We start from the raw sequence: 111,200 nt of genomic DNA, 5'->3' as shown, positions 1-111,200 counted from the left end.
GCCCAGGCCCATCGCGGCCGGTCTCGCCAGCGTGGCCGCGGCCAGTTTCAGCATCTACCTGCTGCACACCTGGCCCTATTTCCTGTGGCTCGAGGATGCCGGTTTCGCGATGCCGGCCGAGGCTTTCCTTTACATGATCATCGGAACCGGTCTCGGACTCCTCTGCCATTGGAGCCTGCGTTCGGCGAGGCGCAGTCTGTTGATACGAACGGCCGCCAATGCCTGGATCAGTGCATTCGGAAAGATCGCGCCGAAGGCGATTTTGTTCTCCGGCCACGCATCCAGCCCGAAGGATGCGGCGTAAGTACCGGCAGTGAGGCTGGCAGGCTTCACATCACTCATCAGAGGAAGGCACCATGAAAGCGAAGATCCTGGGCACGATGCTGGCGTGCGCGATTGCGGCCGGCTGCAGCAGCGCCAACACGGCCGAGAACCCGATGGTTGGCGGCGCACCGATGTACCAGTCGAAGAACATCGTCGAGAATGCAATGAACTCGAAGGACCACACCACGCTGGTGGCGGCCGTGAAGGCGGCGGACCTGGTCGATACTCTTTCCGGTCCCGGCCCCTTCACTGTCTTCGCACCGACCAACGCCGCCTTCGACAAGCTGCCCGCCGGCACGGTGGAGACGCTGCTGAAGCCGGAGAACAAGCCGACCCTTGGTTCGGTCCTCACCTATCACGTCGTGCCCGGCACGCTGGATGCGAAGTCGCTGCTGGCCGACATCGCCGCCAACAAGGGCAAGGCGATGCTGAAGACGGTGAATGGCGAAAACATCACCCTTGAAATGATGGGGAACGGCATCGGCATCACCGATGCCAAGGGCAACATGTCGATGGTCACCATCGCCGACGTGCGCCAGTCGAACGGCATCATCCATGTCATCGATAAGGTGCTGCTGCCCTGAAGTGGCGGAATCCTGGATAGCGGCATTTTCGATAACGGAATCCTAAGTAGCGGTCCGGGAATCCGGATATCGCGGGCCGCCCTGGAACGGAGATTCCAGGGCGGCATTTTCTCCCCGGGACCGCGATCGCGGCCTTTCTCCGTCTTGTCCTTCGGGAACGCGGCAGGCCCCGGCTTGTTGCTGATTCCATGCGGGCACTTCTCATCCATAACAGATCCGCCGGCGCCGGTGCGCTGTCGTCCGAGGAACTGACGGCGGCCCTGGAGGCCGGCGGGCTCAGCGTCCGGCACTGCTCGCCCAAGGATCCTCAGCTGGAGCGACACCTTGCCGCCCCTTCCGAGCTTGTCGTGCTGGCAGGCGGCACCGGCCGACTCTCATCGGCGATGCCGAAGCGCTCGCCCTGCTCGGCGCCCGCAACAGGTACTGACTATTTGTGCTGCCCCCGCAGCATCGGCGGCGGCACGGTGTGCGGCACCTTTGGATCGGTCGGCATCACGTCATGGCCCAGCGAGCGCGGGGCCGGCGGTCGCAACGCGTTGGATTTCAGGCCATCGGATTTCAGGCCATCGTATTTCGGGCGGGGCACGATCTCGCGCGGGTTGGGCCGCGGGTCGAACGCGTCGATACAGGCCGACCGCCGCGGCTCGATCAGGTCCGCGCAGTCGGTGCCGCTGGGATAGCCCGTATTGTTCTGCGCCATGGCCGGCACCCCGGAAGGCGCCAGCAGCGGGAGCGCCAGCAGCATCGCAACGACAAACCTATTCCTTGATCCCCAGTACATTGCCTGCCGCATCCACCACCACGTCATACTTGTCGCCATCCAGCAATGCGGTGCCGCGATAGAATATCGTGCCGTCGCGGGTAAGACCCGAGACCTGGTCATAGCCGGCATTGAGCACCCACAGCTTGGCTTCCAGTTCCGATACGGTGCCGAGATCGGCGCTTTCCGTCGTCGTCTGCCACGCGGCCGGCGCCGGCATTCCACCCTGCAGCCCGCCATGTGCCGCGGCGGTCGGAAGGGCGGCGAGTCCAAAAAGCAAGGCGGCGGTCACATAAGTCAATCGCATCATGCACCTCCCTTATGCTGGGTGGAGTGGCATGACGGAGAAACAGCCGGCGACCGGAGCGGGTTCCGGCCATCGATATACCGGACTTCAATGTGAAATACGTTTTCGGGGCGGCTGGCTGATACCGGTCGACCCCTTGTCGAGCCCGGTCGAGCCGGGCGATTCCGTATTGCGCTGCAATCCCTCGCTGGGTAGCGGAGAGGTGCGCATCAGGCCTGGTTTCTCGCCGACATTCCGCTTCTGGTCGCGAGACGGCGGGCGCTGCTCGTTGCTGGGGCGATCGTTGGCCGACGGCGGCAGGTTGCGGCAATTGGCGTTCCCTTGGCCGCAACGCGTGGGGTCGCGCAGCTGACCGCTGTCGGCGGCAACCGGGATTGCCAGCGCCACCAGCAGCGGCAGTGCGATCGCACCATATGCAGGTGTGAGCTTCAGTCGCATCCGGCGGCCCTCTCCATCTTTTCTAAAGATGGCAATGCGCCACCCGTCAGGGCAGCACCATCACGAAAACGTGATCGTGGGGCGGCTGAGTTCTACGCCGGCCGCGCCAGGCGCAGGCGGCCGAATTCGGTGCCGGTCTTGGCGACATAATCTTCCAGCACCAGGCATTGCCTGACATCGTTCGCCTCATCGACCAGCGGGCAGATGACATATTCCACGTCGAGCGCCGATTGGTGGTTGAGCTGCGCGAAGGCCATGCCGATGCCGGGTTTCCGCGTCTCGCAGACCGAGCGGTAGGCATTGTGCAGATCGTCGGTGGCGCAGATGTCGAACGCGAGTTCGTCGAGAAACGTGCCGGTGAAATCGAGACCGGAGAAATGCGCCACCGCCGTACCGACCAACCGGTAATAGATGCGGAACGGGTCTTGGTGAATGTCGACGATCAGCACATAGGGCAATAGCGACTTGATGTCGGCGGGTTCGATATCGGCGCGCCGGGGCAGACCGTCTTCGCGCCGCGTCCGCCAGTAGCGATAGAGCGCCTCGGCACGCTGCGAACGGAAGGCCGGCCGCGCCGCGCCGACAAGATCGAAACGCGCGCGGTCGGGTTTCACAGAATCCGCAGCCCCAGCATTCTGGTCCGGTAAATCGACGCCTTGCTCCTGCACGCGCGCCTCCTTCGTTCCGGCACCGGCCAACGGTCTTGCAACCGATGTGGAACAGAACATTTGACCGACAACACCGCCAAGTGTGGGGCGTCAAACCTTAACGGGTGGTAAATCCTGGCGTAAATACCACTCATCGGCGCGCAACCGCGCCGGTTTCGGGCATTTCAACCAGCAAAGCGACGATTCGCCGGACGATGGCCGACAGGATCATCGGCATGACGACGATCGCGCGCGCGGGCCGACAGTCTCCTGAAATTCATGACAGCCAATCCCTCGCCATCGGCTGGATGTCGGCGGTCAGCGCCAAGGCGAAGAAGCCGCGCGTATGACGCAGCCCTCTTCGCGACGGGTGGCGATCTCCAACGGGCGGGTTCCAAACGGCCAAGGCTTGTCTTTTGCAGCGCTTTGTCTCAGCTTGCGGAACCTCGCGGCGGGAACCATCTATGGGGCCCGCCCGACGACATCCCCTCCGACTTGCGAAAGCCAGCATGACCAGCACCGACCAGCTTGCCCTTCTCGATACCGTTCTTGCCAAAGCGAAATCGGCCGGCGCCGATGCGGCCGATGCCGTGATCGGCAGCAGCATCTCGCTCTCGGTCGGCGAAAGGCTTGGCGCCAAGGAGAAACTGGAACGGGCGGAAAGCCAGGATCTGGGCCTGCGCGTCTTCGTCGGCAAACGCCAGGCGATCGTTTCGACCAGCGATTTCACCAAGGCATCCGTGGAAGAACTGGCCGCCCGCGCCGTCGCCATGGCCAAAGCGGTGCCGGAAGACCCGTTCTGCGGCCTCGCCGAGCCCGGCCAGTTGGCCAAGGACTGGCCCAGGCTCGACCTCTGCGACACGGCCGAACCCAGCGAAGCGCTGCTCACGGAGCTGGTGCGCGCCGCCGAAGATGCCGCCCGCGGCGTCAAGGGTGTGACCAATTCCGAAGGTGCCGAGGCCGGCTATGGCCGATCCGACGTCGCCATCGCCGCCAGCAACGGCTTTGAGGGCGCCTATGCCAGCAGCCATTTCGGCCTTTCCGTCTCGGTCCTGGCCGGCGAAGGCACGGGCATGGAGCGCGACTACGATTACAGCTCGACCGTCTATCTCGCCGACCTCGACGATCCGGTGAGACTCGGCAAATCGGCCGGCGAGCGTGCCGTGCGGCGCCTCAATCCGCGCAAGGCCAAGACGGCGGTGGTGCCGATCATATTCGATCCGCGCATCAGCAATTCGATCGTCGGCCATCTGGTGGGCGCCATCAACGGCGCCGGCATCGCCCGCGGCACTTCGTTCCTGAAGGATCATCTGAACAAGGATGTCTTCGCCCCCGGCATCGATATCATCGACGATCCGCACCGCCAGCGCGGCCTGCGCTCGCGTCCTTTCGACGGCGAAGGCCTGCCGACGACCCAGGCGAAGCTGATCGACAATGGCCGCCTTACCATGTGGCTGCTCGATTGCCGGTCGGCACGACAGCTTGGCCTTGTTTCCAATGGCCACGCATCGCGCGGCACGTCGAGCCCGCCTTCGCCGTCACCCGCCAATGTGCATATGGCGGCGGGCAAAATCAGCCGCGAAAAGCTGATCGGCGAAATCAAACAAGGCCTCTATGTGACCGAGCTGATCGGGTCGGGTGTCAACGGCGTCACCGGCGATTACAGCCGCGGTGCCGCCGGCTTCTGGATCGAGAATGGCGTGCTTGCCTATCCCGTCTCGGAAGTGACCATCGCCGGCAATCTCAAGGACATGTTCAAGGCGATCACGCCGGCCGACGATCTGGTCTTCAAATACGGCACCAACGCGCCGACCCTGCGCATCGACGGCATGACCCTCGCAGGCGCTTAAAGGTGATATGATGCGCGCGGGGGAAGCGCGGATGCTATTTCGATTTGGGGTCTATATGAAATCGTCATCCCCGGGCTTGACCCGGGGATCAGCCGGCAACGGCTCGGCGGCGGGACTTGATCCCCGGGTCAAGCCCGGGGATGACGCATTTATTTAGGCGTGTACCCAGTGACCCTCAAATCTCCAGACCAATCCCTCACAGCCACCGGCCTTGCCTGCCGGCGTGCCGAGCGGATGCTGTTCAGCGCGCTCAATTTCACCCTGGCCCCGGGGCAAGCGCTGATGCTGCGCGGCCCCAATGGCAGCGGCAAATCCAGCTTGCTGCGGCTGCTGGCCGGATTGCTGCCAGCCGCCGAAGGCACACTTCTCTGGCGCGGGCGCGAGGTCAGCGACGATCGCGCCGCCTATCGCGCCGATCTTGCCTATCTCGGCCATCTCGACGCGCTGAAGGGCCAGTTGCTGGTGCGCGAGAATCTGCAATTCTGGGCCGATCTCATCGGCGCCACCGTGCCGGTCGAAAATGCGCTGGCAAAAGTGGGCTTAAGCCCCTGCGCCGATTTTCCGGCGCAACATCTTTCGGCCGGGCAGCGGCGGCGATTCGGCCTGGCGCGCCTGCTCCTGAAGCCCGTGCCGATCTGGCTGCTCGACGAACCGAGCACCGCGCTCGATGCCAATGGACAGAAGCTGGTGCTCGACCTCATCTCGCGCCATCAGGCGGCGGGGGGCGTCGCCGTCATTTCCAGCCATGACGATCTGGCCGTCGCGCAGGCGACGACCCTGGTTCTCGGCAGTCCGGCCCGGTATGCGGACGCCGGGGTGGGGGCTGGAGAATGACCGCATTTTTCGCCCTTCTACGCCGCGATTTGCGTCTTGGTTTCCGTCAAGGAATCGATGCGCTGGTGGTGGTGCTGTTCTTCCTGGCCGCGGGCGCCCTTTTCCCCTTCGCCTTGGGCCCGGAGCCGGCCTTGCTGGCCCGGATCGCGGCCGGCATCGTCATGACGATGGCGGCACTCGCCTCGCTTCTGTCCCTGGACCGGCTGTTCAGCGCGGATTACGAGGATGGCAGCCTGGACGGACTGGCCTTGTCGCCCTTGTCCCTGGAACTGGTGGCACTTGCCAAGGTCGCCACCCATTGGCTGATGACAGGTCTGCCCCTGCTGGCCGCAGCACCGCTCCTTGGCCTGCTCCTCAATTTGCCTGACGGGCTTTATCCCATGCTGATGCTGGCGCTGGTCGCCGTGACGCCGGCTTTATCCTTGCTGGGCGGGCTTGGCGCCGCCCTCACCCTGGGTGCCCGGCGCGGCGGGCTGCTGCTGGCTTTCCTGATTCTTCCGCTATTTATTCCCATCCTGATTCTCGGCATGGGGTCGGTCGGGGCCGTCGCCGCCGGCCGCAGCCCCAGAGGTGCCATGGAGCTGCTGCTGGCGCTCGATCTGGGCCTGCTTGCCCTGGTGCCCTGGGCCATGGGCATGGCGCTCAGGCAGGTTCTGAAGTGAGAAACAAAACGCCTGACCGGGCAGCTCCGAACCGTGTGATGCAGGGCACAGGATTGCGTTCCCTTTGAACCGGAACAAGCCACAAACGACCAACCCATCGAATGATCCAGTCTGTGGCATCCATGCAACAGACTGGGGGCATTTTGACACAGGTCGCGTAAACGTCCCGAATCAACATGGATTCCCTAAGTTGAATCGGCTTATGCTTAATCATCCGGCATGTGAAATGTCGGGCGGTTGCGATCCGCTGTCATCGCACACCTCTTCACGTGAACGTCCCAGGGGGTTTTAAACCATGAACCGTTATTTCAAACTCGCGTTGCTGGGTTCGGCTTTGTTGGCCGTGACTGCATGCGCCGCGCCGAACCGCGAGCCGGATCTGTCGAACATTCAGGCGAATGTCGACAAGACCTACGAAGGCGACTTCGGTGAGCTGCTCTACAACCTCAACCAAGCTGGCGACAAGGCCCGCACGGCTGAGGAAATCAAGGCAAGCATCGATGCCGATGCGCCCTATCTTTACACCAACCTGCCGCTGCGCCAGGAAGGCGTGAAGCTCGCGGAAGAAGCCGCCGAGCATCGCGCCAAGGCCGAAGCCGCTCTGAACCGCTTCCTCGACCCGATCCGCGCGCGTCTTGCGTATCTCGAGTCGCTGCACGTCCCGCAGGATGTCGGCCCGCAGAAGACCTCGGTCTACTTCGACACCGGTAGCGCCAAGATCCGCGAGAGCGAAGCCGCCGCGATGACCGATGCCGGCAACTTCCTCAGCCAGTACCCGATCGCCCACGTCCAGATCGATGCCTACACCGACACCGTCGGTTCGACCAACGCGAACGCCGCCCTGGCGAAGCGTCGTGCGAAGGCTGTCATGGACGCCATGTCCGATGCCGGCGTGCCGCTCGCGGCCGACGTCTCGGTCAAGGCTGTCGGCGAAGCCGAGGGTCCGGACAACACCGAGAGCCAGGAAAACCGTCGCGTCGATATCATCGTCCAGCCGCATGGTACCTTTAACAAGGGCATGTAAGCGGACGCAGGATCCGACCGGCCGATTTTCGGTCTTTCGTTGAAGCGTTAAACCAAGGGCGCCAGTCACAAGCTGGCGCCCTTGGCGTTTGCGGGGGACGTTTCCAGAAAGCCATCGCCCCTTTTCTGCAGCGGCGGGCCTTTACGCAATCGCCGCAGACGCCCCTTCTAATCTCCCGCCTAAGGCCGGGAGGAATAAGGGCTTTCCCCTATTCCCTGCTTCACACTGCCACTGGCACGATTGTGGCCGGCCTTGTATAACCGCCGCCATGCATCGCTTCGCCAATCCCGGCCGCTTTCTGCGCTTGGCCAATCGGATCCAGCCTTGGCTTAAAGCCTTGACTTTGCTGGGTTTTGCGCTTGGCCTCTATTTTTCCCTGTGGGGTTCCCCGCCGGATTACCAGCAAGGGGAGACCGTCCGGATCATGTATGTGCATGTCCCGGCGGCCTGGATGGCCCTTTTCATTTATCTGATGCTGGGGCTGGCCAGCGCCTCCTCGCTGATCTGGCGCCATCCGCTGGCGGATGTGGCAGCCGAGGCGATGTCGCCGATCGGCGCCGCCTTCACCCTCCTCGCGCTCGTTACCGGCTCGCTCTGGGGCAAGCCGATGTGGGGGACATATTGGGTCTGGGATGCGCGCCTGACATCCTTCCTGCTGCTCTTCTTCCTTTACCTGGGTCACATGGCGCTGCTCGGTGCCTTCGACGACAGGAGCCGCGGCCAGCGCTCGGCGGCGGTGCTGGCCCTGGTCGGCCTCATCAACCTGCCGGTCATCAAATTCTCGGTCGATTGGTGGAACACGCTGCACCAGCCGGCCTCGGTCGTGCGCATGGGCGGGATCAGCATCGATGCCTCCATGCAATGGCCGCTTTTCACCATGGTGGTCGCCTTTCATGTCTTCATGCTGGCGGCAACGATCGAGCGCATGCGCACGCTTCTCATGGAGGCCAGGCTGCGCAACCAGCGCCTGATGGCGTTCGACCGGCTGCAAATGGGTACGCGTGAAATGGGTGCCGGCAAATGACCGATTTCGGCAGCTTCCTTGCGATGGGCGGCTATGCTGCCTATGTCTGGCCGGCCTATGGGGCCGCCATCGTCATCCTGGCTGCGATCTGGTTCGACGGACAACGCCGCCGCCGCGCCGTGGAACGCGCACTGGCAACGCTTGAACAGGCAGCCCTCGAAGCCGCCCGCAGGAACGAACCCTAAGATATGAAGCGCAAGACGCTGCGACTCTATCTCGTCCTCATCAGCCTCGCCCTGCTCGGCATCGCGACGGCGCTGGTCTTGAATGCCTTCGACCGCGAACTGGTCTTTTTCTTCAGCCCCAGCGAGATCGCCGCTGAAAAGCCGGCGGCCGGGCGGGTCATCCGTCTCGGCGGCCTTGTCGAGACCGGCAGCGTCCGCAAGCTGGATGACGGCGCCACGGTGAGCTTCCGCGTCACCGACCTCAAGGCCGCGACCGAGATCGCCTATCGCGGCGTGCTGCCGGATCTGTTCCGCGAGGGGCAAGGCGTCGTCGTCGAAGGCGCCTTCAACGACAGCGGCAATTTCGTCGCCACCCAGGTCCTGGCCAAGCATGACGAGAATTATCTGCCGCCCGAAGTGGCCAAGGCCCTGAAGGAATCCGGCCGCTGGCAGGAAGGTGCGGGGACCGAGGGAAGCCCGGCGACGACAGGAGCCGGCCAGTGATTACCGAGATCGGCCATTTTGCGCTCGTCCTCGCCCTGGTCCTTGCCTTCGCGCAGGCGACCCTGCCGCTCATCGGCGCACAAGCCGGCATCCGCGCCTGGATGGCGCTGGCCAAGCCCGCGGCACTCGGCCAGTTCGCCTTTCTGCTGATCTCCTTCGCCGCCCTCGTCCACGCTTTCGTGGTCAGCGATTTTTCGGTCGAGGTGGTCTATCTGCATTCGCACTCGCAGACGCCGCTCATCTACAAGATCGCAGCGGCCTGGGGCCAGCATGAAGGCTCGCTGCTGCTCTGGGTTGTGATCCTCAGCTTTTTCGGCGCGCTGGTGGCGCTCTTTGGCGACAATCTGCCGCCACGCCTCAAGGCACGGGCACTGGCCGTCCAGGCCATGATCGGCGTCGCCTTCATTCTCTTCACCCTGTTCACGTCCAATCCCTTCGCGCGCCTCAATCCGGCGCCGTTCGAGGGGCAGGAGCTCAATCCGCTGCTGCAGGATCCGGGCCTCGCCTTCCATCCGCCGATGCTCTATGTCGGCTATGTCGGCTTTTCGATGGCCTTCTCCTTTGCCGTGGCGGCTCTTATCGAAGGCAAGATCGACGCCGCCTGGGCGCGCTGGGTACGGCCCTGGACATTGCTCTCCTGGACCTGCCTTACCGCCGGCATCGCGCTGGGCGCGCGCTGGGCCTATTACGAGCTGGGCTGGGGCGGCTGGTGGTTCTGGGATCCGGTCGAAAACGCCAGCTTCATGCCGTGGCTGATGGGGACGGCGCTTCTTCATTCGGCCATCGTCGTCGAGAAGCGCGATGCCTTGAAGGCCTGGACGCTGCTGCTGGCCATCCTCACCTTCGGCTTCTCGCTGCTGGGCACCTTCCTGGTGCGTTCGGGCGTCATCACCTCGGTCCACGCTTTCGCGCAGGATCCGGCGCGCGGCCTCTTCATCCTCGGCATCCTGGGGCTTGCCCTTGGCGGCTCGCTCACCCTCTTTGCCTGGCGGGCCCCAACCTTGAAGGCCGGCGGGCTGTTCGCGCCGGTGAGCCGCGAGGGCGCCTTGATGCTCAACAATCTGCTGCTGGCCACGGCGACCGCCACTGTATTGCTCGGCACGCTCTACCCGCTGGCGCTCGATATCCTGGGCGGCGGCTCGGTATCGGTGGGCACGCCATATTACACCGCGACCTTCATTCCGCTGGTGATGCCGCTCATCGCCCTTACCGCTATCGGCCCGATGCTGGGCTGGAAGCGCGGCGACATCAAAGGGGCACTCCAGCGCCTGACGGGCGCCGGGATCGTCGCCGTCGCGGCGCTCGGCATCGCACTTTGGATCGATTTCGGCCGCCAGGCGGTGGCGGCGGTGGGCATCGGGCTTGGCGCCTGGCTATTTGCCGGCACGCTCATCGAATGGGCCGAGCGCATCAAACTGTTCCGCATCGGCCTTGGCGGCAGCTTCCGGCGCGCCTGGCACCTGCCGCGCGCCGCCTACGGAATGAGCCTGGCGCATGCGGGGCTCGCCATCGCCATCGTCGGCATTACCGCGGCCAGCGCCTGGAAGGCCGAGGAAGTGCGCCAGATGCAGCCGGGGGACAGCATCACGGTGGGCGACTTCACCTACCGTCTTGAAAGCGTGGGGCCAGAGCGCGGCGAGAATTACATCGCCGAACGGGCGCACTTCCAGGTGCTGAAGGACGGTCGGCCCTATACCGACCTCTACCCCGAGCGGCGCCAGTACATGGTGCAGCCGATGCCCACGACCGAGGCTGCCATCCAGTCGCATCTTTACGGCGATCTCTATGCCGTCATCGGCGAGAGCGATGGAAAAGGCGCCTGGACGGTCCGCATCTATCAGGAGCCGCTGGTGCCGTGGATCTGGACCGGCAGCCTGCTGATGGTGCTGGGCGGCATCGTCTCCATCAGCGACCGGCGCTACCGCGTCGGCGCCCCGAACCGTGCGCCGGTGGCGCAGCCGGCCGCCGCCGAGTAAGGGAAATTCCAGCCATGCGCCGCCTTTTCTACATCCTGCCCGTCCTGGTCCTGGGCGCTCTCCTGGCATTGTTCTGGCGCGGCCTCGACCCCGCGCGCGATCCCGCCGCTTTGCCCTCCGCCATGATCGGAAAGCCGGCAGCCGCAATCGAGCTGCAAGGCCTGGGATCCAGGACCGGCGTCGCCACCAAGGATTTCAAGGGCGAAATCACGCTGCTCAACTTCTTTGCCTCCTGGTGCGCACCGTGCCGGGCCGAGCATCCCCTGATCAAGGAACTCGCCGCCTTGCCGGGTGTGCGCGTCATCGGCATCGCCTTCAAGGACCGGCCGGCGGATTCGGAAAAGTACCTCGCGGAACTCGGCGATCCCTACCGGGCGATCGGCGTCGATGCCGACGGCCGCGCCGGCATGGAATTCGGCCTGACCGGAGTCCCCGAAACCTACGTCATCGACCGCGACGGCATTATCCGCTATCGCCTCGCACAGCCGCTCGATCCCAGCCGATTGGAAGGCGAGTTGAAACCGCTGCTCAAGGAATTGACGCGGTGAAGCTGCGCCGCGGCCTCATCCTTCTTCTGCTGGCACTCGGCAGCGCCGCATTCATGGCGGCGGCACCGATGCCCGCCATGGCGCAGACGCAGGTAGCCGACGTGCCGCTGCCCGATGCGAACCTGGAAGCCCGCGCGCGCAGGCTGATGAAGGACGTGCGCTGCGTTGTCTGCCAGGCGCAATCGATCGACGAATCGGATGCCGGCATCGCCGGCGACATGCGCCGCCTGATCCGCGAGGAGATCGCCGCCGGCAGGAGCGATGACGAGATCCGCCAGTATCTCGCCGATCGCTATGGCGATTTCGTGCTGTTCAAGCCGCCCTTCAAGACAACGACCGCCTTGCTCTGGGCGGGGCCCTTCCTGCTGCTGGGCTTTGGCGGCCTTGTCATCTTCCTGTTCTTCCGGCACCGCACGCCGCCAACCGAGGCCGGCTTGAGCGCCGAGGATTTGCGCCGGGTGGCGGCGGCCCTCGATGCCGAAGGCTTGCCAGAACAGGAGGATGGCGCCACAACCACCCGACCCGGGAGTGGCGCATGATTCTGGTCTGGCTGGTCTTTGCTGCGATGACATTGGCGACGGCCGTGCTGCTGGCGTTGCCGCTCTTCTACACCCGCAAGGTGAAGAACGAGGCGGTCTTCGCCCTCGCCGTCTATCGCGACCAGATGCTGGAACTGGGTCGCGACGCGGAAGCGGGGCTCATCGCTCCCGAGCAGGCCAAGCTCGCACAGACCGAGATCGAACGCCGCGTGCTGGCCCTGACCAACGGCCCGCAATGGCAGCCGGGCCGTGCGCCGTCGCACGGCCTGCTGATCACCGCCGCCGTCGCCTTGCCGCTGCTGGGCTTCGGCCTCTATCTGCTGCTGGGCGCCCCGGAACTGCCGGCCCAGCCCTTCGTCGCCCAGACCGCCGAACCTTCGGCCGTCAGCGCCGAACTCGCCGCCCTGGAGGCCGATGTCGCCGCACGGCCCACCGCCGCCAAGGCATGGATCGCGCTGGCCGCCGGCTACGATGCCGCCGGCCGCGCCCAGGATGCGGCCACGGCCTATGGCAAGGCGGTGGCGCTGGGTGCCGAGGATGCCGCCACGCTTGCCGCCTTCGGCCAGGCGCAGCTCATCGCCAATCGCGGCGAACTGAATGACGCGGCCGCAGCCACGTTCCGTCGGGCGCTGGCCGTCGATCCCAGCAATCCGACCGCGCGTTTCTTCCTGGCGCTGGGTCGGGCGCAGGCGGGCGATGTCGAAGGCGCGCTCACCGATTGGATGGCGCTGGAAAAGGACACGCCGCTGGATGCACCCTGGCGCACGACATTGGAGACGCATATCGCCAAGGCCGCCGAACGGCTCGGCAAGCCGATGAGCGACGGCGCGGCCGGCCCCAGTGCGGCCGATATCGCCGCCGCGGAAGCGATGACGCCCGAGCAGCGCGAAGCCTTCGTCAACGGCATGGTCGGACGCCTGGCTGAAAAGCTCAAAGCCGACCCCGACGACCTCGACGGCTGGATCCGTCTGGCCCGCGCCTACCAGGTCCTGCAGCGCAGCGACGATGCGCGCGCCGCCTGGGCGAAAGCCGCGGCCCTGGCCCCGGCCCGGCTCGACGTCCAGCTCGACTATGCCGATGCGATCATCGCCGGCCGTTCGGACCTCGACCGCTACCTGCCGCCGGAATTCGTCGAAACGGTCGGCCGCGTGCGCACGCTCGACCCCAAGAATCCGCTGGGCCTCTATTATGGCGGCCTCGTCGCAAGGGTTGCCGGCGACACCGCCGAGGCGCGCAAATTGTGGACCGAGGTGCTGGAACTGCTGCCGCCGGACGCGCCGCAGCGGGCCGAATTGCGCAAGGAACTGGATTCCCTGTTGCCGTGACAATTCGGGAGCGTTCCTCCCCAGGCCGCCCAGGCTTGCCATTACTCTGACAATTACCGCGCGATTTCAGCGAGTTATCAGCTATAGCCCAGAATCTTATTTAACTATTGCTTCACCATCTTCGGCAAAAATAGGCTGACCTGGATCGAGGCACCATTGAAGCGAACGACCACAGCGCGCAAGGCGGGTTCGAAAGTCCAAGGCCTTGCCGGCCATGGCATCGCCTTCGCGCGCGGCCGTGCCTGGGCCTGGAGCGTCGCCGTCAGCCTGATCGGCATTTTCTTCTGCCTCTATGTCGCGATGCTGCTGCACCAGCAGTCGGAAGACGCCGCCCTGCAGCGCTTCAACTATCTGATCGAGCGCTTCGAAAAGCGCCTCAGCGACCGTTTCTCGTCCTTCAACCTCGTCGTCAACATGGGCATGGGCATGGCGACGCTGACCGACTACATCACGCGGCGCGACTGGCAGCGTTTCGTCTCGGGCCTCAACTGGCGCGAAATGTCGGGCGGCATCGGCCTCAACTATGTCGAACGCGTCAGGCGCATCGATCTCGATCGCTATCTCACGCGCGCCGCGGCACTCAACGGCGAGTCCCTCAAGATCCGCTCATTCAGCAATAAACCCTATGACGAGCTCTATATCGTCCGCCTCTCCGAATCGATGATCAAGGATCAGACGGTCATCGGCGTGGACATGGGCAGCGAGCCCACGCGCCGCCGCGTGCTCGACTGGGCCATGCTCAATGGCGGCGTGACGCTTTCCGGCATTCTGCCGATCATCATCAACAAGCAGAGCCAGCCCGGGCTGCTGATGATCACGCCGGTCTATACGCGCGATTCGGCGCCGGCCAGCTATCTGGAGCGGCGCGAGAATCTGAAAGGCTGGGTGATCATGCCGATCGCCGTCGGCACGGCCATCGAAGGCGCCCTGCTCGATATCGGCAGCGAGCTGGACGTGACTTTCTATCTTGGCGCCAACATCGATTCCGACCGCCTCGTCTATGACAGCCGCCGCGTCCGCGCCGATCCGGCGGAGCCGCGGCAGCCGCGAGACCGCAATACCTATCGCCGCGCCCATACCATGATCTTCTCCGGCCAAAGCTTCAGCCTGGAATATCGCGCGCATTCCTCGCTGACGCCGCCGGGCGCCAAGACGGTGCCGCTTCTCGTCATGCTGGGCGGGTCGGTCATTTCGATCCTGCTCGGAGCGGGACTGTGGTTCATGGTGGCGGCGCGCTACCGGGCCGAGGCCCTGGCCCGATCGATGACCAGCGATCTGCGCAGCGCCAAGGAAGTGGCGGAACAAGCCTCGATCGCCAAGACGCAGTTCCTGGCCATGATGAGCCATGAGATCCGCACACCGATGAACGGCGTGCTCGGCATGGCGGGCCTCCTTGCCGACACCTCGCTCGACCAGCGCCAGCGCCACTATGTCGATGTGCTGCAGCAATCGGGCGAAGCCTTGCTCGCCATCATCAACGACATCCTCGACTTCGCCAAGGCCGAGACCGGCAAGCTGGAAATCGAGCATATCGACTTCGACATCGGCACCGAGATCGATTCCGTGCTGGAACTGGTGGTGAGCCGTGCCCACGCCAAGGGCATCGAGCTTGCCTGTTTCATCGCCCCCGACGTACCGGTGAAACTCAACGGCGATCCCGGTCGCCTGCGCCAGATCCTCCTCAATCTGCTGAGCAACGCCGTCAAGTTCACCGAGGTGGGCGGTGTCAGCCTGATCGTGGAAACGGCCGATCGATCGGCCGGCGACACGAAGCTGCGTTTCGCCGTGCGCGATACCGGCATCGGCATTCCGCTGGAAGCGCAGAACCGCCTGTTCCATCACTTCAGCCAGGTCGACGCCTCGACCACGCGCCGCTTTGGTGGTACCGGCCTGGGCCTTGCCATCTGCAAGCAGCTTGTCGATTTGATGCATGGGACGATCGGCGTCGATTCCCGCACCGGCGTTCTGGGCGGCTCGACCTTCTGGTTCACGGCCTGGTTCGGCCCGTTGCAGGGCAAGGCCGCGGCCAGCACGGTCCAACCGGACCAGGCAGCCATCACCGCCGCCTTCAAAGGGCGGCAGATCCTGATCGTCGACGACAACCCCATCAACCGCGAGATCTTCGAGCGTTATGTCGCCAGCATCGGTGCCACCGCGATCACCGCCAGCGAGCCTGAGATCGTACTCGACGAATTGCGCGACCAGCCGCCCAGGGAGCCGATCGCACTCGCCATCGTCGACCAGGTCATGCCGACCATGTCCGGCGTCGATTTCGTCCGTCGCCTGCGCGCCTTGCCCATGCTGAAGGTCGAAAATGTCGTCCTTTCCTCCTCTGCCCTGTTCATCGACCAGCACGAGGTCCATGAAGGGATCGACGCGCAATTGCCCAAGCCCGTGCGCCGGTCGAGTTTCCTGGCCTGCATGATGGCGCTCATCGATGGATCGCGGCATGCCGCGGCGCGGCGCGGCCATGGCAGCGACGGGCCCGCCGTCTTTGCCGATGGCGGCGCCTTGCGCATCCTGCTGGCCGAGGACAATCAGGTGAACCAGATGCTGGTGACGGCGATCCTGGCGCGGGCCGGCGCCCGGGCCGATATCGCCGGCAACGGCCTGGAAGCGATCGAAGCGATGCGCAGCCGCGCCTATGACGTGGTCCTGATGGATATGCGCATGCCGGACCTCGACGGATTGGAGGCCACGCGGCGCATCCGCGAACTGGGCGGCGCCCCCTCGCGGGTGCCGATCATCGCGCTCACCGCCAACGCCACGCAGGACGATCGCCGCCGCTGCCTCGAGGCCGGCATGAACGATTTCATGGCCAAGCCGATCGATGCCAACGACCTCATTCAGAAGATTTCGCTTCACGCCAAAGCCAAGCTGATCGAGGGCGCGCAAGCGCGCAGGACGGCGGCCGAGCATGAAGCAACGCCGGCCATGGCTCCCTTGTCCATGGAACAGCAGGATGCCCTGGCAAGTCTGCTCTCCTCGCTGGAATCGGCCACGGCCAATGACCCGGCGCCGCCGCTCCCCGGCGCGGCCAACACGACGCCGCTCCCCGGCGCGGCCACCACGGCGCCGCCACGGCCTTCCAGCACGCGCTGACCGATCGACCGGCATGGCGTTTTGGCCGCAAACAGGCTAGGAAAGCGCGCCGAACGCTCAATAATCCCGCCGCGAGACCATGTCCAAAGACCAGATTCCTTTACGCGACAAACTGATCGCCGCCGCCTACGAGGCCGGTGCCGCGATCATGCGGGTCTATGCCGGCGATTTCGCATCCAGCCGCAAGGCCGACAAATCCCCAGTGACCGAGGCGGACGTCGCGGCCGAAAAGCTGATCTTGGCGGCCCTTCGCCAGGGCGCGCCGGAGATCCCCGTCATCGCCGAGGAACAGGCCGCGGCGGAAGGGTTGCCGGCGACGGCGGCCCAGCGCTTCTTCCTGGTCGATCCGCTGGACGGCACCAAGGAATTCATCGCCCGCAACGGCGAATTCACCGTCAACATCGCCCTTATCGAGGCCGGCGTGCCGGTACTGGGTGTGGTCTTTGTGCCGGCACTGGACGAGATGTATGCCGGCTGCAACGGCCTGGCCGTCCGCCGCCATGCGGGCACGCAAGCCGCCATTGCCGCACGGACGCTGCCCGCCGCCGGGGCCACCATGACCATCAGCCGCTCGCATGCGGCCAGGGAACTGGTGAAGGTCGAGGAACTGGGCGAACATGTCGCCGATACCGTCGTCGCCGGCTCGTCGCTGAAATTCTGTCGTATCGCGGAAGGAATGGCCGACCTCTATCCGCGTTTCGGCCCGACCATGGAATGGGATACGGCGGCCGGCCATGCCGTGCTGCTGGCTGCCGGCGGATCCGTGGCGACACTCGACGGCGTGCCGCTTGCCTATGGCAAGCCCGGCTTCCGCAACCCGCATTTCATCGCCCGCGGACGACGGTCATGATTTCGAAGATCGTCCCGGCCGACCTCAAGCATATTGCCGAGGCCGCCAAGGCGATCCAGCGCGGCGAACTGGTGAGCTTCCCGACAGAGACCGTTTATGGCCTTGGCGGCGATGCCACCGACGACCGTGCGGTGGCGGCGATCTACGCCGCCAAGGGACGGCCTACATTCAACCCGCTGATCGTTCATGTTGGCAGCCTCCCGGCCGCAGCGGAGCTGGGCGAGTTTTCATCCGATGGCGTGAAACTCGCGCGGAAATTCTGGCCCGGCCCCTTGACCCTTGTGGTGCCGCGCCGAAAGCAATGTCCGCTTTCACTGCTGGTCAGCGCCGGGCTCGACAGCGTGGCCCTGCGCGTGCCGGCTCATCCCATCGCGCAGGCTTTGCTGGCGATCGGAAATCGTCCCCTGGCGGGACCCAGTGCCAATCCGTCGGGCCGGATCAGCCCCACCACGGCGCAGCATGTCGAGGAGGGCTTGGGCGACAAGGTCGCCATGATCCTCGATGGCGGCCCCTGCCAGATCGGCGTTGAGTCCACCGTCGTCAGCCTGCTGGACGGGAAGCCGGCCCTGCTGCGCCCGGGCGGCATCACGGTGCGGGAGATCGAAGCCGAACTTGGCCGCGCCATCGAGATCGCGCCGTCCGTGGGCGATGCCGAGACCGGGCTTCATGGACCGGGGCGCCTGCTCAGCCACTATGCGCCGGAACGGCCCGTGCGACTGAACGCGGAGGACGCACGCGAAGGCGAAGCGCTGCTTGCTTTCGGACCGAACGTGCCGCCGGCCAGGATCATGCTGAATCTAAGCGCCGCCGGGAACCTCAACGAGGCGGCGGCCAATCTCTTCGCCATGTTGCGGGCCCTCGACCGGCGGGACGTGACGGGAATAGCCGTGATGCCGATCCCGGCCGAGGGGCTGGGAATCGCGATCAACGATCGCCTGATGCGGGCGGCGGCGCCAAGATAGCGCCGGTTTTCCTTGCGTCGCCGCCGGGCGTCGCGACCGTTTCGCGAACTTGACCGCCGCCCCGCCACCTACGCCTTCGCGCGCGCCTTCTTCTTCCTTGCCCACATGTTGAGGAACTCCACCAGCGCCGAGAAGGCGATGGCGAAGTAGAGATAGGCTTTCGGGATGTGGAAATGCAGCCCTTCGCCGAGCAGCGCCACGCCGATGAGGAGCAGGAAGGAGAGGCACAGCATCTTCACGGTCGGATGCTCGTCGACGAAATTGCCGACCGGGCCGGCGGCAAGAATCATGACGATCATCGCCGCGATGACGGCGGCCACCATGACCGAGAGATGATCGGCCATGCCCACGGCGGTGATGACGCTGTCCAGCGAAAAGACGATGTCGAGGATGGCGATCTGCGCGATCGCGGCCGCCAGGCTCATATACTTGCCCACCTTCCCGACTCCCTCGGCACCTTCGATATGGTGATGGATTTCCGTGGTCGCCTTGGCGAGCAGGAACAGGCCGCCGCCCAGCAGAATGACGTCGCGCCAGGAAAGGTCGTAGACATTCTCCGGCCCGAACCAGTCGATGGTCCAGATGGGCGTGGTGAGTCCGGCGACCCAGGCGATGGAAGCCAGCAGCAAAAGACGCGTGCCCAGCGCCAGGAGCAGGCCGATGCGGCGGGCCAGCATCTGTTTCGCGGGCGCACAGCGGCTGGCAACGATCTGGACGAAGAGCAGATTGTCGATACCGAGCACGATCTCCAGCGCGGCGAGGGTCAGGAAGCTCAAGATCACGTTGGGATCGGTCAGCAGCTCGATCATGGGCGTATTGCGTCCTCAAATCGTTGGATTATTTATCAATTCCCCCGGCGGCAATCCCGCCGAACCAGCCGGGGACGTGCGCGCGACAAGAGGCGAGAAATAGGGAGCGTCCCCGAAAAGTCAATACTTGTGGCATGTTAGGAGACATGGCCGGCGGATCGGCGTATGCTTTCGATGTTGCATACGCGTGTCGCTTATCGAGCCTGGGTCGCGGTTCGCCCTCATGTCCGGCGCTCAGCCGGTTCACGCCATGACGCGGGACCGTCCCTCGCCCGAAATATCCGAGGAGGCACATTTATGGCTACAACGATCCGCAATCCCCTGGAATGGGGCTGGGACCAGATTCGGCACGGCGCCGAGGCGATCGAGACGCTGAGCCAGTCCGCCAATCGCCCGCATGAGGATGCCCTCACCGTGCCGCATGTGCGGCAGATCGAGATCGGCGATTTCCGTGAAATATTCCAGCGCGCCTGGAGCGATTTCGGCGCCTATCGCACCGATGTCTTCTTCCTCGTCGTCATCTATCCGATCATCGGCATCGTCATGGCCCGTATGGTTTTCGGCTATGACATGCTGCCGCTGCTCTTTCCGATGATTTCCGGCTTCGCGCTGATCGGCCCCTTTGCCGGCCTTGGCCTCTACGAGATGAGCCGGCAGCGCGAACTGGGCGTCAAGGCAAGCTGGCGCAACGCGTTCACGGTGCTCTATTCCCCAGCCATCGGCAGCATCGTGCTGCTGGGCCTCATTCTCTGCGCCGTCTTCGTGATGTGGATGGCGACGGCCTGGGCACTCTACACCGCCATCATGGGCCCGGAGCAGCCGCTCAATCTGGGCGCCTTCCTCTATGACGTTCTCATGACGGAGGCCGGCTGGACCTTGATCGCGGTCGGCTGCGGCACTGGCTTCCTCTTTGCCTGCCTGGCTCTGGCGATAAGTGTCGTGTCCTTCCCGCTGCTGCTCGACCGCGATGTGGGGCTCGGCACCGCGATCCGCACATCCTTCCGCGCGGTGGCGATGAACCCGGTGCCGATGGCGGCCTGGGGAATCGTCGTGGCAGGTGCCCTGGTCCTGGGGTCGCTGCCCTTCCTGGCCGGCCTTATCGTGGTGATGCCGCTGCTCGGTCACGCGACCTGGCATCTCTACCGCAAGGTGGTCAGGCCGCGGCTTTAGTCTCGGCGGCCTTGATCTCGGCCCGTGCCGCATTGAGCGCGTGCGTGAGGTCGGCGGCGAAGCGGACCATCGGCCGCTTGACGCCGAAGGATTTCAACGTGCGCCGCACCGACGTGTCGGCGGCGGCGATGAAGATGTTGGCACCGCGCCGGTGTGCCTTGGTGAGATAGGCCTCGAGCGTGGCCGCGGCGGTCGAATCGAGGATTGGCACGGCCGCGAAATCGACGATCACCGCCTTCGGGTGCGCGCCGATGCGGTCGAGGGCGGCTCCCACGCTGGCCGCCGCGCCGAAGAAGAAGGCGCCCGAAATCCGGCAGATGACGATGTCGCGGTCCATGCCTTCGGCCGGCTGATAGCGCTCGCGCGCGCCGTTGGCATCGTCGGCCTGGTCTTCGGCAAAGAGCGGATGGGCTGCGGTCTCGACCGCCACCGCCTGCGACATGCGATGGAGCATCAGGAGAGCGCTGAGGCAGAAGCCGGTGAGAATGCCGTCGATGAGATCGCTGAAGATGGTGACGAGAAAGGTCGCCATCAGCACCAATGCGTCGGCGCGCGAGGCGCGCAGCAGCGCCGTGAAGGCATGCTTTTCCGCCATGTTCCAGGCGACCGTCGCCAGCACACCGGCCAGGGCCGCCAGGGGAATGTAGGAGGCGAGCGGCGCCGCCACCAGCATGAAGAGCAGCAGGAACGCAGCATGCAGCATGCCGGAAACGGGCCCGCGGGCACCGGCCCGCACATTGGTGGCCGTGCGCGCGATGGTGCCGGTGACGCATATCCCGCCGAAGAGCGAGGCCGCGATGTTGGCGATGCCTTGCGCCACCAGTTCGCAATTCGACCGGTGGCGGCGGCCGGTCATGCTGTCCGCGACGACCGCGGAGAGCAGGCTTTCAATGGAACCCAGAAGAGCGAAGGAGAGCGCCGCCGGCAGCATTTCGACGATGCGGTCGTAGGTGATGGGCGGCAGCGAGGGCAGCGGCAGTACATTGGGAATGCCGCCGAAGCGCGTGCCGATCGTTTCCACCGGCAAGCCCAGCAGGGCAGCGCCGACGGAGGCCACCGTCACCGCGATGAGCAGGCCCGGCCAGCTTGGCCGATAGCGGCGGAAGCCGACGATCAGCACGATGGTGACGAGGGCCAGGGCGAAGGCCGCCGCGTTGAAGCTCTGCAGCGCTCCGGCCAGGGCCGGAACCTTGTGGATCAGTTCGCCGGGCTCGCCGCCGGCTAGGGTCAGGCCGAGCAAATCCTTGATCTGGCTGGCGAAGATGATGACCGCGATGCCGGCGGTGAAGCCGATCGTCACGGGGTAGGGGATATATTTGACGAAGGTGCCAAGGCGCAGCAGGCCGGTTGCCAGCAGGATGATGCCGGACATCAGCACCGCCAGTACCAGCCCGTCGACACCGTGGACCGCGACGGTCGCCGCCACCAGCACGATGAAGGCGCCGGCGGGACCGCCGATCTGGAAGCGGCTGCCACCCAGCGCGGAGATAAAAAAACCGCCGATGATGGCGGTATAGAGGCCGCGGTCCGGCGTGACGCCTGAGGCCACGGCGATGGCCATGGACAGCGGCAGAGCCACGATGGCGACCGTGAGCCCAGCAATGGCATCGGCCCGGAAATCGCCCAGCCGATACCCCTCGCGCAGCACAGTCATCAGTTTCGGGGTGAACAGGTCAACGAAACTGGGCTTATGCGCTGTGTTCACGGTGGGCTTTCTCTCATTTTGCAGGGCTGAACTGTAACTACACTTAGTTAGTGTTGAAGTCTTGTGTCAAGCTTCATCCTGCCGCACCCGTCTGGCGGTCCGTCGGTGCCGGCCGGTCCCGCACGGTCTTGCGCCATTTGGCACGCAGGACGGCGGGGCGTTCCGGCACGCGGTCCTCCAGCATCGTGACACCGTGGATGCGGTCGGTACGGAAATGGCGGAAATCCTGCCTGAGTTCGCACCAGGCAATCAACATGCGCACGGTTTCCATGTAGCCGATGGTGATCGGCCAGACACAGCGCTGGGTCGGCCGGTTCTGTTCGTCGCGATAGTCCAGCATCAGCTTCCGGCCGCCATGAATGGCGGCGCGGATGCCGGCCACGTCCACCCGGTCCTCGGGCAGGGGCTTGCCCGGCGGGGTGAGGCTGGCCGGTTCCAGCACAATGGGCCGCAGGCGCTCCGGCACGGCGGCGGCGATCTTGGCGATAAGATCCTCGGCGGCCCGCGCCAGGCCCTTGTCGCCGCGCAGCTGGACCAGCTGCGCGCCCAGGACCGCCGCCTCCAGCTCGTCGGCGGTCAGCATCAGGGGCGGCAGGTCATAGCCGCCTTCCAGCACATAACCCACCCCCGCCTCGCCCCGGATCGGCACGCGCTGGGCCATCAGGGTGGCGATATCGCGATAGATCGAGCGCTTGGAAGTCTCAAGCTCCATGGCGATGGCGTCGGCGGTCAGCGGCTTCCGGTGCCGGCGCAGGATCTGGATGATCTGAAACAGCCGGTCGGCGCGGCGCATGGACTCTTCCTCGTTCGTTCTCTCGCTGCTGACACTAGGCTGGCAGCAGGGTGGCAGTAAAGGTTGGGCATCGCCAAAGAGAAATCCCTGCTGAGAAAATGAGAGGATCCATCCATGACCAAATCAGTCCCTGCCAGCCCGATCGTCCTTTATTCCTTCGGCCCGGGGTTCGATCTGCCCGAGGTGAGCCCCTATTGCCTGAAAACCGAAGTCCAGCTGAAGATGGCGGGGCTTCCCTATGAAAAGGACTTCACCGGCTTTCACGCGGCACCCAAGGGCAAGCTGCCCTACATCAAGGATGGTGCCGCAATCGTGCCGGATTCGACCTTCATCCGGCAACATCTCGAATGGTCCTATGGCGTCGATTTCGATGCCGGCTATTCCGTCGAACAGCGGGCCCTGGCCTGGGCGGTCGAGCGCATGCTGGAAGATCATCTGGGCTGGGCCATGACCAAGTACCGCTGGCTCGATCCGGTCAATTTCGCCAAGGGCCCGGCGCATTTCTTCGACGATGCGCCGGAAGCGATCCGCGAGAAGCTGCGCAACGACACCCTGGCCGAAGTGAAGCAGCGGCTGCATGGGCATGGGATCGGCCGGCACGGGGATGACGACATCCTCTTCCTCGGCACGCGCTCGCTTTATTCCTTCTCGCAGCTGCTGGGCGACAAGCCCTATCTGCTGGGCGAGACATCTTGCGGCGCCGACGCCACCGCCTTCGGCATGCTGGCCAGCATCATGACGCCGTTTTTCGACTCCGACCTCCGGAAGGCGGCGGAATCCTGCGCCAACCTCAAACCCTATGTGGACCGGATGATGAAGCGCTTTTATCCGGATTTCGCCGACGCCCGCCAGGCGGCGTGACGTCGGGTTGAACGCGCGGGGTGGAGATCATATCTCTACCCCGCCTTCCCCTTTCGTTCTATAAAGCGCCTATGAAACCGTTGATGCCAGACCCCGTCATCGAGGAACGTCCGATCCGCGCCACGGAACAGCTGCCGGGCAGGCCGTTCAAGCTCGTTTCCGACTACCGCCCGGCCGGCGACCAGCCGCAGGCGATCGCGGAGCTGATCGAGGGCGTCAACGCGCATGAACGCGACCAGGTGCTGCTTGGCGTCACCGGCTCAGGCAAAACCTTCACCATCGCCCATGTCATCCAGGCGGTGCAGCGCCCGGCCTTGGTGCTGGCGCCCAACAAGACGCTGGCCGCCCAGCTTTATGGCGAGATGAAGAGCTTCTTCCCGGAAAACGCGGTCGAATACTTCGTCAGCTACTACGATTACTACCAGCCCGAGGCCTATGTGCCGCGGACCGACACCTATATCGAAAAGGAAAGCTCGCTCAACGAGCAGATCGACCGCATGCGCCATTCGGCGACGCGCGCCCTGTTCGAGCGGCGCGATGTCATCATCGTGGCGTCGGTTTCCTGCATCTACGGCATCGGCGCGCCGGAAACCTATTCGACCATGACCATCACGCTGAAGCCCGGCGACATCGTCGATTTCAACACGCTGGTAAGGAAGCTCATCGAGCTCCAATACAAGCGCAACGAGACCGCCTTCTTCCGCGGCACCTTTCGTATCAAGGGCGATGTGCTGGAACTGTTTCCGGCCCATTTGGAGGACCGCGCCTGGCGCCTGTCGCTGTTCGGCGACGAGATCGAGACCATTGTCGAATTCGATCCGCTGACCGGTCAGAAGACGGCGGAATTGCCCGAGATCAAGATCTTCGCCAACAGCCATTACGTGACACCCAAGCCAACCTTGCAGCAGGCGGTAAAACTGATCCGCGAGGAGCTGAAGGACCGGTTGAAGGATTTGAACGATCAAAACAAGCTTCTCGAGGCGCAAAGGCTGGAGCAGCGCGTCAATTTCGACATGGAGATGATCGAGGCCACGGGCGTCTGCGCCGGCATCGAGAACTATTCGCGCTATCTCACCGGCCGCAAGCCCGGCGAGCCGCCGCCCACCTTATTCGAATATCTGCCGAGCGATGCGTTGCTGGTGGCCGATGAAAGCCATGTCTCGATCCCGCAGATCGGCGGCATGTTCAAGGGCGACTGGCACCGGAAATCGACGCTGGCGGAATATGGCTTCCGCCTGCCCTCCTGCATGGACAATCGGCCGCTGAAATTCGAGGAGTGGGAGCAGATGCGCCCGCAGACGATCTCGGTTTCGGCAACACCCGGCAGCTGGGAGCTGAAGCAGACCGGCGGCGTCTTCGTCGAACAGGTCATCCGCCCGACCGGCCTCATCGATCCGGTCTGCATCGTGCGCCCGACCGAGACCCAGGTCGACGACGTGGTGGCCGAATGCAAGGAGGCCGCCAGGAAAAGCCAGCGCGTGCTCATCACCACGCTGACCAAGCGCATGGCGGAGGATCTGACCGAATATCTGCACGAGGCCGGCGTGCGGGTGCGCTATATCCATTCCGATGTCGAAACGCTGGAGCGCATCGAGATCATCCGCGACCTGCGCCTCGGCGCCTTCGACGTGCTGGTCGGCATCAATCTGCTGCGTGAAGGGCTCGACATTCCCGAATGCGCCCTGGTCTGCATCCTCGACGCCGACAAGGAAGGCTTCCTGCGTTCGCGCACCAGCCTGGTCCAGACCATCGGCCGCGCCGCGCGCAATCTCGACGGCCGCGTGCTGCTCTATGCCGACCGGATGACCGACAGCCTCGACTATGCGCTGGCCGAGACCAACCGGCGCCGCGAGAAGCAGCAGGCCTATAACGCCGCCAACGGCATCACGCCGGAATCGGTCAGGAAGAATATCGGCGACATCATGCAATCGGTCTACGAATCCGATCACGTGACGGTCGATACCGGTGTGCTGGGTGACAAGCATCTGCTCGGCCACAATCTCAAGGCGACCTTGGCGGAGCTTGAGAAGAAGATGCGCGAGGCGGCGGGCAATCTGGAATTCGAGGAAGCCGCCCGCTTCCGCGACGAGATCAAGCGCCTGGAAGCGATCGACCTTGAAATCCCGACCACGCTGGGCGGTGCAAAAGGCGGCCTCGATGCCGCCGGCAAGCCCCTGCCTGCCAGCGGTGAAGGGCGTCCGCGCGCCCGCTCCAGCGCCGGCCGTCCTGGCGTGGCCCCCCGCTTCAAGGACAGGAAGAACCGGCGCTAGATGGAAACACCCCTCAGCTCTGCCTGGCCAGCATGGCGCGGAAGCGGTGCAGGGCCAGCGCCAGGAACACGCCTCCCTGCCCGGCCATCAGCGCCATTTGCGGCCAGATGATGTCGGCACCGGCGCCGCGATAGAGCACGGCCTGCGAGGCCCCGACGAAATGCGTCGAGGGCAGCGCCTTCATCACCACCTGGAAGAATTCCGGCATGGATTCAAGCGGCGTGGTGGCGCCGGAGAGCAGATTCATCACCACGAAGACCGGGATCGCCATCATGGCGAATTGCGGCATCGAATTGGCGACCGTAGCCAGCAGCACCCCCAGCGCCGTCGTTGCGAACAGGTAGATCGCCGTGGCTCCCAGAAAGAGCGGTATCGACCCCAGGATCGGCACGCCCAGCAGCAGTTGCACCACATAGTGCAGCGACAGGCCGACGGCAATGAGAATGACGAGGCCGTTGGCCCAGATCTTCGCCACGGCAATCTCGCTGGCCGTCACCGGCATGACCAGCAGATGCTCGATGGTGCCGCGCTCGCGTTCGCGGATGACGGCGGCACCTACCAGGATGATGGAAAGGATCGTCACATTCTCCACGACCTGCATGACCGACATGAACCAGGTGGAATCGAGATTGGGATTGAAATAGGCGCGGATCACGACTTCGACCGGCACCAGAGAGACCGTATCGCTCTGTTCCAGAAAGGCGGTGATCTCGCGATCTACGATATTGCTGATATAGGTTGTGCCCACGCCGGCCTGAGTCATGGCCGTGGCGTCCACGGCAAGGCCGATCGTCGGCTCGCGCCCCGCGGCGAGGTCCGATTCCAGGCCCGGCGGCAGATCGAGGGCGAAAGTGAAGAGACCGCGGTCGAGGCCTGCATCGACCGCGCCGCGATCGATCAGTTGAGGTTCGAGGAAGTAGGGCGGTTGCAATGCCTCGACGATCCGGCGCGAGAGTTGCGAACCGTCGCCATCGACCACGGCGATCGCCGCGTTGCGAACCTCGGTGCGCACGCCATGCGCCACGGAATAGATGGAGAAAGTGAAGGAGAATATCATCAACCCCAGCAAAACGGGGTCGCGCGCCAGCGACATCATCTCCTTGAGGCCCAGGCGATAGACGTTGACGAACCAGCGTGAAGAAGACGGTGTCGCCATGACTCAGCGCTCCTGCTTCGAGACGCAGAGCCGCGCCAGAATGAGAAAGCCGGCACCGAAAGCCGCCAGCACGAGATATTCCTTGCCGAATGCGGCAAAGCCCAGCCCCTTGGTGAAGACGCCGAGGCTCACCGTCTGATACCAGGAGGCGGGAAAGCAGAGGCCGATCCATTTCGCGGCCCCTTCAAGGGTCGCTGTCGGATAGAGCAGGCCGGAAAAATTGACCGCCGGAATGACCGACATGATCGAGGCCGCGAAGAGGGCCGCTACCTGGCTGGAACAGAAGGCCGAAATAAGCAGGCCGAACCCGGTCGTCGCCGCCTGGTAAAGCGGCACGGCCAGCATGAGTGCAAGCCAGCTGCCCTTGGGGTAGATGCCGAAAACGGGAATGGCGACCAGCGTCATCAGCAGGAAGGCGATGCAGCCGATGCCTATATAAGGCAATTGCTTGCCGACAAGATATTCGCCGATGCCGGCGGGCGAGGCGTAGAGATTGGCGATGGTGCCGAGTTCCTTCTCGCGCACGACGCCAAGAGCGGTCAGCATGGCGGGAATCAGCACCAGGAGCAGCATCATGATACCGGGAACGATGGCAACGACGCTCTTGAAGTCCTGGTTGTAGCGGAAGCGCGGCACCAGCTCGTAGGCCGTGGGATCGGGGAACTTGCCGATGGTCTGGCGCGCGCGCTCCATCGCCTGGCGCAGCGCGATGCCCTGGACATAGCCCCGCGCGGTCTCGCCGCGGAAGGGAAAGCTGCCATCGAGGAAGACGCCGAGTTGGGGCGTGCGTCCCTGCAGCAGGTCGCGGCCGAAATCCGGCGGCACCTCGACCGCCACCTGCACGTCGCCGGAACGCAGGCGCCGGTCGAGCGCGTTGAAATCCTCGATCGGCGGCGTTTCGGTGAAATAAGGCGAGCCGCCGAACCCTTCCATCAGGGTACGGCTTTCCAGCGACCGGTCGCGGTCGAGCACGGCATAGCGCAGATCCTCGACATCGAAGGACATGCCGAAGCCGAAGCAGATCATCAGGAAGAGCGGCGCCAGCAGGGCGAAAGCCAGACGCACCGTGTCGCGCCTGAGTTCCAGCGCTTCGCGGCGGGCAAAGACGAAGATGCGGCGCAGGGCGTTTGTCGTCGCCACGGCGGCTTCTTCGGCGCGCGCGCTTCCCGCCCGCACCGAGGTGGACGCCGGCGTCCCTTCATCCGATTCGATCAGCTTGACGAAAGCCTCTTCGAGATCGCCGCCACCATATCTGCCGGCCAGTTCCGCAGGACTGCCGACGGCCAGAGTGCGCCCCCGATGCATGAAGGAAATGCGGTCGCAACGCGCCGCCTCGTTCATGAAATGAGTGGAAACGAAGATGGTCACGCCTTCCTCGCGCGCCAGGTGCCCGATCTGCTGCCAGAAGGCATCGCGCGCCTCCGGATCGACGCCCGACGTCGGCTCGTCGAGAATGAGTACCTTGGGCTTGTGCAGGCAGGCCGCCGCCAATTGCAGGCGCTGGCGCTGGCCCAGCGACAAGTCGCGCGGCAGCCGTTCGACAATTTCCTCGAGATCGAAACGCTTGAGCGCATCGGCGACGCGCTCCGCCAGTTCGGCACGCGGCACCTGATAGAGCCTGGCATGCAGGTCGAGATTGGCGCGGACCGAAAGCTCCTCGTAGAGCGAGAAGCTCTGCGACATATAGCCGATATTGAGCCGCGACTGAGGATCCTGCGCCGCCACCGGCTTGCCCAGCAGGCTGGCCGTGCCGCCGCTGGCAGGCAGCAATCCGGTCAGCATTTTCATCGTCGTCGTCTTGCCGCACCCGTTGGAACCGAGAAAGCCGAATATCTCGCCCGTTTCGATGCGGAAGCTCACCTTGTCCACGGCGACGAAATCGCCAAAGCGGCAGGTCAGCTCTATCGCCTCCATCGCTGGCGGCCCGTCATGCAGCCGGCGCGGCGGCAGGGCAATCTTCGCCGCCGCCACGCTCGAAAGGCCGGCACGATGGCGCAGGGCGACGAATGCTTCTTCCAGGGTAGGTGCCCCCGCGTCGCGCAGTATCTGCTGCGTCGGCCCCGCCGCCAGCAGGCGGCCGGCATCGATGGCGATGAGATTCTGGAAGCGCGCCGCCTCCTCCATATAGGCCGTGGCGGTTACGAGGGTGAGGCCCGGCCGCTCGGCCCGGATTTCGTCGATGAGATGCCAGAACTGGCGCCGCGACAAAGGATCGACACCCGTCGTCGGCTCGTCGAGAATGAGGAGATCGGGTTCGTGAATGAGCGCGCAGCAAAGGCCCAGCTTCTGCTTCATGCCGCCGGACAGCTTGCCGGCCGGCCGGTCCGGGAAGGGATCGAGGCCGGTTGCCACCAGCAGCCGATTGCGCCGCGCCCGCGCCGCCGCGCCATGGAGACCGAAGAGACCGGCGAAGAAATCGATATTTTCGGCAACCGATAGTGTCGGATAGAGATTCTTGCCGAGACCCTGGGGCATGTACGCGATGCGCTCGGCGATGGCATTGCGGTGGCGTCTGCGGCGCATGTCGCCGCCCAGCACGTCGATCTCGCCCTGCTGTATGCGGCGCGTGCCGGAAATGAGCGACAGCAGCGTCGATTTGCCGACCCCGTCGGGCCCGATGATGGCGGCCGTGCCGCCCGCCGGAATTTCGAAGCCGATATCCTGCAGCGCGAAGTGGCGATTGTTGCGGTGCTGTACGCTCCGCAGCCGCACGGCCGGCCCGGGCGCCTGGGCCGTCACGGGTTGGTGCCGCCTTCGGCCGCGTCCTGGGGCGGATTCGAGGGCGGTGGCAATTTGGTAACGAGGAAATCGGGCCAAATCGCCTTCGCATCGACTTTGAGATAGGCATTGCCGGTAAGGCCGGCCTTCACATAGTCGCGATATCTGACGAGAAGATCGTGCGCGATCGCCACCTTGATGCGATAGGTGAGCTTGTCGCGCTCGGTCTTCGTCTCGACGAATTTCGGCGTGAACTGCGCCTCCGCGGCGACGAAACTGATCTCAGCCGGAATGACGAATTCGGGAGCCGCATCGAGCACGATGCGCGCTTCCGAACCGAGCCCGACGCGGCCGGCAACCGCGGTCGGGAAGAATACCACCATATGCACGTCGGCAAGATCGAGCAGGGTTGCGACCTGTCCGCCCGCCGCCAGTACTTCGCCGGCCTTTACCAGCCGGTATTCGACGCGGCCGTCGGTGGGCGCGCGCAGGCTCATGTCGGCAATGACGGTCTGCAACCGCTCGACCCGCGCCGCCGCGGCCAAGGCGGCCGCCTTGGCATTCTCGACGCCGGCGACGGCGCCTTTCAGGGCGGCGACGGCGACATCGCGCTGGGCGCGGCGGCGTTCGACCTCCGCCACCGGACCGGCATTCTTCTTTTCCAACGTTTCGGCACGTCTCAGTTCAATCTCGGCCAGTTCAAGATCCGCCTCGCGGATGCCGATCTCGGCTTCGGCCTCGCCGATCGCTTCCTTGGCTTGGCGCTCGTTCGCCTCTGCCTCGGCCAGGTCCGCCTTCAGCTCGGCGGTATCCATTTCGGCAACGACATCGCCCTTGACGACGAGATCGCCTTCATCGACGCGAATCTCGGCAACGCGGCCGGCGTACTTGGTAGCGACCGCCACGCGTTCGACCTCGATGCGGCCATTGGCGACGGCAAAACCCTTGAGGGCTGCCTCGCTCTGCCGCTCCTGCCAGAAGACATAGGCAGCGGCGGCACCGCCGAGAAGGACGAGAACGATAAGAATGCTCGAAAAGCGCATGGCAATACCGCCGCTCTGCACGAAAAACGGGTCGGAAAACTCATCTTCTCATGCCCAGAACCGGCGGCAAGCACCTTGATATGAATCAAATACGGCCGTTTAACTGCGAATGAGCGGCTTGTACTTGATACGGTGTGGCTGGTCGGCATCGGTGCCCAGGCGCCGGTGACGGTCGACTTCGTAATCCTGGTAATTGCCTTCGAACCATTCGACATGGCTGTCGCCCTCGAAGGCCAGCATATGCGTGGCGACGCGGTCGAGGAACCAGCGGTCGTGGCTGATGACGACGACGCAGCCGGCGAATTCGAGCAGCGCCTCTTCGAGCGCGCGCAGCGTATCTACGTCGAGATCGTTGGTCGGCTCGTCGAGCAGCAGGACATTGGCGCCTGATTTCAGCATCTTGGCAAGATGCACACGGTTGCGCTCACCGCCCGACAGCTGGCCGACCTTCTTCTGCTGATCGGTGCCCTTGAAGTTGAAACCGGCGACGTAGGTGCGGCTCGGCATCTTGCGCTTGCCGAGTTCGATTTCGTCGTGCCCGTCGGAGATTTCCTCCCACACGGTCTTGTTCGGGCTGAGGCTGTCGCGCGACTGGTCGACATAGCCGAGCTTCACCGTGTCGCCGACCTTGAACGAGCCGCCATCGGGCTTGTCCTGGCCGGTGATCATGCGAAAGAGCGTCGTCTTGCCGGCGCCATTGGGGCCGATGACGCCGACGATGCCGCCCGGCGGCAGGCGGAACGACAAGTCCTCGATGAGGAGCTTGTCGCCGAAGCCCTTGTTGAGATGCTCGGCCTGGATGACGAGATCGCCCAGGCGCGGGCCCGCCGGAATGTAGATCTGCGCCGTGTCCTGCGCCTTGTCGTTCTGCTGGGCGAGCAGTGCTTCGTAGGCCGCGACGCGGGCCTTGGACTTGGCCTGGCGGGCTTTCGGTCCCTGGCGGATCCATTCAAGTTCGCGGTCGAGCGTGCGCTGGCGCGAGGTTTCGGCCTTCGATTCCTGTTCCAGACGCTTGGCCTTCTGCTCCAGCCAGGCCGAGTAATTGCCCTCGAAAGGCAAGGCCTGGCCGCGGTCGAGTTCCAGAATCCAGCCGGCGACATTGTCGAGGAAATAGCGGTCGTGCGTGACCGCGACGACCATGCCCTTATATTTATGCAGGAACTGCTCCAGCCAGGCGACCGATTCAGCGTCGAGATGGTTGGTCGGTTCGTCGAGCAGCAGCATGTCCGGATTGGACAGCAGCAGGCGGCAGAGCGCCACGCGGCGACGCTCGCCGCCCGACAGTTTCGTCACATCGGCGTCCGAGGGCGGGCAGCGAAGGGCGTCCATCGCGATTTCGACCGTGCGCTGGATGTCCCAGGCGTCGGCGGCATCGATCTTTTCCTGCAGCTCCGCCTGGCGGGCCAGCAGCGTATCGAAATCGGCGTCCGGATCGCCCATGGCGTTGGAGACCGCCTCGAATTCCTCGAGCAGCTTCGCGGTGGCGCCCACGCCCTCCATGACGTTGCCGAGCACATCCTTGGCGGGGTCGAGATGCGGCTCCTGCGCCAGATAGCCGACCGAAACGCCGTCGGCCGCCCACGCTTCGCCGTTAAACTCCTTGTCGATCCCGGCCATCATCTTCAGCAGGGTCGATTTACCCGCACCGTTATGGCCGAGCACGCCGATCTTGGCGCCGGGCAAGAAAGAGAGCCAGACATTGTCCAGAACCTTCTTGCCGCCGGGATAGACCTTGGAAAGGCCCTTCATCACGTAAATATATTGATACGCCGCCATTTTTTGCTCCGACCGACACTGAAAACACGCCTTTTGCCCAGCCTGGGCGCTGGGGGCGCGGCTTTCTTAGACGATTGGGCCAGTGGGTGGAAGGGGGGTGGAAGGGGCGAGGCGGCGCGCTTTACTGCAGATACCAGGATTTCAGCAATGCGGCGCTATCGGCGGGCGGCAGGGCCAGGGTCTCCCTGTAGAGACTCACCATCACCCTGCATCCCGTTTCGGCATCGAAATCGGGTTCCGCAACATGATCAAGCAGGCCGGCATCCGGCCCCATGCGCGTGAGCACCGTCTCGAACAACGCATCCGTCCGCGCCGTTTCCGGCAAGGGGCGCGCCGGATCGGCGGTTTCGAAGACATCGGCCATCAGTTCGGATTCCTGCCGGCGCAGTTCTTCCGGTATCAGGTGAATAGCTTTCTCCGCGCCGGCGACCTGGCCGCCGCTCAACAGAGCGACGCAACCGGACTTGCTGGTCGCGGCGACGTTCTCGACCTCGACCAGCACGTGATGGAAATACGCCAGGACGGCGCCATCTTCGGCATAAGGCACGTACCTTGCCCGCAGAGCGGAGGTCCATTCCAATCCGGCGCGGCGCAATTCTTCGGCCGGAACACCCTGCGCGGCGCCGCGCTGCAGCTTGTCGACGAGTTTGGCAAAGTGCTCGGGCTCGCGCACCTTCAGCACGCGGAAGATGCGCTGGTCAAGCAGGTCGGCCTCTATATCGGCCGCGCCGCTGGCGAGCCCGGACGCCGCGAAGCTGTCGCCACTGACGATTTCAGTAATCGCGCCAGCGGCCAGCAATTCATCCGGCTTTGGCGCCCAGAGAGCATCCGGTCTTGCTTCTAACGCCTCGGCGACGAAGTCGGCCGGAAAGACGGTCTTGTAGAGCGTCTGCCACTGTTCGGCCGTCATTGGGCCCTTCTCGGGAATCTCATAATTGGCATAGCCGAGCTTGGCGCCCTTGCGCAGATAGCGATTGACGCCCCCTGAGACCACGATCGTGCAGGCCGCCGCACAGGGTTGCGGGACATAGGTGTCCATCTTGCGTTGCGCGATCTGATCCGCGATCGCCCAGGCCTCCTTGAGCAGGCCGCCACGGCCGACATTGACATGAACCAGCCGTAATCCGGGATTGGCCTCGAGCACCGCCGCAAATTCGGCGGCGATGCCTTTCCCAATGCCACCGGAAAGATCGATCTCGGTCGCATTGAGAACGCGGATTTCCCAGGTGAACTCCTCAGCCGCCGCCGGGCGCGCCGCGAGCAACAGAAGGAGGGCAAGGAAAGCCAGCAAGCCGGCCCGCATCTTTCTCTGGTGCGTCATTACTACTCCCGCAACACATGGAACAAAAACGGAACTCCAATACTACTACCAACACGCTCTATTTCTGTCAACCCTTCTCCTTTCAGGCGTTCCGGGGTGGATTTGGCGCTACACCTTCGATCGCCGCGCCGCTATCCTGCCGGCCGACCTGGACCGGGCGCGCCGGCCATTGCAGGTAACCGGTGGATGTCGAAGCGTATGCATGCCCAGAAGCCCCTCGCCGGCATCGTCCTGATGCTCTGCGCCATGGGCGTCCTCCCCTTCCTCGATGTCTGTGCGAAATATCTGGGGCGGATGGGCCTGCCCATCGTCGAGATCGTCTGGGCGCGCCTGTTCTTCGGCATGCTGCTGACCCTGCCCTTCGCCTGGCGGCTGGTGGGGGCGCGGGGGTTGCTGCCGGACCCGCCGGTCATGCATACATTCCGGGGCCTCTTCCTGTGCGGCGCCACCTTTTTCTTCTTCTGGGGCCTCAAATATCTGCCCATCGCCGACACGCTGGCGATCTTCTTCGTGCAGCCGCTGATCATCACGCTGCTGTCGCCCTTCGTGCTGGGCGAGAAAGTCGGCATCCGCCGCTGGGTTGCCGTCATCATCGGTTTTATCGGCACGCTCATCATCATCAGGCCCGGGTTCCAGACCTTCAATCCGGGCATGCTGATGGCCTTGGCCGCCGGCATGTCGCTGGCCATCTACATGCTGCTCACCCGCAAGATGTCGGGCCGCACGCATGCGATGGTCACCACCTTCCACACCAATGTCGCCGGCGCCGTGCTGATGAGCGTCGCCGTCCTCTTCAACTGGCAGATGCCGAGCCTCGAACAATGGCTGCTGTTCGTGCTGATGGCGGCCATCGCGACCTTCGGCCATTTCCTCATCGTCAAGGCCTACGACCATGCCGAGGCGTCGCTGCTGGCGCCCTTCGCCTATGCCGAGATGATCATGGCGGTCGCCGCCGGCTGGTATTTCTTCGGCGATTTCCCCGACGAATGGACCTTCGTCGGCGTCGGCATTCTCATTGCCTGCGCCATCTACATTTCCTATCGCGAGCGCGTGCGCCGCATTCCCCCGACCGTCACCGGCGAGCACACATAAGCCTTATCCGTCAAGATCATATACCCAGTTGAAGAATAAATTCTGCTTGCATAGCATGGGCACCGTACGCGTTTAAATTGGGGTAGACCACAATATGACAAATCTGCGTAGAGCGTCCATCGCCGCGGCGCTGGTGGCGGGGCTTTCCATTCTTGCCGCCTGCGGCGCACCTTCATCCCTCAGCTATCCTTCCGGCGCCACCCTCAAGATCACCAGCAGGGTTTGGGGCGAGTATCAGAAATACCTCGCCAAGCAAGGCGGGGTGCGCAAGGAAGGCGCCTTCCTGGTCGTCATGCATGAGGATATCGGCGTCAGCGCGCGCTGGAGCTATTGTCCGCCGTCGGCCGATTACTGCACCGGCGGCAGCATCAATCTCGCCAACAGCATGTGCCTCGAAGACAAGCTGAAATGCGTGCTCTTCGCGCGCGGGCCGCAGATCGTCCTGCCCTATACGATCATCGACGATTGAACTGGCGCGAGGTTCCAGCCAACCATGTCCGAAAACCGCGAGCCCAACGGATCGCGCGGTGGCATGATGGGCGCATGGAACAGATCGATCCTGGCAAGTGGCAGGGCAGCGAGCAGCCGGAAGCGCCAGCGGGCGCGGCGGCGCTCGACCCTGCCGTCTGCTACCGTGCACTCAAGGCGCGGGATGCCCGCTTCGACGGCCGCTTCTTCGTCGGCGTGACCTCGACGGGGATCTATTGCCGCCCCATCTGCCCGGCGCCCAGCGCCAAATTCGCCAATTGCCGCTTCTATCCCAGTGCCGCAGCGGCACAGGAAGCGGGCTTTCGTCCCTGCCTGCGCTGCCGGCCGGAGACTGCGCCCGAACTGGGTGCCCCAACCATTGGCGCCCCGGCGATCGGTGCGTGGGCGGGCACGTCGAACACCGTCAGCCGCGGCCTCGCCCTCATCGCCGAAGGTGCCCTGGACGGCGATGCGGACAATGTCGACCGTCTGGCCGCCAGGCTGGGTATCGGCGAGCGGCAATTGCGGCGCCTGTTCCAGGAGCATCTCGGCGCCTCGCCCATCGCGGTGGCGCAGACGCGGCGCATCCACTTGGCCAAGCAATTGATCCATGAGACGCGCCTGCCGATGGCCGAGGTGGCGCTGGCGGCCGGTTTCGGCAGCATCAGGCGTTTCAACGAAACCTTCCGCAAGCTCTATGGCCGCCCGCCCTCCGCCTTGCGCCGCAAAGCGGTGACTGCCTTGGCCGCCGGCTCGGTGGCCGGCAGCGGTGTCGTCGTGCGCCTGCGCTACCGGCCGCCTTATGACTGGCCCTTCATGCTGTCCTATCTCGCCGCCCGCGCCATTCCCGGAATCGAGGCAGTGAATGGCACCGTCTACCAGCGCAGCATCGAGATCGACGGCGCCTTCGGCAGCATCGAGATCGTGCCGAATGCCGCCGGGAACAATCTGGCGGCGATGATCCGCTTTCCCTGCGTGCGTGCCCTGCCGGCGATCATCGCGCGCATTCGCCGGGTGTTCGATCTTGGCGCCGATGTCGTCCTCATCGGGGCGCATCTGCGTCAGGACCCGCAACTGGCGCCCCTGGTCGCGGCCCGGCCGGGCCTGCGCGCACCCGGCGGCTGGGACGGATTCGAACTCGCCATCCGTGCCATCCTCGGCCAGCAGGTGACGGTGGCGGCCGGCCGGCAGCTTGCCGCCAGGCTGGTCTCCCTGTGCGGCAGCGCCCTGCCCCAGGGCATCAGGACCGACAGCCTGCACCGCGCCTTTCCCACCCCCGCCCAATTGGCCGCCGCCGATCTCGATACGCTCGGCATGCCAGGCGCCAGGCGCCGGACGCTGCACGCCATGGCCGAAGCGGCCCTGGCCGATCCGGACCTCTTTCGTGCCGGCGGCGATATTGACGCGACCATTGCCAAGCTCCGCGCCATCAAGGGCATCGGCGACTGGACCGCGCATTACATCGCCTTGCGCGTCGTGCGCGAGCCCGATGCCTTTCCAGCGAGCGACATCGGCATCCTGCGCGGCGCCACGAAGCCCCGCGGCGAACGCCCGACACCCCAAGCCTTGCTGCGGATGGCGGAGAGCTGGCGCCCCTGGCGTGCCTATGCGGCACAGCATCTCTGGGCCGCCGACGAAGCCAATCTCGCGAGAACCGATGCCTGAGCCCGCAGCATTGCATATCGACCGCATCGCGACGCCGATCGGAGCGCTTATCATCATTGCCGATGGCCGCAACCGCCTGCGCGCCATCGATTGGGAGGATCACGAGGCGCGGATGCTGCAATTGCTGACACGCTATTGCGGCAAGGCCGGCTTCACCTTGACCAGGCGCCGCGATCCGGGCGGCTTGTCGAGCGCGATGCGCGCCTATTTCAAAGGCGATCTCCACGCTATCGATGCCTTGGCCGCCGATACCGGCGGCACGGCGTTCCAGCAGAAAGTCTGGCGCGAACTCAGGCGCATCCCCTGCGGCAAGACCATTTCCTATGCCGACCTCGCCGCGCGCATCGGCAAACCGAAGGCGGTCCGCGCGGCAGGGCTTGCCAACGGCGCCAACCCGGTCAGCATCGTCCTGCCCTGCCACCGGGTGATCGGGTCGGACGGGTCGCTGACCGGATATGGCGGCGGCCTTCATCGCAAGCGCTGGCTGCTGGCCCACGAGCAAACTGCCTGAAAGAAGGAACAAACCCATGTCGGCCCGTCCCGATTCCGCCACGCTCTTCAATGCGCTGCATCGCGGCCCCGGCATCCTGAAGCTGGCCAATGCCTGGGATGCGGGCTCCGCGCGCCTGTTTGAAAGCCTGGGAGCCCAGGCGATTGCCACGACCAGCGCCGGCTTTGCCTGGGCACTGGGCTTTCCCGACGGCAATGCGTTGCCGCTGGAGCATCTTGTTTCGCATGTCGCGCTGATTGCCCGGACGGTCACCGTCCCGCTATCGGTCGACATGGAGGCTGGCTTCGGCCGCGATGCCGCGGAAGTGGGTCGGGCGGTCAGCCAAATCATCGATGTCGGCGGCATCGGCATTAACATCGAGGATGGGTCGAACCCGCCCGAACAGCTTGCCGCCAGAATTGCGGCCGCGCGCGCGGCGGGCGATGGCAGCGGTGTCGATCTCTATATCAACGCCCGGACCGACGTCTATCTGCGCGGCCTGGTTCCGGCCGAAGCGCGCGTGGGCGAAACCCTGAAGCGCGCCAGGATCTATCGCGAGGCGGGCGCCAGCGGAATCTTCGTGCCGGGCGTGGTTGCCGCCGATGAAATCCGCGCCATCGCCGCCGGCACCGACATGCCGCTCAACGTGCTGGCCTGGGCGGGCCTGCCGGGGGCTGCCGAACTCGGCAAGCTCGGCGTCCGGCGCCTCTCCGCCGGTTCGGGCATCGCCGAAGCCGTCTGGGGCCGCGCCGGGGCTTTGGCCAAGGCCTTCCTGGCGGATGGCGAATCCGCCCCCTTGTCCGAAGGTGCCATGGGCTATGGCGCCATCAACGCCATCGCCAAGATAAACTAGCAAACGCTGGATAAGAAGAGGGCCCTGCCTTGCGGCAGGGCCCGGAGGGGGAACCTATATCCGGTGAGGTCTCACCAGATTTCCATGCGGTGATCCTTGGTTTCGTGGATAAAGAAGATGCCGACCACGAAAGTCATCGCCGCGATGGCGATCGGATACCAGAGGCCGTAATAGATGTCGCCCTGCGCCGCCACCATGGCGAAGCTGACCGTCGGCAGGAAGCCGCCGAACCAGCCATTGCCGATGTGATAGGGAAGCGACATCGAGGTGTAGCGGATGCGGGTCGGGAAGAGTTCGACCAGCATGGCCGCGATCGGGCCGTAGACCATCGTCACCAGCACCACCAGGTAGACCAGCAGGATGGTAACCATGACATGGTCGATCTGCGCCGGATCGGCCTTGGCGGGATAGCCCGCCGCCGCCACCGCCGCCGTCATCGCCGCGGTGAAGGCTTCGGTCTTCGCCTTCATTTCCTCGGCCGGCAGGCCCTTGCCTTCAAAGCTGTCGATGACCGTATCGCCGATCTTGATCTGCGCGAGGGCGCCGGCCGGTGCCGCTTCGTTGGCATAGTTCACCGATCCCTTGGCGAGGAAGCTCTTGGCGATATCGCAAGAGGTCAGGAACTTCGACGTCCCCACCGGATTGAACTGGAACGAGCAGCTGCTCGGATCGGCCACCACGGTCACCGGTGCCGTGGCTTGCGCAACCTCGAGCGCCGGGTTGGCGTAATGCGTGATCGCCTTGAAGACCGGGAAGTAGGTCAGCACGGCCAATGCGCAGCCGGCCATGATGATACGCTTGCGGCCGATCTTGTCCGACAGCCAGCCGAACAGGATGAAGCAGGGCGTACCGATGGCCAGCGAGACGGCAATCAGGATGTTGGCCGTGAATGCGTCGACCTTGAGGCTCTGGGTGAGGAAGAAGAGCGCATAGAACTGGCCCGTGTACCACACCACGGCCTGGCCGGCGGTGAGACCGAAGAGCGCCAGAAGGACGATCTTGAGGTTCTTCCACTGGCCGAAGCTTTCCGTGAGCGGCGCCTTCGAGCCCTTGCCCTCGTCCTTCATCTTCTGGAAGGTCGGCGATTCGCTGAGCTTCAGGCGGATCCAGACCGAGATCAGCAGCAGCAGCAGCGAGATGACGAACGGCACACGCCAGCCCCAGGCGGAGAATTCCTCTTCGCCGATGATTGTGCGGGTGCCGAGAATCACCAGCAGCGACAGGAAGAGGCCCAGTGTCGCCGTGGTCTGGATCCAGCTGGTATGGAGGCCGCGCTTGCCGGCCGGCGCATGTTCGGCCACATAGGTCGCGGCACCGCCATATTCACCGCCGAGCGCCAGGCCCTGCAGCAGCCGGAGGCCGACGAGGATGATCGGCGCCGCGATGCCGATCGAAGCGTAGCTTGGCAAGAGGCCGACGATGAAGGTCGAGATGCCCATGATCGAGATGGTGATCAGGAAGGTATATTTGCGCCCCACCATGTCGCCCAGGCGACCGAAGAAGACGGCGCCGAAAGGACGCACGGCAAAGCCGGCGGCGAACGCCATCAACGCGAAGATGAAGGCCGCTGTCGGATTGACGCCGGAGAAGAATTGCTTGGAGATGATCGCGGCCAACGAACCGTAGAGATAGAAATCGTACCATTCGAACACTGTGCCCAATGACGAGGCAAAGACCACCATCTTGACGTCGGATGGTTCTCTTTCCTTTGTGACGGCGATGCGGCCGGCAGATTCGGTAATTGTTGACACTGTAGCTATCTCCCCATGTTTCAAGTTCTCGGGGTGTCTGGCACAAGGTCGGCGCTTGGCGCTCTTGCCCGTGCGCACAGCCATCACAGCCACCGCAATGCGACGGCCGATGTTGTCACCCGGCTCCACTGACCGGCTTACCGGAATTGGAACTCGATACCGTCATATGCCGGGGCGGTGGCGAAAGGAGCCCAGACTTTGGTCTTATCGACCTTCGGAGAGGGTCGGCGTGAAGGGATCGCAGCGATTTCCGCGCAGGCGAAAACGCCCTAGAACATCATGCCGCGAACGAGATCGGGAACCAGCTGGATGCGTTTCAGCGCTTCCTTGAGACGCGCCGCTTCGCGTGCCGACAGCTTGGCGATGTCGATCGCGTTGCTGAGCTTCTCGCCGCCAAGCATGGCGCGCGATTGCTGTGCCAGCAGCAGGGATTGGCAAAAGGCGTGATCGTCGAGGAGGCCGAGCAGCAGCGCCGCATCGCCGCGTTCGAGCGCCGCCAGCCGCGACAGGCGGTCCTTGGTGGAATGAGCGAGGATGTTGTGCCTGATGGCGAGCGTGCGCGCCGCCGCCACGACCGGAAACAAGGCATGCAGCTTGAGGTCGATCTTGCCGTTCTCGGTGTTGATGCGGCCGAAGAAGCCGAACGGATTGGCGATCTGCTCGAGCTTGGCGCCCAGGAGCTTGGTGAAGATCGGGCTCCTGCTGCCCATCGCGTACGCATAGGTGAAGAGATCGGTCGCCAATTGACGGCGACCGTGCACCGGGTAACCGTCGAAAAAGATATCGACATTGAGCAGGTTCTGCGGATTGCCGCTGGCGATCCACGCATCGACACGCGCGCGCCATGTCGCAAGGGAACCGCGCCACGACGGATTCCTGGCCATGACGCCGCCATCGCACAAGGGGATGCCGGCCGTATCCAGAATCGACGCCATCCGCGTGCCGAGCTCGGCAAACCATTTGTCTTCGCGGCCGCCGGCATCGCCATGTTCGAAGATCACCGCATTGTCCTGATCCGGTTTCAGCAGGCTTTCGCCGCGCCCGCCGGAACCCAGGACCATGATCGCATAGGCACAGGGCGGATCGGCGAACCCATCCGCCCGCATGCTTTCCTCGGCCAGCCCGGCCGCTCGTTCCGTGGCTGCGCGCAGTTCCTCCGAAACGATCCGCGTGATGATGTGCGCGTCCAGCCCTTCGCGCGTCAGCGACTGCACGACGGTGGCGAGGTTGGACCATGCGAAGGCCATGTCGCTGGCGCTCCCTGCCTCCTCGATCTCGTCGTTGAGCATGATGGCGGGGTCGGTGCGCAGCTTCAGCAGGTCGCGCGCCGAGACGATGCCGGTCAGTTCGCCGGAATCGTTGATGACGGCAAGGTGGCGATAGCGCTGCCGACGCATGCGCGGGATCGCGCGATAGACGAAAGTGCCTTCCCGGATGGCCGTAACCGGCGCCGACGCGATGGTTGCGACCGGGTGCGTCAGGGCGTCCGCGCCGCCTTTGGCTATGTGCCGCAGAACGTCTCGTTCGGTCAGGATGCCATAGGCTGAGATGGGCTGTCCGGGTTCCGGCCGGTCGGCGACGAGAACCGACGAGATCGCCTTTTCCATCATGGCAGCCATCGCGTCGGACAGTTTCGTCTCTTTGGCGATCACCACGGGCGGCGCGCTCATCACATCGCCGATCATGTGGCGGTAGACGTAAGTGTCGTAGGTCTTGAAATCGCCGCCGACATCGCCGCTGCGGGGATCGGCGATCGGATGGTCCCAGCCGGCGACCGCTCCGGCTGCGGGCTGGGGCGTGCGATGCGCCAGGGCACGTTCAGCCTGGGCCAGGGAATGAATGCCGCGCTCGATCAGCAATGGCACCATGCGCAGGAAGATCTGCCCCGCCGCCCTGGCGTCGCCCAGCGCCGTATGCCGGTTCTCGATGTCGATATGGAACCAGGCGGCCAGTTTCTCCAGCGACGGGTCGTGCAAGGCCGGCACGACCAGCGGTGCCAGCAGCCGGATGCAGAGCGAGCGCGGCTTGTGCCAGGAGAGGCGGTGCCGATGGGCCTCGTTGCGCAATACCGTCAAATCGTAGGCCAGCGTATGGCCGATCAGCACGCGCCCGGCGATGAACCGGTTGAATTCGGCCCATCGCGTCGCCAGGTTTTCCGCGCCCTTGACGATATCGTCGGTGACGCCGTGAACGGCGGATACGGCAGGTGGGATCGGGACAAGCGGATCGACAAGCCGGTCGAACGGATGGCCCGCATCGATTTCTCCCCCTTCGATATGCAGGGCACCGATCTGAACGATGCGGGCGTCCTTGACATCCAGGCTGGTCGTCTCAAGGTCGATCGCAACGGCATTGAGGGCAAAGAGCGGCGTCGCGCCGGTTACGTGCCGCATCGATCACCTACCTTCAGCCACGACAGGTTCCGCAACGGGAGAGTCACGCAAATATCCTAGCGCAAACCTCGCACGCCGCTAAGGCGCAATCCGCCGCGCCGGCTTGACCGTCCGGCGACAAACGGGCCTTATGTCTGCATCGTCTTTGATGGACTTTGCCATGCAGCCAGGCCGCACCGAGGAGAGAGTCGATCCCGCCGAAATTCCGTTGCGGCGCGTCATCGACCTGTTGCGCAACCCGGCGGCGGTCTGGCCCACTTTCCGGGCCTATCTGGGTTTCGGCAAACAGCGGCGCCTGGAAAGGATCGCCGACATGGCCGGGCTGCAGAACTTTATGGAGACGCGCGCAAGCTTCGTGGCGCAGACCTCGCTCTACGGCTATCTCCGGACCCGCGCCGGGCAGCGATATCCCGAATTGTTCGACGATCTCGGCTTCGTCGCATCGGTCAACGTCGCCAAATGGCAGATATGGCTGGCTTGCCTGTCGGATCTTGCCATCTATGCCGGCGGCCTGCTGGCGCGAGCCGCGCCGGAATCCCGGCCGTCCGTCGGCCCGGCCATGCTGGCAGCGGTGGACGCGATCCTTGCGCGGACCGGCATTCCCGGCGATGCCGGCCCGGAATTCGCGGCATCCGCCGCGGACGTGCTGGAACGGCTGCGTCAATGCGACTGGCCGGCGGTCGGCGACAACGAAACCGCGTTCTCGCAAAGCCCGCCGGCACTGGTCAGATGGGCTCCCATTGTCGACAGCCTCAAAGCGCTGGACGAACCGATCGTGCTCAATTCCGTCCGGTTCCGCTGGCAGGAAGTGCGCCGCGACCTGCGCCGCTGTCTCGATGCGGCCGCCATATTCTGAGGCCGCCCGTCAATCGAGAAACCGGCCGAGGATCGCATAGATGCCCTGGGCGATTTCGCCTTCCAGCGGAAACGACAGCATGCCCATCACGGAATAGCCGAGCAGCCAGGGCATGAGATAGAACCGGATCATGTAGAAGAACCAGGCCACGTAAAGCGGCACCATGGGCTTCACCAGGAAGGCCGGCGTGATCGGCTTGAACAGGCTCAGCACCGGATCCGTGACGCGAACGAAGAAGCGGGAAAAGAAGAACCGGCTTTCCTCCGGCAGGAAGAGGCGCATGCCGAACCGCCCGATCAGCGTCCACATGACCACCCCGAGGATATAGTCCAAGACGATTGCCCAGAGTGGGATCTCGACCATCTTTGCAGCGCTCCCCCTGCGATTGCCCGGCGACCCGGACAGCATACAAAAAAGAGCCGGGGAGAGAAGCCTCTCCCCGGCTCCGCGTCGAACGGTTTGCTCAGTGCGACGAATCGACGATCGTTCTACCGCTGGGGACACGGACTTCGTCGACCATGGCCTGGATTTCCGCATCCGGCGCCTTGGTCAGCAAGGTCACCACGACCATGGCGATGGCGCTGGCCGCGGTACCCACGATGCCGAAGCGCAGATCGTCGAGGCCGATCCACGGCGCCATGCCGCCCCATTTGACCATGTAGAGGTACCACGAACCGATACCCAGTCCGGCCACCATGCCGGCTATGGCCCCCGGCCGGTTGGCCCGCTTCCACCATACGCCCAGCACCAGCGGGAAGAACAGTCCCGACATGGCGAAGCAGAACGCCCAGGCCACCGCGCCCAGAATGCCGGTGAGCTTCAGGCTGGCCACGAGCGCACCGGCCACGCCGATCACCACCAGCAGCACGCGGGCGACGATCAGCCGCCGCTTCGTTTCCGCATGAGGATCGATCATCTTGTAATAGAGATCGTGCGACAATGCGTTGGCGATGGCGAGCAGGAGCCCGTCCGCCGTCGACATGGCGGCTGCCATGCCGCCGGCCGCCACCAAGCCGGAGATGACATAGGGCAGACCGGCGATTTCCGGAGTCGCCAGCACCACGATGTCGGGCCGCATGAAGAACTCGTTGACCTGGAGGATTCCGTCGAGATTGGAATCCGAAATCTTCAACATGCCGACCGCGCCCCATTTCTGCACCCATTCCAGGGCGTTCACGTCCGCCACCGCCTTGCCGATGATGCTGGTAGCCAGATTGGGATCCAGGATCTGCAGCTTGGTCAAGGTGGCCAGTGCCGGCGCCGTGAAGTAAAGCAGCGTGATGAAGAACAGCGACCATGCCACCGACGCGCGCGCGGCACGCACGGTCGGCGTGGTGAAGTAGCGCATGAGGATGTGCGGCAGCGAGGCCGTGCCCAGCATCATGCAGGCAACCAGCGTACAGAACTTCCAGGCCGCCAGGGCCGAATCCCCGGGAGCGGCATGGAGGTTGGTCAGCGCCGAGAGGCCGGCGAAGGTCTCGCTTGGCTTCAGCGCGCCGACCTGCAGCATCGGCTCCAGCTCCTGAATGCGGGCGACGGCGTTGCCGTACATCAGCTGCGGGAACCAGCCGAAATCCTGGGTGATCGACATCCAGAACACAGGCACGAGATAGGCGATGATGAGCACGATATACTGCGCCACCTGGGTCCAGGTGACGGCCCGCATGCCGCCCAGCATCGAACAGAGCAGAATACCGGTGAGGCCGAACCAGACGCCCACTTCGAACGGAATCTGCAGGGCGCGCGAAGCGATCGTGCCCGTGGCATCGATCTGCGCCGTCACATAGGTGAAGGACGCCACGATCAGGACGATGACGGCGCAGAACCGCGCCAGATTGCCGCCATAGCGCGTGCCGACGAAATCCGGCACGGTATAGCAGCCGAACTTGCGCAGGTAGGGCGCCATCAGGATGGCCACCAGCACATAGCCGCCGGTCCACCCCACCACGAACCCCAGATAAGGATGGCCGCCGATATAGATGCCGCCCGCCATGGCGACGAAGGAGGCGCCGGACATCCAGTCCGCTCCCGTCGCCATGCCGTTGAAGACCGGCGGCACTTCGCGCCCGGCCACGTAATAGGCATCGACCTGCATGGTGCGCGACAGCCAGCCGATCACCGCGTAGATGGCGATCGTGAAGCCGACGAACCAGAGCCCGATCATGTCGGCACTCATTCCGAGCTGCTCAAAGAATGCCATCAAGGCGAAGAACAGAAGGAAGGTGCCGGTGTACAAGGCGTAAATCTTCGGAAGGTTATCGACGAACCTTCCCTGCAATCTGAAGAAGCTCATGGCGTGTTCCCCCTCTTTATTCTTCTGCGACGCCGCATTCGCGATCGACCTTGTCCTGCTGCTTCACGAAGACGAAGAGCTGGATGACGAAAGCGTAGAGCGAACCCTGCGCGGCCATGTAATAGCCGAGCGGGAAATCGAGGAACCGAAGCTGGTTCAGATCGTTCGCAAACCATTGCAGGATGTAGGCGAAGACGAACCAGACAGCGAGATGAATGAACATCAGCCGCCTGGTCCTGCGCCAGTGATTAAGCCTGTCTACCGTCGACGATTGAGACACTGTCTATCCCTCCCGTTTTTCTGTGAAAGTGAAAGAGCTGCCGGCCGGCCGGGATGGCCGAACAGCCGCAACAGCGCGCGCCCAGCAGCGCGAGGTCATGGAAAGCGGGTGATCTGGCTCAATTGCATCAATCAAGCGACGCCCCCCTATCTGGATGGCGCGGCGCCGGAAACTTTCGGCTCCGCACCCGTGAGCAGCGTAGTGCTCATCTCTCCCGAATATGCCGTCCGCTTCTCTTGGCCCCCGCCGCGTCGGGCAGGGGCGTCATGTCGGACTGGATGGTCTGCGACTCGGTGCTATTTTTACATGAAATCGAGGCGCATAGTATCTCATAGTCCGCCCCTTGCTCCAATGGACCCCCGACTTTCGTCGTAGCGACTTTGGCCCGAATGGACAGTTTGAACCGGTGCATGCAGTAATATTCGCGATGTCGCAAAGCACACTGACGCTCATTCTGTCGCTGGCCTATCTCGGCCTTCTGTTCCTGATCGCCCATGCCGGCGAAAGGAAGGCGGCGAATTGGTCGCGCGGGCGCTTGGGACCACCCATTTACGCCTTGTCCCTGGCCATTTACTGCACATCGTGGACCTTCTACGGCTCGGTCGGTCGCGCCGTCACCAACGGCCTCGATTTCGCGCTCATCTATGTCGGGCCGATCCTGGTCATCATTCTCGCCTGGCCGGTCATGGCGCGCATTATTGCACTTGCGAAACAGCAGAACGTCACATCGATCGCCGACATCCTCGGCGCCCGCTATGGCCGTTCGCGCGCCGTCGCCGTCATCGCCACCCTGATCGCGGTGGTGGGCGCGATGCCTTATATCGCGCTGCAGCTGCAGGCGGTCTCGTTCAGCTTCGAGGCCCTCTCCGGCAAGGTGGGCGCCGGCGAGTTCGCCGGCAGCGGCACCCTGCATGTGCCGATCTGGCAGGACACGGCCCTCATCGTCGCGCTGATGATGGCGGCCTTCACGATTCTGTTCGGCGTGCGCCATGTCGAGGCGAGCGAACAGCATCGCGGCATGATGCTGGCGATCGCCATCGAAAGCCTGGTCAAGCTCTGCGCGCTTCTGGCCGGGGGCGTCTTCATCGTCTGGGGGATGTTCGACGGCCCTGGCGCCCTGCTGGCCAAGACGCAGTCCCTGCCGGCGGCGGCACAGATCCTCAATCCGACCGTCAATGCCAATTGGCTGGCGCTGACCGTTCTGTCGGGCCTTTCCTTCCTCTGCCTGCCGCGCCAGTTCCATGTCGCCGTGGTCGAACACGACCACCCCAAGAGCCTCATGACCGCGCGCTGGATGTTTCCGCTCTATCTCGTCGTCATCAACATCTTCGTCGTGCCGATCGCGATGGCGGGCCTCGCCCGGCTCGACCCTTCCCACGTGCCGGATTTTTTCGTCCTCTCCCTGCCGCATTCGGAAGGTGCGGAATGGCTGACCGCCTTCATCTTCTTAGGGGGATTGTCGGCCGCCACCAGCATGGTCGCGGTTGCATGCATGGCGCTGTCCGGCATGGTCGGCAACGAGCTGGTCATGCCCTGGCTGCTGCGCCGCCGCCAGGAGGAAGGCGCGCATCTGGGCCAGCTCGGCCTTCTGGTGCGGCGTCTGGCCGTCATCGCCATCCTGTTATGCGCCTACGCCTACTACCGCACGATCGCCGGCCTGCTGCCGCTGGTGACGATCGGCCTGATCTCCTTCTGCGCCGTCGCGAATTTCGCTCCGCCCCTGCTCATTGGCCTCTATTGGCGCCGCGCCCATCGCTATGGCGTCATCGCGGGGCTGCTGGGCGGGTTCGCGGTCTGGTTCTGGGCGATCCTGTGGCCGACCATCCAGCCGCACCAGGCGCCGACCCTTCCCCCCATCGGGCCCCTCGCCTGGTTCGACCCGCTGCTGCGCGGCTTCGTCGTTGCGATGGCCGTCAATGTGGCGCTGCTGGTGGTGGGTTCGCTGCTGGCCAGGCCCATGGCCCGTGACCGGCAGCAGGCCGCGGCCTTCTGCGGCGACGACAAGGAGGGCGACCGTTCAAAGCCGGTTTCGCCGGCGCGCACCGAACTCGACCAGTTGAAGGAGCTTGCCGCCCGCTTCATCGGCACCGAGCGGGCCGAGGAAGCTTTCGGCACGCTCAATCTCTCCGGCGCCGCCGCGGTCGAGTTCACCGAACGCCTGCTCTCGGGCACGATCGGCGCGGCGTCGGCCCGTGTCGTTGTCACCACGGCGCGGCGCAAGGGCCTGTGGATGCCGGGCTCCATCCGTGAAATGCTGGACGAGGCCACCGCCGCCATCCGCTATAATGCCGATCTCTTGCGCCGGACGCTGGATCATATGGGGCTGGGCCTGGCGGTCTTCGATGCGACCGGCAAGCTTGAAGTGTGGAACGACCGCTTTGCCATTCTTTCCGGCGTCGAGCGCGAAACGCTCGGCGTCGGCATCAATATCGCCAACCTGCCGGCGCACCTGCCGGCGCTGGCGGCGGCGCTCGATACGGCGCCCGTGGCCTTGCGCGAAATCAAGCTCGGCGACGGATCGGTGACGGAGCTGCGCGCCGACCCGCTGGCCGGCGGCGGCGTCATCGTCACCGCCAACGACGTGACGGCGCGGGTGCGCGCGGCCGAGGCCCTGCGCGACAGCGAAAGGCGCACGCGCATCGTCACCGACAACGTGCCGGTGCTGATCGCCTATATCGACCGCGACCGGACCTATCGCTTCACCAACCGGTCCTACAAGGCCTCGCTGAAGGACGGCGCCGCCGCGACAGAGGGCCGCCATGTGCGCGAGGTGCTGGGCGAGGCGCGCTATCAGCAGCTGAAGCCGCATATCGACGCGGTGCTGGCCGGCAACGTGCAGGTGTTCGAGATCGACTTCCCCACCAACGACGCCAAGATCGAAGTGGCGCGCGGCACCTATATCCCGCACTTCGACGAAAGCGGCCAGGTGCTGGGCTTCTTCCTGCTCTATGTCGACATCACCGAGCGGCGCCGCGCCGAGGAGGCGTTGCGAATCGCCAATGAAAGCCTGGAGCGGCGCGTGGCGACGCGCACGGCCGAACTGGAGGCCGCCCGCGCCCGGGCCGAGGAAGCCAATATCGACAAGACCCGCTTCATCGCCGCCGCCAGCCACGATCTGCTGCAGCCGCTGCATGCGGCGCGTCTCTTCGTGGCGGCCCTCTCGGAACGGCATGTGGCGGACGAACTGGTGGCCAAGGTCGATCTCGGCCTCTCCTCGGTCGAGGCCCTGCTCGACACCCTCCTCGATATCGCCAAGCTCGATGCCGGCGCCATCAAGCCGGAGCCGCGCGCCATTCCGCTGGGGCCGCTGCTGCAATCCCTGGCCGATGCCTTCGCGCCCTTGGCCGAGCGCAACGGCATGAACCTGCGCGTCGTGCCGTCCAGGGCATGGGTGACGACCGATCCGGCATTGCTGCGGCGCGTGCTGCAGAATTATCTGTCGAACGCCATCCGCTATGGCCGCGGCCCGGGCGCCAGGCCGCGTGTCCTGATGGGCTGCCGGCGCGTGGGCGACAATATCCGCATCGAAGTGCGCGACAACGGACCCGGCATCGCCCAGCATCAGCAGGCCAATATCTATCAGGAATTCATCCGCCTGAAGCCGGCCAGCGTCGGCGGGGAAAGGGGGCTGGGGCTAGGGCTGGCCATCGTCGACCGCATCGCGCGGATGCTGGGCCACGGGCGTGGCCTTGCCTCCGCACCCGGCAAGGGTGCCGCCTTCAGCATCGATCTGCCGCTCACGCTCGCCGATACGGCGAGCCTTCGGGATGCACAGCCGGATATTGGCGATCCCGACGCCATGGTCAGGGCGCCCTTCGTCATCTGCATCGATGACGAGGAGCAGGTGCGCGAAGGCATGGATGTGCTGTTGAAGAGCTGGGGCTGCGACGTGATCACCGCCGCCAGTGCCGACCTGGCGCTGGCTGCCTCGGCCGGCCGCGACGGGCCGCCGGATCTGCTGCTGATCGACCTGCACCTGGGCGACGAACAGCCCGACGGGATCAACGAGATCGCCAAACTGCGCGACGCCTGGGGCGATGCGCTGCCCGCCGTGCTCATCACGGCCAACCGCGATCCCATCGTCATGGCGCGCGCCAAGGCCTTGCGCCTGGATGTCCTGCACAAGCCGGTCAAACCCGCCAAGCTGCGCGCGCTGATCGCTCAGCGTTCGCAGCGTTCGGTTGCCTGAATCTCACGCCCTGAATCCTAAGCGTTGCGCGGCGTCACGGTCTTGCGCAACTCGTTGATCGCCGCTTCGACCTTGCCGTGATGGCCGCTGGTCAACTGACCGAGCTGCCGCAGGACGGTCGCCGCTTCATTGGCGATCCCGCCGAAGAAATGGCCGATCGCCTCGTTGCGCAGTTCATGCGCCCGCTGGCGATGGAAATCGATGGAATCGGCCAGGACCGTCTCAGGCCGGTAATATTCCGGCAGTTCGGCATCGTAGTGGTGGGACTTTACCCGGTATTCCGGCTTTTCCGTCAGCCAGACATTCTCTTCTTCGCTATAGGGCCACATGGAAGACCTCCTTAAGTGTGGATATCTTCCTCCCGTGCTCCGGCGTTTCTCGCTGTCGCCGATTGCTGCACTGCAGTACGACTATATAGCTGTTAACGCCGGACTTTCAATGTGGCTTTCGCATTGCAACATTGCGAAAGTGACGCACCCTCGAAGCGAAACTGGCGCCGCCCGGCCGTCTTGCGACAGAAAATTTCACGAAGCAGCATGGATGCTGGTCAACGCCTTGATTCGGCCCTATTTTCCTCAACCTGACAACGCTGTCACCGCAAGGAGCGATCGGCATGAACAAAATCGGCGTCCACGCCTTGGTCTGGGTCGGCGGCTGGAGCCATGCCGAGGCCAATAAGGCGATCGAGCGCACGGCGGCCCTGGGTTACGACATCATCGAAATACCCGCCCTCGACCCCGCGACCATCGACCCGGCCCATACCCGGCGCGTGGCGGAAGCCAACGGACTCGGCATCACGGTGTCGTTGGGGCTCGATGGCGGCGCCGACATTTCCAGCGAGGATCCGGACAAGATCCGGCGCGGCGAAAAACTGCTGCGCGAAGCACTTGCCGTCACCCGCGACATGGGGGCCACGCATATGTGCGGCATCCTCTATTCCGGCTTCATGAAATACGCCGACCCCACCACCGAGCGCGGCAAGGAGAACTCGGCCGACGTGCTGCGCCGCATCTGTGCTGAAGCCGCCCGGAGCAGCATCACCATCGGCCTCGAAGTGGTGAACCGCTATGAAAGCAACGTGCTCAACACGGCGGCGCAGGCGGTCGATTTCTGCAAGCGCATCGGTGCCCCCAATGTGAAGGTGCATCTCGACACCTACCACATGAATATCGAGGAGGCCGATATCGAACAGGCCATCGTCGCCACCGGCGACCATCTCGGCTACTTCCATATCGGCGAATCGAACCGCGGCTATCTCGGCGCCGGCACGGTCGATTTCGACAAGATATTCCGCGGCCTCGCGCGCGCCGGCTACAAGGGCCCGATCACCTTCGAGAGCTTCTCCTCGACCGTCGTCAACAAGCAGCTTTCGGGAATCCTCGCCATCTGGCGCAATCTCTGGGAAGACAGCGGCGACCTCGCCGCCCACGCCCGCGATTTCATCCGCGCCAACCTCAAGGCAGCAAGGGAAGCGCAGCAGCGGCGGGGGTGAGGCTTTTCCTGAAAAAGTGGATGGCCGGGTCAAGCCCGGCCATGACGATAAAAAAGAGCCGTCATACCCGGGCTTGACCCGGGCATCCGCTGGTGCCGACAAGCCGCCTTAGAGCACGTTCAGCTTCACATCGATATTGCCGCGCGTCGCGTTCGAATACGGGCACACCTGATGCGCCTTGGCGACGAGCGCTTCCGCTGCCTGCCGGTCGAGGCCGGGCAGCGAGATGTCGAGCGTCACTTCAAGGCCGAAGCCGCCTTCGGAACGCGGACCGATGCCGACCTCCGCGGTGATGCTGGTATCGGCGGGCACCTTCACTTTCTCCTGGGCGCCGACGAATTTGAGCGCACCGATGAAGCAGGCCGAATAGCCGGCGGCGAAAAGCTGTTCGGGATTGTTGCCGGTCCCGCCGGCGCCGCCCAGTTCCTTGGGCGTCGCAAGCGTGACGCTGAACGTGCCGTCGGCGGTCTGTGCCTTGCCGTCGCGGCCGCCGGTCGCCGTCGCCTTGGTGCGATAGAGAACATTGACGCTCATGATCTGCTTCCTTTCCTCTGCTCTGTCTTTGGGCTTCTCGGCCGAGCCGGGTGGTCCGCCGCCGATGGAGGGGATATTGGCATAAATTAGATTGTGTACAATTTAATTTTGCATGCATGATCTACATACCTGGATTGCGCAATTAAATTTTACACAAGCTATTCCCGTCCGGCTGCTGTGGAACTAGATTCAGAAAAGCGCGGAATCGAGGAGCGGGCATGAAGCAAACCGATGACAAAGTGGGGGGCAGGCTCGGCCTGGCGCAGCAGCTCTGCTTCGCGCTCTATTCGACCAGCCATGCCTTCACCCGGGCCTATAAGCCGCTGCTGGCGCCGCTGGGCCTCACTTATCCCCAATATCTGGTCATGCTGGTGCTGTGGGAAGAGGAGGATGTGACGGTAAAGGAGATCGGCGCCCGCCTGCAGCTCGATTCGGGGACCCTTACCCCGCTGTTGAAACGGCTCGACGCCGCCGGCCTCGTCACCCGCGCACGCGACAGCGGCGACGAACGACAGGTACGCGTGTTGCTGACGGAGGCCGGCCACGCCTTGAGGGCAAGGGCCGAGGAAATCCCGAAGCGCCTGGCCGAGGCGATAGGCGAGCCGCTGACCGCGATCGTCGCCCTGCGCAACCAGCTCACCGAAATCCGCGACCGCATCGGCGCGGTCGGCGCCGACTGACGGCGGCTATTCTTCCGTGCTGGCGGGAATCGGCTTGGTGACCGGTTCCAGCGACAGGCGCTGCGCCAGGATCACGGCCTGGGTGCGCGAAGTAACGCCCAGCTTGCGGAGGATCTCGGTGACATGAGCCTTCACCGTGGGCTCGCTGATCTGCATTTCGAAGGCGATGAGCTTGTTGGGCATCCCTTCCGCCAGCAGGGAGAGCACGCGGTGCTGCTGCGGCGTCAGCTGGGCGGCACGCTGCGCCAGGTCCCGATCGCGGCTGGCCAGCACCTCGTCCTTGGCCTCGTCCGGCAGCGACACGGCGCCGGACAGGATCGCCCTGACCGCATCGAGGAAACGCTCGGCGGCGGCCAGTTTCGGGATGAAACCGGCGGCCCCCATCTCCACCGCCTGGCGCATGGCGGCGGAATTGGTGGTGGCCGACACGATGGCGATGGGCAAGGACGGATGCTGGGTGCGCAGGGCGGCGAGGCCCGCCAAGCCCAGCATTCCCGGCATATCGAGGTCGAGGACGACCAGATCGGTCTCGGGCGCTGCCTCGATGGCCGCCTGGGTCTCCGCCAGGGTTCCCGCAAAGCCTATTTTCGCATCCGGAAACGCCCCTTTGAGGGCCGCCGCGAGGGCATCTCGCACCATAGGATGATCGTCTGCCACCACAAAGGTGAGACCCGCCGATTGCGATTCCGGCCCCTGGGCCCTGACTGCCATACTCTCCTATCCCCCAAGCCGAAATTCTTGATCCGGCACTCTTGCGGTGCCCTCGCTCGGTGCCAGCATACACATCCCGGCACGGATCGGAAATGCGCTGGTCGGAAATGCACTGGTCGGAAATGCGTCGGCGCGGTGTGACGGCCCTCTCATCCAGGCGACTTTGCCGGTGTCGCGCTGTTGCTGCCGCCGAAGTGCACGGGCTAGAGTGCCGGCCACACGAAGAACAGGCGTATTTGTTAATGAGCGAGATGGCGGTCCAGGCGACAAGATTCCCGGTGAACCGGTCATGGGCAGGCTCCCGATGAGCAGCCCGGAGGTGGATACGGGCGCCCTCGATTTCGCGGCCACCCTGGCACGTTCCTTCGCCGCCTCGCTCAACGTCGATGCGACCGTCGGCCAGGCCCTTTCCAGCATCATCCAGCTGCTGGAGACCGAGGCGGGCTCGCTGTTCCTGCTCGACGATAGCGGCGGCACCCTGGTCTGCCGCGCCAGCGTCGGTCCGGTCAAGATCGACGGCCTCGCGGTCCCCATGGGCCAGGGCATCGTCGGGCGCACTGTCGCCGAAGACCGGCTGCTGGTGGTCGAGAATGCCTATGAGGATAAGAACTTCTTCAAGGCGGCGGACCAGCGCACCGGCTTCGTCACCCGCTCGATCCTCTGCGCGCCGATGCGCGTGGGCGAAAAGCTCATCGGCGCCGTCCAGGTGCTCAACAAGCTTTCCGGCAAGCCCTTCGACGGCGAGCGTGGCAAAGACGCCAACATGCTGCAGGTCATGGCCAATGCGGCGGCTCTCGCCATTTCCAATGCACGCCTGGCCGACCAGCTCCTGGAACAGGAACGCATCAAGCGCGAACTGGAACTGGCTTCGGAAATCCAGCGCAGCCTGCTGCCGGCCGAGGATGACGATCTGCCGATCTGCGGCATCAATCGCCCGATCCGCGAGGTTTCCGGCGATTTTTATGACTATTTCGAACTGCCCGACGGCACCATTGCCTTTGCCTTGGGCGATGTCTCCGGCAAGGGCATGAATGCCGCCCTGCTGATGGCAAAGACCGCAAGCCTGTTCCGCTGTCTCGGCAAGACCATCCGCGACCCGGCGCGCCTTCTTTCCATCCTCAACCGCGAGATCTGCGAAACCACCAGCCGCGGCATGTTCGTCACCATGGTGGCGGGGCTCTACGAGCCTTCGACCGGCCTGCTGCGCTTTGCCAATGCCGGGCACCTGCCGCCGCTCATCAAATTCCCCGATCATCTCTACGAGACCGTGATGCCCGACGCTCCGCCGCTGGGCATCCTGCGCGAAACGCTGTTCGTCGACCATGAACTCAATCTGGGTGGCGGCCTCTTCGTCGCCTTCTCCGACGGCCTCACCGAGTTCCGCTATGGCGAGGAGGAATTGGGCGTCGATGGGCTCAACCAGCTCCTGGAATACGCCCATACCGGCTCGTTGCGGCAGCGGCTCGACATGGTGCTGGCCGAACTCGACCAGGGCGGCTGGCAGGCCAAGGACGACCTCACCTTGCTGGCGATCGACGACCGGTCGGCCGGCAAGGCCTGGCAGCGGGAACATCCGACCGAAATGGCGACCCCCGCGGAAGGCGATTTCCTGTTCGGCCTGTCCTTCCCGGCCGATCCCAGCCGCCTCAAGCTGATGCGCCCGGCCCTCGAGGCCGCCGCCAAGGCCTGCGACTTCGCCGAGGACGAGGTCCAGGACCTGGTCCTGGCGGCCGGGGAAGCCATCGAAAACATCATGGTCCATGCCTATGGCGGCCAGGCGAAAGGCGAAATCACACTGGCGGTGCATCGCCTGCCGGATGGAATCATGCTCCGTTTGCGCGATTTTGCACCGCGCGTCGATACCGGTAAGATAGAACCAAGACCGCTCGACGAGCTCAGACCCGGTGGATTGGGGACGCATTTCATCCGGGCCATCATGGACGATGCCAGCTTCATCCCCCTGCCGGATGGCGAGGGGAACCTGCTGGAACTTGTCAAACGGCGCCGCCCTGCGGGGGCGGACAGCAAGGGTGGGAATTAGGGGATGTCGGTGGCCAGCATCAAGGAAGAACAAGGCAGGATCGTCATTGCCCTCGAAGGCGATATCGACCTCGAAAATGCCGGCGAGGTCAGGAAGACTCTGCTCGCCAATCTGAAGCAGAAGAAGGATCTGCTGGTCGATCTTTCCGCCGTGACCTATATCGATTCCTCCGGCATCGCCAGCCTGGTCGAGGGGCTGCAGGTCGCCAGGAAGCAGAAGAACGAGCTGTCGCTGGTTTCGGTGAGCCCCCGCGCGCGCCGCGTGCTGGAACTCGCCCGCCTCGACAAGGTCTTCACCATCCATGCCGACGTCGCCGCCGCCCTCGCGGCGAAGGCCTGACGGGGACCGGGCAGAGAGCTTAAGCGATGGCAAATCCCGCCAAGATCCCCGCGAAAATCTTCGAGAGCCTCGGCCGGCGCACGGTCGCGGGGCTCGACGAGATGGGCTATGCGGCGGCGATTTTCTTCGAGGCGATCTATTGGACCCTGACCGGCTGGCGCTACCGGCAGCCGGTGCGCATCACCGCGACCTTTGCCGGCATGATGCAGTTCGGCGTCGCGGCCCTGCCCATCGCCACCCTGCTGGCCGCCACCATCGGACTGATGCTGGCGATCCAGAGCCTCTATTCCCTGGGTCTGTTCGGCGCCGAGCATTACGCCTATATCGGCATCGCCTTGTCCGTCGTGCGCGAATTCAGCCCGATGATCATGGGCATTCTCATCGCCGGCCGATCCGGTTCCGCGATCGCCGCACGCCTCGCCACCATGAGCATCAACCAGGAAGTGGATGCGCTGCAGGTCATGGGCATCAACCCCGTGCGCTTCCTGGTGTCGCCCGTGCTTATCGCGCTCGTCCTCATGATGCCGTGCCTGGCCATGTGGGCCAATCTGGTCTCGATCCTGGCAGCCGGCCTCTACGTGTCGGCCGAGCTCAATCAGTCCTTCGGCGCCTATCTCAACGACACGATCGACGTGCTGAAGACCGGCGACGTGTGGCATGGGCTGGGCAAGGCGACCCTGTTCGGCATCATCATCGCGCTGGTGGGGGTGGTGAACGGCTCCATGGTGCAGGGCGGCGCCGAGGGTGTCGGCAAGGTGACGACGCGCTCGGTCGTCATCTCCATCACGCTCATCGTCGTCGCCGACATGATCTTTGCCTATATGACGACGCAATAAGCCATGACCAGCCAAGCCCTCACGGCCGAAGCCATGAACCAGGCCAACCGCCCCAGCGCCGAGGAGATCGCCGCGCGCCGGAAGGTGATCGAGGTCAGCAAGCTCGACTGGTCCTTCGGCGCGCGCCAGGTGCTCTTCGACATCAATCTCGATGTGCGCGAGGGCGAGATCATGGTGATCATGGGCGGGTCGGGTTCCGGCAAGACGACCTTGCTGCGCCACCTGGTCGGGCTGATGCCGCCGCTGCCCGGCAAGGTCAAGCTGCTGGGCAAGGACATGGGAGCCTTGTCGCGCATGCAGCTTCTGGACTTGAAGCGCCGCATCGGCGTCGCCTTCCAGTTCGGCGCTCTCTTTTCCTCCATGAGCGTTGCCGAAAACGTCAAGCTGCCCTTGCGCGAACTTACCGACCTCGAAGAGCGCACCATGGACATCATGGCCAACATGAAGCTGGAGGTGTGCAACCTTTCCGGTTTCGGCCATCTGATGCCCTCGGACCTTTCCGGCGGCATGATGAAGCGCGCCTCCATCGCCCGCGCCATCGTCATGGATCCCAAGCTCATCTTCCTCGACGAGCCGTCCTCGGGCCTCGATCCGGTGGTCTCCTCGGCGCTCGACGACCTTATTCTGAAGTTGCGCGACGCGATGGACATCTCCGTCGTCGTGGTCAGCCACGATGTCGAGAGCGCCTACAAGATCGCCGACCGCATCACCATCCTCGACAAGGGCCGCATCCTCATTTCGGACCGGGTCGATGCGGTCAGGAATTCCACCAATGAACGGGTGCAGAATTTGCTGCACCGCCGGTCCGAACAGGCCGAGATCGACCCAACCGAATATCTGCGCCGCCTGGCGGGAGACTGAAGAGATATGCGCAACCATTTCCTCAACTACACGGCCGTCGGCGTCTTCGTCGCCGCAATGATCGCGGCCCTGGTCGTCAGCCTGTCCATGCTGGCGGGCCGCACCGGCCCCACCGATTCCTATTCGGTCGTGCTCGACGATGTGACCGACGTCAAATACGGCACCGTCGTGCGTTTCGCGGGCTTTCCCATCGGCCAGGTCGAGGAGATCGCGCCCGAATATAACGAAGGCAAGTACCGCTTCCGCCTGCACATCGCGGTGAAGGAAGGCTGGAAATTCCCGCAGGATTCGATCGCCCGCATCGCCGCCTCGAGCTTCCTTGCCGGCAAGACGCTGGAAATCAATGGCGGCCTCGCCGCCGCTACCATCGCGCCGGGCGGCGAGATTGCCGGCGGGACGGCGGCCGACATGTTCAGCCTGATGGCACAGGTGGCGGGCGAGATCGGCGATCTTTCCAAATCCTCGCTGAAGCCGCTGGTGGCGCGCATCGGCGAGATCATCGACCGCATCGGCAACACGACCGAAACCAATCTGCAGCAGCTGATGGGCTCGCTGAACTCCATCGCCAGCGAAGTCAACACCAAGACGCCCGCCATCGTCGGCAATGTCGAGACCTTCACCGCCCAGATCAATGCCGAGATGGCCAAGGTCGATCAGATCCTGTCGGAGAGGAATATCGGCGCCATCAACAATTCGCTCGCGCATATCGAGACGGCGACCGCCAATGCCGAGGTGGCCAGCGAGGACCTGAAGTCGCTCGGCACCCGCATCACCGCGGTCGCCGACGAGATCAAGGGCATGGTCGCCGAAAACCGCAAGGGCGTCGACAAATCGGTGGCGGACCTCGAATACATTCTGCGCGCGGTGGCGCAGAATATCGATTCCATCACCCACAATCTTGACGGAACCACACGCAACATGAATGAGTTCAGCCGTCTCATCCGGCAGAATCCGGGCCTGCTGCTGTCGGGCAGCAGCCCGGAGGCCGATAAGGGCCTGGGGCAGAATAGCGGGGATGAACAATGAGCCTGAAGATGTTGTCGCGCGGCGCCCTCGTCCTGGGTCTGGCATTTTCCTTGAGCGCCTGCTTCGGCTCGGCCCCGCCAGTGCCCAAGGAGCAGTATTTCCGCCTCATCGCCAGCACCGAACCGGCCGCGGTCGAGAAGCCGGTCGAGGGCGTGGTTGAAGTTCCGCTCTTCCAGGCCGAAGGCGTCATGGGCGAACGTCCGCTGCTCTTCACCAAGGACAATGGCATGAAGCTCGAGCAGCGCAATTATGCCTATTGGACCGACCCGCCCCCGGCGATGCTGCGCGACCAGCTGGTGGCCTATCTGCGCGCCGCCAGGCTCGCCGGCGACGTCGTCCCCAGCGAGCTGCGCGTCAATGCGCAGTTCCGCGTCGAAGGCCGCATCAAGCGCCTGGAACAGCTGGATGGCGCCAGGAATGGCGGCGCCATCGCGCTGGAGCTGGCCCTCATCGACAAATCGACCGACGCCATCGTCGCCTCGGGAACCTACGAGGTCACCAAGGAGGCGAGCGGCCCCAATATCGACGATGCCGTGCATGCCCTCAATGCCGGCCTTAACGAGATTTTCGCCCGGTTCGCGGCCGATCTCGCCCAGCGTGGTTGAGTTTGGGGGCCGATCGGCATAGATAGGCCGCCTCCATTGAATTTGCGCCCCCTCGAAGAAGGTGCGGCACGACCTGAAAGGAAAAGACCATGTCCCGCGGCGACCTCAAGGTGCACGATCTCTCGGCCGAGAAGATCAGGAGCCTCAAAGCCTGCACCATCTCGACCAGCAAAGGCGACATGAAGCTGGAAATGTTCCCGGAAGAGGCGCCCAACACGGTGGCCAACTTCTATGTCCTGGCAGAGGACAAATTCTATGACGGGCTCAATTTCCACCGCGTCATTCCGGGTTTCGTGGCCCAGGGCGGCTGCCCGACCGGCAGCGGCACCGGCGGCCCCGGCTGGCGCATCGCGTGCGAGACCAAGGGCAATCCCCACAAGCATGTCGAAGGCGCCCTTTCCATGGCCCATGCCGGCCGCGACACCGGCGGCTCACAATTTTTTCTGGTACTGGAGAAACAGCCGCATCTCGATGGCGGCCATACGGTGTTCGGCCAGATCGTCGAAGGGCTCGACGTCCTACAATCCCTAGAGATGGGCGACGAGATCAACCACATCCGGTTTGAATGACCGCAAATTCCTAAAAAGCCGGACTTCTAAGTCCGGCCAATAGGTTAGCGGAATCTCCGAAACCTGTTGTTAAGAAATGACGCCTAAACTCCGACTGTCAGGTGTTCGGCAAGGGGCCGGCACGACATGGTCTAGGGGCGCAATCATGGGACGTGCTTTACTGAACTGGCTGCCGTGGCATCGCGACGCGAATGTCCTGGCGGAGGACGAGATCGAACGTCTGGACGTGGGCTCGGTCCTCATTGAAATTTCCGACAAGCTGCCGGTCCATATGTACCCGCATTGGCGCATCGAAAAGCGCTTCCAGGGTCCTGGCGACCAGGCGCATGTCGCCTTGCGCAACATCAGCGATCCTTATGCCCACAAGCTGCTGGCCGTCTCGTCGCTGATTTCGGCGCGCCGCTTCCAGCTGCAGGCCGACGCCTCGTAATTTCAGCCTCCCTCCTTTCGAGCGCTTCGGTTTTTCCCGGAATCGCTTTTTCGCTTCACCCAACCCCTCGCCCCGCCCGTCGACGAATGCCGACATGCGCCGTCGGCGGGGCGAGGGGCGTTTCCGTCAAACCGTGAAATCCCCTGAAGCGGCAGAATAGCGCTCTGGCGGCATTCAGCCGCCGCCGTTGCCGGCGGGGGCCGTGGTCGGCGGCAGGGGCGAGAATATGGTCGTCCCCGGCGTGGCCGGCGGTGTCGTTGCCGGCAGAGCGGTCTCCGCATTCGGCTTTGCCGCCCCGTCCCGTGATTCCGCACCCGGCGTTTTCGCACCCGACGTCTTTACACTTTGCGCGCCGGGCGCCAACAGGCTGTCCAGAAGCCTCGACCAGTTCTTGTCCCGTGCGAGCGCCGGCGCGGTCTTGCGTTGCGCTTTTTCAGAACCCGCGACCGGCGGCGGAGCAGTGGAGATAGCGGCGGCCCGTTCCGCTTCATCATTCCTTATGCGCGAATCCTTCTTTGCATCCTTTGGGCCGGCATCCTTTGAGGCAGGCGCATGCTCCTGCGGGAGATCGGCCAGGAAACCTGCCGGCGCGCCCGGTTGCGTCTTCGGCATGGCGGCCACCGGCCGGGTCGGCAGCGGAGCCGGGTCATGCGTTGCAACCCGCGGTCCCGCGACGAGGCCGATCAGCAAGGCGAGGCCGAACAGCGACCTCATTATCGGCATTGGCCGCGATGAGCGCCGCATATCCGCCGCGGAACGAACCGGGCCGATGGCGAAGATGCGATCCTCGGGGTCGATGGCGATCGGCGGCGGCTGCATCGGCCCCTCCTGCCGCTTCGGCGCCGCATCGGCGGCCGGCGCGGTACCGTCGGCGCCGGGAATTTCAGGAGCGCCGAACTTATCGAGATAATCCTCGAAGGAAAGGGCCTGCGCCGGCGGCAGGCCGGCCGCCGCCAGAACGGAATCGTCGATTCCCTCGCGGATACGCAGATAGCGCCGATAGGCGTCGCCAGCCGCATCCGGCCCGGAAGGCAATCCTGGGGCAGCCTTCGGCGGCCGTCCCGGCTGGTCGTAGAGGGGCGGCTCGTTCAGGGCGCGGCGATGCTTCTGTCGGATCAGATCCTCCAGATCCGAATCCGGCAGGTCGCTGACCTCGACTGGTTTCTCCAGAGCTGACATTTCCTGCTGCTCATAAAAGACGCCGCGCGACAAAATGCATTCCCGGCCAAATGCATTCACCGCACGCGTCGACACGCCATTGCGGCCACAAACTTGCCCGCGCGGAAAGTCACATGAGGGTGAACAGGGCATCTGGGGACTTCGCTCCCCTGCTTCCGCCCGCCCACAGAATTGTCGCAAACAGGGTGCGCGGTTTGCCCTATCTGTCCTCGGTCCGCGACTGCCAGCGTTGCGATCCGGCCTTTTCCGACCCTACCGGGTCGCCACTGGCGAAGAAGTCGGCGATGGAATCCCAGAAAGCCGGTTGGCGGGCGCGCGCCTGCTTGGGTGGTGACTGGGCCGCTTTCACGCGCGGCTTCTTCTTGATCACGGGCGTCGCTTCATCCGCGGCGGCGGGCTTGGCCTTCGGCAGCAATGTCCGCGGCGTCGTCGCGGCTGACGACACGATGGGAGGCAACACAGCGGGAGGTAGGGCAACGGGCTTCGGCACGGGGGACGATGCGGATGCCGCGGCCGGAGCCGGCAGCAGTTCCACCATTCCGGCAACCGGCGACGGCCGCGGCACTCTGTCCGCCAATGCAACCGATGGCGCCGGCGCCGCTATCGCCGCAATCGTCCCGTTGCTACCCGTCGGCGCGCGTGGCGCCGCCGCGGCAATGACGATAGGCGCGGCGGCGGTAGGCATCGCCGGCCCGCGCGCGTCGCGGCGCATCTCGTTGAGCAGCATGCCGGCGACGAAGGCAGCACCCAGGCCGACGGTGAAGATGAACATGCCGGATCGCCCCGTGCCGCGCGCCGCTCCAGGTTTAGCAGGCGCACGAGCACGGCTCGGCGCTCGCGCCCTTGGCTTCAGCTCCGTCACGTCGGCCAGGCCGCGCGTGGCGGATCTCGCCCGCAGCGCGGCGGCATAGGCGTCGTATGAAAGCTGATCCGCCGTCGGAAGACCGGCAGCCCTCAGCGCCGCGCCACCCACACCCTGCTTGATCCGCAGGAAGCTCTCATAGCTCGGCGGGTCGGGAGCCCGGAATGAACTTGGGGCCCGGGATGGACTTGGCTGAGCGATATCAGACCGCATGCGACCGGCTTCCCGCAAATACACGTCACGCAGCCGAAAAATAGCATGGGATCCGGCGCCTGGCGGGCGGGGAACGCCGCCGTTACAGAAAAGTTTCAGCCGACCGCCCCAGTCGGGGAAATCGCGCCTAGTGAAGCAGGACGGCGCCCAACGCCACCAGGCTAACCGAGGCATAGCGGCGCTTGCGGAAACGCTCCTTGAGCAGGAAGGCGCTCATGATCGCGGCGAAGATGACGCTGGTCTCGCGGAGCGCGCTCACCTGCGCGAAGGCACCGCTCTTCATGGCGAAGATCGAGATGCCATAGGCGCCGGCCGAGAGAATTCCGCCGGCAAGGCCCAGTTTCCAGGCGCCGGACCAATAGGCAAGAGCCGGCCGCAAACCGCGCCGCCACAGGCAGAAGGCGACCAGCATCGGCGCATCGAGTGCAAACAGCCAGGCGATGTAGCCGAACTGCTGCGCCTCGGTGGCGCCCGCACTGCGCACGCCAAGGCCGTCGCACAGCATATAGCCCATGATGCAGATGCCGGTGAGGAGGCCGAAGGCGACCGGCTCCCATTTATGCTTGCCGGTCAGCGGCTTTTCGACCGACAGGCTGAGGATGCCGATGGAGATCGCGGCCACACCCGCCATCTGCCAGCCGGCCAGGATTTCATAGGGCGGCAGGATCCAGGCGGAGACGGCGACCAGCAGCGGCGCCGAGCCGCGCGCGATCGGATAGACCTGGCTCAACTCCCCATGCCGGTATGCCAGCACCAGGAAGAGGTAATAGCCGAGATGAGTGAGAAGCGAGCCCAGCAGGTAGATCCAGCTCGCGGAATCCGGCACGGACGTGGCGAACAGGAACGGGACGGCGACCAGCCCGGCAAGGCCCATTGTGAGGCCCATATTGAGCAGCGTGTCGTTGCCGATCTTGACCATCACGTTCCAGCTGGCATGCATCACGGCCGCGAGCAGGACAAGGAGGGTCATGGAGAGGGAAAGCGTATGCATGATGGCGCCGACCATGACAGATGCATGTCATCCTGCCCAATCGCTTGTTTCGATGGGGCCATAGATGAAACCGCATAGGTGACGCCCTAAAGATAGGGACGGCGTATGGGATGGAGGCCATAAACGGATCGGAGGGGCCGGGACCGTTCATGCCCTCAGGTAGACATAGTCGCCGATCCGCAGCACATCGCCACTTATCTCGCCGGTGAGGACGAAGTCGAAATCGTCGACAAAGCGGATTTTGGTGCCCTTGCAGGAATAGCGCCCGCTATAGGTTCCCTGGCGGTCGCCTTGCGTCTTGCTGTAGCGGCCGTCGCCGGTCAGCGACAGGCGCGTCAGCCCGTCCCGGCTGTCGACCCAGTCGCCCCGGACAGCCTGGGAAAGCCCGATCTCCGGACGGTCGGGCTGCGGGAGCGGACTTGCGGTCGGGGGCAGGAAGTCCAACATCTGATCCTCCGCATCGAAAGGTGGTTACAGGCCAAAGGTGATTGCGGGCAGGGGGTGTGCCGGCAATGCTCTGCGACGGATCATGCGCGATGGCTGCCCCGGACCGGTAGACCAGAACTGTTTCATTCTTGCCCGATCCTCCATGAACAAGAATTGTCACTTTCCCGGAAACTGTCGGCGCCTATATGGTTTGCATAGCCAAATCGGGCTTACTTACTGATTTTTTGTATAATTTCAGGTCAGACCAAGGAATTCCCTCATGGACAGACAAGCCGAGTTTGCCGCCCTGATTGAACGAAACGCCAGTGGGGAAGGCATTACATCAACCGCTCTGCCGCGCCTGGACGTGATCAAGGCCAGCAAGCCGTCCGAGCCGATGCATGGCGTGCACCAGCCGGCCATCTGTATCCTCGCCCAGGGCCGCAAGCAGGTGATCCTGGGCGGCAACATCTATTTCTACGATGCCAGCCGCTATCTCGTGGTCTCGGTCGACGTGCCCATCGTCGGCCAGGTGGTCGATGCGACCCCCGAGGAACCCTATCTTTCGATCCGCCTGCGGCTCGATCCCCATCTCATCAGCGAACTGATCCTCGATGCGGGGCTGGCCGGGGAGGCGAACGGCGATGCCGGCCCCTCGCTCAGCCTCAGTTCCGTGACGCCCGAACTGCTCGATGCCGTCATCCGCATGCTGCGCCTCCTCGACAATCCGCGCGATATCGCGGTGCTGGGGCCCCTGGCCGAGCGGGAGATCCTCTACCGGCTGCTCAAGGGCCCCGACCTCATGCGCCTGCGCCAGATCGCCCAGGCCGACAGCAAGCTGCAGCGTGTCACCCGCGCCATTTCCTGGATCAAGCAGCATTTCACCGAGCCCTTCAGCATCGACGCCCTGGCTTCGGAAGCGCGCATGAGCGCCTCGGCGCTGCATCATCATTTCAAGCAGGTGACGGCGATGAGCCCGCTCCAGTACCAGAAGCAGCTGCGCCTGCAGGAAGCGCGCCGGCTCATCCTGGTGCAAGGATCGGATGCGGCCAGCGCCGGCCACCAGGTAGGCTATGAATCGCCCTCGCAATTCAGCCGCGAATATAGCCGCCTGTTCGGGGCGCCGCCCTTGCGCGATGCCAACCGCCTCAAAGCGACGCCGGAAGCACTGATGACGGCTTGACCGTTGCCTTGCGCGGCGTCTCGTGCCGCCACCAGCCGGTCTCATTGAGTGAATAGACCGGCTGGTAATAGCCGACCGAATTGGCCGGCACCACGTCCTTGATCTGATTGTCGAGCATGAGTGGCGTCCCGCCCGCATAGACGATCAACACCGCATGCCCTTCGCCGCCCAGGGCGAGGTTGCGCAAGGCGAGGATGCGCATCTCGCTTGCAGGAACGCCCAGCGCCTTCAACGCCATGAACTTGGCGATGGCATAATCTTCGCAGTCGCCGCGGCGCTTGAGGAATTCGAAGGGCGTCTCCCAGTAATCCTCCTTGCCCCAGTTGCGCGCATCGCGGATATAGCGCGTGGCATTGAAATGGTCGTTAACCGAACGCAGCTGCGTCGCAAGGTCGGCGCCCCGAAGGCTGTCGATCAGATCATGCCAGCCGGCCATGGTACAATCGGCCGCTTCGCACGGCGCGCTTTCCCGCCAGCGGGACAGCATGGACATCCATTTAGGGAACCGGCCGAGGTCCGGTCCCGCAAATTCCTGCGAGCCGAACAGCGATGGATAGACGCGCGATTCCGCCAGCGGCACCGATGCCAGGCCGGCCAGCAATAACGCCATTGCCAATCGATATAGTACACGCAATGCCACCCTCCGACGATCCGGTGCGGCCATTGTCGAGCGCCGCCGATTTCCAACAGGTTAATCGGACCGCCCCGGAGATGGATGGAAAACCCGAATATGCTGGGTTATCTGCTCAGCACGTCGAGATGGCGCAGCACCTCGACCGAGGCCTGCTCGACCGCCTCGATCTCCTTGAGGGCCTTGTCGAGCTGGCCTGCGGCGAAGAAGCGCGCGGCTTCCTTGCCATGGCGATGGACGGCGGCATGCGGCGCTTCAAGGGCGCGGAAATCCCCGGCATCGCGGAAATCGCGCGAGGCTTCGCTGTAATACCATTTGCCCAGGCGACAAGAATGATGGTCGCTCAGTTCCTCGGCGCGCAGTTTGGCGCGCCCGACCGACATGTCGACCAGCCGCTTCTTCCAGATCACGTGGTCGGCCTTGGCCAGGCGCGTGATCTTGTGCGGGAAGTCGCATTGGGCGAGGCGCTGCAATTGCGAACCGAGATGGCCCTGATTGCTGTCGATGACCTCGGCCAGGCTGGTCACTTCCGCAACGTTTGCGGTGGCCAGTTCGGCGATGCCGGTGATGCCGCGCGAAACCTCGTCGATGGCGGCGTTCTGCTCGGCAAGGATGCCGGCGATCTCGTCCATCTTGCTGCTGACGGTGACCGTGCGGGTGCCGGCTTCGTCGATCTTGGCGGCAAGGTCGCTCATCTCGGCCGTGCCCGTGGCGACGGCTGCGGCACCTCCCGACATCGCCTCGACGATGCGTGCCATCTCGCTGCGCAGGCGGCCGATGCGCGCCTTGATATCGTCGGTGGCCTGGCTCGTCTGCTTGGAGAGGTTCTTGACCTCGGTCGCCACCACCGCGAAGCCCTTGCCGTATTCGCCGGCGCGTGCCGCTTCGATCGTGGCATTCAGGGCCAGCAGGTTGGTCTGGCTGGCGATCGCTTCGATGGTGGCGACGATCGAGCCGATCTCCTCCGAAGCGGCGCTAAGGTCGCTCACCTTGGCGCTGGCATCCTGGACCGAGGTGGCGATGCCTTCCATCGAGCCGGTAACGCGCCGGACAGCGCTCACCCCCGCTTCGACGATGCTGCGCATCTCGCCTGCTTCATCGGCGGCGGCATGGCTGGTTTCGCTGATGGCCTTCACCGAGGCCACCATCTCGGTCGAGGCGCTGGCGAGGATCTGCGTCTGCTCCGACGTATGGCGCGCGGCGGAAATCAGGCGTGCGCTGCGGATCGCCGCTTCGTTGCTGTTGATGGTGAGCGCCACATTGGCGTCGAGGTCGCGCGAGGCTTGCGCCTGCAGGCTGACGGCGAGCTGGCGCACGGCTTCGGTCAACTCCTTGGCGGCCCGGTCCTCGGGCAGCGCCTGGCGGCAACCCAAATCCTTTTCGAAATTGCCGGCGGCCAGATCCCGCAGGCACTGCGCCAACGCAAGATGAAATTCATCCGCACTCGAAGCGGATGGCACCAGCGCCGCCCCCAATTGGACAATGGCGCTGTTCTTCCCCCGACTGAACCCAAACATCACAATCCCACATTTTAATTGTTGTTTTGTGAGTTATCGGGGATTGCTGGTTAAACAAATGTAAAAATGCTCGATAATTTTTGCTATCATCTTAATAGCAGGATGTTTTCCTATGCAGGACTGTCGTCAGCGCCGGTGCAGCCACCAGCCCGTTTCGCTGAGCGAGAAGATCGGCAGATAGTGCTTCACGCTGTTGGCCGGCACCACGCTCTTTATCTGGTTGTCGAGGAGCAGCGGCGTGTCGCCGTCATAGACGATGAGCACGGCATGGCCCACATCGAGATTGAGATCGCGCAGCGCCAGCACGCGCATGTCTTCCACCGGGATGCCCAGTTCCTTCAGTGCCATGAACTTGGCGATGGCGTAATCCTCGCAATCGCCGTCCATCTTGAGGAACTGATAGGGCGTCGCCCAATAATCCTCGATCCCCCAATTCTTCATGTCGACGATATAGCGCTCGCCGTTGAAGAAGCGGTTGACCTCCTTGATCCGGGTCATGCGGTCGGCGTTCCTGAGTTCCTCCAGGAGATCGGCCCAGCCGTCGGTCGTGCAGGTCTCGCCCTCGCAAGGTGCCGCATTGTGCCAGCGCCCCAGCATGTCGCTCCATTTGGGAAACTTCCTGATCCCCTGATTGGCGAATTCCTTGGAATTGAAGAGCGGCGGATAGGCCCGCGCCTCGGCCGCAATCGGCAACAGCAGCAGGCCCGGCAGAAGGATGAGCGGGCGCCACCGGATCATTCGGCGACCTTGCCAGTCTTGCCTTGCTGCGTCTTCAGCTTCCGGCCCACGGCGACGATGGCCTCGATCGCCGGCACCAGTTCGCGCCCCAGCGCTGTCAGTTCGTAATCGACCGAGGGCGGCGAGGTCGGCCGCTCCACGCGCGCCACCACACCCTTGGCCGCGAGATCGCGCAGCCGCGCACTCAGCATCTTGGGCGAGATGGGCGGCATGTCGCGCTTGAGTTCGCCGAAGCGGCGCGGGCCGCCGGAAAGATGCCACACCAGGTTGGGCGTCCAGGCGCCACCCAGCAGCGCCATGCATTCGCCCACCGCGCAGGTTTCCGGCACCGCCGCGGCGCGACTCCTTCTCTGGATCAAGGCCATGTTCGTTTCCCGGTTACTGCGCGGTTACCGGAAAATGAAACCGGCCGGCGCGGCAGCAGTATACATCGGTTACCATATCGCTCTAAGCTCCTCCGCCGCAAGAAAGACCTGATCCCAGGAGTTGTGAGAATGGACCCGCGTTACCAGGAAATCGTCGCCGCCCTCGATGTCTATTTCGACGGGCTCTATCATTCCGACACAAGGCGCCTTGGCCAGGTCTTCCATCCGCAGGCGATCTATGCCTGCGCCACCGAAGGCACGCTCACCTATCACACGATGGCCAGCTACTTCCCCGTGGTCGATGCACGGCCCGCCCCCGCTGCCCGCAACGAAAAGCGTGCCGACCGCATCGTCTCCATCCAGTTCGCGGGTCCGGTTACCGCCGTCGCCACGGTCAATTGCGCGATCGGCCCCAAGTTCTTCACCGATCTCCTCACCTTCGTGAAGCTCGACGGGCGCTGGCAGATCATGTCCAAGGTGTTTCACTTCGACCTGCGCCCGGATCAGGCGGCGTAGGAAACAGGCGGCTTGGGAGGAAATAGCCATGTGGCCCGATCGCAGGCTGACCAGCCTATTCGGCATCGACCATCCGATCCTGCAGGCCCCGATGGCCGGCCCCTGCTACGCCGACATGGCGGTCGCGGTCGCGGAAGCGGGCGGCCTCGGCGCCCTGCCGACGGCGACCTTCACGCCGGAACAGGCGCGGGCCGAACTGCAGATCATCCGCCAGCAGACCGCCAGGCCCATCAATCTCAACTTCTTCTGCCACCGGCCGCCCGACATCGACGCGGCGCGCGAGGCTGGATGGCGCGCGCGTCTCAAGCCCTTCTACGAGGAATTCGGCATCGATCCCACGGCGCCCATTCCCGCCAGCAACCGCGCGCCCTTCAATGATGCGCTTTGCCAACTGGTCGAGGAGTTCAGGCCGCGGGTGGTGAGCTTCCATTTCGGCCTGCCGGACGAACCCCTGCTGGCCCGGGTCCGCGCCACGGGCGCCCGGATCATTTCCTCCGCCACCACGGTCGAGGAAGCCCTGTGGCTCGAGGCGCACGGCGCCGACGCGATCGTCGCGCAAGGAGCCGAGGCGGGCGGCCATCGCGGCATCTTTCTCGGCAACGCCGCGCTCGACAATGCGGACCCGCTCGACATTGCCGGAACCCAGGCCGGCACCATGGCCCTGGTGCCGCAGGTGGTGGATGCGGTGAAGGTCCCGGTCATCGCCGCCGGCGGCATTGCCGACGCGCGCGGCATCGCCGCCGCCTTTGCGCTTGGCGCTGCCGGCGTGCAGATCGGCACGGCCTATCTCTTCTGTCCCGAGGCACGGATCAGCGCGCCGCACCGCGCGGCGCTCCTCTCCGCCAGGGACAATCAGACCGCCCTCACCAACATCTTCACCGGAAGGCCGGCGCGCGGCCTCGTCAACCGCATCATGCGCGAGCTCGGCCCCATCACGCGTGACGCTCCGGCTTTTCCCACGGCCGGCGGCGCGCTGGCGCCGCTGAAAGCGAAGGCCGAGGCGCAGGGCTCGGGCGATTTCGGCGCGCTCTGGGCGGGTCAGGCAGCTAGTCTCGGGCGTGCCTTGCCGGCCGGCGACCTCACGCGGACGCTCGCGGCGGAGGCGTTGGAAAGACTGCACCGCCCATAGAGGATGCACATGCTGACTGGACTGCTTCGCCCGCTGCTCATCGCCGCCGCCTTCGTCATTGCCGGCTGCGCCGCGCCAGGGCCCGGGGCCGTGGCCGAGGAAGGCTTCGCGAGCCCGCAGGATCTGCTGAACGAACTCTACGGCCATTATGCCGACAAGCCGGCCGGCAGCGGCGTCGATCTCGGCGACGAGGCCACGATCGAGAAGTATTTCACGCCCGAGATGGCGGCGAAGATCGAGGCCGATGCCAGGCAGGCCGCCGCTGCCCAGGAGGTTCCGGCGCTCAATGGCGATCCCTTCGTCGATTCGCAGGATTGGCAAGTGACGGACCTGGCCGTCGCGGTCGCGAAATCGGCCGAGCCAGACAAGACGATGGCCGCGATAACGTTCAGGAATTACGGCGAGGCGAAGGAACTGAAGCTCTCTCTCGCCAAGACCGCGCGCGGCTGGCAGATCGCCGATATCGATTGGGGCCATGACCGGCTCTCGAAGATCTTCGGGGAATGAGCGCCTTGCCGGCAAAGCCGTTCACCGTCATCGCCCAGGCACATCCCGGCAAGGAAGCGGAACTGCTGGCTGTCCTGGTTGGATTGCGATACTCAGCCTGAACCTGAACCGGGCGGACTCGACAGCGGCCCAGGCTTGGGGCCATGCTGACGGCATGAGCCAAGAGACCGAACCGAAGGGCAGCGTCGCGGCACTCCTCAGATATTGGCGCAGCCTGGCGGGCGGCGCGGCGCCGCAGCGCTCAGATATCGACCCGGCAGCCATCAAGCTGCTGCTGCCCTATCTCTATATCGTCAGGTACGAGACCGGGCCGTTTCGTGTCCGCTACGTCCTCACCGGCACCGAGACCGACCGGTGGAACGGCTTCAGCCTGACCGGCCGCTATATCGACGAATTCCTGAGCGCCGACAAATATGGCGCCAACCGCCACCTGCTGGGTTGCTATATCCGCGCCTACGAAACCGGAGCGCCGGTCTTTGGAACCTATGACTGGCCGACCCGCGCCGGCACCATGCTCGAGGTGCGGTTCGGCATGTTTCCCCTGCGCGTGGGCGAGAGCATTGCCCAGTGCCTCGCCATCGAAGACTATTCTGGCTTTCCGCCGGCGATCGCCGCCGACGGCATTCCGTTCGAGGATCCGGCGAAGGCGGCCCCGAACTCAAACTGAGTCGGAGGCCGCGCGCTTTTCCAGCGGGATAAGCAGGACGACCAGCATGGCGATTTCAGCCGGGTTCGCCGGATCGGCCAGCGGCAAGGTGAGTGCTTCGTAGAACAGCCGCCGATTGTTCATGACCAGCTCGCGCCGCGCATAGCGCGGAATGCGCGACGCCACCGCCGTCCGGTAGAGTTCCACCACATAGGGCGCGTAATCGGGTGGCAGCAATTCGTCGGCATATCTGCCGGTGTAGTCGCCATCGCGGAAGAAATTGATCAGCGCCGTGCCGTAGAGCCGGAAGCGGAAGCGCATCGGATCGCGCTCGACATCCACCAGAATCAGGTGCCCAAGGGCATAGGGGAAATCCAGCGGATCGAGATCGGCCCGCGTCGGCATTTCGCGCCTGTCCTTCCTGGCAAGCCAATACTCGAAGAACCGACGCAGTATCGGCTGATGGATGTCGTTGGCGAAAGCGACGGGATCGAAACCTGTCTGCACGCTTGCCGGCCTTTCTCAACCTTGCCGCTTGACGCTTGCGGCGTGCGGTGCCGTCCAGCCGTTTCATCAACGGTGCGCGAAGAAGCATAGGTGCGAAGCCGGCAAGCGGCAAGAATCGCGGGGATGTGAGGTGCGTTCAGGAAGATTAACTTAACGATGCCGCCGCCTCTGGACCTTCCAGCCGAGGCTGCGCATGAAGGCTTCGCTGCGGTCGGTATAGTCGCCAGGCAGGCCGCGCCGCGGATTCCATCCGTCCTTTGACGCTCTATTGCGCGGTGTTGCCGCCATCGACCAGCATGGCATGCCCGGTCATGAAGCTGGCTTCGTCGGAGGCCAGGAAGGCCACGGCCTGGGCGATTTCCGGCGGCTGGCCGACGCGGCCCATGGGAATGGCCTCGCCGTTTTTCCTGAGCCCTTCCGCCGCTTCGTCGCCGCGATGGAGGATGCCGCCCACCAGCATCGGCGTTTCCACGTCGCCCGGGCATACGGCGTTGACGCGGATCCCTTGCCTGGCATGGTCCAGCGCCATCGCCTTGGTCATCATGACGACGGCGCCTTTCGACGTGCAATAGGCAAGCTCGCGCCTGCCCGCCACCACCGCCCAGTCGGAAGCGATATTGACGATGGCACCGCCCCTATTGCTCCGCTCGAACTGGCTCACCATCTGCCGGATGGCGGCGCGGCTGAAGCGGAAGACGGCATCGACGTTGACACCCATGACGCGGGCGAAATCCTCGTCCGAGGTTTCCAGGATATTGCCGCGATGGATGATGCCGGCATTGTTGACCAGTATGTCGAGCCTGCCATGCTCCGCCACCGCCTGCCCCACCAGCTTTTCGGCAAGGCCCTTCTCCATCACGTCGCCCGCCACGAAGGCGGCGCCGATGTGCCGGGCCAAGCCCTCGCCCGCCGCCGCGTTGCGGCCGGTCAGGATGAGCTTCGCCCCTTCGCGCGCGAAACGCTCGGCGATGGCAAAGCCGATACCCGATGTGGCGCCGGTCACCAGCGCCACCTTGCCGTCCAGTCTTCCGCTCATGGTCGTCCCCTGAAATCCACCTGCATGCCCGGCCAGATCTTAGGGAAATGGGCTGCTGCCGTCAGCGCTTCTTTGCAATGGACTCGCGGACGACCAGTTCCGCCGGCGGCACCGGCGAAACCACCCTCTTCCGGCCTCCACCCTGAAGATGGGAGGAGATGGGGAAGGCTCTAGGCGAGGCCCTTGCGCACCTTCCAGGCCATCGAGACGTCGCGTTCGAGTGCCGCCTGGACATGGAAGGCGTAGCATTCGGCGAGCCTGCCGATGCCGGCCGGCAGATCGTGCGTACGCTGGATCATGTCGCAGCCGGATTGCACATTGCCTTCGAGGATGGCGGGGCCCCGGTCGGTGATGGCGACGTCCCATCCCACCGTGATGCGATCGGGGAAAGCCGCATGCGCCCTGCGCACCAATTCGACCGTATCGTGCCAGAGCGGCAAGATCCGGCCTTCGATCTGCGCCTGGGTCAGGGGATGCTTGCGATACCAGACGCACGGCTTGCCGACCCCCGAATCGGAAGCGGGGCCGAGTGCGCCGCTGGCCATGTCGACGCGCGAGACGATCCCGCCCTTGTGAAAATTGTCGACGATGGCTTCCGGCCTGGTCGAGGATTTGAACACGGCATGGGTGACTTCGAAGCCGCCGGTTTCGTTCTTGACGCTCATCATCCGGCAGCTGGTCAAGACGCTCATGGAAAGATCGCGCAGATCCTCGTGTGGGCGCATGGCCTCCTGGACCATCATGTCGCGGTCTCGCGCCCCGTCCCCGATGCGCTCCAGCAGGTCGCAGGCGGCAAGCAGCGAGCCGTTGCCGTCGGTATAGGTGCCGTCGCCGTTCCACTGCCACCGTTCGCAGCCGCGCCCGCCCTTGCCGAACAGCGGCTTGACGAAGAGGTCGCAGGCGGGAAGGTCGCCGTCGAATTGCAGCAGCCTTTCCGCCGAGCCGTCCTTGCGGATTATGAGAAAGGTCGGGACCGTCGCAATGCCGAACTCCCGGCACCGCTTGAAGAAGGCGCCTTTGTCGTTGAGGATCCGGCGCGACGGATTCTCGATGCGCGATTCGAGAAGGTTGTGCAGGCCGCCCTTGAATTCGTAGCGGGCGATGTAATGCGTGGCATTGCCGAACCGGTTCGGGCGAAACAGTTCGAACACGTAATACTTCTTGGGCGATATGGAGTAGCGCAGCGCGATCCAGAACTGTTCGGCGACCTGCCGCGTCAATCCGATTCCCGTGGCCTGCTTGACTGCCTTTCCCAGCCGGCTGGTGTGCTTGGCGCAGAGATAGGCAAAGAGAAGCGGCCAGGCGAAACAATGGAGGACGACGCGTGGCAGAATCGCCGCGCCATGCATCTCCCACACATATTTCGCATAGGCGTAATGAATATCGTCGGAGGCGCTGCCGCCGACTTTCAGGAACGGCCAGAGCAGCTTGTAGGGGGAGCAGGTGGGAATGCGCAGATATGCCATGGATGCCGGTCCCGATCAGAGTCCGCGTTGCCGCATCGATCCGCTCCTCATTGCGACCGCGCGGCCGCCAATGTGCTGCGGATGCCGAGTCCCAGCAGTGTCACGTCGGCGCCCGGGATGATGAGATTGTAGCCGCGCCGCGCCATGTCGGCGGCGATCTGGCCGTTGGCCGCCGTGCTGCCCATGAGCTTGCCGGACTTCTTGATCAACTCTTCCGCCCGCCCGATATGGGCCCGGACCTCGGCATCGTCGAACTGATTGAGCTTGCCCAGAGTGGCGGAGAGATCGCGCGGGCCGATGAAAATGAGGTCGATGCCGTCGACTGCGGCGATCGCCGGTATGTTGTCGATGGCTTCGGCGCTTTCGACCTGGACCGCCACCAGGAGACCGTTCGCGGCGGCGGCGAAATAGTCCGGATTGAATCCGTAATCCATCGCCCGCATGCCCCCGAAAGCGCCGCGAATGCCCACCGGGGCGTATCTGCAGGCATCCACCACGCGGCGCGCCTGTTCGGCCGTGCCGACATTGGGCACCATGACGCCGCCGACGCCGGCGTCGAGGACGCGCTTGATATAGACATGGTCGTTGGACGGCACGCGCACGATGCCGACGCAATCGCTGCCCTTGATGGCCCGCAATTGCCCGATCGCATCGGTAATCGACCCCTGGCCATGCTCATGGTCGATGAGAAGGAAGTCCATGCCACCGAAGGCCAGCACTTCGGCCATGTCCGTCGAGGTGGTCAGCATCCAGGCACCGAGGCAGGCGCGCCCCGAATAGAGTTTTTCTTTCAGCGGATTGCCTTTCGGCATTTACGTCTACCCTTGCAACACGACCGATGGGGCGCTGCCCGCATTCGGCGCGCTGCCCCCAATGGACCGTCGGTTAAACACACGACTCGTCCGTCCCCCGAGCGGCCTAGGAGTAGCCAACCTTACGGGAAGCTTACAAGCAGCTTTTGTGGTTATTGGCTGTTTCAGCCAAAATCAAGGAGATAAGGGAAAGCTATCCTGGTGAGTGAGGAATATAAGCTTACAAAATCCCGACACCGCACTCGGCCTGCGAGGACTGGCTTAACAAGGAGTTTAGCACTCAGCCGCCGCAAGCAGTTGATTGAGATCAAGGAGGTGCCGCGGAATCTCGTGGTCCCCAAGGTCGGCGAGCCCGCCCGGACGCTGGTTGTAGAGATTGGCGGGGGTAACGCTCGCGAGGGGCAGGGGCTGAACGCGGCCTCCCCCTAAAAAGGCAGGGCAATCGCAAATACCCAAATTCGTCATGCCCGGACTTGATCCGGGCATCCACTCTCTCAACTGCCGCAGTGGATCCCCGGGTCTTCGCCCGGGGATGACGACCTGCAAAATGCCAAATGCGATTGCCCTGCCTAAAAAGGGGAGTGATGTGCGCCTTAAAGCGCCCGTACCGTGTGCAGGAAGGTGTCGACCTCGTGCTTCAGTCTGGCGCCGTTGCGGGCGAGTTCGGTGGCGGCGCCCAGGACCTGGGTCGAGCCGGCACTGGTTGCCTGCGAGGCTTCGGTGACGCCGGTGATGTTGCCGGAGACTTCCGAGGTGCCGGCCGCCGCCTGCTGGACGTTCCTGGAAATCTCCTGGGTGGCGGCGCCCTGTTCCTCGACCGCCGAGGCGATGGTGGTGGCGATTTCGCTGACCTTGTTGATGGTCGTGGTGATTGAGTTGATGGCCAGCGCCGAGCTTTCGGTCGATTCCTGAATGGCGCGGATCTGGCCGCCGATCTCGTCGGTGGCGCGCGATGTCTGCATGGCGAGGTTCTTCACTTCCGACGCCACCACGGCAAAGCCCTTGCCGGCCTCGCCGGCGCGGGCCGCCTCGATCGTGGCATTCAAGGCCAGCAGGTTGGTCTGCGCCGCGATGTCGTTGATGAGCGTCACCACGTCGCCGATCTTCTGTGCGGCGCCGGCCAGCGCCACCACCTTGGCATTGGTATCCTCGGCCTCGTGCACGGCGCCGCCGATGATGCGGGTCGATTCCGTCACCTGGCCGCTGATCTCGTTGATCGAGGCGGTGAGTTCCTCGGTCGCCGAAGCCACGGTCTGCACGTTCTGCGTCATCTCCTCGGCCGCCGCCGCGACCGCACCGGATTGCTGCGAGGTCTGTTCGGCGCTGGCGGCCAGGGATTGCGCCGTCGCCTGCAGTTCGGTGGCGGCGGAACTGACCGAATCCACCACTTCGGAAATCATCGTGTCGAAGGCGGAGATGGCGGTTTCCATCTTGCGGCCGCGCTCTGCCTGGCGCTCCTGTTCGGCACGCTGTTCGGCATTGAGGCGGTCGGTCTCGATCATGCTTTCCTTGAAGATCTGGACGGTCTTGGCCATGTCGCCGATCTCGTCGCTGCGCTCCTGGCCCTCGACGGCCACGGCAAGGTCGCGCGCCGCCAGGCGCTGCATGATGCCGTTGAGCAGCCCCAGCGGCTTGACGATGGAACGCGCGGTGAGAAGGGCGATGGCGATCCCCAGGGCGATGCCGCCCGCCAGCAGCACCCAGGCCAGCACCTTCATGAAGCCGGAAAGCTGCATGAGATTGGTGGTGTCGGATTGCATCAGCACCTTCTGATGCGTGGCGATGCCGTCCTTGCCGGCACCCTCGCCGGTTAGCGGTCCGTCGATGAGCAGCAGGAGCTGCGCCACGCGCGGCAGGGCTTCGGCCTTCAAGGTCGCCAGCGGCACGTTCCAGCTGTTGCCGCCGCGCAGATCGACGATCTTGCCGGCGACGGCCGCGAATTCCTCCGCCACCTTGTTGAAGGTGGCGAACGCCTCCGACTGCGCGCCGCTGAGCAGCAATGCTGCCGCCTTGACGGCACCGGCGGCGGTCAGGGCGCCCTGCCATTTTTCGGTAAAGCCCGTCTTGAACTGCGCGTCGCCGGTGGTAAGGAACCCGCGCAGATCGGCCACCGCGGCGGTGAGGCGCCCGCGCGTATCGGCCATGTTGGCGAGCAGGGCCTTGCGCTCCGGTGTTGCTGCCAGGCCGCGCTCCTCCTCGATCATTGCGGTCAAGGCCTTGAGCATCGCATCGACGCGCGGGGCGCCGTCGGTCACCAGCAAGGTCGTGGCGGGCAGTGCCGCCGGCGTGCCGACAATGCCCTCGACCTTGTCCTGCACGCCCTTGAGTTCGCCGAGAACGGTTTTGAATTCGGCCCATTTCTGCTGATCCTCCGCATCGGCGGTGGCGGGCAGCAAGGCATCGATGGCGCTTTGGGCGGCGGCGATCTGCTCCCAGACATGCGCGCGCAGTTCCTTCTGCTCGGCCTGGCCGGTCAGCATGTAGCCGCGCAAGGCGGCAAGCGCGCCGTTGAGCGCTGTCTTGATCTCGTTGGCGGCGTTGACCACGGGCGCGCGCTGGCCGATGACGAGGCCGGCATTGTTGACGACCGAGGTGAGGCTCCACACCATGCTGCCGCCAAGAATGGCGACGACGGCGCAAATCGCGCCGAAACCGGCCAGCATCTTGCTGGTTATCCTCATGACAACGTCCCCTTTGCCGTTAGGAATAAGAATAATGATTGTTAATTCTCGGGTATTTTTACGCCGACTTTCTTAAATCTTTATTTAAAGTGAAGGTTTTGTTGCAAATCTATGTATTTAAACCAAGTAGAGAATATATATTTTGAAATTCAGCTTAGAATTCATTGAACGGCCTGCCGGCGCGACCCGCCGGACAAGAAGAAAGGGGCGGCAATGCTGAGCGATCATCACCTGCCCACGGCCATCGCCTGCCTGACGCGGGCGGAGGCCTGCCGGGATTCCAAGACCAACCTGCATGAGCGTCGCGTCGCCCATATCGTCTACATGCTGGCGCGCGAAACCGGCCTCGATACGGATGCCGCCAGCGACATCGCGCGTGCCTGCCTGCTGCATGATATCGGCAAGCTCGCCGTTCCGCTCGAGCTGCTGCAGAAGCCAAGCTCCCTGTCGACGGAGGAAATCCTGCGCCTCAAGACGCATTCGGCCCTGGGACATGCGATCCTGGCCGAGCGCGCGGACAGGCCGGTGCAGCTTGCCGCCACGATCGCGCTCCATCATCACGAACGCTTCGACGGCACCGGCTATCCGGCGGGCCTGAGCGGCGACGATATCCCGCTGCCGGCGCAGATCGTATCCATCTGCGACGTCTATGACGCGCTGCGCGAGGACCGCCCGTACCGGCCAGGCATGTCGCACCAGGCGGCGATGCGGGTGATCGTCAATGGCGACCGCCGCACCCAGCCGGCGCATTTCGGCCCGCGCGTCTGGCAAGGCTTCCAGGCGGTGAGCGAGGATGCGCGCCACCTGTTCGCCAGCGTGCCGCCGGCCGAACTGGCCGTGCGCCCCCGCGCCGGCCAAGCGCGCTCGCTGTAACAACCACCCTTTCCCCCGCGTATCCCCGAAGAACGAGCGATGAGAATGCGAGGTGGCCGATGTACCGAGCGATGCTGATGGGCCTGTGGGCGGTCTGGGCGACGGCCGGCGCGGCCCATGCGCAAGGCGACGATCCGGTCGTGGTCGAGCTTTTCACCAGCCAAGGCTGTTCTTCCTGCCCGCCGGCGGATGCCAATCTGGTCAAGCTGAGCGCACGGCCGGACGTGCTGGCGCTGAGCTTCGGCGTCACCTATTGGAACTATCTGGGCTGGGAGGACACATTCGCCCGGCCCGAATTCACGCAGCGCCAATTCGACTACGAAAGGCCGCTCGGCCATGCGGGCGCCTTCACGCCGCAGATCGTCGTCAACGGTGCGCGCGACACTGTCGGCCACGATCTTGGCGAAATCGAGGCACTGATCGCCGATGCCGCGGCCGAGCGCGCGATCGGTCCTGCCGTGACGGCAAATGACGAGCGCGTGACGATATCGGCCGGCGCCGCGCCTGCCGGACCGGCCGATATCTGGCTGGTACGCTATGACCCGGGCTTGAGTGAGGTTCCGGTGGCGCGGGGCGAGAACCGACGCCGGGTACTCACCATCGCCCATGCCGTGCGGGAACTGACCCGCCTTGGCACCTGGAACGGCACCGAGACCGTCCTGGCCCTGCCGCCCGCTTCCTCTCCTGCCGGTTCCTGGAACAGTGCGCTGCTGGTCCAGCTCCAAAGGGGCGGTCCCATCCTCGCCGCCAGGAAGCTCGGCCCCTCCTAGCGCCAGGTTTCACGTGGCCGGCCCGGCCCTTTTCTGCTAGAGGCGGTGGCGGGACAGAACCTCGGAACAGGTCAACCGCGTGAATACCAACATCCTGGACGGAGCCAAGATCGGCATTCAGAAATTCCCGCCGCCTTTGCCGTTGCTTTGGGCGTTTCTGCCGGCGGGACAGGGCTATGCCGCGCGACTGCACAAGCTGCATTTTCGCGCGATCTGGCGGAGCATGGGCTGGCTGCAGAAACTGGAAATGGCCGGCCTGCTGATCCTGTGGCCCTTCCTGCTGGCGCCGCGCATTGCCGATCTCACGCGGCGCAACGGCGCCATGGTCAAGGCCCGGACCGGCAAGGGCATCGCGCGCCAGATCGCCGAGCAGGTCATCCTGGCGGCCAGGTTCGGCTTCCGACCGCAGGCATATTATGTGATGGAGTTCTTTCTGCCCGAACGGCGCGCCGAAGCGGGCGATTACATTCATCGCTATGTCGTGAAGGACGGACTCTATCGCCGCATCAAGCGCGGCCTGGTGGTGTCACCGCTGACCGACAAGGAAGGGTTCGCCAGCTACTGCACCGAGCGCGGCCTGCCCGTCTCGCATATGGAGCTGTCGCTCGGCAAGGGCGCCATCTTGAGCGGCGGCGGCAAGCTGCCGGCGGACGATCTCTTCGTCAAGCGTACGTTGGGGCGGGGCGGGGCGCGCGCCGAACTGTGGCAGCATAGCGATGGCGCCTATCGATCGCGCGATGGCGAACGCCTGGAGCACGATGCCCTTCTGGCGCGCCTCATCCGTCTGTCCGAGAGAGAGCCCTTCGTGGTGCAGCGCTGCCTGAAGAACCATCCGGATATCGCACCGCTTTCGCCGGGCGCCCTGGCGACGGTGCGCCTTGTCACCCTGATCGACGAAACCGGCGATTTCGAACCTGTCCGGGCCGTCTTCCGCATGGGCAAGAACGCCGACAGCATCGTCGACAATTTCCATTCCGGGGGCATTGCGGCGCCCGTCGACCTTGCCACCGGCAAGCTCGGCCGGGCGACCGATTTCGGACTTGCCCCCAGCATCGGCTGGATCGACCGGCATCCGGCCACGGGGGCCGCGATCACCGGGCACATATTGCCGCAATGGCCCGAAATTCTGGCGCTCGGCCGAAAGGCGCATGCGCAATTCGCAGACCGGGTGATTGTCGGCTGGGACATTGCACTGACCGACCGGGGTCTCGTCCTGGTCGAAGGCAATGCGGCGCCCGATGTCGACAATATCCAGCGGCCGCATGCCAATCCGCTTGGGCCCAGCCGCTATGGCGCCCTCATGTGCTGGCATCTGCGGGCTTGATAGGGGAGAAAGCGATATTGGGGAAAACGTTGTGACCGGCATCCTCTACGCCCTGATCTCGGCGGCTTTGTTCGGGCTGAGTGCGCCGCTTTCGAAGCTGCTGCTGGGGGCCGTTTCGCCCTGGCTGCTGGCGGGGCTGCTGTATCTGGGCTCGGGCCTCGGCCTTTTCGCCGCGCGGCGCTTTTACCGCAGCGAGGAGACGCGGCTGCAGCGGGCGGATCTGCCCTGGTTCGCCGGCGCCGTCATCGCCGGCGGCATCGTCGGCCCGGTGCTGCTGATGTTCGGTCTCGCCCGTGCGACGGCGGCGGAAGCTTCGCTGCTGCTCAACCTGGAAAGCGTGCTGACGCTGGGTCTTGCCTGGCTGGTCTTCCGCGAGAATGTCGACCGGCGCCTCTTCATCGGCGCCGTCGCCATCGTGGTCGGCGCCGTGATCCTCTCCTGGCCGCAGGACATCGCCATCGGCTTCGATTGGGGTCCGCTGCTGATCGCCGGCGCATGCCTTGCCTGGGCGGTCGACAACAATCTGACGCGCAAGGTCTCGGCCAGCGACCCGATGCAGATCGCGATGGTGAAGGGGTTGGTGGCGGGCAGCGTCAATGTCGCCCTGGCGTTCAGCCTGGGCACGGAGATGCCGGCGGCCACGACCCTGGTCATGGCCGCCATCGTCGGCTTCCTGGGCTATGGCGTCTCGCTCACTCTGTTCGTGCTGGCCCTGCGGCATCTGGGGACGGCGCGGACCGGCGCCTATTACGCCCTGGCGCCTTTCATCGGGGCGGGCACGGCGATCCTGTTCCTGCATGAACCGGTCACCGCCGGCTTCATCGCCGGCGGCTTCCTGATGGCGGTCGGCCTATGGCTGCACCTGACCGAGCGGCACGAGCATGAACATGAGCATGCGCCGATGGAGCACGAGCATCTGCATGTGCACGACGCCCATCACCGGCATGCGCACGAGGCCGATGCCGGGCCGGAACCCCATGCGCACCGCCACCGTCATGAGCATCTGGTGCACAAGCACCCGCATTATCCGGACCTGCATCACCGACACGGGCACTGAGCCCGTATCTTTGTTCACATCGGCTTTTCGCAATTGACCATCCAGGGAATGCCGAATTTGTCGTTGAACATGCCAAAGCGCCTGGCCCAGAAGGTTTCGGCCATCGGCATCGTGACCTGGCCGCCCTCCCCCAGCTCCTTATAGATGCGCTCCGCCTCCTCGACCGTGTCGACGACGAGCGAGACCATCGTGCCGCGGGTTTCGACCTTCATATCGCCCGGCGCGTCGGAGGCCATCAGCATCTGATCGCCGATGACGAGCCGCGTATGGGCGATGCGGTTCTGCGCCGCGGCCGGCACCTGGTCGCGCATCGGCGTCTCGGCATTGGTCAGCATCATGACGATCTGCCCGCGCAGGACCTTGGCATAGAATTCGAACGCGGCACGCGCCTCGCCGTTGAAGCTGAGGTAGGGATTGAGCTTGAGCATCGATATCTTCCTCATGAAGCAACTGTCCGGCGGGCGGTGGCCCGCGGAAAGGATGAAATTCATGACCGGGCGCCGGGTCAGGCACCGACCAGCAGGGAAAAGCCGCCGACGGCCATGCGCTTGATGTCGAAGGGCAGCTTGTTCATGTCCATGTCCATGCGGCTATCCGCCATCACCTTGGCCATGACCTTGTCGCGGTGAGCGCGCGATTTGAAGAGGATCCAGGAGAAGATCACCGTCTCGCCGCGCTTGACCTTGGCGAGCTTGGGGAAAGGCAGGCCGAATTCCACATCGAGCTTGTCGCCCACATATTCGCGCACTTCCAGCGCGCCATGCTCGCGAAAGATCTTGGCTGCCTGCCGCGCCAGGCGGCGATAGGCGGGCAGGTTCTTCCTGGCCACGGGCAAGACGAATCCGTCGACATAACGCATCGTTTCCTCCGACATTTCGTTCCTGTGATTTTCAGTTAAAAGGTTGATATCAACATATTGACCACTTGTCAAATCATGGCGCAGCCTGCGCCAACCCAGTTTGAGGAGAGACTTTATGCTCGACGCGCTCATTCATCCGCTCGCTTTCGCCCTGGCGCTGGGCAGCGGCCTCATCGCCGGCGCATTTTTCGCCTTCTCCAGTTTCGTGATGGGTGCCTTGGAACGCCTGCCGGTGCCGCAGAGTATCGCCGCCATGCAATCCATCAACATCGTCGTGATCAATCCGGTATTCCTGGGGGTCTTCGTGGGCACGGCCGTGGGCGCGCTGCTGCTGGCGGGCCTGGCGCTCTTGCACCTGGATGCGCCGGGCAGCCTCCATGCACTGGCCGGCGGCGTTCTCTACATCGCCGGCTGCTTCGGCGTGACGATCGCCGGCAATGTGCCGCTCAACAACGCGCTGGCGCCGCTGGCACCCGAAAGCGCGGAGGGCGCTGCCTTGTGGGCGCGCTATCTGCGGGGCTGGGTGCGGTGGAACCATGTCCGCACGCTGGCGGCGCTGGCGGCGAGTGCCGCCTTCATCGGCGCGCTCCGGGCCTAGAACGGCAGATGGCGCATCTTGTCCGGGTTGCGCATCACATAGATGGTCTTGATGCGGCCATTCTCGATTTCGAAGGCCATGCTCTGCAGCGTATCCTCGCTTTCGCGGGTGATGTAGCCGGGCAGGCCGTCGATCGGCCCGGTATAGAGAATATCGGGGGTTGCGAAGTCCGGCTTCCGCGCCAGGCTGCCGAAGAAATGCAGCACGCGCTCCAGCCCTTCCACTGGCCTGCCGGCGGCCGTCCGCTTGCCCCCGCCATCGGAATAGACGATGACATCGGCCGCCAGGATGCCGCGCAGGGCGCCAAGATCGCCCTGGCGCGCGGCGGCGAAGAAAGCGGCGGCGATGTCGCGCCCCTGTTCGGCCGAGACTGGAAAGCGCGGCTTGGCCGCCTGCACATGGGTGCGGGCACGCGCGGCCAATTGGCGGCAGGCGGCGGGGTCGCGATCGATCGCTTCCGACACATCGTCGAAGCCCATGCCGAAGACATCATGGAGAAGGAAGGCGGCGCGCTCCAGCGGCGAGAGCCGCTCCAGCGCCATCATCAAAGCGAGCGTCAGATTCTCGGCCTCCTCGCCGATATCGGCCTCCGGTGCGACCACGGGTTCGGGCAGCCAGGGGCCGATATAGGTTTCGCGCCGCACGCGGGCCGATTTCAGATGATCGAGGCAGAGGCGCGTCACCATGCGGGCAAGATAGGCGCCGGCATTCTCGACCGCGCCGCGGTCGAGCTGATGCCAGCGCAGATAGGAATCCTGGACGATATCCTCGGCTTCCGCCACCGAGCCCAGCATGCGATAGGCGATACGCGCGAGGCGCGCGCGGTGCGGGGCGAAGGCGGCGGCGGGATCGAGGTTCGTCATCATCTTCCAATCACTTGGCCGGATGCGGCGTGCGGAAGCCGACATTCATGCGGTTCCACGCATTGATGACGGTGATGGCAAGGCTCAACTGCACCTGCTCCTCCGGCGAGAAATGCGCCGCCATGGCCGCGTATTCGGTATCGGGGACGGGCTTGCCGTCCAGCAATGTCAACGCCTCGGTCCAGCCCAGGGCGGCCCGCTCGCGCTCACTATAATATGAGGATTCGCGCCAGGCACTGAGCAAATTGAGGCGCTCCTCCGTTTCGCCCATCTTGCGGGCGTCGCGCGTATGCATGTGCAGGCAGAAGGCGCAGCCGTTGATCTGCGACGCGCGGATCTTCACCAGTTCCAGCAAAGCATGGTCGAGGCCGCTCCTTTCCACGAAATCGCTGAGCGTCAGCAAGGCCTGCATGGCCTGGGGCGCCGCCTGGAACGCGTTGAGATGGGCTTTCATGTTCGTCTTCCTTCATTTGGGGGTTGCGGAAGGAAGACGAGCGGGCATCGCCCCGTGTGACATGGCGGGTGTGACATGACGGGTGAATTTTTTATTTTATCGGGCGCGGCGGAAGGTGAGATTGAGGCGCCTTTCGCCGGTCAGCGGATGCGACCCCTCCTTGAGCGGGGCTATGCCGTGAAAACGCAGGCGCGATGGGCCGCCCCAGACCACGACGTCGCCGTGGAACAGGGGAAGGCGCCTTGCCCTGTCGGATCGCTGCAGGCCGCCCCACAGGAACGTGGCCGGCAGGCCCAGCGAGATGGAGACGATCGGCTGGGCGAAATCGCCTTCGTCCCGATCCTGGTGCAAGGTCAGGCGCGTGCCGGGCGTGTAGCAATTGACGAGGCAGACGTCGGACGCGAAGTTTCCGTAACCGGCACGTTCCGCGGCGCGGGCGGCGAGGCCGGCAAAGAGCGGCGGCATGTCCGGCCAGGGCCTGCCGCTTTCGGGATCCAGCGGGTCATAGCGATAGCCCTTGCGGTCCGAGACCCAGCCATAGGCACCGCAATTGGTCATGGCGACCGACATGCGGAAACCGCCGGGCGTGACCAGATGGCGGAAGGGAGCCGCCGCCGCGATCCGTTCGACCGCCGCGAACAGGTCGGCGGCCGGCGCATCGGCAAAGCCGCGCAGCAGCAGGGCACCGTCGCCCAGCGGTTCGGTCGGACCTGCAAAAAGATCGTTCATCATGTCGCGCCGTCGCCCTGGCTTTTCCAATCGGACTATTTTCGCCTCCGCCCAATGGGATAGCCCAGGGTTTTATGTAGCATTGTCAATTCCTGACGGCATTCCGCTTCTTGCGGCGCTGGCGGCGCGGAACTTCCTCCGTCTTCCGGCGTTGATGGAACGGTTCCTTGGCGGGAGCGGCATGGGCAGGGAGGCAGGTCATGCGCTGGATTGCGGAAGGCATCGTCGCATTGCTGTGGTTCTCGCCCATCGCCTTCGGGATTGCGGCATTGCCGGCCGATGCGGGCGACGAAATCGACCTCGCGCCCGCCGTCTGGGCGGATTATCAGATCTATCTGAAAAATCTCGGAACCGATGCGGCCTATTATGCCGTCACCGAGGATGGGCTGGGCGGTGCGCCGTCGGGCTGCGCGCTCACCAAATGCTTGCCCAATGCGCAAGGCACCACCGGCGCCAGTTCGGTGGAAGCCCTGACGCGATGCGAGGATATCTCGCCCCCCAGCCGCAGCTGCGTGATCTTCGCCGAGGGTGACGATATCGTCGTCGATTTCGAAATGCGCGACTATTAAGGGGCGATCGAGGGCACCGTATTGGGGGCCAGCACTTCTTCCGCCGCCGTCTCTTCCCTCAGCATGTCGAGATTGGCGAGCGGCAGGATCTCGCCCAGCCAAAGGCCCTGCGCGACATGGTCGCTGAGTTCGCGCCCGGTATTCGGATGAACCAGCACGGCGAGGCCCTGGCGGTTGAGCATCAGCCAGGGAACGAGGGTGGCAAAGGCCGCCACGTCGAAGCTCACCTGATACATCGGGCGGACATGGGGCCCCACCAGCCGGTCATGCACCCGCCCCAGCGCCACGGTAAAACGCTCGGCGATCCGCTGGCGCAGATCCATGGCGATGGCGCGCTGTTCGGGCCTGTCGAAATAGATATGCGCGTGATAGCTGGCGATTTCGGCGATCCGGCGCATGGGTCAGCGCGTGGCCACCGCGACGGCGACGCCGGCCATGAGGCCGCCGGTGGCGCGGTTGACCATCTTCATCTGCCGCGGCGAGCCGATGAAGGCGCGCGCCTTGGCCGCCAGCACGGCATAGATCATCATGATCGCAAAGAGAATGACGGCCATCAGCAGGCACAGCTCGACGATGGCAAGTCCGTGCATCTCCTCCAGCACCACGACCTGCGGCAGGATGGCGAGGAAGAAGATCATCGTCTTCGGGTTGCCGACGGTCATGGAGAAGCCGGCCAGGCCCAGGCGCAGGCCCTCGCCCCGGGCATAATCCTGCGCCTCGGGCGCGGCGGCGGGTGCGCGCCACAATTTCCACGCCAGATAGAGGAGATAGGCGGCGCCGGCATATTTGACGATGGCGAAGACGATATAGAAATTCTGCGCCAGCACGGTAAGGCCGCTTACCACCAGGCCGAACCAGAAGAAATCGCCCAGCACGATGCCGAGGATGAAGGGAATGGTGCGGCGGTGTCCGGTGGCCAGCGCCCGCGCCACCACGGCGGCGACACCGGGTCCCGGCGAAAGAACGGCCAGGGCATAGACGCCGGCGAAAATCAGCAGGGCCATGGGGGTCATGAAGCGCACTCCGGATGATGGCTGAACGGGGCTAGGTTTTAGAGCAGATCCGCCGTCAAAGCCACCCGTGCCGCGGCATGGAACCGGCTCGCAAATCCGGACTTCGATAGGTTAAAATAGCCGCGTCGAAGGGGATCGAGCGCCGGAATGTCCAAGCCCATCAAGGTGATCAGCTGGAATCTGTGGCACCGGGGCGGTGCTCTGGTCGGCGATCTCGCCAGCCTGGTCGAAGCCGAGCGGCCGGACCTTCTTCTCATGCAGGAAGCCAAGCGGCCGCTGGAAACCCTGCCGCAATTGGTGGGCGGCCATTTCCATTGGCAGGAGATGCAGCGGCGCGTCTATGGCCTGGCCTTCTGGTCGCCCCATGAACTGGGTGAAGCCTATTCCATCCCGCTGCCCCTTTCGCCCTTTCCGCTGCGCGTGCCGCCGCGCCTGGCGCAGATATTGAAGCTCGACGGCATTTCCATCGCCAACGTGCATCTTTCGCACGGCCAGATGCTCAACCGCCGGCAATTGCGCACCATCGCCGACGGAACCCAGGGTCCGACCGTGATCATCGGCGACTGCAACGCGGTGGGGCCGATCATGCTGCCATCCTTCAGCGAAGTGGGACCGCGCGATCCGACGCACAAGCTCAAGACCCGGCTGGACCGCTGCCTGGTGCGGGATCTGCACTGCAACCATGCGCGCGTCCTGCCGCGCGGGCCCTCCGACCATCACCCGATCGAGGTTCTCATCAGCCGCGCCTAGAGATAGGGCAGCAGCAGGCGCGCGGCGCGGTCGCGCAGGCGGATGAGGAACGGCCGGCGCTTGAGCTGCTTCAGGGTGAAGCCCTTGCCGCGCTTCCTTTCGAATTCCAGCTCGATCTCGCTGGCGAAGGCGCGGTCGTAGATTTCGAGATTGACCTCGAAATTGAGGCGCATGGAGCGCACATCCCAGTTGGCGCTGCCGACCAGCGACCAGCGGCCATCGACGGTCATCAGCTTGGAATGCTCGAACGGCCTGGGTGCCCGCCACATCCGGCCGCCGGCCACCAGCAGCGGTTCGACATGGGCCCGCGTCGCCCAGTCGATGAAGGCATGGTCGGATTCCGCCGGAATGACGACATCGACCTCGACCCCGCGCATCGCCGCCAATGAAAGCGCCGTGATGAGCCGATCTTCGGGCAGGAAATAGGGCGTCACGATCTTGATCGATTGCCGCGCCACGCCGATCGCCTGCAGGAACATGAATTCGATCTTGTCGATATCCTGATCCGGACCCGAGGTAACGATGCGCGCCTGGGCATGGCCCTTGGGATCGATGAGGGGGAACCAGGTGTCGCCCTTCAGTTCCTCGCCGGTCGTGAAGATCCAGTCGGTGGCGAAGGCTTCCATCACCTGGGTGACGATCGGCCCTTCGAGCGAGAAATGCTCGTCGCGCACCGGATGCGGCGGCCGCTCCGACAGCACATTGTCGACGCTGATATTGATGCCGCCCATAAAGGCATGCCGGCCGTCGACCACGAGTATTTTCTTGTGGCTGCGCAGGTTGAGGAAAGTCATGCGCCAGGGAACGAAGGAGTGGAGGAAGCGGGCGACCCTGATGCCCTCGGCCCGCATCGCCCGGTAGGCCGGCGAGCGCAGATATCCGGACCCGACACCGTCGACGATGACGCGCACCTCGACCTTGCGCTTCCTTGCGGCCGACAGGGCGGAAATGAAGGAGCGGCCGGCGGCATCGTCGTCGAAGATGTAGCTGGAAAGGGCGATGCTGTGCGTGGCTTCGGCGATCGCCGCCAGCATGGCCGGATAGGCTTCGTCGCCGTTGCGCAGCAATCTGATGGTGTTGCCGCCCTGGGTCGGGCGTTCGGTGATGCGGGCGACCGCCTGCTGCAGGGGCGCCAGATAGTCCCGCCGGGGCGGCATCTCCACATAGGCATGCCGGTGCAGGGCGCGCCGCCGGCGGCGGCTGAGGCGGAAGGCTTTGCGCTGCACGCGGTTGACGCCGAAAAGGATGTAGAGGATGCAGCCGATGAAAGGCGAAAGCCAGGCAAGGCCCATCCAGCCGACCGCCGAACGCACGTCGCGCTTATAGAGCAGGATGTGAAAGGTGACGAGCGCGGCCAAGGGAAAGTGAACGAGCGAAAGCCATTCGCCGGCCGCGCGGAGAAATTCGCCGTTCATCGAAACCATGCCGGGTGGCGCCGCGCCAGCCGATTGATGAAACGATGCACCCACTGCCGCAGCGACGGCACGTCGACCGCGAGCAGCAGCAGGCCCAAAGGCAGCATCCACAATCCCAACACCGGCAGGAAACTGAAGAAGCCGGCGGGAATGAGGCAGATGGCCACGGGCAAACGCACCCAGCGCGCATGCGGGTCGCGGATGCGGCGGATGAAGCGCGCCACCCGATGCGGCAGCTTTGCCAGCAGTCCGTCGATGTGCCGCTCGGCCAGGGCCGTTTCATCTTCAGGCGACAGGCGCGCCGATCCCGTCATGGAAAAATTCATCCTCCCAGCACCGCCAACATAACGAAACCTCTATGCCGCGGTTCCGCCGAGCCATGCAGCAGGCTGGTGCGGGGCATGCGGATCGCGCTACAAGTTTTCCACAGGAATAGGTCCGCCGCTTGCATCCGGATTTGGGTCATGGTCACCGCGAGAAAGCCATCGCCTTGTTTCGTCTATATTCTAGGCTGCGAGACGCCGCGTGGCTACCGAACCTATGTCGGCTGGACGCTGGATCTGGAACGTCGGCTCGCGCAACATAATAACGGCACCGGCGCCCGCTCCACCCGGGGTGGCGTTTGGACATTGCTCTATCACGAACAATATGCGACACGACGCGAAGCCATGAGCCGGGAATGGCACCTGAAACGGGACCGCGCGTTCCGCAAGAAGATCCGGCCCAGCGCCGCCGACGGGCAATATCGGTAGGGGATGACCGATCCCAAGCGGCGCGACGAGACAAGGGGTAGGGATATGACGATCGATACCGTCGAGACGTATGACAAGGCCGCCGCCGAACTGATCGCGCGCTATCGCGACAGCGCGCTGCAGATCGCCAGGAATCGCGTCGCCCAGTTCGAAGGCGAAGGCGATTGGAAAATGCATCGCCGCTCGCTGATGGTCCTGACATCCGTCGAGAAGCTGATCGCCGAAGCGCGCTGAGCGGCGTGGATATCGCACCCATCGAGACCGAGCGGCTCGTCATCCGCAACTGGCTGCCGCGCGACCGCGCGCCTTATGCCGCCTTCCTGGCCGATCCAGCCTTGCGCAAGTTCTTCCGCGGCGTGATCGATGCGCCGACCGCCCATGGCTGGATCGCGGGCTACCGCGACGAACTGGCCGCCACCGGCTTCGGCTGGCGCGCGATCGAGCGCAAATCCGACGGCGCGCTGATCGGCGATGTCGGTATCGGCCATATCGACGATGCCAGCCGCAAGGTCATGCGCGGTTCACCCCAGGTCGAAGCCGGCTGGACCGTCGGCCGCCCCTTCTGGGGCCAGGGCTATGCGACCGAGGCCGCCGCCGCGTGCCTTGCCGACGCCTGGAAGCGGCCGGAACTGGACGAAATCGTGGCCGCCGCGCATGTCGAGAACAGCGCCTCGCACCGGGTCATGGAAAAGCTCGGCATGCGGCGCGACACGGCCGGCGATTTCGACGATCCGCGCTTTCCTGCCGGGCATTGGCTGCGACCGCACCTTCTCTATCGCCTGGCAAGGCCGGCGGCCTAGCGGCGGCGGAAGACGAGGCTGAGATTGTTGGCCGGCATCTCGCTCACCACCGGCCCCTCGAAGCCGGCGGCCTTGGCCAGCGCCGCCACATCGTCGAGGTCGCGTACACCCCATTCGGGATCCTGTGCCCGCAATTGCCGGTCGAAGGCAAGGTTGCTCTCGGCCGTGTGCTGCCCGCCGCGTTTATAGGGACCATAGAGATAGAGCACCGCGCCGGCCGGCAGGATGCGCGCCGCACCCCGAAAGAGTCCCTCGGCCGCCGTCCAGGGTGCTATATGGATCATGTTGATGCAGATGAGGGCGTCGGCGCCCGTGACCGGCCAGCTTTCCGCCGTCACATCCAGGAAGAAAGGCGGCAGGATGTTGGGTATGCCGCTCGATGCCACCCAGCCGGCGATGCTGCGCAGGTTCTCGACCCTGGCGTCGCTCGGCTGGAAAGTGAGGTCCGGCAGGGCCCGCGCGAAATGCACGACATGCTCGCCGCTGCCACTGGCGATTTCCAGGACCGTGCCGCTTTTGGGCAGCCCCTGGCGCAGGACCGCGAGGATCGGGTCGCGATTGCGCTGGGTTGCCGGGGCACGAAGCCGTTCATCCGTCATCAGACACCCTCCGCCGCCACCGTGGCGATGCGGGCACCCGCGGTCAAGGTCTTATGCACCGGGCATTTCCCGGCAATCTCGATGAGCCGCGCGCGCTGCTCGGCATCGAGGTCGCCGGTCAGCGTGACGGCGCGGGTGAAGAGATCGGGCTGCGCCATGTCGCCCGCCTCCCTCGCATGTTCGACCACGGTGCGGATATGGGCGACCGGCCAGCCCTTCCGCTCGGCATACATGCGCAGGGTCATGGTGGTGCAGGCACCCAGTCCCGCCGCCAGCAGCTGATGCGGCGTCGGGCCGGACCCCAGGCCGCCCACCTCCCTGGGTTCGTCGGCCAGGAACTGGGCGTGGCCGGTCTTCACCGCGACCTGGTATCTGCCGCCGCCCGTTTCCTCGACCACGACACGGTTTTCAGAAAGTTCCCCAGCCCAGTCGAGGTCCGAGGCCAGATAGCGCGAGGCCCAGGCGGCGATGACGTCGGCGGCATAGGATGCGTCGCTGGGGCGGGTCAGCAGATGATCGGCATTGTCGAGCGAGACGAAGCTCTTGGGATGCCTGGCCGCCTGGAAGATGGCGCCGGCATTGTCGGCCCCCACGGTCTGGTCGGCCGGCGAGTGGAGTACCAGCAGCGCGCGCTTGAGGTTGGCGATGCGGGACTTCTGGTCATGGCGCTCGAGATCGTCGATGAAGGCGCGGCGCATGTTGAAGGGCCTGCCGCCAAGATCGACCTCCGCCTCGCCTTTCTCCAGCAGGTCGGGCAGGTGGTCGCCGAATTGCAGGGTGACATGCTTCACGTCGAAGGGCGCCCCGATCACGGCCACCGCCGCGACGCTGTCGATATCGGCGGCGCCCGCCAGCACGGCGGCACCGCCCAGGCTGTGGCCGATGAGCAGGCGCGGCGCCATGCCCTTCGCCGTCATCTCGCCCGCGGCGGCGACCAGATCGCGCACATTGCCGCTGAACGTGCTGTCGGCGAAATCGCCCTCGCTTTCGCCAAGCCCGGTGAAATCGAAGCGCAGCACGCCGATGCCGCGCTGGGTGAGCGCGCGGGCGATGCGGACGGCGGCAATGGATTGCTTGGTGCAGGTGAAGCAGTGCGCAAAGAGGGCGAAGGCGCGGGGTGCCGTCGCCGGGAGATCGAGCCGGCCGGAAAGCCGATGGCCATCGGCACTGCGGAAGTCGAAACGCTCGGTCGCCATGGGAACCCCTTTCAGGTGAATTTCGGCACCGCCGCCTTGGGCAGGCGGCGCAGCAGCAGCCACAGGGCAATCGCCATGTTGAGCACGTTCCAGGCAATGCCGTTGAGGAAGGCCATGTCATAGGAACCTGTCATGTCGAAGATGATTCCCGACATCCAGCCGCCCAGTGCCATGCCGACGACGGTGGCGGTGAGCACCAGGCTGATGCGCACGCCGGCCTGGCGGGCCGGGAAATTGTCGCGCACGATGAGCGCGTAGCTGGGCACGATGCCGCCTTGGCTGAGGCCGAAGAGCGCCGATACGATATAGAGCGACATCAGCCCGTCGAAGGGCAGATAGAAGATGAGCGCCAGGCATTGCAGCGTGGAGCCGAGGATCAGTGTGCCGACACCGCCGATGCGGTCGGCGATGAAGCCGGAGATGAGACGGCTGACGACACCGGCAAAGAGCATGATGCGCAGCATCTCGGCCCCCGCGGCCGCCCCATAACCCAGATCGCCGCAATAGGCGATCATATGCACCTGCGGCATCGACATGGCGACACAGCAGGCGATGCCGGCCAGCATCAGCAGGCCCTGCAGATAGAAGGGCGCCGTGCGCGCCGGTTCGGATGGGGACGCCTTCCTTGTTTCACGTGGAACATCGGTGGCGAAGGCGGGGCGCCGGCGCATGAGGAATGCCAGCGGCAGCATGGTGACCAGGCAGATGATGCCGATGGCGATGTAGGAAACGCGCCAGCCATAGGCGTCGATCGCCTTCAGCAGCAAGGGCGGCCAGATGGCGCCAGCCAGGTAATTGCCGCTGGCGACGACGGCGACCGCGATGCCGCGCCGGCGCAGGAACCAGAGCGAGATATCGGCCACCATCGGGCCGAAAGTGCTGGAGGAGCCGAAGAAGCCGATGAGGATTGCCTGCGCCAGGATGAACTGCCAATAGCTCTGCGCCAGTGCGGCCGCGACGAACCCCAGCGACAGCATGACCGATCCCAGCATGACCGGCAGCATGATGCCGCGCCGGTCGGCCAGCCGCCCCATCGCGACCCCGCCCAGCGAGAAGCCGATCATGGTCGCGGTATAGGGGAGCGAGGCACCGCCCCGGCCCAGGCCGAATTCCGCCTCGATCGTGGGCAGGATGGTTACCGGCGTCCACAGGCCGATACCGCCGATGATGGCGATCGCCAGGCCCGCCGCCAGCCGCCCCCAGGCATAGCGGCTATCGTAACCATGCGTCATGATTGTTCTTTCCCTGACTATCGCCATCTTGGTAGCGGATGCGGCGAGAAGCCGCAATTCACGCCGCGGCATGCCTGTCATGCCAGAGCGGGTGGCGGCGGCATCTGGGCTAAGGGCGCGCAATCGGCTAGAAGCACGCCCATCGATCATGGGTATTGTTGGAGTATCGCATCGTGAAGATCGTGGTCCTGGGCAGTGGCGTCATCGGTGTCGCCACCGCCTATTTCCTGGCCCGCGCCGGTCATGAGGTCGTTGTGCTGGACCGGCAGGAAGGGCCGGCGCTGGAAACGAGCTTTGCCAATGCGGGCGAAGTCTCGCCCGGCTATTCGGCGCCCTGGGCGGCGCCCGGCATTCCCTTGAAGGCGCTGAAATGGCTGTTCATGCGCCATCGGCCGCTGGTGATCTGGCCCAAGCTCGATCCGGCCATGTGGCTGTGGGGCCTGCGCATGCTCAGGAACTGCACCGCCGAGCGCTATGCGCGCAATAAGGGGTTGATGCTGCCCATCGCGCATTACAGCCGCGACGTGCTGCAGGAATTGCGGCGCGAGACCGGCATCGCCTACGACCAGCGCATGCAGGGCACGCTGCAGCTTTTCCGGCTCGAGAAGCAGATGGACGGAATCGGCGCCGACACGGCCGTGCTGGCGCAGACCGGCATTCCTTTCGAGGTGCTGGATGTCGAGGGCTGCCTCAGAGTCGAGCCGGGCCTCAAGCATGTGCGCGAGAAATTCGTGGGCGGCCTGCGCCTGCCGCAGGACGAAACCGGCGATTGCTTCAAGTTCACGCAAGGCCTGCGGCACCTCGCCGAACAAGCCGGCGCCAGCTTCCTCTACCAGGTGACAATCAACGGCCTCATCCGCGAGGGCGATCGGATCGGCGCCGTCGACACGAATGGCGGCCGTGTGACCGCTGACGCCTATGTCGTGGCGATGGGCAGCTATTCGCCGCATCTGCTGCGCCCATTGGGGCTCAAGCTCCCGGTCTATCCGGTCAAGGGCTATTCATTGACCCTGCCGGTGACGGCGGAAGACGGCGCGCCGCAATCGACCGTGATGGACGAGACCCACAAGGTCGCGATCACGCGGCTTGGCGAGCGCATCCGCGTCGGCGGCACGGCGGAACTGGCCGGCTTCAACCTGGACCTGCGCGAAGGCCGGCGCGAGACATTGGCGCATGTGGTCGGCGATCTCTTCCCGCGCGGCGGCGATATCGCCAGGGCGGCCTTCTGGTGCGGCCTCCGGCCGATGACGCCGGACGGCCCGCCGATCGTCGGCGGCACGCGCTACGGCAATCTCTACCTCAATACCGGCCATGGGACGCTGGGCTGGACGATGGCCTGCGGTTCGGGCCGGATCATGGCCGATCTCCTCTCTGGCCGGCGGCCGGAAATCGATATCGGCGGGCTGGGGCTGGAGCGCTATCGCGGGCTTTGAGCGGATCGTGCTAGACTGGCCGCCTGCGCCAACTTCAGCGGGCGCCAACTTCAGCGGGCGCCGATTTCAGCGGGGGCCAACTTCAGCGAGGATCGTGTCATGCGGAAGATCAGCGGATGCCTCCTTTCGATCGCCGCCCTGGCAGCCCTGCTGGGCTGTGCCCAGGTTCCAGAGCCGGCACCGGCGCCGGCGGCCACCTATCGCGTGGGTGCGCGCGACTTCGCCCTGGACGGCGTCACCGTTCTGCAGACATGGCCGGCCCTCCCCTATCGCAATCCGCCGAGCTTCGCGCGCGTCGCCATGCAGCTGCCGCCGGGCAGGCTGGTGCCGGGCTTGCGCGGCGACGAGGGCGACGTCGTCCAGATCGATCTGCTGGCGCCCCAGCCGGCAGCCTCCGCCGACCGGATTCTGAAAGCCAATTTCACCGACTGGTCGGGACGTGAAGCCGCGCCGGCCGGCGCCACCTATCATTACGACCCCAAATCCAAATTGCTGAAGGATGGCGGCCGCGCCGTCTATCGGCGCAACGCGGCGCAAGTGAGCGGCCTCGAAGCCTTGTCGCCGCCCGCCCCACGCGGCGCGGCGCCCGAATTCTTCATCTCCCGCGACGGTTCCGGCGTCGCGGCCGCGATCGACTGCCGCGAGGTGCCGCCGGCCTATGGGACGGGCGAATATTGCTCGCTGCGCCGGCAGGTCGGCGCGGAATATGGCTACCGCGTGCTGTTCCGCCGCGATCTCCTCTCCGACTGGCAGCGCATCGATGCGGCGGCGCGCGCCTACATCGTCGGCGCCGCGCAGCGCTAGGCCCGGAGCATCCTGGCCCAGGCGGCAGGCGTCCGGCCATAGGCGCGCTTGAACTGGCGTGTGAAATGGCTCTGGTCGGCAAAGCCGGCCGCGGCCGCGACATCGGCAAGGCCGGTCCCCTCCGCCAGCAGGGCGCGCGCCCGGTCCAGGCGCCGCATGACCAGGTAATTGTAGGGCGACGTGCCGTAGAGCTTCCGGAATTGCCGGTTGAGCGTGAACCGATCGAGGCCGCTCGCCGCTTCCAGTTCGACGGCGGTGACGATTCCGGTGGCGGCATCGAGATGCAGCCGCGCGCGTTCGGCCTGCGGCCGGGCCTGCTTCAGCGGGCGGCCCAGCCTGCCCACGCCCGCCGAGGGATCGTTGGCCAGCATCGCTTCCGCAAGCGCCGCCACGATCTCGACCTGTTCCAGTTCCTCCAGCGGCCGCGCCATGTCGCGCAACGCCAGATGTAGCGCCGCCACGAGGCGCGGATCGCGCGAGACCACCTCGCGCAGGAACGGCAGGTGCCTGGCACGCCCCTCCAGCGCGGCGGCGATCCGGTGCGGGGCCACATAGATCATCCGGTAGCGGAAGCCTTCGGCAACGCCCGCGCGGCCGTTATGGGATTCGTCGGGATAGAGCACCATCACCTGACCGGCGGCGCTGTCGCGCCGGGCGCCCCGATAGTCGAAACTCTGCACGCCGCTCAGGGTCAGGCCCAGCGCATAGACATCGTGCCTGTGATCGTCATAGGCGTGAGCGCTGAAATAGGCATCGAGCCGGTCGAGGCCCGGGTCGATGCCGCGGGCCGGCGGCGCGAAACGCAGCCAGTCCTTTCCGCCGGATCGTTCAAGATTCCGGCCCGGTCCCTTCCCTATCTTCTGGCCCATGACCGAGACATCTTCAGCTAAGGCACCTTTCCGTTTCGACACCAAGATCGCCATCGTCGTGCGCGAGGATCTCGCCGCCTGGCAGAAGCTCAATGTCACCGCCTTCCTGGCTGGCGGCCTGCCCGGATCCTATCCCGATCTGCCGGGTGAATTCTATCGCGACGGATCCGGGCGGCACTACGGGAAACTCATTCGTCAGCCGATCCTGATCTTCGCCGCGACCGGGGCGGAGCTTGCCCGCACCCGCGAGCGCGCCGCCGGCCGCAACCTGTCCATCTCCATCTATACCGCGGAACTGTTTACCACCGGCAACGATGCCGACAACCGCGCCGCCGTGGCCGCCGTGCCGACCGAGGCACTCGACCTGGTCGGCATCGCCATCCATGCCGGGCGCAAGGAAGTCGACAGGGTGGTGAAGGGGTTAAGGCTGCACGGCGCCTGATCCGGCGCGCTGAATTCCGGTTTGAGGGGCGATGCCCTATTCCGCGGCCTTGGTGGAGCCGAGCGGCAGCTCGGCCTGGGCGCGGGACTGCTGGCTGGCCCAGAGCCTGGCGATTTCGGCGCGCGACATGGGCTTGCCGAGCAGATAGCCCTGCGCCTGGTCGCAATTCTCGTTCTGCAGCCAGGCGAGCTGGGTCGGCGTTTCGACGCCCTCGGCGTTGACGGTGATGCGCAGCGAGCGGCCGAGCGCGATGACCGCGCGCACGATCGCCATCGAATCCGGATTCTGCTCCATGGCCCAGATGAAGGAACGATCGATCTTCATCTTGTCGAAGGGGAAGCGCTGCAGATAGCTCAAGCTGGAGAAGCCGGTGCCGAAATCGTCGAGCGAGATGCGAATCCCGGCCGATTTGAGGATATTGAGCGTGGCCAGGGTACGCTCGGTATCCTCGATCAGCACGCCTTCGGTGATTTCAAGTTCCAGGCGCTGGGGCGCCAGCCCCGTTTCCTTGAGGATGGCGAGGATCTGTTCGGCAAGATCCGGCTGGCGGAACTGGATCGGCGAGAGATTGACCGCGACGATCTTGTCATCCGGCCAGCTGGCGGCTTCGCGGCAGGCGGTGCGCAGGACCCAATCGCCCAATTGCATGATCAGGCCGCATTCTTCCGCCAATGGGATGAATTCGGCTGGCGAGATGTGACCGCGTTCCGGATGGCGCCAGCGCAGCAGGGCCTCGCAGCCCAGAACCGTCATATGTTCGCAATCGACCAGTGGCTGGTAATGGAGTTCCAATTGCTCGGCGCCGAGCGCCTGGCGCAGGTCCTGCTCCAGCCGCCGCCGCTCCTGCAACCGCAGATCCATCTCGGATTCGAAGAAGCGATAGGCACCGCCCCCGGCCGCCTTGGCGCGGTCGAGCGCGGTGTCGGCGGCGCGCAGCAGTTCGTCGCCGCTGATACCGTCGTTGGGATAGAGTGCGATGCCGATGCTGGTGCCGATGACAAGGGTGTGCCCGCAGATGATGAACGGCTCGCCCAGCGCCTTCACCAGTCGCTCGGCCATGAAGGCCGGACCGTCGGGATGCGAGAGGCCCACCTGGATGATGGCGAATTCGTCGGCCCCCAATCTGGCGACCGTATCGTCGGCCCGGGTCGAATGGGTCAGGCGCAATGAGACCTGGCGCAGCAGTTCGTCGCCGATTTCCGGTCCGAAGGAATCGTTGACCGGCTTGAAGCGGTCGAGGTCGAGGCACAGCACCGCGACCGTATTGCCGCCGCGCTTGGCCCGCGCCATCGCCTGGTTGAGGCGGTCGCGGAAAAGGTTGCGGTTCGGCAGAGCGGTCAGCGCATCGTGATGCGCCATATGGAGGATGCGCTCCTCCGCCGCCTTGCGCTCGCGGATGTCGCGCACCGCGACCACGCGCGCATCGCCGTTTTCGAACGGCATGGTGCGGCCGAGAATCTCGACGGGAATGGCGCTGCCATCGGCATGGCGCAGGTCAAGCTCAATCGGTCGGTCGCTGCCCGTATCGAGCCGGCCGAGATGCGCGCGCAAGGTATTCTGGCTGGCCGGCGTGCAGAAATCGTAGACGCTGCGTCCGATCAGCATTTCCTGGGGCCAGCCCAGGATCGCGGCCATCGCCGTATTGGCGTCGAGGACGATCCCGTCGCGATGGATGACCAGGCCTTCGAAAGTGGCATCGGCCAGCTGCCGGAAGCGGGCTTCGGAAGCGCGCAGGCGCCCCTCGCTCTCGCGCCATGCGGCCGCTTCGGCATTGGCCCGCAGGCAGCGCGGCAGAACGTAGAGCAGGACATAGGCGGCGCCTGCCAGCGCGAGCGTGACGGCAAGCCCCAGGGCCAGCACTATCGGATCGGCAAATGCTGCAAAATCGCTCTGCATCGTGGGCCCGTTTCGGCTCTTCTCAAGAAGGTGGCACGGCCATCCGCCGAACCGCTCTTAAGCCTTATAGGGGGGAGAATCTGAATCGAAGATTAACGGCAACATACCATGATGTGCGCACGATGAATTCATTCTTGCATCACACTATAAGTGACGCAAGAAAGCCCGCCTCCCCTTCAGGGCAGGGGTGGGGAGCCTCAGCCGGTGAAGAGTTCCAGCTGCCAGTCCATCTCGCGCTCGGTCAGCGGATAGTCGGTGCCGCCGCGCGGGTTCAGGACCTGATGCGGCGGGATGCCGGCGATCTTCAATTGCAGCTGCAGCGCCTGGCGCATGGTGAGCCTGGCTTTCCAGGCCAGCGCCGTCACCGCCTTGGCGCTCATCGAGGTCATGATCTTCTTGACGATGACCGCGTCGAGCCTGGCGTCGCGCCCGAGCGCCGCCATCACCTGGTCGCGCTTGCCGCCGGCGATCGCGGCGCTCATCGCCTCTTCGTCGCCGGGTGCCGGCGGGGTCGGGTCGTCGGCCGATTCCTTCTGCTTGGCTTCGGCGGCGAGGCGCTTCTTGACTGCCTTGGCGACCGCCTTGGCCGTCGATTTGTCGAGATCGGGCCGCGAGGTCAGGAGATCGAACAGCGACGATGAAACGAACTCGGCCAGGCGCTTCACCGCATTCATCGGCAGCAAGGGCCGGCGCACCAGCGGCTCCTGCCATTCCTCGATCGCGGGCGCCTTGTCGAGGATGAGGTCGAGCGTTTCCTCGCGGATCTGCGCCGAACCGTTGTTGAGGAGGTCCGTGATCGTGTCCGTCTCCTCAGGCATTTCGACCGAGGCGGCGACGATCGCGTCGGCCAGCCGGCCGCCGATGCGCCGGCGCTTGGCGATGGCGGTGAGCGCGCCGCGGATCGGCCCGGCGCTGATGATTTCCAGGAGATCGTCGTCGGTGAGGATGGGCGAATATTGCAGGACCGGGCCCGCCACCTTGATTTCCAGGTCGCGGGCCAGTTCCTGGATGATGTGCGGCGGCGCATCGGTGAGGTCCTTGAGCGCCTCTGCCACGATGCGCCGGACCTTGATCGCCTCGTCGCGCGCCAGGGTTTCCAGGACCTGAATGGTGAGATCGCGGATCTGCGTGCGCGCCTCTTGCGAGAGCTGGGGTGCCAGGCGGGCGATCTTTTCGGCCAGCAACTCGCGGACATTGTCGTCGCTGTCGGTCGCCAGCAGCAGGTCGGCCTGGCGCGGCGTCGCGACGTTGCGGGCGATGGCGCGACGCACATCGGCGGATTTGTCCTCGGCCAGGAAATAGAGGATTTCCGGACGCACATCCTTGCGCGCCGCCAGGGCCTGGCGCTGCGATTCGCTGCCGGCCGCTGCCAGGCGCTTGGCCTCTTCATATTCCATACGCTACTCCACCACCACGTAACTGCCCTTGCCGCCATGCTTGATGCGGTACATGGCTTCGTCCGCGCGCGCCATCAGCGCGTCGAGCGAATCCGCATCGGTCGGCCGCAGCATGGCGATGCCGATCGAAAAGCCCAGGGGCCTGTCCGAACCCGGCGCGAAGCTTTCCAGCGACTTGGCCGCTTCCTGTAAGGCTACGGCCTTGGCGATCGCCTCGGCGCGGTCGATCTCGTCGAGCCAGGCCACGAATTCGTCGCCGCCCAGCCGCCCGATCGGATCGCGCGCGCGCAACTGGTTGCGCAGGATATCGGCGGTGGCGATGAGGGCGGCATCGCCCTGGGCGTGGCCGAACCGGTCGTTGATCTGCTTGAAATTGTCGAGATCGACATAGAGCAGCGCACCGCCATGATGCGCTTGCCGGGACCGCCCGACAGCGCGCGCCAAGGTGGTTTCGAAGCCGCGGCGGTTGAGGAGTCCGGTGAGGGCGTCCGTGGTGGAGAGATGGCGCAAGCGCTCCTGGCCCTTGAGCTGTTCGATAAGCACGGCAAGCTGTTCGGCCAGCTCGCCAAGAAGGAAGAGATCGTCCGCCAGCCAGTCGCCGCGCGCCATGTCGCGCCACAGGATGAGCATGCCGACCCGGCGCCCATCATGGCGGCAGAGGAAGGCAAGGCCCAGCCGGCCGCCGTCCTGCGAAAGCGCCACACCTTCGGGCGCCTGCTGGGCGGCCTGGATGAGGGTCGGGTCGGCCGGGGTGATGTCGCCCCCCAGCGCTTCGGCGGCACCTTCGGGCCCGAAGCGCAGAACCCGGCCGAGATCGGCACCGACCGCCTGGATCGCCGTGTCGAGGGCGGTGGCGATCGCCTCTGCCGGGTCGATCGTGCGGCGGAGCGAACGCAGCAGATGGACGACCAGGCGTTCGCGGTGCCGCGCGTCGGCCAGTTCCGTTTCGCGCGTCTTCTGCGCGGTGATGTCGCGCGCCAGGCCCCTGGCGCCGCGGAAGGGGCCGGGGACCGACAGCGGCTGGGCCTGGACCAGCAGGCAGATCGGGCGACGATCGGCGCCGCGCATCCAGATTTCGGTCCCGCCATGCGGGCCGCTGCCGTCGAAGGCCTGCTGCGCTCCCTCGGCGATGGCGAAGTCCTGCGGCGCGCGCCCGATAAGGTCGGCTGGCGGATAACCCATGGCCAGCGGGCCGGAAACGAAGGCGAAGGCGCCCTCCCCATCCACTTCCCAGGTGAAATCGGCCGCCGCATCGATGAGTTCCTTGAAGCGCTGGCGCGAATCGATGAGCGCGCCGCGCAGGGCCCGTTCCAGGCTGATATCGCGCCCGGCGATCAGGATTCCGGTGCCCCCGGCACCCGGGCAAGGCAACAAGGTGAGATCGAAGGAAACTGGCTTGCCGTCGGCGCCGGCCAGTTCCAGGGCGGCAAGACGCGCCGGCGTGCCGCCCTTGGCCGTGGCCAACGCCTTGGCCAGTTCGTCCGCCGGCGCCGCCATCGCGGCACGCAGCGGCCCGGCGCCGGAATTGGCGGCAAGGACGCCGCCATCGGGCCCCAGCAGCAACATGGGGCCGCGATCCTGGGTAAACGGGCCGTCCCCGGCAAAGAGTCTGGCCGCCGCTTCGAGGGCGGTGGGATCGCGGTCGGTCATGTGCGTGGGCGTGTTGGGCATGATGGCGGAAAGATTGCCGTCCACACGATTAATAGGGTGTTAAACCCGCTTCGCGCATCCGGTCACGGCTTGCGGGCTCGGGCCCGAGGCCATAAGGTCCGGGCCGGATCGGCTCAGTCGGCGCGGGAAGTCTGTGGCAATCATGTCGTTAGGGAAGGCAAAAGCGGTCGGTGCCTGGATTTTCGACCTCGACAACACGCTCTATCCTGCCTCGTGCCGGCTATTCGACCAGGTGCAGGTGCGCATCCGCCAGTATATCCGGGAAAATCTGGGTCTTTCGGAAACGGAGGCCCTGGCCCTGCAGAAACGCTATTTCCAAGAGCATATGACGACATTGCGCGGCCTCATCGTCAATGACGGGATCGATCCGCATCATTTCCTCGATTTCGTGCACAGGATCGATCTCGGCGGCCTCGAAGCCAATCCGGCGCTGGATGCGGCCATCGCGGCCCTGCCCGGCCGCAAGGTGATCTTCACCAACGGATCGGTGCCGCATGCCGAACGGGTCATGGAAAAGGTCGGCATCGGGCGGCATTTCGAGGGCGTCTTCGACATCGTCGCCTCCGATTTCGTGCCCAAGCCCGATATCGGCGTCTACCGGCGCCTGTGCGCGGAATACCGGATCGACCCGGCAGCTTCCGTCATGATCGACGACATGCCGCGCAATCTCGCCCCCGCTCATGAACTCGGCATGACCACGGTGCTGGTCAAGCCGGACGACGGGTTGGGCGATGAATGGGCGGGACCGGCCGGCGATTCAACCTATATCCATCATGTGACCGAAGATCTGGCCGCTTTCTTGGGCTCCTTCGGCCAACCAGCCAAAACGGGGAGCATTCCATGAACGATCTGGCCAAGACCATCGACACCGCGTGGGAGAAGCGGGCCGAGATCGGCGCCGCCACCAGGGGCGAGGTGCGCGATGCCGTCACCCAGGCGCTGGCCGGGCTCGATGACGGCACCTTGCGCGTCGCCGAGAAGGTGGACGGCAAGTGGCGGACCAATCAGTGGCTGAAGAAAGCCGTGCTGCTCTCCTTCCGCCTCAACGATTCCTACCATGTTCCCGGCGGCGGTTCCTTCCCCGGCGGCGAGGCCGCCTGGTTCGACAAGGTGCCATCGAAATTCGCCGGCTGGGACGCGGCGCGCTTCAAGGCCGCGGGCTTCCGCGCCGTCCCCGGCGCCGTCGTGCGCCAGAGCGCCTATGTGGCGCCCAGCGTCGTCGTGATGCCGAGCTTCATCAATGTCGGCGCCTATGTCGATAGCGGCACCATGGTCGATACCTGGGTCACCATCGGTTCCTGCGCGCAGGTGGGGAAGAACTGCCACATTTCCGGCGGCGTCGGCCTTGGCGGCGTGCTGGAACCGCTGCAGGCGGGTCCCGTGATCATCGAGGACGATTGCTTCGTGGGTGCGCGTTCCGAAGTGGTCGAGGGCGTCGTCGTGGAGACCGGCTCGGTCATTTCGATGGGCGTCTTCATCGGCGCCTCGACCAAGATCGTCGACCGGGTGACCGGCGAAGTGCATTACGGCCGGGTGCCGGCCTATTCGGTGGTCGTCCCGGGCGCGCTCCCCGGCAAGCCGCTGCCCGACGGCACGCCCGGCCCCAGCCTCTATTGCGCGGTCATCATCAAGCGGGTCGACGAAAAGACCCGCTCGAAGACCTCGATCAACGACCTGCTGCGGGATTGACGCCGGTGGATCCCGTCAAGCTCGCGCAGGCTCTCATCCGCCGCCCGTCGGTGACGCCGAAGGACGAAGGCGCCATCGGCGTGCTGGAGGAGGCCTTGGCCAAGGCGGGGTTCACCAATCACCGCCTGGCCTTCGCCGCACCGGGGACGGCGGAGATCCAGAATCTCTATGCCAGCGTCGGCGGCGACCGGAAGGGCCGCAACATCTGTTTCGCCGGCCATACCGATGTCGTGCCCGAGGGCAGGCGCGATCATTGGAGCGCCGACCCTTACGCGGCCGAAATCCGGGACGGCAATCTCTATGGCCGCGGTGCCGCCGACATGAAGAGCGCCATCGCCGCCTTCGCGGCGGCCGCCGCGCGCTTTGTCGAAAAGCGCCAGGGCAGGTTCGCCGGCACCATCTCGCTCCTCATCACCGGCGACGAGGAAGGTCCGGCGGTCAACGGCACCAGGCCGGTGCTGGACTGGCTGGCCGCCAAAGGCGAAAAGCTCGACGCCTGCATCGTCGGCGAGCCCACCAATCCGACGAGGCTCGGCGAGATGGCCAAGATCGGCCGGCGCGGCAGCTTCACCGGCCGCCTGACCGTGCACGGCATCCAGGGCCACACCGCCTATCCGCATCTCGCCGACAACCCGATCCATCGCCTCTCGAAAATGATCGCGGCCCTCACCGAACCGCTCGACGCGGGCTCGGCGCATTTTCCGGCGACGACCCTGCAGTTCGCCACGGTGGATGTCGGCAACCCGGCCAACAATGTCATCCCGGCCGAAGCGAAGGCCGTGTTCAATTCGCGCTTCAACGATCTCCATACGGCCAAGAGCCTGGAAGTGGAAATCCGCCGCCGCCTCGACAGCGTGGGCGGCCGCTACGACCTCACCTGCGAATGCTCGGGCGAATCCTTCCTGACGCCGCCGGGCGCGTTCTCGGAACTGCTGGTCGAGGCGGTGAAGGCCGAGACCGGCCTGACGCCGGAGCTTTCCACCACCGGCGGCACCTCGGATGCGCGCTTCATCAAGGATTACTGCCCGGTCATCGAGTTCGGCCTGGCCGGTGCTACCATGCACAAGGTCGACGAGCATGTGCCGGTGGCCGACATCCAAGCCCTGAGCCGCATCTACGAACGCGTGCTGGATGCCTATCTCGATGCCTAGCCTTCGGGAAGCGCGCGCTGCCCTCACCGGCCTTGGCAAGCTGCTGCGCTTCGATGCGGGCTTCATCAACTGGTTCGACCGCGGCCCGGCAGGCGCCTTGCGCGCTTTCGGCCTGATGATCCCGCTGCTGCCGGTCTTCCTGCTATGGCTGTTCCTGCAGTTCGACGCCTCGGCCGAATTGAGCGCGCTCCTCATCGGCGCCCGCATCGCCATCTATTACGTGCTGGGCTGGGTGATGTTCCCGCTCATCCTCATCGTCATCGGCCGGGCGGTCGAACGCGAAAGCCAGGCCATCGGCGCCATCGGCCCCTATATCTGGTTCTCCGGCGCGCTGTCGCTGCTGGTCTGCCTGCTGTCGATCCTTGGCCTCATCGGCCCGGCGGGTGCCGTCCTCGACCTGTTGGACTGGCCGATCGTCATCGCCTCGCTGGTCTACGAAGCCTATCTGCTGCAGGTGCTGATGGGGATCGGCTATCTGGGCGCCGGCATCCTGGCCGTGGTCGATTACACGCTGGGGCGCAGCCTGTTCTTCCTGCTCATCGTCCCGGCGATCGTCCTGCCGACAAGCTGATCTGCCCCGCCGCTCAGCAATCGTGCGGCAGGGTCAGCGACTGGTCCTTCATGTCGATGCCGAACGAGCATTCGAAGGCGGGATCGGCCGGCGTGCCATCGCCATTGGCGCCGTAGCAGACGATGCCGTTGCCATATTTGGAAAGACGGCCGACGCATTCGTCCTGGACCGGCTCCATGGGGAACGCCTCCCACATCTTTTGCGCGGCGGCGCCCGTCACATAGAAGACGGCGATATCCTTGGACGCCGATTCATCCGCCGCATCCAGCGGCGCCAGCATGTCGAACTCGCCTTCCAGCGGCACGCTCGTCTGCTCCTGGGCGATGGCCGGCACACGGTCGAAGGGACCGAAGAAGGCAACCCCGCCCGCCAGCGCCGCCACGACGGCAAGATAGACCGCGCATTGCTTGCCGACATTCATGACCGGCTCCATGCGGTTGCCGACCGGGTTCTGGTCGTCGTTCGTTTCAAGCGACATTCAATTGGCCTGCTTGTTCTGTTTCTGGATCTTGCGCCATTTGGCGACATTCTTGTTGTGGCCGTCGAGCGTCTCGGCGAAGGCATGCCCGCCGGTGCCGTCGGCCACGAAATAGAGTTCCTTGGTCTTGGCCGGATTGAGCACGGCCTTCAAGGCCGCCGATCCCGGATTGGCGATCGGCGATGGCGGCAGGCCGGTGACGACATAGGTGTTGTAGGGGCTGTCGCGTTTGAGGTCGCTATAGGTGAGATCGCGCCCCAGCGGCGCCTTGCCGAGCGTCACGGCGAAGATCACGGTCGGGTCCGATTGCAGTGCCATGCCCTTCTTCAGCCGGTTATGGAACACGGCGGCCACGCGCGCGCGCTCGTCGCGCAAGCCCGTTTCCTTTTCGACGATCGAGGCGAGGATGACGGCTTCCTGCGGCGTCTCCAGCATGATCGCCTTGTCGCGCTTGGCCCAGAGCTGGGCGAGGGTCTCGGTCATATTTGCCTTCATGCGCTCGACCAGGGCGCCCCGCGCGTCGCCGCGCACGAAAAAGTAGGTCTCGGGCAGCAAGGTGCCCTCGGCCGGCGGCGGCGGCAGTGGTCCATCGAGTACGGGCGAGGCCGCGAGCGCGTCGAAAATCTCCCGCACCGTCCAGCCTTCGGCCAGCGTGATCCGGTGCAGCACCGACTTGCCTTCGATCAGCACCTGCATGGCGCCGCGCGGGGACGCCGCCGTGGGAAAGCGGAATTCGCCGGCATGGAGGGGCTGGTCGTCGGAGAAGAATTTGACGCCGAGCTTGAAGACGAGCGGGCTTTCGATGACGCCCTCCCTGGCCAGCAGATCGGCGATGGCGCCCACGCCGCTGCCCTTCGGAATGACCAGCACGGTTTCGTCGCGCAAGGGTCCGCCGGCATTGAAGGCGTTCCAGAACCAGGCGGCACCGCCGCCGCCCACGATCAGGACGAGGAAAAGCAGGCCGCCGACGATCTCCGCCAGCGTCTTGCCGCCACGGCTCACGACAGCACCGAAAACAGAATGACCAGCAAGGCGACCGTCGGCGCCAGCATGGGAAGATGCGCGGTCATGACCGGGGGACCGGGTCCGGCCTCAGCCTTCAGTTCACGCCGGTGAAGATGACGCTGGCATTGGTGCCGCCGAAGCCGAAGGAATTCGACAAGGCGGTCCGGATCTTCCTCTGCCTGGCCTGCTTGGGCGCCAGATCGATGTCGCAGCCCTCCGACGGGTTGGTGAGGTTGAGCGTCGGCGGCGCCACCTGGTCGCGGATCGAAAGGATCGAGAAGATCGCCTCGACGGCACCCGCGGCCCCCAGCAGATGCCCGATCGCCGATTTGGTCGAGGACATGGTGAGCTTGTAGGCATGATCCTTGAACAGACGCTTCACGGCACCGAGCTCGATCTCGTCGCCCAGCGGCGTCGAGGTGCCGTGCGCGTTGATATAGTCGATGTCTTCCGGGTTGAGCTTGGCGCGTTTCAGCGCGGCCGTCATGGCGCGGAAGCCGCCATTGCCGTCCTCGGCGGGCGCCGTGATGTGATAGGCATCGCCCGACATGCCGTAGCCGATCACCTCGGCATAGATCTTGGCGCCGCGCTTCTTGGCGTGTTCGTATTCCTCCAGCACGACCATGCCGGCGCCTTCGCCCATGACGAAGCCGTCGCGATCCCTGTCCCAGGGGCGGGACGCCGCCGTGGGGTCGTCGTTGAACGAAGTCGACATGGCGCGCGCAGCGCAGAAGCCGGCAAAACCGATGCGCCCGATCGTGGCTTCGGCACCGCCGGCCACCATCACATCGGCATCGTCGAGCGCGATCATGCGCGCGGCGTCGCCGATCGCATGGCTGCCGGTGGCGCAGGCGGTCACCACCGAATGGTTGGGGCCGCGGAAGCCGAATTTGATCGAGACATGGCCGGAGACCAGGTTGATGAGGCAGGACGGCACGAAGAACGGGCTGACGCGGCGCGGGCCCTTTTCCTTGAGGACGATCGAGGTGTCGTAGATGCCGTTCAAGCCCCCGATGCCCGACCCGACGAGCACGCCGGTACGGTCGAGATCCTCCTGTTCCGTGGGCGCCCAGCCGCTGTCGGCCACGGCTTCGGTGGCAGCCGCCACACCCATGACGATGAACGGCTCCATCTTCTTCTGGTCTTTGGTGGAGACGTATTCGTCGGGGTTGTAGTTGCCCGAGGCCTTGTCGCCCAGCGGCACCTGGCCCGCCACCTTGCAGGGAAGGTCGGAGACATCGAAGCTCTGGATGCCGCTGATGCCGGATTCGGCCTTCAACAGACGCTTCCACACATGTTCCACACCCACACCCAGGGGCGACACGATGCCCATACCGGTGACGACCACGCGACGCATGATGTCCTCGCTCACTCTATTGCCGTTGGCTCACATGGTCCGAATATCGCGGACCACAAATCGTTTGGGCCCCGAAACCGGGGCCCGCACGGGAATTCCTGAATTCCCCGCCCATCCGGTCCGATCAATTGCTTGACCGCGTGCATGGGCGGTGAACTGGTCAGGCAGACTTCGATTTGATGTAGTCGATGGCATCCTTCACGGTCAGGATCTTCTCGGCCGCATCGTCCGGGATCTCGCAACCGAATTCCTCTTCGAAAGCCATCACCAGCTCGACCGTATCGAGGCTGTCCGCGCCCAGATCGTCGATGAAATTCGCACCTTCGGTGACCTTGGCTTCTTCCACGCCGAGGTGCTCGATCACGATCTTCTTCACGCGCTCAGCAACGTCGCTCATCTCTGTCTTCCCTTGTTTGAGCCGGCCTTTGATTCCGGCCGACGGTCCTTGCAATTGTTACCCGAATTCCACGCCCGAATATTGGTTCCGTCCCGCTATTCCGGATGAATCAGAGCTAATAGTCAGGGGTCACTTAACACAACTCAGCCGGGCTTGACCAGTAGCCCCGGCGCCGCCTGGCCTGGCCACATAAAAATGTAATCAGATCATGGCCATACCGCCATTCACATGGAGCGTCTGGCCAGTCACGTAAGCCGCTTCGTCGCTGGCAAGATAAACCACGGCGCTGGCGATCTCCTGGGCCTGGCCCAGGCGGCCGGCCGGCACCTTGGGCAGGATCTGGTTGCGCTGTTCCTCCGTGAGGGCGTCGGTCATGGCCGTTTCGATGAAACCGGGGGCCACGCAATTCACCGTAATGCCGCGCGAGGCCAGTTCCTGCGCCAGGGCCTTGCTCATGCCGATCATGCCGGCCTTGGCGGCGGCGTAATTGGCCTGGCCAGGATTGCCGGTGACGCCCACGACCGAGGTAATGCCGACGATGCGGCCGACGCGGCGCTTCATCATGCCGCGCATGGCGGCGCGGGCCAGGCGGAAACCGGCGGTGAGGTTGACGTCGATCACCTTCTGCCACTCCTCGTCCTTCATGCGCATGGCGATATTGTCGCGCGTGAGGCCGGCATTGTTGACGAGGATGTCGAGCTTGCCCATGGCCGCCTCCGCATCCTTCACCAGGGCGTCCGTCGAGGCCGGATCGCCGAGATCGGCGGTAAAGACATGGACGCGGTCCTTGAGTTCAGCCGCCAGCGCATCCAATGCCTCGCGCCGCGTGCCGCTCAAGGCCACGATGGCGCCCTGCGCGTGCAGCGCCCTGGCGATGGCGCCGCCAATGCCACCCGAAGCCCCCGTCACGAGCGCCGTCTTGCCGGTCAAATCGAACATCATAAAACTTCTCCTTGCAGGCTATTCGCGACTCCCTCGCCCCGCTTGCGGGGAGAGGGTCGGGGTGAGAGGCGGAACGAATCGGCTCGGACTCTGGCATCCCACCCTCATCCCGCCCTTCTCCCGCCCGGGCGGGAGAAGGGCATATCTGTGGCACCCAGCTACATTAGGTCAGAGATTTAAGCGCCGCTTCGATATCCGCCGGCTGGCCGACCGAGAGACTCTCGATTTCCTTGTCGATGCGCTTCACCAGGCCAGCCAGCACCTTGCCGGCGCCCAGTTCGAACACATGCGAAACGTTCAGGTTTTTCATGGTCTGCACGCTTTCGCGCCAGCGCACCGTGCCGGTGACCTGCTCGACCAGCAATTTGCGGATCGTGGCGGGATCCGAGACCGGCTGCGCCGTCACGTTGGCGATGACCGGAACCATCGGCATCCTGATATCGACCTTGGCGAGGGCTTCCGCCATCGCATCCGCCGCCGGTTGCATCAGCGGGCAATGGAAGGGTGCGGAAACGGGCAGCATCACCGACCGCTTGGCCCCGGCTTCGAGCGCCAGCGCACCACCGCGCTCGACTGCTTCCCTGGCACCTGAGATGACGACCTGAGAGGGATCGTTGTCATTGGCCACGGCGCAGACCAGCTTGGTTTCTTCCGCCGCTTGGCGCGCCACTTTCTGCGCGCGTGTCAGATCGAAATTGAGGAGGGCCGCCATCGCTCCCTCGCCCACCGGCACGGCCTTCTGCATCGCCTGGCCACGCAATTTCAAAAGACGCGCGGTATCAGCGAGCGTGAACGCACCTGCAGCGGCCAGCGCCGAATATTCACCGAGCGAATGTCCGGCGACGTAGGACGCCTTGTCGGCAAGGCGGAACTTGCCCTCCGTCTCCAGCACCCGGAGGACGGCGATGGAAACAGCCATCAGGGCCGGTTGCGCATTCTCGGTCAAGGTGAGGTCGCCTTCCGGCCCCTCGAACATCAGCTTGGTGAGCTTCTGCCCCAGCGCGTCATCGACTTCCTCGAAAACGAGCCGCGCCGGCCCGAACGCCTCGGCCAGGGCCTTGCCCATGCCGACGGCCTGCGACCCCTGGCCCGGAAACACGAAAGCGCGCATCAGGTTTGCCTCCAAAAGAAAGAGTGCCGGGCTTAGACCCCAGGACTGCCCCCGCCGTCAAGCGCCGGGGTCTCCATGCACCTCATGAGAAAAAGTTCTGTTTTTGTTCTTGACAAGATGATAGGAATTAGATACTATTAGAGTTGCATGCACATCACCTCTGGCTCCCCAGCCGGAGCCGCTCGGTTGTCATCGGCGCAAGCTCCCGTGGAGCGCAGGCCGACCCCAT

Annotated in this window: 114 protein-coding genes (1 of these 114 running past the window's edge); 59 read left to right on the top strand and 55 right to left on the bottom strand. The window is 64.8% G+C overall.

The features are described 5' to 3' along the window. Together ACE3TY_RS14120 and ACE3TY_RS14115 are read left to right on the top strand one after the other, a co-directional pair. Positions 1-304 carry the end of an AMP-binding protein gene (locus ACE3TY_RS14120; protein ID WP_374654000.1) on the top strand. It extends 2,363 nt beyond the left edge of the window, so only the last 304 of its 2,667 coding nucleotides appear in the window; the start codon falls outside the window, past its left edge; its stop codon occupies positions 302-304. A gap of 52 nt (positions 305-356) precedes the next feature. Then, a complete protein-coding gene (locus ACE3TY_RS14115; protein ID WP_374653998.1) occupies positions 357-908 on the top strand; it encodes a fasciclin domain-containing protein in 552 nt (183 codons plus the stop codon). Between the two features lie 427 nt (positions 909-1,335). Here the strand turns inward: ACE3TY_RS14115 and ACE3TY_RS14110 are convergent, their stop codons facing one another. From ACE3TY_RS14110 to ACE3TY_RS14095, 4 genes are all read right to left on the bottom strand, one after another. Then, positions 1,336-1,653 carry a hypothetical protein gene (locus ACE3TY_RS14110; RefSeq protein ID WP_374653996.1) on the bottom strand — a complete coding sequence of 106 codons (318 nt, stop codon included), beginning with the start codon at positions 1,651-1,653 and terminating at the stop codon, positions 1,336-1,338. Between the two features lie 13 nt (positions 1,654-1,666). Continuing rightward, a complete protein-coding gene (locus tag ACE3TY_RS14105; protein ID WP_374653994.1) occupies positions 1,667-1,978 on the bottom strand; it encodes a hypothetical protein in 312 nt (103 codons plus the stop codon). An 84-nt stretch (positions 1,979-2,062) separates the two neighbouring features. After that, the gene (locus tag ACE3TY_RS14100) at positions 2,063-2,413 is read right to left on the bottom strand and encodes a hypothetical protein (protein ID WP_374653992.1); all 351 of its coding nucleotides are present in this window, start codon (positions 2,411-2,413) and stop codon (positions 2,063-2,065) included. 92 nt (positions 2,414-2,505) lie between these two features. Then, positions 2,506-3,081, bottom strand: coding sequence for a PAS domain-containing protein (locus tag ACE3TY_RS14095; protein WP_374653990.1), 576 nt, complete (start codon positions 3,079-3,081; stop codon positions 2,506-2,508). 194 nt (positions 3,082-3,275) lie between these two features. Between ACE3TY_RS14095 and ACE3TY_RS14090 the strand changes: the two genes are divergently transcribed. From ACE3TY_RS14090 to ACE3TY_RS14020, 15 genes are all read left to right on the top strand, one after another. Beyond that, entirely contained in the window at positions 3,276-3,410 is a 135-nt protein-coding gene (locus ACE3TY_RS14090; protein WP_374653988.1) for a hypothetical protein, read from the top strand. A gap of 159 nt (positions 3,411-3,569) precedes the next feature. Further along, a complete protein-coding gene (locus ACE3TY_RS14085) occupies positions 3,570-4,910 on the top strand; it encodes a TldD/PmbA family protein (protein WP_374653986.1) in 1,341 nt (446 codons plus the stop codon). Positions 4,911-5,078: 168 nt separating this feature from the next. Continuing rightward, entirely contained in the window at positions 5,079-5,744 is a 666-nt protein-coding gene (gene ccmA / locus ACE3TY_RS14080; protein ID WP_374653984.1) for a heme ABC exporter ATP-binding protein CcmA, read from the top strand. Then, positions 5,741-6,406: a heme exporter protein CcmB gene (ccmB, locus tag ACE3TY_RS14075; protein WP_374653982.1), complete on the top strand. Its 666-nt coding sequence runs from the start codon at positions 5,741-5,743 to the stop codon at positions 6,404-6,406. The genes ccmA and ccmB overlap by 4 nt, the downstream gene beginning before the upstream one ends. A 295-nt stretch (positions 6,407-6,701) precedes the next feature. Then, entirely contained in the window at positions 6,702-7,430 is a 729-nt protein-coding gene (locus tag ACE3TY_RS14070; protein WP_374653980.1) for an OmpA family protein, read from the top strand. A gap of 268 nt (positions 7,431-7,698) precedes the next feature. Next, positions 7,699-8,454 carry a heme ABC transporter permease gene (locus ACE3TY_RS14065; RefSeq protein ID WP_374653978.1) on the top strand — a complete coding sequence of 252 codons (756 nt, stop codon included), beginning with the start codon at positions 7,699-7,701 and terminating at the stop codon, positions 8,452-8,454. Further along, entirely contained in the window at positions 8,451-8,639 is a 189-nt protein-coding gene (gene ccmD, locus ACE3TY_RS14060) for a heme exporter protein CcmD (RefSeq protein ID WP_374653976.1), read from the top strand. Before ACE3TY_RS14065 ends, ccmD begins: the two co-directional genes overlap by 4 nt. A gap of 3 nt (positions 8,640-8,642) precedes the next feature. Then, complete coding sequence (gene ccmE / locus ACE3TY_RS14055) at positions 8,643-9,122, top strand: cytochrome c maturation protein CcmE (protein WP_374653974.1); 480 nt, start codon at positions 8,643-8,645, stop codon at positions 9,120-9,122. Continuing rightward, positions 9,119-11,098: a heme lyase CcmF/NrfE family subunit gene (locus ACE3TY_RS14050; RefSeq protein ID WP_374653972.1), complete on the top strand. Its 1,980-nt coding sequence runs from the start codon at positions 9,119-9,121 to the stop codon at positions 11,096-11,098. The genes ccmE and ACE3TY_RS14050 overlap by 4 nt, the downstream gene beginning before the upstream one ends. 14 nt (positions 11,099-11,112) lie before the next feature. Beyond that, the gene (locus ACE3TY_RS14045; RefSeq protein ID WP_374653970.1) at positions 11,113-11,646 is read left to right on the top strand and encodes a DsbE family thiol:disulfide interchange protein; all 534 of its coding nucleotides are present in this window, start codon (positions 11,113-11,115) and stop codon (positions 11,644-11,646) included. Beyond that, a complete protein-coding gene (locus ACE3TY_RS14040; RefSeq protein WP_374653968.1) occupies positions 11,643-12,185 on the top strand; it encodes a cytochrome c-type biogenesis protein CcmH in 543 nt (180 codons plus the stop codon). The genes ACE3TY_RS14045 and ACE3TY_RS14040 overlap by 4 nt, the downstream gene beginning before the upstream one ends. Next, positions 12,182-13,510 (top strand): c-type cytochrome biogenesis protein CcmI, encoded by a 1,329-nt coding sequence (gene ccmI, locus ACE3TY_RS14035; protein WP_374653966.1) that lies wholly within the window; start codon positions 12,182-12,184, stop codon positions 13,508-13,510. Before ACE3TY_RS14040 ends, ccmI begins: the two co-directional genes overlap by 4 nt. Before the next feature lie 156 nt (positions 13,511-13,666). Further along, positions 13,667-16,612 (top strand): response regulator, encoded by a 2,946-nt coding sequence (locus ACE3TY_RS14030; protein WP_374653964.1) that lies wholly within the window; start codon positions 13,667-13,669, stop codon positions 16,610-16,612. Positions 16,613-16,691: 79 nt separating this feature from the next. Next, positions 16,692-17,462: a 3'(2'),5'-bisphosphate nucleotidase CysQ gene (gene cysQ, locus ACE3TY_RS14025; RefSeq protein WP_374653962.1), complete on the top strand. Its 771-nt coding sequence runs from the start codon at positions 16,692-16,694 to the stop codon at positions 17,460-17,462. Continuing rightward, a complete protein-coding gene (locus tag ACE3TY_RS14020; protein ID WP_374653960.1) occupies positions 17,459-18,424 on the top strand; it encodes an L-threonylcarbamoyladenylate synthase in 966 nt (321 codons plus the stop codon). Before cysQ ends, ACE3TY_RS14020 begins: the two co-directional genes overlap by 4 nt. A gap of 68 nt (positions 18,425-18,492) precedes the next feature. Here ACE3TY_RS14020 and ACE3TY_RS14015 read toward each other — a convergent pair whose 3' ends face one another. Further along, on the bottom strand, positions 18,493-19,233 hold the full coding sequence (locus ACE3TY_RS14015; protein WP_374653958.1) for a TerC family protein: 741 nt from the start codon (positions 19,231-19,233) through the stop codon (positions 18,493-18,495). Between the two features lie 297 nt (positions 19,234-19,530). Between ACE3TY_RS14015 and ACE3TY_RS14010 the strand changes: the two genes are divergently transcribed. After that, on the top strand, positions 19,531-20,403 hold the full coding sequence (locus tag ACE3TY_RS14010) for a DUF2189 domain-containing protein (protein WP_374653956.1): 873 nt from the start codon (positions 19,531-19,533) through the stop codon (positions 20,401-20,403). Here ACE3TY_RS14010 and ACE3TY_RS14005 read toward each other — a convergent pair. Continuing rightward, the gene (locus ACE3TY_RS14005) at positions 20,387-22,108 is read right to left on the bottom strand and encodes a SulP family inorganic anion transporter (RefSeq protein ID WP_374653954.1); all 1,722 of its coding nucleotides are present in this window, start codon (positions 22,106-22,108) and stop codon (positions 20,387-20,389) included. The two genes, ACE3TY_RS14010 and ACE3TY_RS14005, sit on opposite strands and share 17 nt — an antisense overlap. Before the next feature lie 73 nt (positions 22,109-22,181). Further along, on the bottom strand, positions 22,182-22,901 hold the full coding sequence (locus tag ACE3TY_RS14000) for a helix-turn-helix transcriptional regulator (RefSeq protein WP_374653952.1): 720 nt from the start codon (positions 22,899-22,901) through the stop codon (positions 22,182-22,184). Between the two features lie 114 nt (positions 22,902-23,015). On the opposite strand from ACE3TY_RS14000, the gene ACE3TY_RS13995 reads away from it, so the two are divergent. Both ACE3TY_RS13995 and uvrB read left to right on the top strand, forming a co-directional pair. Continuing rightward, positions 23,016-23,762 carry a glutathione S-transferase family protein gene (locus ACE3TY_RS13995; RefSeq protein WP_374653950.1) on the top strand — a complete coding sequence of 249 codons (747 nt, stop codon included), beginning with the start codon at positions 23,016-23,018 and terminating at the stop codon, positions 23,760-23,762. Positions 23,763-23,845: 83 nt separating this feature from the next. Further along, positions 23,846-26,032: an excinuclease ABC subunit UvrB gene (gene uvrB, locus ACE3TY_RS13990; protein ID WP_374653948.1), complete on the top strand. Its 2,187-nt coding sequence runs from the start codon at positions 23,846-23,848 to the stop codon at positions 26,030-26,032. A gap of 13 nt (positions 26,033-26,045) precedes the next feature. On the opposite strand, the gene ACE3TY_RS13985 is transcribed toward uvrB, so the two are convergent. From ACE3TY_RS13985 to ACE3TY_RS13965, 5 genes are all read right to left on the bottom strand, one after another. Next, positions 26,046-27,188: an ABC transporter permease gene (locus tag ACE3TY_RS13985; RefSeq protein WP_374653946.1), complete on the bottom strand. Its 1,143-nt coding sequence runs from the start codon at positions 27,186-27,188 to the stop codon at positions 26,046-26,048. 3 nt (positions 27,189-27,191) lie between these two features. Next, positions 27,192-29,927: a ribosome-associated ATPase/putative transporter RbbA gene (gene rbbA / locus ACE3TY_RS13980; RefSeq protein ID WP_374653944.1), complete on the bottom strand. Its 2,736-nt coding sequence runs from the start codon at positions 29,925-29,927 to the stop codon at positions 27,192-27,194. Then, complete coding sequence (locus ACE3TY_RS13975) at positions 29,924-30,949, bottom strand: HlyD family secretion protein (protein ID WP_374653942.1); 1,026 nt, start codon at positions 30,947-30,949, stop codon at positions 29,924-29,926. The genes rbbA and ACE3TY_RS13975 overlap by 4 nt, the downstream gene beginning before the upstream one ends. 99 nt (positions 30,950-31,048) lie before the next feature. Next, a complete protein-coding gene (gene ettA / locus ACE3TY_RS13970) occupies positions 31,049-32,725 on the bottom strand; it encodes an energy-dependent translational throttle protein EttA (protein ID WP_374653940.1) in 1,677 nt (558 codons plus the stop codon). 121 nt (positions 32,726-32,846) lie between these two features. Beyond that, positions 32,847-34,046: a hypothetical protein gene (locus ACE3TY_RS13965; protein WP_374653938.1), complete on the bottom strand. Its 1,200-nt coding sequence runs from the start codon at positions 34,044-34,046 to the stop codon at positions 32,847-32,849. Positions 34,047-34,232: 186 nt separating this feature from the next. On the opposite strand from ACE3TY_RS13965, the gene ACE3TY_RS13960 reads away from it, so the two are divergent. The 5 genes from ACE3TY_RS13960 (at position 34,233) to ACE3TY_RS13940 (ending at position 38,614) form a co-directional block, all read left to right on the top strand. Beyond that, the gene (locus ACE3TY_RS13960; RefSeq protein WP_374653936.1) at positions 34,233-35,138 is read left to right on the top strand and encodes a DMT family transporter; all 906 of its coding nucleotides are present in this window, start codon (positions 34,233-34,235) and stop codon (positions 35,136-35,138) included. 94 nt (positions 35,139-35,232) lie between these two features. Continuing rightward, positions 35,233-35,607: a hypothetical protein gene (locus tag ACE3TY_RS13955; protein ID WP_374653934.1), complete on the top strand. Its 375-nt coding sequence runs from the start codon at positions 35,233-35,235 to the stop codon at positions 35,605-35,607. A 74-nt stretch (positions 35,608-35,681) separates the two neighbouring features. After that, the gene (locus tag ACE3TY_RS13950; RefSeq protein WP_374653932.1) at positions 35,682-37,271 is read left to right on the top strand and encodes a DNA-3-methyladenine glycosylase 2 family protein; all 1,590 of its coding nucleotides are present in this window, start codon (positions 35,682-35,684) and stop codon (positions 37,269-37,271) included. Then, on the top strand, positions 37,264-37,782 hold the full coding sequence (gene ogt, locus ACE3TY_RS13945) for a methylated-DNA--[protein]-cysteine S-methyltransferase (protein ID WP_374653930.1): 519 nt from the start codon (positions 37,264-37,266) through the stop codon (positions 37,780-37,782). The genes ACE3TY_RS13950 and ogt overlap by 8 nt, the downstream gene beginning before the upstream one ends. 16 nt (positions 37,783-37,798) lie before the next feature. Further along, positions 37,799-38,614, top strand: coding sequence for an isocitrate lyase/phosphoenolpyruvate mutase family protein (locus tag ACE3TY_RS13940; protein ID WP_374653928.1), 816 nt, complete (start codon positions 37,799-37,801; stop codon positions 38,612-38,614). A gap of 71 nt (positions 38,615-38,685) precedes the next feature. On the opposite strand, the gene ACE3TY_RS13935 is transcribed toward ACE3TY_RS13940, so the two are convergent. Together ACE3TY_RS13935 and ACE3TY_RS13930 are read right to left on the bottom strand one after the other, a co-directional pair. After that, on the bottom strand, positions 38,686-40,296 hold the full coding sequence (locus ACE3TY_RS13935; protein ID WP_374654104.1) for an MFS transporter: 1,611 nt from the start codon (positions 40,294-40,296) through the stop codon (positions 38,686-38,688). A gap of 338 nt (positions 40,297-40,634) precedes the next feature. After that, a complete protein-coding gene (locus ACE3TY_RS13930) occupies positions 40,635-42,758 on the bottom strand; it encodes a DUF294 nucleotidyltransferase-like domain-containing protein (RefSeq protein ID WP_374653926.1) in 2,124 nt (707 codons plus the stop codon). A gap of 160 nt (positions 42,759-42,918) precedes the next feature. Here ACE3TY_RS13930 and ACE3TY_RS13925 point away from each other — a divergent pair, with 160 nt between their 5' ends. Continuing rightward, on the top strand, positions 42,919-43,614 hold the full coding sequence (locus ACE3TY_RS13925) for a hypothetical protein (protein ID WP_374653924.1): 696 nt from the start codon (positions 42,919-42,921) through the stop codon (positions 43,612-43,614). Between the two features lie 9 nt (positions 43,615-43,623). Here the strand turns inward: ACE3TY_RS13925 and ACE3TY_RS13920 are convergent, their stop codons facing one another. The 3 genes from ACE3TY_RS13920 to ACE3TY_RS13910 form a co-directional block, all read right to left on the bottom strand. Then, positions 43,624-43,977, bottom strand: a complete 354-nt coding sequence (locus ACE3TY_RS13920) for a hypothetical protein (protein WP_374653922.1) — start codon at positions 43,975-43,977, stop codon at positions 43,624-43,626. Positions 43,978-44,077: 100 nt separating this feature from the next. Further along, complete coding sequence (locus ACE3TY_RS13915; RefSeq protein WP_374653920.1) at positions 44,078-45,907, bottom strand: sodium:solute symporter family protein; 1,830 nt, start codon at positions 45,905-45,907, stop codon at positions 44,078-44,080. Between the two features lie 16 nt (positions 45,908-45,923). After that, positions 45,924-46,187, bottom strand: coding sequence for a DUF4212 domain-containing protein (locus ACE3TY_RS13910; protein ID WP_374653918.1), 264 nt, complete (start codon positions 46,185-46,187; stop codon positions 45,924-45,926). Positions 46,188-46,614: 427 nt separating this feature from the next. Between ACE3TY_RS13910 and ACE3TY_RS13905 the strand changes: the two genes are divergently transcribed. Continuing rightward, positions 46,615-50,376: a PAS domain-containing protein gene (locus tag ACE3TY_RS13905; protein WP_374653916.1), complete on the top strand. Its 3,762-nt coding sequence runs from the start codon at positions 46,615-46,617 to the stop codon at positions 50,374-50,376. 17 nt (positions 50,377-50,393) lie between these two features. Here ACE3TY_RS13905 and ACE3TY_RS13900 read toward each other — a convergent pair whose 3' ends face one another. Then, the gene (locus ACE3TY_RS13900; protein ID WP_374653914.1) at positions 50,394-50,705 is read right to left on the bottom strand and encodes a hypothetical protein; all 312 of its coding nucleotides are present in this window, start codon (positions 50,703-50,705) and stop codon (positions 50,394-50,396) included. Positions 50,706-50,989: 284 nt separating this feature from the next. Here ACE3TY_RS13900 and ACE3TY_RS13895 point away from each other — a divergent pair, with 284 nt between their 5' ends. After that, on the top strand, positions 50,990-51,868 hold the full coding sequence (locus tag ACE3TY_RS13895; protein ID WP_374653912.1) for a sugar phosphate isomerase/epimerase family protein: 879 nt from the start codon (positions 50,990-50,992) through the stop codon (positions 51,866-51,868). 108 nt (positions 51,869-51,976) lie between these two features. On the opposite strand, the gene ACE3TY_RS13890 is transcribed toward ACE3TY_RS13895, so the two are convergent. Then, the gene (locus tag ACE3TY_RS13890) at positions 51,977-52,402 is read right to left on the bottom strand and encodes an organic hydroperoxide resistance protein (RefSeq protein WP_374653910.1); all 426 of its coding nucleotides are present in this window, start codon (positions 52,400-52,402) and stop codon (positions 51,977-51,979) included. 218 nt (positions 52,403-52,620) lie between these two features. On the opposite strand from ACE3TY_RS13890, the gene ACE3TY_RS13885 reads away from it, so the two are divergent. Beyond that, complete coding sequence (locus tag ACE3TY_RS13885) at positions 52,621-53,082, top strand: MarR family winged helix-turn-helix transcriptional regulator (protein ID WP_374653908.1); 462 nt, start codon at positions 52,621-52,623, stop codon at positions 53,080-53,082. Positions 53,083-53,088: 6 nt separating this feature from the next. Here the strand turns inward: ACE3TY_RS13885 and ACE3TY_RS13880 are convergent, their stop codons facing one another. Beyond that, positions 53,089-53,793 (bottom strand): response regulator, encoded by a 705-nt coding sequence (locus ACE3TY_RS13880; protein ID WP_374653906.1) that lies wholly within the window; start codon positions 53,791-53,793, stop codon positions 53,089-53,091. Between the two features lie 304 nt (positions 53,794-54,097). Here ACE3TY_RS13880 and ACE3TY_RS13875 point away from each other — a divergent pair, with 304 nt between their 5' ends. From ACE3TY_RS13875 to ACE3TY_RS13840, 8 genes are all read left to right on the top strand, one after another. Beyond that, on the top strand, positions 54,098-55,834 hold the full coding sequence (locus ACE3TY_RS13875) for a SpoIIE family protein phosphatase (RefSeq protein WP_374653904.1): 1,737 nt from the start codon (positions 54,098-54,100) through the stop codon (positions 55,832-55,834). 3 nt (positions 55,835-55,837) lie between these two features. Beyond that, entirely contained in the window at positions 55,838-56,173 is a 336-nt protein-coding gene (locus tag ACE3TY_RS13870) for an STAS domain-containing protein (protein ID WP_374653902.1), read from the top strand. Between the two features lie 26 nt (positions 56,174-56,199). Then, on the top strand, positions 56,200-57,009 hold the full coding sequence (locus tag ACE3TY_RS13865; protein ID WP_374653900.1) for an MlaE family ABC transporter permease: 810 nt from the start codon (positions 56,200-56,202) through the stop codon (positions 57,007-57,009). A gap of 3 nt (positions 57,010-57,012) precedes the next feature. Beyond that, on the top strand, positions 57,013-57,870 hold the full coding sequence (locus ACE3TY_RS13860) for an ABC transporter ATP-binding protein (protein ID WP_374653898.1): 858 nt from the start codon (positions 57,013-57,015) through the stop codon (positions 57,868-57,870). Positions 57,871-57,876: 6 nt separating this feature from the next. Then, on the top strand, positions 57,877-58,896 hold the full coding sequence (locus ACE3TY_RS13855; RefSeq protein ID WP_374653896.1) for an MlaD family protein: 1,020 nt from the start codon (positions 57,877-57,879) through the stop codon (positions 58,894-58,896). Next, positions 58,893-59,501, top strand: coding sequence for an ABC-type transport auxiliary lipoprotein family protein (locus tag ACE3TY_RS13850; RefSeq protein WP_374653894.1), 609 nt, complete (start codon positions 58,893-58,895; stop codon positions 59,499-59,501). The genes ACE3TY_RS13855 and ACE3TY_RS13850 overlap by 4 nt, the downstream gene beginning before the upstream one ends. Positions 59,502-59,590: 89 nt before the next feature. Next, on the top strand, positions 59,591-60,070 hold the full coding sequence (locus tag ACE3TY_RS13845) for a peptidylprolyl isomerase (RefSeq protein WP_374653892.1): 480 nt from the start codon (positions 59,591-59,593) through the stop codon (positions 60,068-60,070). A gap of 145 nt (positions 60,071-60,215) precedes the next feature. Beyond that, positions 60,216-60,500: a hypothetical protein gene (locus ACE3TY_RS13840; protein WP_374653890.1), complete on the top strand. Its 285-nt coding sequence runs from the start codon at positions 60,216-60,218 to the stop codon at positions 60,498-60,500. A 174-nt stretch (positions 60,501-60,674) separates the two neighbouring features. Here the strand turns inward: ACE3TY_RS13840 and ACE3TY_RS13835 are convergent, their stop codons facing one another. From ACE3TY_RS13835 to ACE3TY_RS13820, 4 genes are all read right to left on the bottom strand, one after another. Then, on the bottom strand, positions 60,675-61,679 hold the full coding sequence (locus tag ACE3TY_RS13835; RefSeq protein WP_374653888.1) for a hypothetical protein: 1,005 nt from the start codon (positions 61,677-61,679) through the stop codon (positions 60,675-60,677). A 199-nt stretch (positions 61,680-61,878) separates the two neighbouring features. After that, positions 61,879-62,451, bottom strand: coding sequence for a hypothetical protein (locus ACE3TY_RS13830; protein ID WP_374653886.1), 573 nt, complete (start codon positions 62,449-62,451; stop codon positions 61,879-61,881). Between the two features lie 430 nt (positions 62,452-62,881). Continuing rightward, complete coding sequence (locus ACE3TY_RS13825) at positions 62,882-63,760, bottom strand: EamA family transporter (RefSeq protein WP_374653884.1); 879 nt, start codon at positions 63,758-63,760, stop codon at positions 62,882-62,884. A gap of 132 nt (positions 63,761-63,892) precedes the next feature. Beyond that, positions 63,893-64,192: an Atu4866 domain-containing protein gene (locus tag ACE3TY_RS13820; protein ID WP_374653882.1), complete on the bottom strand. Its 300-nt coding sequence runs from the start codon at positions 64,190-64,192 to the stop codon at positions 63,893-63,895. A gap of 259 nt (positions 64,193-64,451) precedes the next feature. Between ACE3TY_RS13820 and ACE3TY_RS13815 the strand changes: the two genes are divergently transcribed. After that, the gene (locus tag ACE3TY_RS13815; RefSeq protein WP_374653880.1) at positions 64,452-65,354 is read left to right on the top strand and encodes an AraC family transcriptional regulator N-terminal domain-containing protein; all 903 of its coding nucleotides are present in this window, start codon (positions 64,452-64,454) and stop codon (positions 65,352-65,354) included. Here ACE3TY_RS13815 and ACE3TY_RS13810 read toward each other — a convergent pair. From ACE3TY_RS13810 to ACE3TY_RS13795, 4 genes are all read right to left on the bottom strand, one after another. Beyond that, complete coding sequence (locus ACE3TY_RS13810) at positions 65,320-65,964, bottom strand: transglutaminase-like cysteine peptidase (RefSeq protein ID WP_374653878.1); 645 nt, start codon at positions 65,962-65,964, stop codon at positions 65,320-65,322. The two genes, ACE3TY_RS13815 and ACE3TY_RS13810, sit on opposite strands and share 35 nt — an antisense overlap. 128 nt (positions 65,965-66,092) lie before the next feature. After that, positions 66,093-67,502, bottom strand: coding sequence for a methyl-accepting chemotaxis protein (locus ACE3TY_RS13805; RefSeq protein ID WP_374653876.1), 1,410 nt, complete (start codon positions 67,500-67,502; stop codon positions 66,093-66,095). A 126-nt stretch (positions 67,503-67,628) separates the two neighbouring features. Next, complete coding sequence (locus ACE3TY_RS13800) at positions 67,629-68,240, bottom strand: transglutaminase-like cysteine peptidase (protein ID WP_374653874.1); 612 nt, start codon at positions 68,238-68,240, stop codon at positions 67,629-67,631. Beyond that, the gene (locus ACE3TY_RS13795; RefSeq protein WP_374653872.1) at positions 68,237-68,605 is read right to left on the bottom strand and encodes a winged helix-turn-helix transcriptional regulator; all 369 of its coding nucleotides are present in this window, start codon (positions 68,603-68,605) and stop codon (positions 68,237-68,239) included. The genes ACE3TY_RS13800 and ACE3TY_RS13795 overlap by 4 nt, the downstream gene beginning before the upstream one ends. Before the next feature lie 129 nt (positions 68,606-68,734). On the opposite strand from ACE3TY_RS13795, the gene ACE3TY_RS13790 reads away from it, so the two are divergent. The 4 genes from ACE3TY_RS13790 (at position 68,735) to ACE3TY_RS13775 (ending at position 71,424) form a co-directional block, all read left to right on the top strand. After that, a complete protein-coding gene (locus tag ACE3TY_RS13790) occupies positions 68,735-69,121 on the top strand; it encodes a nuclear transport factor 2 family protein (RefSeq protein ID WP_374653870.1) in 387 nt (128 codons plus the stop codon). A 28-nt stretch (positions 69,122-69,149) separates the two neighbouring features. Then, entirely contained in the window at positions 69,150-70,250 is a 1,101-nt protein-coding gene (locus tag ACE3TY_RS13785) for an NAD(P)H-dependent flavin oxidoreductase (RefSeq protein ID WP_374653868.1), read from the top strand. Positions 70,251-70,259: 9 nt separating this feature from the next. Further along, positions 70,260-70,757, top strand: coding sequence for a DUF3828 domain-containing protein (locus tag ACE3TY_RS13780; RefSeq protein WP_374653866.1), 498 nt, complete (start codon positions 70,260-70,262; stop codon positions 70,755-70,757). Positions 70,758-70,911: 154 nt separating this feature from the next. Beyond that, entirely contained in the window at positions 70,912-71,424 is a 513-nt protein-coding gene (locus ACE3TY_RS13775) for a PAS domain-containing protein (RefSeq protein WP_374653864.1), read from the top strand. Here the strand turns inward: ACE3TY_RS13775 and ACE3TY_RS13770 are convergent. The 5 genes from ACE3TY_RS13770 to ACE3TY_RS13750 all read right to left on the bottom strand — a co-directional run bounded on the left by ACE3TY_RS13770 (position 71,416) and on the right by ACE3TY_RS13750 (position 77,905). After that, positions 71,416-71,910, bottom strand: a complete 495-nt coding sequence (locus ACE3TY_RS13770) for a PAS domain-containing protein (RefSeq protein ID WP_374653862.1) — start codon at positions 71,908-71,910, stop codon at positions 71,416-71,418. The genes ACE3TY_RS13775 and ACE3TY_RS13770 overlap by 9 nt on opposite strands. 265 nt (positions 71,911-72,175) lie before the next feature. Next, positions 72,176-72,946, bottom strand: coding sequence for an SDR family NAD(P)-dependent oxidoreductase (locus ACE3TY_RS13765; RefSeq protein ID WP_374653860.1), 771 nt, complete (start codon positions 72,944-72,946; stop codon positions 72,176-72,178). A 170-nt stretch (positions 72,947-73,116) separates the two neighbouring features. Further along, entirely contained in the window at positions 73,117-74,412 is a 1,296-nt protein-coding gene (locus tag ACE3TY_RS13760) for a sugar-transfer associated ATP-grasp domain-containing protein (protein WP_374653858.1), read from the bottom strand. 47 nt (positions 74,413-74,459) lie between these two features. After that, on the bottom strand, positions 74,460-75,224 hold the full coding sequence (locus ACE3TY_RS13755; RefSeq protein ID WP_374653856.1) for an HpcH/HpaI aldolase/citrate lyase family protein: 765 nt from the start codon (positions 75,222-75,224) through the stop codon (positions 74,460-74,462). Positions 75,225-75,817: 593 nt separating this feature from the next. After that, positions 75,818-77,905: a methyl-accepting chemotaxis protein gene (locus ACE3TY_RS13750; RefSeq protein WP_374653854.1), complete on the bottom strand. Its 2,088-nt coding sequence runs from the start codon at positions 77,903-77,905 to the stop codon at positions 75,818-75,820. A gap of 213 nt (positions 77,906-78,118) precedes the next feature. Between ACE3TY_RS13750 and ACE3TY_RS13745 the strand changes: the two genes are divergently transcribed. The 4 genes from ACE3TY_RS13745 to ACE3TY_RS13730 all read left to right on the top strand — a co-directional run bounded on the left by ACE3TY_RS13745 (position 78,119) and on the right by ACE3TY_RS13730 (position 81,929). Next, a complete protein-coding gene (locus tag ACE3TY_RS13745) occupies positions 78,119-78,778 on the top strand; it encodes an HD-GYP domain-containing protein (protein WP_374653852.1) in 660 nt (219 codons plus the stop codon). A gap of 59 nt (positions 78,779-78,837) precedes the next feature. Continuing rightward, positions 78,838-79,548: a DUF1223 domain-containing protein gene (locus ACE3TY_RS13740; RefSeq protein ID WP_374653850.1), complete on the top strand. Its 711-nt coding sequence runs from the start codon at positions 78,838-78,840 to the stop codon at positions 79,546-79,548. A gap of 79 nt (positions 79,549-79,627) precedes the next feature. After that, the gene (locus ACE3TY_RS13735) at positions 79,628-80,872 is read left to right on the top strand and encodes a sugar-transfer associated ATP-grasp domain-containing protein (RefSeq protein WP_374653848.1); all 1,245 of its coding nucleotides are present in this window, start codon (positions 79,628-79,630) and stop codon (positions 80,870-80,872) included. 31 nt (positions 80,873-80,903) lie between these two features. Then, on the top strand, positions 80,904-81,929 hold the full coding sequence (locus tag ACE3TY_RS13730) for a DMT family transporter (protein WP_374653846.1): 1,026 nt from the start codon (positions 80,904-80,906) through the stop codon (positions 81,927-81,929). A 14-nt stretch (positions 81,930-81,943) separates the two neighbouring features. Here ACE3TY_RS13730 and ACE3TY_RS13725 read toward each other — a convergent pair whose 3' ends face one another. Then, a complete protein-coding gene (locus ACE3TY_RS13725; RefSeq protein ID WP_374653844.1) occupies positions 81,944-82,357 on the bottom strand; it encodes a VOC family protein in 414 nt (137 codons plus the stop codon). Between the two features lie 77 nt (positions 82,358-82,434). Continuing rightward, the gene (locus ACE3TY_RS13720; protein ID WP_374653842.1) at positions 82,435-82,803 is read right to left on the bottom strand and encodes a DUF1428 domain-containing protein; all 369 of its coding nucleotides are present in this window, start codon (positions 82,801-82,803) and stop codon (positions 82,435-82,437) included. Between the two features lie 100 nt (positions 82,804-82,903). Between ACE3TY_RS13720 and ACE3TY_RS13715 the strand changes: the two genes are divergently transcribed. After that, the gene (locus ACE3TY_RS13715; protein ID WP_374653840.1) at positions 82,904-83,386 is read left to right on the top strand and encodes a DUF1772 domain-containing protein; all 483 of its coding nucleotides are present in this window, start codon (positions 82,904-82,906) and stop codon (positions 83,384-83,386) included. On the opposite strand, the gene ACE3TY_RS13710 is transcribed toward ACE3TY_RS13715, so the two are convergent. The 3 genes from ACE3TY_RS13710 to alkB all read right to left on the bottom strand — a co-directional run bounded on the left by ACE3TY_RS13710 (position 83,383) and on the right by alkB (position 85,435). Continuing rightward, positions 83,383-84,252: a sigma-70 family RNA polymerase sigma factor gene (locus tag ACE3TY_RS13710; protein WP_374653838.1), complete on the bottom strand. Its 870-nt coding sequence runs from the start codon at positions 84,250-84,252 to the stop codon at positions 83,383-83,385. The genes ACE3TY_RS13715 and ACE3TY_RS13710 overlap by 4 nt on opposite strands. Before the next feature lie 7 nt (positions 84,253-84,259). After that, entirely contained in the window at positions 84,260-84,703 is a 444-nt protein-coding gene (locus ACE3TY_RS13705) for a carboxymuconolactone decarboxylase family protein (protein WP_374653836.1), read from the bottom strand. Between the two features lie 96 nt (positions 84,704-84,799). Continuing rightward, complete coding sequence (gene alkB, locus ACE3TY_RS13700) at positions 84,800-85,435, bottom strand: DNA oxidative demethylase AlkB (protein ID WP_374653834.1); 636 nt, start codon at positions 85,433-85,435, stop codon at positions 84,800-84,802. A gap of 197 nt (positions 85,436-85,632) precedes the next feature. Between alkB and ACE3TY_RS13695 the strand changes: the two genes are divergently transcribed. Beyond that, a complete protein-coding gene (locus ACE3TY_RS13695; protein WP_374653832.1) occupies positions 85,633-86,001 on the top strand; it encodes a hypothetical protein in 369 nt (122 codons plus the stop codon). On the opposite strand, the gene ACE3TY_RS13690 is transcribed toward ACE3TY_RS13695, so the two are convergent. Together ACE3TY_RS13690 and ACE3TY_RS13685 are read right to left on the bottom strand one after the other, a co-directional pair. Then, positions 85,998-86,399, bottom strand: a complete 402-nt coding sequence (locus ACE3TY_RS13690) for a DOPA 4,5-dioxygenase family protein (RefSeq protein ID WP_374653830.1) — start codon at positions 86,397-86,399, stop codon at positions 85,998-86,000. The genes ACE3TY_RS13695 and ACE3TY_RS13690 overlap by 4 nt on opposite strands. A gap of 3 nt (positions 86,400-86,402) precedes the next feature. Further along, positions 86,403-87,014: a LysE family translocator gene (locus ACE3TY_RS13685; protein ID WP_374653828.1), complete on the bottom strand. Its 612-nt coding sequence runs from the start codon at positions 87,012-87,014 to the stop codon at positions 86,403-86,405. A 147-nt stretch (positions 87,015-87,161) separates the two neighbouring features. On the opposite strand from ACE3TY_RS13685, the gene ACE3TY_RS13680 reads away from it, so the two are divergent. Continuing rightward, positions 87,162-87,764, top strand: coding sequence for an endonuclease/exonuclease/phosphatase family protein (locus ACE3TY_RS13680; protein ID WP_374653826.1), 603 nt, complete (start codon positions 87,162-87,164; stop codon positions 87,762-87,764). Here the strand turns inward: ACE3TY_RS13680 and cls are convergent. Together cls and ACE3TY_RS13670 are read right to left on the bottom strand one after the other, a co-directional pair. Then, positions 87,761-89,179 (bottom strand): cardiolipin synthase, encoded by a 1,419-nt coding sequence (gene cls, locus ACE3TY_RS13675; RefSeq protein WP_374653824.1) that lies wholly within the window; start codon positions 89,177-89,179, stop codon positions 87,761-87,763. The genes ACE3TY_RS13680 and cls overlap by 4 nt on opposite strands. Beyond that, on the bottom strand, positions 89,176-89,493 hold the full coding sequence (locus ACE3TY_RS13670; RefSeq protein ID WP_374653822.1) for a hypothetical protein: 318 nt from the start codon (positions 89,491-89,493) through the stop codon (positions 89,176-89,178). The genes cls and ACE3TY_RS13670 overlap by 4 nt, the downstream gene beginning before the upstream one ends. A 150-nt stretch (positions 89,494-89,643) precedes the next feature. On the opposite strand from ACE3TY_RS13670, the gene ACE3TY_RS13665 reads away from it, so the two are divergent. From ACE3TY_RS13665 to ACE3TY_RS13655, 3 genes are read left to right on the top strand one after another with little or no spacing between them, the layout of a single operon-like run. Continuing rightward, positions 89,644-89,931, top strand: a complete 288-nt coding sequence (locus tag ACE3TY_RS13665; RefSeq protein ID WP_374653820.1) for a GIY-YIG nuclease family protein — start codon at positions 89,644-89,646, stop codon at positions 89,929-89,931. A gap of 45 nt (positions 89,932-89,976) precedes the next feature. Further along, positions 89,977-90,165, top strand: coding sequence for a hypothetical protein (locus tag ACE3TY_RS13660; RefSeq protein WP_374653818.1), 189 nt, complete (start codon positions 89,977-89,979; stop codon positions 90,163-90,165). A gap of 5 nt (positions 90,166-90,170) precedes the next feature. Further along, positions 90,171-90,731 (top strand): GNAT family N-acetyltransferase, encoded by a 561-nt coding sequence (locus ACE3TY_RS13655; protein ID WP_374653816.1) that lies wholly within the window; start codon positions 90,171-90,173, stop codon positions 90,729-90,731. Here ACE3TY_RS13655 and ACE3TY_RS13650 read toward each other — a convergent pair. The 3 genes from ACE3TY_RS13650 to ACE3TY_RS13640 are packed head-to-tail and all read right to left on the bottom strand — an operon-like array spanning position 90,728 to position 93,758. Beyond that, positions 90,728-91,330 carry a DUF938 domain-containing protein gene (locus tag ACE3TY_RS13650; RefSeq protein ID WP_374653814.1) on the bottom strand — a complete coding sequence of 201 codons (603 nt, stop codon included), beginning with the start codon at positions 91,328-91,330 and terminating at the stop codon, positions 90,728-90,730. The genes ACE3TY_RS13655 and ACE3TY_RS13650 overlap by 4 nt on opposite strands. Beyond that, the gene (locus ACE3TY_RS13645; RefSeq protein ID WP_374653812.1) at positions 91,330-92,526 is read right to left on the bottom strand and encodes an alpha/beta fold hydrolase; all 1,197 of its coding nucleotides are present in this window, start codon (positions 92,524-92,526) and stop codon (positions 91,330-91,332) included. Before ACE3TY_RS13645 ends, ACE3TY_RS13650 begins: the two co-directional genes overlap by 1 nt. Before the next feature lie 11 nt (positions 92,527-92,537). Then, positions 92,538-93,758, bottom strand: coding sequence for an MFS transporter (locus ACE3TY_RS13640; protein WP_374653810.1), 1,221 nt, complete (start codon positions 93,756-93,758; stop codon positions 92,538-92,540). Positions 93,759-93,931: 173 nt separating this feature from the next. Here ACE3TY_RS13640 and ACE3TY_RS13635 point away from each other — a divergent pair, with 173 nt between their 5' ends. Together ACE3TY_RS13635 and ACE3TY_RS13630 are read left to right on the top strand one after the other, a co-directional pair. Beyond that, on the top strand, positions 93,932-95,191 hold the full coding sequence (locus tag ACE3TY_RS13635; protein ID WP_374653808.1) for a D-amino acid dehydrogenase: 1,260 nt from the start codon (positions 93,932-93,934) through the stop codon (positions 95,189-95,191). A 99-nt stretch (positions 95,192-95,290) separates the two neighbouring features. Continuing rightward, positions 95,291-95,995, top strand: a complete 705-nt coding sequence (locus ACE3TY_RS13630) for a hypothetical protein (RefSeq protein ID WP_374653806.1) — start codon at positions 95,291-95,293, stop codon at positions 95,993-95,995. Here the strand turns inward: ACE3TY_RS13630 and ACE3TY_RS13625 are convergent. After that, positions 95,992-96,864 (bottom strand): AraC family transcriptional regulator, encoded by an 873-nt coding sequence (locus ACE3TY_RS13625; protein ID WP_374653804.1) that lies wholly within the window; start codon positions 96,862-96,864, stop codon positions 95,992-95,994. The genes ACE3TY_RS13630 and ACE3TY_RS13625 overlap by 4 nt on opposite strands. On the opposite strand from ACE3TY_RS13625, the gene ACE3TY_RS13620 reads away from it, so the two are divergent. Beyond that, positions 96,863-97,306, top strand: a complete 444-nt coding sequence (locus ACE3TY_RS13620; RefSeq protein ID WP_374653802.1) for a DUF2000 family protein — start codon at positions 96,863-96,865, stop codon at positions 97,304-97,306. The genes ACE3TY_RS13625 and ACE3TY_RS13620 overlap by 2 nt on opposite strands. Positions 97,307-97,342: 36 nt before the next feature. On the opposite strand, the gene ACE3TY_RS13615 is transcribed toward ACE3TY_RS13620, so the two are convergent. The 3 genes from ACE3TY_RS13615 to ACE3TY_RS13605 form a co-directional block, all read right to left on the bottom strand. Further along, positions 97,343-99,202: a putative bifunctional diguanylate cyclase/phosphodiesterase gene (locus ACE3TY_RS13615; RefSeq protein WP_374653800.1), complete on the bottom strand. Its 1,860-nt coding sequence runs from the start codon at positions 99,200-99,202 to the stop codon at positions 97,343-97,345. A 197-nt stretch (positions 99,203-99,399) separates the two neighbouring features. Beyond that, complete coding sequence (locus tag ACE3TY_RS13610) at positions 99,400-100,599, bottom strand: DUF2336 domain-containing protein (RefSeq protein WP_374653798.1); 1,200 nt, start codon at positions 100,597-100,599, stop codon at positions 99,400-99,402. 3 nt (positions 100,600-100,602) lie between these two features. Further along, the gene (locus ACE3TY_RS13605; protein WP_374653796.1) at positions 100,603-102,270 is read right to left on the bottom strand and encodes a diguanylate cyclase; all 1,668 of its coding nucleotides are present in this window, start codon (positions 102,268-102,270) and stop codon (positions 100,603-100,605) included. Between the two features lie 142 nt (positions 102,271-102,412). Between ACE3TY_RS13605 and ACE3TY_RS13600 the strand changes: the two genes are divergently transcribed. Genes ACE3TY_RS13600 through ACE3TY_RS13585 form a run of 4 tightly spaced genes read left to right on the top strand, consistent with a single transcriptional unit; the run spans position 102,413 to position 105,681 of the window. After that, on the top strand, positions 102,413-103,114 hold the full coding sequence (locus tag ACE3TY_RS13600) for a pyrimidine 5'-nucleotidase (protein WP_374653794.1): 702 nt from the start codon (positions 102,413-102,415) through the stop codon (positions 103,112-103,114). Then, positions 103,111-103,959, top strand: a complete 849-nt coding sequence (gene dapD / locus ACE3TY_RS13595) for a 2,3,4,5-tetrahydropyridine-2,6-dicarboxylate N-succinyltransferase (protein ID WP_374653792.1) — start codon at positions 103,111-103,113, stop codon at positions 103,957-103,959. Before ACE3TY_RS13600 ends, dapD begins: the two co-directional genes overlap by 4 nt. Beyond that, positions 103,956-105,110 carry a succinyl-diaminopimelate desuccinylase gene (dapE, locus tag ACE3TY_RS13590; RefSeq protein WP_374653790.1) on the top strand — a complete coding sequence of 385 codons (1,155 nt, stop codon included), beginning with the start codon at positions 103,956-103,958 and terminating at the stop codon, positions 105,108-105,110. Before dapD ends, dapE begins: the two co-directional genes overlap by 4 nt. Further along, complete coding sequence (locus tag ACE3TY_RS13585; RefSeq protein WP_374653788.1) at positions 105,103-105,681, top strand: hypothetical protein; 579 nt, start codon at positions 105,103-105,105, stop codon at positions 105,679-105,681. Before dapE ends, ACE3TY_RS13585 begins: the two co-directional genes overlap by 8 nt. Before the next feature lie 13 nt (positions 105,682-105,694). Here ACE3TY_RS13585 and ACE3TY_RS13580 read toward each other — a convergent pair whose 3' ends face one another. The 6 genes from ACE3TY_RS13580 to fabD all read right to left on the bottom strand — a co-directional run bounded on the left by ACE3TY_RS13580 (position 105,695) and on the right by fabD (position 110,974). Next, the gene (locus ACE3TY_RS13580) at positions 105,695-106,159 is read right to left on the bottom strand and encodes a hypothetical protein (protein WP_374653786.1); all 465 of its coding nucleotides are present in this window, start codon (positions 106,157-106,159) and stop codon (positions 105,695-105,697) included. Further along, positions 106,160-107,161 carry an endolytic transglycosylase MltG gene (mltG, locus tag ACE3TY_RS13575; RefSeq protein WP_374653784.1) on the bottom strand — a complete coding sequence of 334 codons (1,002 nt, stop codon included), beginning with the start codon at positions 107,159-107,161 and terminating at the stop codon, positions 106,160-106,162. Between the two features lie 97 nt (positions 107,162-107,258). After that, the gene (fabF, locus tag ACE3TY_RS13570) at positions 107,259-108,521 is read right to left on the bottom strand and encodes a beta-ketoacyl-ACP synthase II (RefSeq protein ID WP_374654102.1); all 1,263 of its coding nucleotides are present in this window, start codon (positions 108,519-108,521) and stop codon (positions 107,259-107,261) included. A 160-nt stretch (positions 108,522-108,681) separates the two neighbouring features. Further along, entirely contained in the window at positions 108,682-108,918 is a 237-nt protein-coding gene (locus tag ACE3TY_RS13565) for an acyl carrier protein (protein WP_133613758.1), read from the bottom strand. A gap of 201 nt (positions 108,919-109,119) precedes the next feature. After that, the gene (fabG, locus tag ACE3TY_RS13560) at positions 109,120-109,857 is read right to left on the bottom strand and encodes a 3-oxoacyl-[acyl-carrier-protein] reductase (protein ID WP_374654100.1); all 738 of its coding nucleotides are present in this window, start codon (positions 109,855-109,857) and stop codon (positions 109,120-109,122) included. A gap of 166 nt (positions 109,858-110,023) precedes the next feature. Next, a complete protein-coding gene (gene fabD, locus ACE3TY_RS13555; RefSeq protein ID WP_374654098.1) occupies positions 110,024-110,974 on the bottom strand; it encodes an ACP S-malonyltransferase in 951 nt (316 codons plus the stop codon). Between the last annotated feature and the right edge of the window lie 226 nt (positions 110,975-111,200).

The sequence above is a fragment of the Dongia sp. genome (assembly GCF_041918875.1).
Taxonomy (GTDB): Bacteria; Pseudomonadota; Alphaproteobacteria; order Dongiales; family Dongiaceae; genus Dongia.
This window is presented reverse-complemented; position numbering and strand designations above follow the sequence as displayed.

Bases quoted from the DNA above. Each gene is read 5' to 3' on its own strand.
- ACE3TY_RS14115 (WP_374653998.1), top strand. From the start codon at position 357: ATGAAAGCGAAGATCCTGGGCACGATGCTGGCGTGCGCGATTGCGGCC.
- ACE3TY_RS14110 (WP_374653996.1), bottom strand. From the start codon at position 1,653: ATGCTGCTGGCGCTCCCGCTGCTGGCGCCTTCCGGGGTGCCGGCCATG.
- ACE3TY_RS14105 (WP_374653994.1), bottom strand. From the start codon at position 1,978: ATGATGCGATTGACTTATGTGACCGCCGCCTTGCTTTTTGGACTCGCC.
- ACE3TY_RS14100 (WP_374653992.1), bottom strand. From the start codon at position 2,413: ATGCGACTGAAGCTCACACCTGCATATGGTGCGATCGCACTGCCGCTG.
- ACE3TY_RS14090 (WP_374653988.1), top strand. From the start codon at position 3,276: ATGGCCGACAGGATCATCGGCATGACGACGATCGCGCGCGCGGGCCGA.
- ACE3TY_RS14085 (WP_374653986.1), top strand. From the start codon at position 3,570: ATGACCAGCACCGACCAGCTTGCCCTTCTCGATACCGTTCTTGCCAAA.
- ccmB (WP_374653982.1), top strand. From the start codon at position 5,741: ATGACCGCATTTTTCGCCCTTCTACGCCGCGATTTGCGTCTTGGTTTC.
- ACE3TY_RS14070 (WP_374653980.1), top strand. From the start codon at position 6,702: ATGAACCGTTATTTCAAACTCGCGTTGCTGGGTTCGGCTTTGTTGGCC.
- ACE3TY_RS14065 (WP_374653978.1), top strand. From the start codon at position 7,699: ATGCATCGCTTCGCCAATCCCGGCCGCTTTCTGCGCTTGGCCAATCGG.
- ccmD (WP_374653976.1), top strand. From the start codon at position 8,451: ATGACCGATTTCGGCAGCTTCCTTGCGATGGGCGGCTATGCTGCCTAT.
- ccmE (WP_374653974.1), top strand. From the start codon at position 8,643: ATGAAGCGCAAGACGCTGCGACTCTATCTCGTCCTCATCAGCCTCGCC.
- ACE3TY_RS14045 (WP_374653970.1), top strand. From the start codon at position 11,113: ATGCGCCGCCTTTTCTACATCCTGCCCGTCCTGGTCCTGGGCGCTCTC.
- ccmI (WP_374653966.1), top strand. From the start codon at position 12,182: ATGATTCTGGTCTGGCTGGTCTTTGCTGCGATGACATTGGCGACGGCC.
- cysQ (WP_374653962.1), top strand. From the start codon at position 16,692: ATGTCCAAAGACCAGATTCCTTTACGCGACAAACTGATCGCCGCCGCC.
- ACE3TY_RS14020 (WP_374653960.1), top strand. From the start codon at position 17,459: ATGATTTCGAAGATCGTCCCGGCCGACCTCAAGCATATTGCCGAGGCC.
- ACE3TY_RS14015 (WP_374653958.1), bottom strand. From the start codon at position 19,233: ATGATCGAGCTGCTGACCGATCCCAACGTGATCTTGAGCTTCCTGACC.
- ACE3TY_RS14010 (WP_374653956.1), top strand. From the start codon at position 19,531: ATGGCTACAACGATCCGCAATCCCCTGGAATGGGGCTGGGACCAGATT.
- ACE3TY_RS14000 (WP_374653952.1), bottom strand. From the start codon at position 22,901: ATGCGCCGCGCCGACCGGCTGTTTCAGATCATCCAGATCCTGCGCCGG.
- ACE3TY_RS13995 (WP_374653950.1), top strand. From the start codon at position 23,016: ATGACCAAATCAGTCCCTGCCAGCCCGATCGTCCTTTATTCCTTCGGC.
- uvrB (WP_374653948.1), top strand. From the start codon at position 23,846: ATGCCAGACCCCGTCATCGAGGAACGTCCGATCCGCGCCACGGAACAG.
- ACE3TY_RS13985 (WP_374653946.1), bottom strand. From the start codon at position 27,188: ATGGCGACACCGTCTTCTTCACGCTGGTTCGTCAACGTCTATCGCCTG.
- ACE3TY_RS13975 (WP_374653942.1), bottom strand. From the start codon at position 30,949: ATGCGCTTTTCGAGCATTCTTATCGTTCTCGTCCTTCTCGGCGGTGCC.
- ettA (WP_374653940.1), bottom strand. From the start codon at position 32,725: ATGGCGGCGTATCAATATATTTACGTGATGAAGGGCCTTTCCAAGGTC.
- ACE3TY_RS13965 (WP_374653938.1), bottom strand. From the start codon at position 34,046: ATGACGCACCAGAGAAAGATGCGGGCCGGCTTGCTGGCTTTCCTTGCC.
- ACE3TY_RS13960 (WP_374653936.1), top strand. From the start codon at position 34,233: ATGTCGAAGCGTATGCATGCCCAGAAGCCCCTCGCCGGCATCGTCCTG.
- ACE3TY_RS13955 (WP_374653934.1), top strand. From the start codon at position 35,233: ATGACAAATCTGCGTAGAGCGTCCATCGCCGCGGCGCTGGTGGCGGGG.
- ACE3TY_RS13950 (WP_374653932.1), top strand. From the start codon at position 35,682: ATGGAACAGATCGATCCTGGCAAGTGGCAGGGCAGCGAGCAGCCGGAA.
- ogt (WP_374653930.1), top strand. From the start codon at position 37,264: ATGCCTGAGCCCGCAGCATTGCATATCGACCGCATCGCGACGCCGATC.
- ACE3TY_RS13940 (WP_374653928.1), top strand. From the start codon at position 37,799: ATGTCGGCCCGTCCCGATTCCGCCACGCTCTTCAATGCGCTGCATCGC.
- ACE3TY_RS13935 (WP_374654104.1), bottom strand. From the start codon at position 40,296: ATGGTGGTCTTTGCCTCGTCATTGGGCACAGTGTTCGAATGGTACGAT.
- ACE3TY_RS13930 (WP_374653926.1), bottom strand. From the start codon at position 42,758: ATGCGGCACGTAACCGGCGCGACGCCGCTCTTTGCCCTCAATGCCGTT.
- ACE3TY_RS13925 (WP_374653924.1), top strand. From the start codon at position 42,919: ATGCAGCCAGGCCGCACCGAGGAGAGAGTCGATCCCGCCGAAATTCCG.
- ACE3TY_RS13920 (WP_374653922.1), bottom strand. From the start codon at position 43,977: ATGGTCGAGATCCCACTCTGGGCAATCGTCTTGGACTATATCCTCGGG.
- ACE3TY_RS13915 (WP_374653920.1), bottom strand. From the start codon at position 45,907: ATGAGCTTCTTCAGATTGCAGGGAAGGTTCGTCGATAACCTTCCGAAG.
- ACE3TY_RS13905 (WP_374653916.1), top strand. From the start codon at position 46,615: ATGTCGCAAAGCACACTGACGCTCATTCTGTCGCTGGCCTATCTCGGC.
- ACE3TY_RS13900 (WP_374653914.1), bottom strand. From the start codon at position 50,705: ATGTGGCCCTATAGCGAAGAAGAGAATGTCTGGCTGACGGAAAAGCCG.
- ACE3TY_RS13895 (WP_374653912.1), top strand. From the start codon at position 50,990: ATGAACAAAATCGGCGTCCACGCCTTGGTCTGGGTCGGCGGCTGGAGC.
- ACE3TY_RS13890 (WP_374653910.1), bottom strand. From the start codon at position 52,402: ATGAGCGTCAATGTTCTCTATCGCACCAAGGCGACGGCGACCGGCGGC.
- ACE3TY_RS13885 (WP_374653908.1), top strand. From the start codon at position 52,621: ATGAAGCAAACCGATGACAAAGTGGGGGGCAGGCTCGGCCTGGCGCAG.
- ACE3TY_RS13880 (WP_374653906.1), bottom strand. From the start codon at position 53,793: ATGGCAGTCAGGGCCCAGGGGCCGGAATCGCAATCGGCGGGTCTCACC.
- ACE3TY_RS13875 (WP_374653904.1), top strand. From the start codon at position 54,098: ATGAGCAGCCCGGAGGTGGATACGGGCGCCCTCGATTTCGCGGCCACC.
- ACE3TY_RS13870 (WP_374653902.1), top strand. From the start codon at position 55,838: ATGTCGGTGGCCAGCATCAAGGAAGAACAAGGCAGGATCGTCATTGCC.
- ACE3TY_RS13865 (WP_374653900.1), top strand. From the start codon at position 56,200: ATGGCAAATCCCGCCAAGATCCCCGCGAAAATCTTCGAGAGCCTCGGC.
- ACE3TY_RS13860 (WP_374653898.1), top strand. From the start codon at position 57,013: ATGACCAGCCAAGCCCTCACGGCCGAAGCCATGAACCAGGCCAACCGC.
- ACE3TY_RS13855 (WP_374653896.1), top strand. From the start codon at position 57,877: ATGCGCAACCATTTCCTCAACTACACGGCCGTCGGCGTCTTCGTCGCC.
- ACE3TY_RS13850 (WP_374653894.1), top strand. From the start codon at position 58,893: ATGAGCCTGAAGATGTTGTCGCGCGGCGCCCTCGTCCTGGGTCTGGCA.
- ACE3TY_RS13845 (WP_374653892.1), top strand. From the start codon at position 59,591: ATGTCCCGCGGCGACCTCAAGGTGCACGATCTCTCGGCCGAGAAGATC.
- ACE3TY_RS13840 (WP_374653890.1), top strand. From the start codon at position 60,216: ATGGGACGTGCTTTACTGAACTGGCTGCCGTGGCATCGCGACGCGAAT.
- ACE3TY_RS13835 (WP_374653888.1), bottom strand. From the start codon at position 61,679: ATGTCAGCTCTGGAGAAACCAGTCGAGGTCAGCGACCTGCCGGATTCG.
- ACE3TY_RS13830 (WP_374653886.1), bottom strand. From the start codon at position 62,451: ATGTTCATCTTCACCGTCGGCCTGGGTGCTGCCTTCGTCGCCGGCATG.
- ACE3TY_RS13825 (WP_374653884.1), bottom strand. From the start codon at position 63,760: ATGGTCGGCGCCATCATGCATACGCTTTCCCTCTCCATGACCCTCCTT.
- ACE3TY_RS13820 (WP_374653882.1), bottom strand. From the start codon at position 64,192: ATGTTGGACTTCCTGCCCCCGACCGCAAGTCCGCTCCCGCAGCCCGAC.
- ACE3TY_RS13815 (WP_374653880.1), top strand. From the start codon at position 64,452: ATGGACAGACAAGCCGAGTTTGCCGCCCTGATTGAACGAAACGCCAGT.
- ACE3TY_RS13810 (WP_374653878.1), bottom strand. From the start codon at position 65,964: ATGGCGTTATTGCTGGCCGGCCTGGCATCGGTGCCGCTGGCGGAATCG.
- ACE3TY_RS13805 (WP_374653876.1), bottom strand. From the start codon at position 67,502: ATGTTTGGGTTCAGTCGGGGGAAGAACAGCGCCATTGTCCAATTGGGG.
- ACE3TY_RS13800 (WP_374653874.1), bottom strand. From the start codon at position 68,240: ATGATCCGGTGGCGCCCGCTCATCCTTCTGCCGGGCCTGCTGCTGTTG.
- ACE3TY_RS13795 (WP_374653872.1), bottom strand. From the start codon at position 68,605: ATGGCCTTGATCCAGAGAAGGAGTCGCGCCGCGGCGGTGCCGGAAACC.
- ACE3TY_RS13790 (WP_374653870.1), top strand. From the start codon at position 68,735: ATGGACCCGCGTTACCAGGAAATCGTCGCCGCCCTCGATGTCTATTTC.
- ACE3TY_RS13785 (WP_374653868.1), top strand. From the start codon at position 69,150: ATGTGGCCCGATCGCAGGCTGACCAGCCTATTCGGCATCGACCATCCG.
- ACE3TY_RS13780 (WP_374653866.1), top strand. From the start codon at position 70,260: ATGCTGACTGGACTGCTTCGCCCGCTGCTCATCGCCGCCGCCTTCGTC.
- ACE3TY_RS13775 (WP_374653864.1), top strand. From the start codon at position 70,912: ATGAGCCAAGAGACCGAACCGAAGGGCAGCGTCGCGGCACTCCTCAGA.
- ACE3TY_RS13765 (WP_374653860.1), bottom strand. From the start codon at position 72,946: ATGAGCGGAAGACTGGACGGCAAGGTGGCGCTGGTGACCGGCGCCACA.
- ACE3TY_RS13760 (WP_374653858.1), bottom strand. From the start codon at position 74,412: ATGGCATATCTGCGCATTCCCACCTGCTCCCCCTACAAGCTGCTCTGG.
- ACE3TY_RS13755 (WP_374653856.1), bottom strand. From the start codon at position 75,224: ATGCCGAAAGGCAATCCGCTGAAAGAAAAACTCTATTCGGGGCGCGCC.
- ACE3TY_RS13750 (WP_374653854.1), bottom strand. From the start codon at position 77,905: ATGAGGATAACCAGCAAGATGCTGGCCGGTTTCGGCGCGATTTGCGCC.
- ACE3TY_RS13745 (WP_374653852.1), top strand. From the start codon at position 78,119: ATGCTGAGCGATCATCACCTGCCCACGGCCATCGCCTGCCTGACGCGG.
- ACE3TY_RS13740 (WP_374653850.1), top strand. From the start codon at position 78,838: ATGTACCGAGCGATGCTGATGGGCCTGTGGGCGGTCTGGGCGACGGCC.
- ACE3TY_RS13725 (WP_374653844.1), bottom strand. From the start codon at position 82,357: ATGCTCAAGCTCAATCCCTACCTCAGCTTCAACGGCGAGGCGCGTGCC.
- ACE3TY_RS13720 (WP_374653842.1), bottom strand. From the start codon at position 82,803: ATGTCGGAGGAAACGATGCGTTATGTCGACGGATTCGTCTTGCCCGTG.
- ACE3TY_RS13715 (WP_374653840.1), top strand. From the start codon at position 82,904: ATGCTCGACGCGCTCATTCATCCGCTCGCTTTCGCCCTGGCGCTGGGC.
- ACE3TY_RS13710 (WP_374653838.1), bottom strand. From the start codon at position 84,252: ATGATGACGAACCTCGATCCCGCCGCCGCCTTCGCCCCGCACCGCGCG.
- ACE3TY_RS13705 (WP_374653836.1), bottom strand. From the start codon at position 84,703: ATGAAAGCCCATCTCAACGCGTTCCAGGCGGCGCCCCAGGCCATGCAG.
- alkB (WP_374653834.1), bottom strand. From the start codon at position 85,435: ATGATGAACGATCTTTTTGCAGGTCCGACCGAACCGCTGGGCGACGGT.
- ACE3TY_RS13695 (WP_374653832.1), top strand. From the start codon at position 85,633: ATGCGCTGGATTGCGGAAGGCATCGTCGCATTGCTGTGGTTCTCGCCC.
- ACE3TY_RS13690 (WP_374653830.1), bottom strand. From the start codon at position 86,399: ATGCGCCGGATCGCCGAAATCGCCAGCTATCACGCGCATATCTATTTC.
- ACE3TY_RS13685 (WP_374653828.1), bottom strand. From the start codon at position 87,014: ATGACCCCCATGGCCCTGCTGATTTTCGCCGGCGTCTATGCCCTGGCC.
- ACE3TY_RS13680 (WP_374653826.1), top strand. From the start codon at position 87,162: ATGTCCAAGCCCATCAAGGTGATCAGCTGGAATCTGTGGCACCGGGGC.
- cls (WP_374653824.1), bottom strand. From the start codon at position 89,179: ATGAACGGCGAATTTCTCCGCGCGGCCGGCGAATGGCTTTCGCTCGTT.
- ACE3TY_RS13670 (WP_374653822.1), bottom strand. From the start codon at position 89,493: ATGACGGGATCGGCGCGCCTGTCGCCTGAAGATGAAACGGCCCTGGCC.
- ACE3TY_RS13665 (WP_374653820.1), top strand. From the start codon at position 89,644: ATGGTCACCGCGAGAAAGCCATCGCCTTGTTTCGTCTATATTCTAGGC.
- ACE3TY_RS13660 (WP_374653818.1), top strand. From the start codon at position 89,977: ATGACGATCGATACCGTCGAGACGTATGACAAGGCCGCCGCCGAACTG.
- ACE3TY_RS13650 (WP_374653814.1), bottom strand. From the start codon at position 91,330: ATGACGGATGAACGGCTTCGTGCCCCGGCAACCCAGCGCAATCGCGAC.
- ACE3TY_RS13645 (WP_374653812.1), bottom strand. From the start codon at position 92,526: ATGGCGACCGAGCGTTTCGACTTCCGCAGTGCCGATGGCCATCGGCTT.
- ACE3TY_RS13640 (WP_374653810.1), bottom strand. From the start codon at position 93,758: ATGACGCATGGTTACGATAGCCGCTATGCCTGGGGGCGGCTGGCGGCG.
- ACE3TY_RS13630 (WP_374653806.1), top strand. From the start codon at position 95,291: ATGCGGAAGATCAGCGGATGCCTCCTTTCGATCGCCGCCCTGGCAGCC.
- ACE3TY_RS13620 (WP_374653802.1), top strand. From the start codon at position 96,863: ATGACCGAGACATCTTCAGCTAAGGCACCTTTCCGTTTCGACACCAAG.
- ACE3TY_RS13625 (WP_374653804.1), bottom strand. From the start codon at position 96,864: ATGGGCCAGAAGATAGGGAAGGGACCGGGCCGGAATCTTGAACGATCC.
- ACE3TY_RS13615 (WP_374653800.1), bottom strand. From the start codon at position 99,202: ATGCAGAGCGATTTTGCAGCATTTGCCGATCCGATAGTGCTGGCCCTG.
- ACE3TY_RS13610 (WP_374653798.1), bottom strand. From the start codon at position 100,599: ATGGAATATGAAGAGGCCAAGCGCCTGGCAGCGGCCGGCAGCGAATCG.
- ACE3TY_RS13605 (WP_374653796.1), bottom strand. From the start codon at position 102,270: ATGCCCAACACGCCCACGCACATGACCGACCGCGATCCCACCGCCCTC.
- ACE3TY_RS13600 (WP_374653794.1), top strand. From the start codon at position 102,413: ATGTCGTTAGGGAAGGCAAAAGCGGTCGGTGCCTGGATTTTCGACCTC.
- dapD (WP_374653792.1), top strand. From the start codon at position 103,111: ATGAACGATCTGGCCAAGACCATCGACACCGCGTGGGAGAAGCGGGCC.
- ACE3TY_RS13585 (WP_374653788.1), top strand. From the start codon at position 105,103: ATGCCTAGCCTTCGGGAAGCGCGCGCTGCCCTCACCGGCCTTGGCAAG.
- ACE3TY_RS13580 (WP_374653786.1), bottom strand. From the start codon at position 106,159: ATGTCGCTTGAAACGAACGACGACCAGAACCCGGTCGGCAACCGCATG.
- fabF (WP_374654102.1), bottom strand. From the start codon at position 108,521: ATGCGTCGCGTGGTCGTCACCGGTATGGGCATCGTGTCGCCCCTGGGT.
- ACE3TY_RS13565 (WP_133613758.1), bottom strand. From the start codon at position 108,918: ATGAGCGACGTTGCTGAGCGCGTGAAGAAGATCGTGATCGAGCACCTC.
- fabG (WP_374654100.1), bottom strand. From the start codon at position 109,857: ATGTTCGATTTGACCGGCAAGACGGCGCTCGTGACGGGGGCTTCGGGT.